At 61.1% G+C, this 115,343-nt stretch carries 98 protein-coding genes and 2 pseudogenes (2 of these 100 cut by a window edge); 55 read left to right on the top strand and 45 right to left on the bottom strand.

From position 1 onward, the window contains the following. The 4 genes in view from ACWHXD_RS03160 to ACWHXD_RS03145 are tightly spaced (at most 10 nt apart) and all read left to right on the top strand, a layout consistent with a single transcriptional unit that may run on beyond the window. On the top strand, window positions 1-715 hold the 3' portion of the coding sequence (locus ACWHXD_RS03160; RefSeq protein WP_138763436.1) for a type II secretion system F family protein. Its footprint begins 167 nt before the window's first position; 715 of the gene's 882 nt are visible here — the last part of the coding sequence; its start codon lies off the left edge, out of view; its stop codon occupies window positions 713-715. Between the two features lies 1 nt (window position 716). After that, window positions 717-1,604, top strand: a complete 888-nt coding sequence (locus tag ACWHXD_RS03155) for a type II secretion system F family protein (RefSeq protein ID WP_138763437.1) — start codon at window positions 717-719, stop codon at window positions 1,602-1,604. A gap of 10 nt (window positions 1,605-1,614) precedes the next feature. Further along, window positions 1,615-2,340 (top strand): tetratricopeptide repeat protein, encoded by a 726-nt coding sequence (locus ACWHXD_RS03150; protein ID WP_032893744.1) that lies wholly within the window; start codon window positions 1,615-1,617, stop codon window positions 2,338-2,340. 10 nt (window positions 2,341-2,350) lie between these two features. Then, window positions 2,351-2,620 carry a DUF3613 domain-containing protein gene (locus ACWHXD_RS03145; protein WP_047712481.1) on the top strand — a complete coding sequence of 90 codons (270 nt, stop codon included), beginning with the start codon at window positions 2,351-2,353 and terminating at the stop codon, window positions 2,618-2,620. Window positions 2,621-2,745: 125 nt separating this feature from the next. On the opposite strand, the gene ACWHXD_RS03140 is transcribed toward ACWHXD_RS03145, so the two are convergent. Next, window positions 2,746-3,531 carry a response regulator transcription factor gene (locus tag ACWHXD_RS03140; protein ID WP_098949678.1) on the bottom strand — a complete coding sequence of 262 codons (786 nt, stop codon included), beginning with the start codon at window positions 3,529-3,531 and terminating at the stop codon, window positions 2,746-2,748. Between the two features lie 68 nt (window positions 3,532-3,599). Further along, window positions 3,600-4,106, bottom strand: coding sequence for a prepilin peptidase (locus tag ACWHXD_RS03135; RefSeq protein ID WP_138763439.1), 507 nt, complete (start codon window positions 4,104-4,106; stop codon window positions 3,600-3,602). Window positions 4,107-4,177: 71 nt separating this feature from the next. Here ACWHXD_RS03135 and ACWHXD_RS03130 point away from each other — a divergent pair, with 71 nt between their 5' ends. Together ACWHXD_RS03130 and ACWHXD_RS03125 are read left to right on the top strand one after the other, a co-directional pair. Continuing rightward, window positions 4,178-4,615, top strand: coding sequence for a TadE/TadG family type IV pilus assembly protein (locus tag ACWHXD_RS03130; RefSeq protein WP_003188217.1), 438 nt, complete (start codon window positions 4,178-4,180; stop codon window positions 4,613-4,615). Continuing rightward, window positions 4,612-7,353, top strand: a complete 2,742-nt coding sequence (locus ACWHXD_RS03125) for a PAS domain-containing sensor histidine kinase (RefSeq protein WP_138763440.1) — start codon at window positions 4,612-4,614, stop codon at window positions 7,351-7,353. Before ACWHXD_RS03130 ends, ACWHXD_RS03125 begins: the two co-directional genes overlap by 4 nt. Window positions 7,354-7,518: 165 nt before the next feature. On the opposite strand, the gene ACWHXD_RS03120 is transcribed toward ACWHXD_RS03125, so the two are convergent. From ACWHXD_RS03120 to pbpC, 13 genes are all read right to left on the bottom strand, one after another. After that, on the bottom strand, window positions 7,519-8,796 hold the full coding sequence (locus ACWHXD_RS03120) for a TolC family outer membrane protein (RefSeq protein WP_238344598.1): 1,278 nt from the start codon (window positions 8,794-8,796) through the stop codon (window positions 7,519-7,521). A 32-nt stretch (window positions 8,797-8,828) separates the two neighbouring features. Further along, window positions 8,829-10,919 carry a peptidase domain-containing ABC transporter gene (locus ACWHXD_RS03115; RefSeq protein ID WP_116666848.1) on the bottom strand — a complete coding sequence of 697 codons (2,091 nt, stop codon included), beginning with the start codon at window positions 10,917-10,919 and terminating at the stop codon, window positions 8,829-8,831. 37 nt (window positions 10,920-10,956) lie between these two features. Continuing rightward, the gene (locus tag ACWHXD_RS03110) at window positions 10,957-12,117 is read right to left on the bottom strand and encodes a JmjC domain-containing protein (protein WP_116666847.1); all 1,161 of its coding nucleotides are present in this window, start codon (window positions 12,115-12,117) and stop codon (window positions 10,957-10,959) included. 97 nt (window positions 12,118-12,214) lie between these two features. Further along, complete coding sequence (locus ACWHXD_RS03105) at window positions 12,215-12,382, bottom strand: hypothetical protein (protein ID WP_156995553.1); 168 nt, start codon at window positions 12,380-12,382, stop codon at window positions 12,215-12,217. Between the two features lie 154 nt (window positions 12,383-12,536). Next, on the bottom strand, window positions 12,537-12,848 hold the full coding sequence (locus tag ACWHXD_RS03100; protein ID WP_133298336.1) for a hypothetical protein: 312 nt from the start codon (window positions 12,846-12,848) through the stop codon (window positions 12,537-12,539). Window positions 12,849-13,167: 319 nt separating this feature from the next. Next, entirely contained in the window at window positions 13,168-13,350 is a 183-nt protein-coding gene (locus ACWHXD_RS03095) for a LuxR C-terminal-related transcriptional regulator (protein ID WP_084570974.1), read from the bottom strand. Window positions 13,351-13,409: 59 nt separating this feature from the next. Next, complete coding sequence (locus tag ACWHXD_RS03090; protein WP_138763442.1) at window positions 13,410-14,690, bottom strand: HlyD family secretion protein; 1,281 nt, start codon at window positions 14,688-14,690, stop codon at window positions 13,410-13,412. Between the two features lie 304 nt (window positions 14,691-14,994). Beyond that, window positions 14,995-16,938, bottom strand: a complete 1,944-nt coding sequence (locus ACWHXD_RS03085; protein ID WP_138763443.1) for a TadG family pilus assembly protein — start codon at window positions 16,936-16,938, stop codon at window positions 14,995-14,997. Window positions 16,939-17,161: 223 nt separating this feature from the next. Then, on the bottom strand, window positions 17,162-17,719 hold the full coding sequence (locus tag ACWHXD_RS03080; protein WP_138763444.1) for a DUF4136 domain-containing protein: 558 nt from the start codon (window positions 17,717-17,719) through the stop codon (window positions 17,162-17,164). Window positions 17,720-17,762: 43 nt separating this feature from the next. Beyond that, a complete protein-coding gene (locus tag ACWHXD_RS03075; protein WP_078467818.1) occupies window positions 17,763-18,365 on the bottom strand; it encodes a DUF4136 domain-containing protein in 603 nt (200 codons plus the stop codon). A gap of 23 nt (window positions 18,366-18,388) precedes the next feature. Continuing rightward, window positions 18,389-19,138 carry a methyltransferase gene (locus ACWHXD_RS03070; RefSeq protein ID WP_003188212.1) on the bottom strand — a complete coding sequence of 250 codons (750 nt, stop codon included), beginning with the start codon at window positions 19,136-19,138 and terminating at the stop codon, window positions 18,389-18,391. Then, window positions 19,131-19,439, bottom strand: a complete 309-nt coding sequence (locus ACWHXD_RS03065; protein ID WP_003188211.1) for a MazG-like family protein — start codon at window positions 19,437-19,439, stop codon at window positions 19,131-19,133. Before ACWHXD_RS03065 ends, ACWHXD_RS03070 begins: the two co-directional genes overlap by 8 nt. Window positions 19,440-19,525: 86 nt before the next feature. Next, window positions 19,526-21,838 (bottom strand): peptidoglycan glycosyltransferase PbpC, encoded by a 2,313-nt coding sequence (gene pbpC, locus ACWHXD_RS03060; RefSeq protein WP_138763455.1) that lies wholly within the window; start codon window positions 21,836-21,838, stop codon window positions 19,526-19,528. Window positions 21,839-22,062: 224 nt separating this feature from the next. On the opposite strand from pbpC, the gene ACWHXD_RS03055 reads away from it, so the two are divergent. Next, window positions 22,063-22,356: a hypothetical protein gene (locus tag ACWHXD_RS03055; protein WP_003188208.1), complete on the top strand. Its 294-nt coding sequence runs from the start codon at window positions 22,063-22,065 to the stop codon at window positions 22,354-22,356. A gap of 132 nt (window positions 22,357-22,488) precedes the next feature. Here ACWHXD_RS03055 and ACWHXD_RS03050 read toward each other — a convergent pair whose 3' ends face one another. Further along, a complete protein-coding gene (locus ACWHXD_RS03050; protein WP_138763445.1) occupies window positions 22,489-27,384 on the bottom strand; it encodes an alpha-2-macroglobulin family protein in 4,896 nt (1,631 codons plus the stop codon). Window positions 27,385-28,090: 706 nt separating this feature from the next. Here ACWHXD_RS03050 and ACWHXD_RS03045 point away from each other — a divergent pair. Beyond that, on the top strand, window positions 28,091-29,434 hold the full coding sequence (locus ACWHXD_RS03045; RefSeq protein ID WP_138763446.1) for an MATE family efflux transporter: 1,344 nt from the start codon (window positions 28,091-28,093) through the stop codon (window positions 29,432-29,434). Between the two features lie 111 nt (window positions 29,435-29,545). Here the strand turns inward: ACWHXD_RS03045 and speA are convergent, their stop codons facing one another. From speA to ACWHXD_RS03025, 4 genes are all read right to left on the bottom strand, one after another. Beyond that, window positions 29,546-31,459 (bottom strand): arginine decarboxylase, encoded by a 1,914-nt coding sequence (speA, locus tag ACWHXD_RS03040; RefSeq protein WP_003188203.1) that lies wholly within the window; start codon window positions 31,457-31,459, stop codon window positions 29,546-29,548. 143 nt (window positions 31,460-31,602) lie between these two features. Further along, entirely contained in the window at window positions 31,603-31,974 is a 372-nt protein-coding gene (locus ACWHXD_RS03035; protein ID WP_138763447.1) for a translation initiation factor Sui1, read from the bottom strand. A gap of 306 nt (window positions 31,975-32,280) precedes the next feature. Further along, a complete protein-coding gene (locus tag ACWHXD_RS03030) occupies window positions 32,281-32,817 on the bottom strand; it encodes an NUDIX hydrolase (protein ID WP_138763448.1) in 537 nt (178 codons plus the stop codon). A gap of 2 nt (window positions 32,818-32,819) precedes the next feature. Next, window positions 32,820-33,887, bottom strand: a complete 1,068-nt coding sequence (locus ACWHXD_RS03025; protein ID WP_032893759.1) for a DUF2333 family protein — start codon at window positions 33,885-33,887, stop codon at window positions 32,820-32,822. A 298-nt stretch (window positions 33,888-34,185) separates the two neighbouring features. Between ACWHXD_RS03025 and ACWHXD_RS03020 the strand changes: the two genes are divergently transcribed. From ACWHXD_RS03020 to ACWHXD_RS02960, 13 genes and pseudogenes are all read left to right on the top strand, one after another. Further along, window positions 34,186-35,856: a response regulator gene (locus tag ACWHXD_RS03020; protein ID WP_138763449.1), complete on the top strand. Its 1,671-nt coding sequence runs from the start codon at window positions 34,186-34,188 to the stop codon at window positions 35,854-35,856. A gap of 1,499 nt (window positions 35,857-37,355) precedes the next feature. After that, window positions 37,356-37,871, top strand: a pseudogene (locus tag ACWHXD_RS03015) (methyl-accepting chemotaxis protein); the annotation flags it as partial. 296 nt (window positions 37,872-38,167) lie between these two features. Beyond that, complete coding sequence (aroQ, locus tag ACWHXD_RS03010) at window positions 38,168-38,623, top strand: type II 3-dehydroquinate dehydratase (protein WP_014716732.1); 456 nt, start codon at window positions 38,168-38,170, stop codon at window positions 38,621-38,623. Window positions 38,624-38,647: 24 nt separating this feature from the next. Then, window positions 38,648-39,112, top strand: a complete 465-nt coding sequence (gene accB / locus ACWHXD_RS03005; RefSeq protein WP_003188191.1) for an acetyl-CoA carboxylase biotin carboxyl carrier protein — start codon at window positions 38,648-38,650, stop codon at window positions 39,110-39,112. A 17-nt stretch (window positions 39,113-39,129) separates the two neighbouring features. Continuing rightward, window positions 39,130-40,491, top strand: coding sequence for an acetyl-CoA carboxylase biotin carboxylase subunit (gene accC, locus ACWHXD_RS03000; protein WP_003188188.1), 1,362 nt, complete (start codon window positions 39,130-39,132; stop codon window positions 40,489-40,491). Between the two features lie 284 nt (window positions 40,492-40,775). Beyond that, complete coding sequence (gene prmA / locus ACWHXD_RS02995; RefSeq protein ID WP_034134793.1) at window positions 40,776-41,654, top strand: 50S ribosomal protein L11 methyltransferase; 879 nt, start codon at window positions 40,776-40,778, stop codon at window positions 41,652-41,654. A gap of 30 nt (window positions 41,655-41,684) precedes the next feature. Next, complete coding sequence (locus tag ACWHXD_RS02990) at window positions 41,685-42,947, top strand: DUF3426 domain-containing protein (RefSeq protein ID WP_138763451.1); 1,263 nt, start codon at window positions 41,685-41,687, stop codon at window positions 42,945-42,947. Between the two features lie 185 nt (window positions 42,948-43,132). Then, a complete protein-coding gene (dusB, locus tag ACWHXD_RS02985) occupies window positions 43,133-44,146 on the top strand; it encodes a tRNA dihydrouridine synthase DusB (RefSeq protein WP_034126416.1) in 1,014 nt (337 codons plus the stop codon). Then, entirely contained in the window at window positions 44,143-44,463 is a 321-nt protein-coding gene (gene fis / locus ACWHXD_RS02980; protein ID WP_002555375.1) for a DNA-binding transcriptional regulator Fis, read from the top strand. Before dusB ends, fis begins: the two co-directional genes overlap by 4 nt. 82 nt (window positions 44,464-44,545) lie before the next feature. Continuing rightward, window positions 44,546-46,153: a bifunctional phosphoribosylaminoimidazolecarboxamide formyltransferase/IMP cyclohydrolase gene (purH, locus tag ACWHXD_RS02975; RefSeq protein WP_138763452.1), complete on the top strand. Its 1,608-nt coding sequence runs from the start codon at window positions 44,546-44,548 to the stop codon at window positions 46,151-46,153. Window positions 46,154-46,304: 151 nt separating this feature from the next. Beyond that, window positions 46,305-47,597, top strand: a complete 1,293-nt coding sequence (gene purD / locus ACWHXD_RS02970; RefSeq protein ID WP_138763453.1) for a phosphoribosylamine--glycine ligase — start codon at window positions 46,305-46,307, stop codon at window positions 47,595-47,597. Window positions 47,598-47,713: 116 nt separating this feature from the next. Next, the gene (locus ACWHXD_RS02965; RefSeq protein WP_138763454.1) at window positions 47,714-50,485 is read left to right on the top strand and encodes a hybrid sensor histidine kinase/response regulator; all 2,772 of its coding nucleotides are present in this window, start codon (window positions 47,714-47,716) and stop codon (window positions 50,483-50,485) included. Between the two features lie 703 nt (window positions 50,486-51,188). Next, entirely contained in the window at window positions 51,189-51,785 is a 597-nt protein-coding gene (locus tag ACWHXD_RS02960; protein WP_003171467.1) for a MarC family protein, read from the top strand. Here the strand turns inward: ACWHXD_RS02960 and ACWHXD_RS02955 are convergent. The 5 genes from ACWHXD_RS02955 to cobG all read right to left on the bottom strand — a co-directional run bounded on the left by ACWHXD_RS02955 (window position 51,782) and on the right by cobG (window position 57,132). Further along, on the bottom strand, window positions 51,782-52,561 hold the full coding sequence (locus tag ACWHXD_RS02955; RefSeq protein WP_138763152.1) for a hypothetical protein: 780 nt from the start codon (window positions 52,559-52,561) through the stop codon (window positions 51,782-51,784). The genes ACWHXD_RS02960 and ACWHXD_RS02955 overlap by 4 nt on opposite strands. A 237-nt stretch (window positions 52,562-52,798) precedes the next feature. Further along, window positions 52,799-54,436 (bottom strand): precorrin-3B C(17)-methyltransferase, encoded by a 1,638-nt coding sequence (gene cobJ / locus ACWHXD_RS02950; RefSeq protein WP_138763151.1) that lies wholly within the window; start codon window positions 54,434-54,436, stop codon window positions 52,799-52,801. Further along, window positions 54,436-55,167 (bottom strand): precorrin-2 C(20)-methyltransferase, encoded by a 732-nt coding sequence (locus tag ACWHXD_RS02945; protein ID WP_138763150.1) that lies wholly within the window; start codon window positions 55,165-55,167, stop codon window positions 54,436-54,438. The genes cobJ and ACWHXD_RS02945 overlap by 1 nt, the downstream gene beginning before the upstream one ends. Beyond that, window positions 55,167-55,793, bottom strand: a complete 627-nt coding sequence (locus tag ACWHXD_RS02940; RefSeq protein WP_138763149.1) for a precorrin-8X methylmutase — start codon at window positions 55,791-55,793, stop codon at window positions 55,167-55,169. Before ACWHXD_RS02940 ends, ACWHXD_RS02945 begins: the two co-directional genes overlap by 1 nt. Next, window positions 55,786-57,132, bottom strand: a complete 1,347-nt coding sequence (cobG, locus tag ACWHXD_RS02935; RefSeq protein WP_138763148.1) for a precorrin-3B synthase — start codon at window positions 57,130-57,132, stop codon at window positions 55,786-55,788. The genes ACWHXD_RS02940 and cobG overlap by 8 nt, the downstream gene beginning before the upstream one ends. Before the next feature lie 38 nt (window positions 57,133-57,170). On the opposite strand from cobG, the gene cbiE reads away from it, so the two are divergent. The 20 genes and pseudogenes from cbiE to ureC all read left to right on the top strand — a co-directional run bounded on the left by cbiE (window position 57,171) and on the right by ureC (window position 75,045). Continuing rightward, the gene (cbiE, locus tag ACWHXD_RS02930; RefSeq protein ID WP_138763147.1) at window positions 57,171-58,376 is read left to right on the top strand and encodes a precorrin-6y C5,15-methyltransferase (decarboxylating) subunit CbiE; all 1,206 of its coding nucleotides are present in this window, start codon (window positions 57,171-57,173) and stop codon (window positions 58,374-58,376) included. Next, window positions 58,373-59,092: a cobalt-precorrin-6A reductase gene (locus ACWHXD_RS02925; RefSeq protein ID WP_138763146.1), complete on the top strand. Its 720-nt coding sequence runs from the start codon at window positions 58,373-58,375 to the stop codon at window positions 59,090-59,092. Before cbiE ends, ACWHXD_RS02925 begins: the two co-directional genes overlap by 4 nt. A gap of 332 nt (window positions 59,093-59,424) precedes the next feature. Further along, window positions 59,425-59,712 (top strand): addiction module antidote protein, encoded by a 288-nt coding sequence (locus ACWHXD_RS02920; protein ID WP_032893775.1) that lies wholly within the window; start codon window positions 59,425-59,427, stop codon window positions 59,710-59,712. Between the two features lie 96 nt (window positions 59,713-59,808). Beyond that, a complete protein-coding gene (locus ACWHXD_RS02915; protein ID WP_003188156.1) occupies window positions 59,809-60,201 on the top strand; it encodes a DUF2946 domain-containing protein in 393 nt (130 codons plus the stop codon). Between the two features lie 47 nt (window positions 60,202-60,248). Then, window positions 60,249-60,731: a copper chaperone PCu(A)C gene (locus tag ACWHXD_RS02910; RefSeq protein WP_069558192.1), complete on the top strand. Its 483-nt coding sequence runs from the start codon at window positions 60,249-60,251 to the stop codon at window positions 60,729-60,731. A 10-nt stretch (window positions 60,732-60,741) separates the two neighbouring features. Beyond that, a complete protein-coding gene (locus ACWHXD_RS02905; protein WP_138763144.1) occupies window positions 60,742-61,143 on the top strand; it encodes a DUF2946 domain-containing protein in 402 nt (133 codons plus the stop codon). A 93-nt stretch (window positions 61,144-61,236) separates the two neighbouring features. Next, a complete protein-coding gene (locus ACWHXD_RS02900) occupies window positions 61,237-63,297 on the top strand; it encodes a TonB-dependent copper receptor (protein ID WP_138763143.1) in 2,061 nt (686 codons plus the stop codon). Between the two features lie 118 nt (window positions 63,298-63,415). Beyond that, window positions 63,416-64,777, top strand: coding sequence for a PepSY-associated TM helix domain-containing protein (locus ACWHXD_RS02895; RefSeq protein ID WP_138763142.1), 1,362 nt, complete (start codon window positions 63,416-63,418; stop codon window positions 64,775-64,777). Between the two features lie 194 nt (window positions 64,778-64,971). Next, window positions 64,972-66,237: an urea ABC transporter substrate-binding protein gene (urtA, locus tag ACWHXD_RS02890; protein WP_003188149.1), complete on the top strand. Its 1,266-nt coding sequence runs from the start codon at window positions 64,972-64,974 to the stop codon at window positions 66,235-66,237. Window positions 66,238-66,375: 138 nt separating this feature from the next. Next, window positions 66,376-67,878 (top strand): urea ABC transporter permease subunit UrtB, encoded by a 1,503-nt coding sequence (gene urtB / locus ACWHXD_RS02885; protein WP_138763141.1) that lies wholly within the window; start codon window positions 66,376-66,378, stop codon window positions 67,876-67,878. Further along, window positions 67,878-68,945: an urea ABC transporter permease subunit UrtC gene (gene urtC / locus ACWHXD_RS02880; RefSeq protein ID WP_014716711.1), complete on the top strand. Its 1,068-nt coding sequence runs from the start codon at window positions 67,878-67,880 to the stop codon at window positions 68,943-68,945. Before urtB ends, urtC begins: the two co-directional genes overlap by 1 nt. Beyond that, window positions 68,942-69,775: an urea ABC transporter ATP-binding protein UrtD gene (gene urtD / locus ACWHXD_RS02875; protein WP_169918267.1), complete on the top strand. Its 834-nt coding sequence runs from the start codon at window positions 68,942-68,944 to the stop codon at window positions 69,773-69,775. The genes urtC and urtD overlap by 4 nt, the downstream gene beginning before the upstream one ends. Before the next feature lie 64 nt (window positions 69,776-69,839). After that, window positions 69,840-70,538, top strand: a complete 699-nt coding sequence (gene urtE / locus ACWHXD_RS02870; RefSeq protein WP_032893783.1) for an urea ABC transporter ATP-binding subunit UrtE — start codon at window positions 69,840-69,842, stop codon at window positions 70,536-70,538. A gap of 31 nt (window positions 70,539-70,569) precedes the next feature. Beyond that, the gene (locus ACWHXD_RS02865) at window positions 70,570-71,409 is read left to right on the top strand and encodes an urease accessory protein UreD (RefSeq protein WP_138763140.1); all 840 of its coding nucleotides are present in this window, start codon (window positions 70,570-70,572) and stop codon (window positions 71,407-71,409) included. 2 nt (window positions 71,410-71,411) lie between these two features. Continuing rightward, window positions 71,412-71,522, top strand: a pseudogene (locus tag ACWHXD_RS02860) (outer membrane lipoprotein carrier protein LolA); the annotation flags it as partial. 45 nt (window positions 71,523-71,567) lie between these two features. Then, complete coding sequence (gene ureA, locus ACWHXD_RS02855) at window positions 71,568-71,870, top strand: urease subunit gamma (RefSeq protein WP_003171437.1); 303 nt, start codon at window positions 71,568-71,570, stop codon at window positions 71,868-71,870. 9 nt (window positions 71,871-71,879) lie between these two features. After that, the gene (locus ACWHXD_RS02850) at window positions 71,880-72,392 is read left to right on the top strand and encodes a GNAT family N-acetyltransferase (protein WP_138763139.1); all 513 of its coding nucleotides are present in this window, start codon (window positions 71,880-71,882) and stop codon (window positions 72,390-72,392) included. A gap of 5 nt (window positions 72,393-72,397) precedes the next feature. Then, complete coding sequence (locus ACWHXD_RS02845) at window positions 72,398-72,931, top strand: GNAT family N-acetyltransferase (RefSeq protein WP_138763138.1); 534 nt, start codon at window positions 72,398-72,400, stop codon at window positions 72,929-72,931. Further along, a complete protein-coding gene (locus tag ACWHXD_RS02840) occupies window positions 72,928-73,233 on the top strand; it encodes an urease subunit beta (RefSeq protein WP_138763137.1) in 306 nt (101 codons plus the stop codon). Before ACWHXD_RS02845 ends, ACWHXD_RS02840 begins: the two co-directional genes overlap by 4 nt. A gap of 111 nt (window positions 73,234-73,344) precedes the next feature. After that, entirely contained in the window at window positions 73,345-75,045 is a 1,701-nt protein-coding gene (ureC, locus tag ACWHXD_RS02835) for an urease subunit alpha (RefSeq protein WP_032893788.1), read from the top strand. Between the two features lie 63 nt (window positions 75,046-75,108). Here the strand turns inward: ureC and ACWHXD_RS02830 are convergent, their stop codons facing one another. Both ACWHXD_RS02830 and ACWHXD_RS02825 read right to left on the bottom strand, forming a co-directional pair. Beyond that, a complete protein-coding gene (locus ACWHXD_RS02830; protein WP_098949709.1) occupies window positions 75,109-76,047 on the bottom strand; it encodes a DnaJ C-terminal domain-containing protein in 939 nt (312 codons plus the stop codon). Window positions 76,048-76,277: 230 nt separating this feature from the next. Further along, complete coding sequence (locus tag ACWHXD_RS02825; RefSeq protein ID WP_138763136.1) at window positions 76,278-83,225, bottom strand: dermonecrotic toxin domain-containing protein; 6,948 nt, start codon at window positions 83,223-83,225, stop codon at window positions 76,278-76,280. 166 nt (window positions 83,226-83,391) lie between these two features. On the opposite strand from ACWHXD_RS02825, the gene ACWHXD_RS02820 reads away from it, so the two are divergent. Continuing rightward, a complete protein-coding gene (locus ACWHXD_RS02820; RefSeq protein WP_032893792.1) occupies window positions 83,392-84,660 on the top strand; it encodes an Hsp70 family protein in 1,269 nt (422 codons plus the stop codon). A gap of 538 nt (window positions 84,661-85,198) precedes the next feature. Here ACWHXD_RS02820 and ACWHXD_RS02815 read toward each other — a convergent pair. From ACWHXD_RS02815 to ACWHXD_RS02805, 3 genes are all read right to left on the bottom strand, one after another. Continuing rightward, window positions 85,199-86,212, bottom strand: a complete 1,014-nt coding sequence (locus tag ACWHXD_RS02815) for an AI-2E family transporter (protein ID WP_003188124.1) — start codon at window positions 86,210-86,212, stop codon at window positions 85,199-85,201. 177 nt (window positions 86,213-86,389) lie between these two features. Next, entirely contained in the window at window positions 86,390-86,689 is a 300-nt protein-coding gene (locus ACWHXD_RS02810; RefSeq protein WP_003188123.1) for a PsiF family protein, read from the bottom strand. 71 nt (window positions 86,690-86,760) lie between these two features. Next, window positions 86,761-87,549, bottom strand: coding sequence for an AraC family transcriptional regulator (locus tag ACWHXD_RS02805; RefSeq protein ID WP_034125676.1), 789 nt, complete (start codon window positions 87,547-87,549; stop codon window positions 86,761-86,763). A 98-nt stretch (window positions 87,550-87,647) separates the two neighbouring features. Between ACWHXD_RS02805 and ACWHXD_RS02800 the strand changes: the two genes are divergently transcribed. Beyond that, complete coding sequence (locus ACWHXD_RS02800; RefSeq protein WP_044271043.1) at window positions 87,648-88,535, top strand: DMT family transporter; 888 nt, start codon at window positions 87,648-87,650, stop codon at window positions 88,533-88,535. 96 nt (window positions 88,536-88,631) lie between these two features. Here the strand turns inward: ACWHXD_RS02800 and ACWHXD_RS02795 are convergent, their stop codons facing one another. Continuing rightward, window positions 88,632-89,522 (bottom strand): esterase/lipase family protein, encoded by an 891-nt coding sequence (locus ACWHXD_RS02795; RefSeq protein ID WP_044271040.1) that lies wholly within the window; start codon window positions 89,520-89,522, stop codon window positions 88,632-88,634. Between the two features lie 176 nt (window positions 89,523-89,698). On the opposite strand from ACWHXD_RS02795, the gene ACWHXD_RS02790 reads away from it, so the two are divergent. Beyond that, window positions 89,699-90,229: a ferritin-like domain-containing protein gene (locus ACWHXD_RS02790; RefSeq protein WP_003188119.1), complete on the top strand. Its 531-nt coding sequence runs from the start codon at window positions 89,699-89,701 to the stop codon at window positions 90,227-90,229. A gap of 113 nt (window positions 90,230-90,342) precedes the next feature. Here ACWHXD_RS02790 and ACWHXD_RS02785 read toward each other — a convergent pair whose 3' ends face one another. Continuing rightward, complete coding sequence (locus tag ACWHXD_RS02785; RefSeq protein ID WP_044271037.1) at window positions 90,343-92,409, bottom strand: AsmA family protein; 2,067 nt, start codon at window positions 92,407-92,409, stop codon at window positions 90,343-90,345. A 357-nt stretch (window positions 92,410-92,766) separates the two neighbouring features. Between ACWHXD_RS02785 and ACWHXD_RS02780 the strand changes: the two genes are divergently transcribed. Both ACWHXD_RS02780 and ACWHXD_RS02775 read left to right on the top strand, forming a co-directional pair. Next, window positions 92,767-93,087 carry a hypothetical protein gene (locus tag ACWHXD_RS02780; RefSeq protein WP_003188116.1) on the top strand — a complete coding sequence of 107 codons (321 nt, stop codon included), beginning with the start codon at window positions 92,767-92,769 and terminating at the stop codon, window positions 93,085-93,087. Window positions 93,088-93,238: 151 nt separating this feature from the next. Further along, the gene (locus tag ACWHXD_RS02775) at window positions 93,239-93,871 is read left to right on the top strand and encodes a TetR family transcriptional regulator (RefSeq protein ID WP_032893801.1); all 633 of its coding nucleotides are present in this window, start codon (window positions 93,239-93,241) and stop codon (window positions 93,869-93,871) included. Window positions 93,872-93,876: 5 nt separating this feature from the next. On the opposite strand, the gene ACWHXD_RS02770 is transcribed toward ACWHXD_RS02775, so the two are convergent. Continuing rightward, window positions 93,877-94,383 carry a C40 family peptidase gene (locus ACWHXD_RS02770; RefSeq protein ID WP_056782773.1) on the bottom strand — a complete coding sequence of 169 codons (507 nt, stop codon included), beginning with the start codon at window positions 94,381-94,383 and terminating at the stop codon, window positions 93,877-93,879. Between the two features lie 340 nt (window positions 94,384-94,723). On the opposite strand from ACWHXD_RS02770, the gene ureE reads away from it, so the two are divergent. The 5 genes from ureE (at window position 94,724) to ACWHXD_RS02745 (ending at window position 98,405) form a co-directional block, all read left to right on the top strand. Next, window positions 94,724-95,224 (top strand): urease accessory protein UreE, encoded by a 501-nt coding sequence (gene ureE / locus ACWHXD_RS02765; protein WP_003188112.1) that lies wholly within the window; start codon window positions 94,724-94,726, stop codon window positions 95,222-95,224. Beyond that, on the top strand, window positions 95,221-95,895 hold the full coding sequence (locus ACWHXD_RS02760; protein WP_098949715.1) for an urease accessory protein UreF: 675 nt from the start codon (window positions 95,221-95,223) through the stop codon (window positions 95,893-95,895). The genes ureE and ACWHXD_RS02760 overlap by 4 nt, the downstream gene beginning before the upstream one ends. A 14-nt stretch (window positions 95,896-95,909) precedes the next feature. After that, window positions 95,910-96,524, top strand: a complete 615-nt coding sequence (ureG, locus tag ACWHXD_RS02755; RefSeq protein ID WP_003188109.1) for an urease accessory protein UreG — start codon at window positions 95,910-95,912, stop codon at window positions 96,522-96,524. A gap of 22 nt (window positions 96,525-96,546) precedes the next feature. After that, window positions 96,547-97,119: a HupE/UreJ family protein gene (locus ACWHXD_RS02750; RefSeq protein ID WP_003188108.1), complete on the top strand. Its 573-nt coding sequence runs from the start codon at window positions 96,547-96,549 to the stop codon at window positions 97,117-97,119. 176 nt (window positions 97,120-97,295) lie between these two features. Then, entirely contained in the window at window positions 97,296-98,405 is a 1,110-nt protein-coding gene (locus ACWHXD_RS02745) for an AGE family epimerase/isomerase (protein ID WP_032893803.1), read from the top strand. 109 nt (window positions 98,406-98,514) lie between these two features. On the opposite strand, the gene ACWHXD_RS02740 is transcribed toward ACWHXD_RS02745, so the two are convergent. The 9 genes from ACWHXD_RS02740 to amaB all read right to left on the bottom strand — a co-directional run bounded on the left by ACWHXD_RS02740 (window position 98,515) and on the right by amaB (window position 109,573). Beyond that, window positions 98,515-99,420: a cation diffusion facilitator family transporter gene (locus ACWHXD_RS02740; protein ID WP_003188105.1), complete on the bottom strand. Its 906-nt coding sequence runs from the start codon at window positions 99,418-99,420 to the stop codon at window positions 98,515-98,517. A gap of 172 nt (window positions 99,421-99,592) precedes the next feature. Further along, on the bottom strand, window positions 99,593-100,360 hold the full coding sequence (locus ACWHXD_RS02735; RefSeq protein WP_005784288.1) for an SDR family oxidoreductase: 768 nt from the start codon (window positions 100,358-100,360) through the stop codon (window positions 99,593-99,595). A 784-nt stretch (window positions 100,361-101,144) separates the two neighbouring features. Continuing rightward, the gene (locus tag ACWHXD_RS02730) at window positions 101,145-101,861 is read right to left on the bottom strand and encodes an ABC transporter ATP-binding protein (protein WP_003188103.1); all 717 of its coding nucleotides are present in this window, start codon (window positions 101,859-101,861) and stop codon (window positions 101,145-101,147) included. Continuing rightward, window positions 101,858-102,733 (bottom strand): ABC transporter ATP-binding protein, encoded by an 876-nt coding sequence (locus ACWHXD_RS02725; RefSeq protein WP_003188102.1) that lies wholly within the window; start codon window positions 102,731-102,733, stop codon window positions 101,858-101,860. The genes ACWHXD_RS02730 and ACWHXD_RS02725 overlap by 4 nt, the downstream gene beginning before the upstream one ends. Further along, complete coding sequence (gene livM / locus ACWHXD_RS02720; RefSeq protein WP_003188100.1) at window positions 102,730-104,007, bottom strand: high-affinity branched-chain amino acid ABC transporter permease LivM; 1,278 nt, start codon at window positions 104,005-104,007, stop codon at window positions 102,730-102,732. Before livM ends, ACWHXD_RS02725 begins: the two co-directional genes overlap by 4 nt. A gap of 2 nt (window positions 104,008-104,009) precedes the next feature. Further along, window positions 104,010-104,924 carry an ABC transporter permease subunit gene (locus ACWHXD_RS02715; RefSeq protein ID WP_003188099.1) on the bottom strand — a complete coding sequence of 305 codons (915 nt, stop codon included), beginning with the start codon at window positions 104,922-104,924 and terminating at the stop codon, window positions 104,010-104,012. Between the two features lie 219 nt (window positions 104,925-105,143). Then, the gene (locus tag ACWHXD_RS02710) at window positions 105,144-106,280 is read right to left on the bottom strand and encodes a branched-chain amino acid ABC transporter substrate-binding protein (protein ID WP_003188098.1); all 1,137 of its coding nucleotides are present in this window, start codon (window positions 106,278-106,280) and stop codon (window positions 105,144-105,146) included. A 374-nt stretch (window positions 106,281-106,654) separates the two neighbouring features. After that, window positions 106,655-107,938, bottom strand: a complete 1,284-nt coding sequence (amaA, locus tag ACWHXD_RS02705; protein ID WP_138763134.1) for an L-pipecolate oxidase — start codon at window positions 107,936-107,938, stop codon at window positions 106,655-106,657. 144 nt (window positions 107,939-108,082) lie between these two features. Continuing rightward, window positions 108,083-109,573 carry an L-piperidine-6-carboxylate dehydrogenase gene (gene amaB / locus ACWHXD_RS02700; RefSeq protein ID WP_003188096.1) on the bottom strand — a complete coding sequence of 497 codons (1,491 nt, stop codon included), beginning with the start codon at window positions 109,571-109,573 and terminating at the stop codon, window positions 108,083-108,085. A 153-nt stretch (window positions 109,574-109,726) separates the two neighbouring features. Between amaB and ACWHXD_RS02695 the strand changes: the two genes are divergently transcribed. The 3 genes from ACWHXD_RS02695 to nadE all read left to right on the top strand — a co-directional run bounded on the left by ACWHXD_RS02695 (window position 109,727) and on the right by nadE (window position 112,869). Further along, window positions 109,727-110,617 (top strand): LysR family transcriptional regulator, encoded by an 891-nt coding sequence (locus tag ACWHXD_RS02695; RefSeq protein WP_098949719.1) that lies wholly within the window; start codon window positions 109,727-109,729, stop codon window positions 110,615-110,617. A gap of 206 nt (window positions 110,618-110,823) precedes the next feature. Beyond that, window positions 110,824-112,038, top strand: a complete 1,215-nt coding sequence (gene pncB, locus ACWHXD_RS02690) for a nicotinate phosphoribosyltransferase (protein ID WP_138763133.1) — start codon at window positions 110,824-110,826, stop codon at window positions 112,036-112,038. Window positions 112,039-112,041: 3 nt separating this feature from the next. Then, the gene (gene nadE / locus ACWHXD_RS02685; RefSeq protein ID WP_032893809.1) at window positions 112,042-112,869 is read left to right on the top strand and encodes an NAD(+) synthase; all 828 of its coding nucleotides are present in this window, start codon (window positions 112,042-112,044) and stop codon (window positions 112,867-112,869) included. Between the two features lie 136 nt (window positions 112,870-113,005). Here the strand turns inward: nadE and azu are convergent, their stop codons facing one another. After that, entirely contained in the window at window positions 113,006-113,452 is a 447-nt protein-coding gene (gene azu / locus ACWHXD_RS02680) for an azurin (RefSeq protein WP_003188091.1), read from the bottom strand. 333 nt (window positions 113,453-113,785) lie between these two features. Here azu and ACWHXD_RS02675 point away from each other — a divergent pair, with 333 nt between their 5' ends. Next, on the top strand, window positions 113,786-113,968 hold the full coding sequence (locus tag ACWHXD_RS02675; protein ID WP_005784271.1) for a hypothetical protein: 183 nt from the start codon (window positions 113,786-113,788) through the stop codon (window positions 113,966-113,968). Between the two features lie 146 nt (window positions 113,969-114,114). On the opposite strand, the gene ACWHXD_RS02670 is transcribed toward ACWHXD_RS02675, so the two are convergent. Together ACWHXD_RS02670 and ACWHXD_RS02665 are read right to left on the bottom strand one after the other, a co-directional pair. After that, entirely contained in the window at window positions 114,115-115,005 is an 891-nt protein-coding gene (locus tag ACWHXD_RS02670; protein ID WP_138763131.1) for a transglutaminase family protein, read from the bottom strand. Continuing rightward, window positions 115,005-115,343, bottom strand: the 3' end of a protein-coding gene (locus tag ACWHXD_RS02665; RefSeq protein ID WP_098949723.1) for a circularly permuted type 2 ATP-grasp protein. 2,148 nt of this gene lie beyond the right edge of the window; the window shows 339 of its 2,487 coding nt (coding positions 2,149-2,487); its start codon lies off the right edge, out of view; the stop codon is at window positions 115,005-115,007. The genes ACWHXD_RS02670 and ACWHXD_RS02665 overlap by 1 nt, the downstream gene beginning before the upstream one ends.

The raw sequence follows: 115,343 nt of genomic DNA, 5'->3' as shown, positions 1-115,343 counted from the left end.
GATGTTCCAGCGCGCCGGCCTGGGCAAGCCCACCGACCGCCTGGGGTTGTGGTTGAGTGGCTGGGCGGTGGGCATGTTACTGGGCTATCTGCTGGCCGGCGGGCTGGGCCTGCTCACCATGCTGATAATGCCGCCGCTGCTGCTGCGGGTGTATATCGCCTGGCGCTACCAACGGCGAGTGCAGCGCATGATCGAACAATTGCCGCAACTGCTGGACCACAGCGTGCGCAGCCTCAAGTCTGGGCGCACCCTGGCGGACGCGGTGCTGGGCGCGATCGACAGCACCGAAGCGCCGCTCAAAGAGGCCATGAGCCGCATCCAGCGTAACGTGCAAATGGGCGTGAGCCTGCCGGAGTCGGTCAGCGACTTTGCCGAGTTTTATGAACGCGATGAGTTCCGCCTGTTTGCCCTGGGCCTGAAGGTCAACCACCGCTACGGCGGCAATGCCAGCGAGCTGCTGGAAAACCTGATCAAAATGATCCGCGAGCGCGAACAGGGTGCGCGCCAACTCAAGGCCATGACCGGCGAAACGCGCATGACCGCCTATGTGCTGGCGGGCTTGCCCATCGCCATGGTCGGCTACTTTTTGATGGTCAACCCGGGCTACCTGATGAGCATGTGGAATGACGGAACCGGGCGCTACCTACTGCTGGCCGCGGCGACGCTCGACATCACGGGCACCTTCGTCATGTGGCGCATGTTGCGGAGTATCTGAGATGGCCATCCTGATCTGCATCCTGTTGTCGCTCGCCGCCGTCGCCTTGATCGTCGGCAACCTGCTGGAGCAACGGCGCCGTCAACGCCTGGTCAGCCAACGCCTGCAAGGCCAACTGACCCGCGAGGACAAACTCGGCAGCCTGATGCGTCAATTGGGCGCCAGCGCCGTGGCCCAGCGCTCGGTCAGCCTGGACAACGAAACCCAGACCCTGCTCAACCGCGTCGGCTGGCGCAAAGCCAACCAGCGCTCCATGTTTGCCGCCTTCCAGATCGGCGTGCCCGTCGTGCTGCTGGGCTTGACCCTGCTCGGCCAGCAACTGCTGTTTCCTCACGCCGGCTCACCCTGGATTGCCCCGGCGATTGCCCTGGGCATCGGTTACTTGCTGCCCAAGCGCATCCTGGCCCTCAGCGCGAAATACCGTCAGGAGCGCATCGCGCGGGAAATTTCCACGTTCATTCCGCTGCTGCGCATCCTGTTCGAATCCGGCATGGCGGTTGAGCAATCGCTGCGGGTGTTGAGCACCGAAGCCCAGCGCTTGCTGCCGGACCTGACCCATGAACTGCGCCTGATCCTGGTAAGGGTCGACTCGGGCCTGGAGCTGTCCGAAGAGTTGGGCAAAACCGCGCGCCTGCTGGCCGTGGATGAGTTCACCGACACCTGCATCATTCTTCAGCAACTGATCCACCAAGGCGGCGGCGCGATGAAATCCTTGCTGGCCCTCAAGCAGTTGCTCGACGACCGCCGCCTGACCCGCCTGCAGGAATACATCTCGAAGATGTCCGCGAAGATGTCCGTGGTGATGATGGTGTTTCTGTTTCCCGCCTTGCTGATCGTGCTCGGGGGGCCGGCGATGATCGCCATTTCCCGAGCCTTGAATAACTTTTGAGGAGCCTGCCATGAAACCACTGATCGTCGCCTTGAGCCTGCTGATGCTGGGTGGCTGTGCCAGCAATGGCCAGGCTCCGTGGGCCGGGTTGCTGGCGCCGGGCAGTTGCCCCAAGCCCAGCGCCGACCAGGAGCTGTCGCTGAACCTGGCCGATGACATGGCCAACGAAGGCAAGCTGCACGCCAGCCTCGCCAACCTGCAAAACCTGCCCAGCGCCCTGCCCCAGGTTCGTCAACGCCAGGCCCGTGCCTATCGCTTGCTGGGCCGCCCTGACGCCGAGCCGTTGTACCGCAGCCTGCTGGGCACCTGCCTGGCCGCCGATGGTGAGCACGGCCTGGGGCAACTGGCGTCGGCCAAGGGCGACAACGGCCAGGCCATGGCCCACCTGCAACGCGCGGCACGGCTGGCGCCCACCGACGAAAAAATCCGCAATGACCTGGGCGTGGTGTACCTCGACCAACGGCGCCTGGAAGACGCACGCTTTGAATTCATGACCGCCATCGAGCTCAAGCAGAGCGATCAACTGGCGGCGGTCAACCTGGTGACCTTGCTGATCTATCAGGACAACTGGGAGCAAGCGGCGAAAGTGGTCGGTCAACTCGGCTTGAGCCCCGAGCAAGTGACCCGAGCCCAGGCACGGGCGCAACACCTCAAGGAGGCTGGCACGGCACCGCAGCGTCCAGTCAAAGATCAGGTAGCGGCGGTCAGCGACACGCTGCCGGCCGCTGTGAAATAAGGAGTCGATGATGAAATTCCATTACCTCGCCGGCCTTGCCTGCCTGGCCCTGCCACTCCTCGCTTCGGCCATCGAAGCAGGGCCGTCTTCACCCCGGCAGGCAGAAACGGAAAACTGGATGGCACTGCAACTGAGCGGTCGCGCAGCCTCGGCCAACCCGCAAAAAACCACGCCGGCAGAACGCGAGCAGGCGCTCAAGCGCTGGCTGGACAGCAACAAGCACCCGATCCCGGAGTTTTTTGATCAGAAAGTAGGCGGCACTGCGCAGGGCAGCAAATAAAACTCAACCCACCCTGTAGGAGCGAGCTTGCTCGCGAAGAACGTCAACGATAACGCGTGCATCCTGGGTAACCGCGTTGTCTTGGCGTTCTTCGCGAGCAAGCTCGCTCCTACAGTGGGGCGGTGCTAGTGCGCCGTTACCCGCTGGCGCATCGCCGAGTTGCTCGGTGACAACGCCAGCGCCAACTGCGTGCGGTTATGCATATGGGTCAAGCGCAGCACTTGGGACACGTACAGCTTGACCGTGTTCTCGGTAATCCCCAGCTCACAGGCAATCTGGTAGTTGGTCTGGCCCTTGCCAACCAGGCGTGCCACGTCCAACTGGCGCGGTGACAGTTGATTGAAGATCGCCGGGATCTCCACCGGCCCGGCGTCATCGGCCGATGAGTCCCCGTCATGGTCCTGGGGCGTCGGGTTGCGGCGCACCTTGTCCAAGTCCATATACAAGTCGTTGATGGATTCGGACAGGTACTGCAACTTCTGGTTGAGCGTGCCCAGTTGCAGGTCTTTTTGTCGTTCCTCCAATGCCGCTTCCTGGCGCTTGAGGCCTTCGAGCAATTCATCGAGGTTGATCGGCTTCTGGTAGTAATCGGCGATACCTGCACGCAGGGCCTTGATCACATCCTGCTTGTCGGCGCGCCCGGTGAGCATGATCGCTTCGAACGCACGATGTTTACCGGCGATCCGTTGCAGCGCCTGCACCAGCTCGATGCCGTCCATGTCCGGCATATGCAGGTCACACAGCACTAAACCGATCTGAAGGTCTTCCTTGAAACGCTGGACAGCTTGCTCACTGGACTCGCACGGGACACAACGGTACCCGCTGCTTTCAAGAAATTCACAGAGCTCCTCCACGATTAAGGGTTGATCGTCGACAACGAGCACTTTTACTGCAGACGTAAGCTTGTTCACGCGCTACTCCATGCCTGGCAAGCCAAATGATGACCTATCCTTTCTGACGAAAAGTCCTACACAACTACTCATTTAACGTAGACGTACTTTCCGACTATGTACATAGCATTAATCAACTCGTGCGACTGATGGATCCAAAACCAGCTGCCGGCAAAACCTGTCAAAACGAAGGGTGCAAAAGGCTGTTTTGTTGACGCTGGCCCTGCCCGTTCAACGCGGTTTGAGCTAAGCCCTTGATGCATAAGTGTCCAGGCCACCATGGCGATGCCCGCACCGATCAGCGCCCCGAGCAGGTACTCGATATTGGAGGCCAGCCCCAGGGCGGCGAGCAACTTCACATCCCCTGCGCCAAAGCGGCCCAACGCATAGCCCGGCAAGGTCAGCACCAGCGCCAAAACCAGGGCCAGGCCGCCCTCGCTACGGGACGCGCCCAGCCACGTCGACCCCGCCCACAGCAGGTAAATCAACGCCAGCAGCCCGACGCCCAGGGTCAACGTATTGGCAATCTGGCGCTGGCGAATATCCTGCACGGCACATACGCCCAACCACAGCACAATCACTAGCGTCTGGATCACGTAAAAAACATCCCTTTTGGCTGAATGATTCTATGCTGATATCAAGTACTCGCCTCAGGGTAGACGCAGTCATGAAATCGAGCCTCCCGAGAAAGCAAAAAGGTGCTGCGGCGATCGAGTTTGCCTTGGTCTTCGTGATTTTCTTTGCGGTGTTCTACGGCATGCTCAGCTACAGCTTGCCGCTGCTGTTGATGCAGTCATTTCATCAAGCCGCGGCCGAAGGGGTACGCCGCAGTGTCTCCCTGGACCCCAGCACCGCCGGCTATTCGGCCCTGGTTGTGCAACGCGCCAAGGATGCAGCCCAGGCCCAGTTGAACTGGATCCCCGGCTCCTTGAAGTTCTTGCCCGGCTATATCACCGCCACCTACACCAATAATTTGCTGACGGTGAAGATCACCTACCCCTCGGCCAATATCAAAGCGGTCTTGCCGGCCCTGGTGTTGCCTGGGGTAGGTACCGTACCCAACCTGCCCACCAACCTCACCGCCACCTCGAGCCTTCAGTTTTGACGACAGGGGATAAATTGTTCGCACGCCTGCGCGGGCTTACCAGCGCCCTGGCTCTGGACGCGCCAACGACGCCCGCGCCGGGCCTGCAAGTGCAACTGGACAACCTGGGCCGGGTGCTGAGCATCACGGGCGCCTTGAGGCCTTTGCTTGCCCAGCATCTTGCCAACGTGCCCAACCCACCCTTGCAGACCTTGCTGTGTGCCGACAGCGCGCTGAGTGTGGAGGGCACGCCGCAGGAGTGGCAACGACACGGCCTGGATCTGGACTTCCAGGGCGCCGCCGGCCAGGTCCTGCATACCCGTGGCTGGATCGAGCCGGAGGGCGAGGGCTGGGCCCTGCACCTGCTGAACATCACTGACCTGCTTGCCGACCGGGCACGGGTGCAGCAACGCGAGCAGAACCACCAACTCGCCGCCCTGATGAGCGAACAGCTGCGCGTGTGCAGTTTCAGCCGCCTGCATCACGTGTTCAGCGAACACCTGCGCAGCGTGGCCCAGCGCTGGAGCATCCCCTGCGTCGCCATGGCACTGCTCGATGAGGATGACCAGGGCTGGCGCATCTACAGCCAATACGCCGCCCACGACGCCCCAGCCTTGTGGCAAACCGGGCAGCATCTGGGCACCAGCCTGGACAGCATCAACGGCAACACGCCATTGAGCCTGGACATTGCCCAGGGCCGCAGCGACAACCCGCGCCTGCGCAGTGTGTTTGGCAATGCCGACGGTTTCCTGGTGCCGTACCGCGACAGCCATGGCGCCGCCGCGTGGCTGCTGTGTGGTTTCTATAACGGCCAGGCACACCACACCGGCGAGCGTGACTGGCTGAACCTGTGCGCAGCACTCGCCGCGCCGCTGCTGGGCCGCCTGCGCGAACAGCGTCACCACCAGCAACTGGAACGCGTGGAAGCCCTGCAAGGCCTGCTCGGCACGGGCTGGTGGGAACTGTTGCCCGTCACCCAGGAAATCCAACTGGCGCCACAACTATTGCGCAACCTGAGCCTGGACGACGGCCCCACCCGCCAGCCCCTCGGCACCTGGCTCGAACTCATCCACCCCGCCGACCGCCAGGCCCTCAACAGCCGCCTGCAAGACCTGCAAGCCCTGGGCAAGCCGTTGCTGACCAGCGTGCGCTTGCAACGCACCGACGCTGAACAGTCGCCCCTGTGGTACCGCATACAAGGCCAAGTACTGGGCGCCGGCAATGAACGGCGCTGGATCGGCTTCATGCTCGACATCAGCGACATCCAGAACCAGCAACTGCAAGCCGCCGCCGCCCATGCGCGCCTGGACAACCTGATCGCCAGCTCACCGGCCGTTATCTACGTGCAGCGCTACGTCAACGGCGCGCTGCACCCGGCGTTCTTCAGCGCCAGCCTGTTGCCGTTGCTGGGCTGGACCTTGGCCGATTGCAACCACGACACCCTGGCAGCGCTGATCCACCCCGACGACCGCGAGTGCTACTTCGAACGCACCCGCCAACTGCTGCGCGAAGGCAACGTGCGCAGCCGCTATCGCCTGCGCGACAAACAGGGCCACTACCACTGGCTGCTCGACGAAGCCAAGCTGTTGCGCGACGACCTTGGCCTGCCGGTGGAAGCCGTGGGCCTGTGGCTGGACGTCACCGAAGCGACCCTGGCCGCCGAGCAGGTGCGCCAAAGTGAAGAACGCTACCGCATCCTGGTGGAAGACTCGCCCGCGATGATCTGCCGCTACCGCCCCGACCTGACCCTCACCTTCGGCAACACGCCGCTGGCCAATTACCTGGAATGCCGGCCCGAGCACCTGCCAGGCATCGACCTGGGCCAATGGCTATCGGATGAACAGCGCACCGCCTTTGTACAGCGCATCCAACAACTGACCCCGGAATTCCCGGTGAGCACCGCGGAAATCAGCCTGCAACTGCCGGGGCGCGAACATGCCTGGTGGGTGTGGTCGGACCGCGGCGTCTTCGATGAACACGGCGCCCTGATCGAAGTGCAAGCCGTGGGCCGCGACAACACCGAAGTGCGCCGCTCCCAGCAACAACTGACCCAAAGCGCAAAAATGGCCACCCTCGGCGAAATGGCCACCGGCCTGGCCCATGAAATCAACCAGCCGCTGAACGTGATGCGCATGGCCATCGCCAATGTGCTCAAACGCCTGGGCAATGGTGACGCGCAAATCGACTACCTCACCGAAAAACTGCAACGCATCGACGCCCAGGTACAACGCGCCGCACGAGTGGTCGACCACATGCGCGTGTTCGGCCGCCGCTCGGAAATCGAGCAACAACCCTTCGACCCGGCGCAGGCACTGGAGGGCACCCTCTCCCTGCTCAGCGAAGGCCTGCGCGGCAAAGGTGTAGACGTGCGCATCAGCCCTACCGACTTCTCGGTGCAGGTCAAAGGCTATGTCGACCAGTTGGAACAGGTGCTGATCAACCTGATGGTCAACGCCCGCGACGCCCTGCTCAGCCAGCGAGAAAAAGACCCTGCCCTGCGCCCCTGGATTGCCCTGCACAGCGAGCACGACAGCCGCCATGTGCGTATCTGGGTCGAAGACAACGCCGGCGGGATAGACCCGCGCTTGCTGGAGCGGATTTTCGAGCCGTTCTTTACCACCAAGCCAATCGGCGTAGGCACCGGACTGGGGCTGTCAGTAAGCTATGGGATTGTGGAAAACATGGGCGGACGCCTGAGTGTCAGCAATGGCGAGGCCGGTGCGAAATTTTGCGTTGAGTTGCCCATCGTGCAGGCCTAAATCACCGCCCCCGGTGTCAGGGTAGTTGTCGTGTCCCCCGCCTTTTGAAAAGCATTCCGGGTGGCGGCAAGAGTATGGTCATGCATTTTTACTCAGTTGAACGCCGAGGGCTGCCACCGCTACCATCGACATTTTTCAGCCTCAAAGTGAGGCAATTCAAAAACCTCAGCGCGAACGTAGAAGTCGATTAATTTCATTCAAGTCGCGCTCCGTGAGCCTGCCCACAGCCGCCTTGAGGCGTAACGTAGCCAACAGAGTATCGTAGCGAGCTCGCGAAAGCTGCTGCACCGTTTCGGTGAAGCGGCTCTGAACCTCCAGCACATCAATGCTGATACGAGCACCCACTCTGTAGCCCAACTTGTTAGCCTCCAGGGCAGATTTTGCCGAGACTCTAGCTGTTTCCAACGCTTTTATTTGCGCCATACCACTGACCACCCCCTGCCAAGCTTCCCGTACTTGCAACTGCGCAACACGCTTGGCTTCCTCGTATTGAGCTTCGCTCTGGCCACTCAACGCTTGGGCCTGGCGCACTGCTGAGCTAGTGCGTCCACCACCGTACAAAGGCAAACTGACACGAAGGCCGATACTGGACGAGTCACTGCGCTCAGTACCCACGTTCGGGCGCTGCTGCATACTTTTACTAGCGACTAGATCAACTGAAGGCAAGTGATCAGCCTTACGGCTCCGCACCTCATTGCGAGCGATATCCAGGAGCAGGGCCTGTGCCTGAACTTCAAATCCGTTCTGCTCTGCCTCCCTAATCCATGAATTGATATCGGCGGGAAATGGCGGTTCAAGGCTTACCCCATCGCGCAGGCCTAGTAGAGATCCAGATTGCCGTCCGATGATCCGCGCCAATCCCTGCCGGGCCAGTTCAACATCACTATTAGCCTTGATAGATGCCGCCAAAGCCCGATCGGCGCTAGCCTGCGCCTCATACACATCAGCAATGCTGACATTACCCAGTTCAAACTGTTTACGAGCACTGGCTAGTAGTTGAACATCAGCCACCTGTTGCTGGCGCAAGGTATCGAGGACCTCTTCGGTACTCAAAACCTCAAAGTAGGCGGTGGCGACACGCAGCATTAGTGTCTGTTGTGCACTGTAAAAGCGGCTGATGGCAAGGGCTGTCTGCTGGCTACCTTGCTGATACAGAATCCAATTCTTCCAGCGAAATACAGGCTGGGCCAATTGTATGCTGTAGGTCTGGTTCTGCCGGCGATGCTCTATTTCGCCCCCCTGAACCTGGTACTGGTTGCGGTTCCACAAATTCTGTGCCTGCAAGGACACCTCCGGCAGCAGGCCAGCACGCGCCTGTACAACCGTTTCCAAGCCTGCATCACGTTCAGCTTGAGCTGCCGACAGCTGTTGATCATTGAGTAGGGCATCCTCGTAAATACTTATAAGATCGTCCGCCTGAGCAGCCATAGCCCACGGCAGCATAAGCACGCCGAACAACCGCCTTAGGAGTGGCATCAGGCGGACACCGGTCCGGCAGTGAGCCTGAGGTCATCAATGATCGTGCCTTTTTCCATCCGGACAATTCGATGCGCTAAGGCAATGGTTTCTGGTCTGTGAGCAATGCTGATCCGAGTCATGGGCATGCGTTGCATGGCATGAACTACACACCGTTCGCTGTGAAGGTCCAGTTGGCTGGTGGCTTCATCCAACGCCAGAATTTTGGGTTGTTTGTACAATGCCCGTGCCAATAACACTCTTTGCCGCTGACCACCGGAAAGACCACTGCCCATCTCCGCAACCAGTGTCTGATATCCCATCGGCATCTGGCAGATGGTGTCGTGGATAAAGGCATCTCGAGCGACCTCTTCGATCTTGCCTTGATCGGCCTGTGGGGCAAAACATGCAATATTTTCTGCCAGAGAACCAGCAAACAACTGGTCCTCCTGCATTACCACACCGATCAAACTGCGTAATCCATCGATTCCAAGTTGCCGAGCCGGAACACCACCGATTAGAACCTCACCCTCGGTGGGTTGAAGCAGGCCAAGCATCAGCTTAAACAGAGTTGATTTGCCGCAACCAGAGGCCCCAACGATCGCTACAGAATCACCAGCAACAATGGTTAGTGAAAGGTTACGAATAATCCAGGGCTCGCCTTCGGCATATCGGAAAGAAACATCTCTGAATTCAAGGTTGGGCTCAATAAGCTGCACATCGATTTCCCATTGAGATGAAGGCTCAATTGGCTCTAACGCGATGTCAGCCAAGCGTTCGGCATGCAAGGACAGCATTCTGATTTCGATACCCAGATCAATCAGCTTGCTAGCTCGCCCGGTGAATTGACTCTTGTAAGCTAGAAAAGCCAGCAGCATGCCCAAAGACAAGCTGCCCTCAAGTACTGCCAGGCCGCCGACATACAGCAACAACATGCCCTCAACGCCAAAAATCAAAGTATTAAAACTGGCGAACGTCAGCAACATTTTCTGTGTAGTAACATCGCGATTTTGTACGTCTGCCATTAGGTTCTGCCAAGTGGCCAGGCGCGCAGAAGTCATGTTGAACAATTTGAGTGGAAGTACTGTGCGGATGCTTTCAAGAAAGTAAGAATTCTCCCTGGCCGCCAGTACTATTCGTTCTTCGGAGGCATTGCGCAACGGATGATAAAACGCCAGACGCAACACTGCGTAAAGCAGTACAGCCACGCCTACAATACCGGTCAACGCACCGCTGTACAGTATCATCATTGCAAGGGTAATAAGCGTGACCAGACTATCGATTACCACGGTGATCGCACCGTTGGTGAGGATATTACGAATGGCTGATAACGATTGAAACCGTGCGGTAATATCGCCTAATTGACGTTTTTCGAAGAATGGCCATGGCAGTCGCAACAAATGGCTGAACAAATTTCCAGACCACTGCAATGCCAACTGTTGATTGAGCCGTAACCCCATCCAGCCTTGTGCCATCCGCAGCACAAAATCGATCAACATCAGTAGGCAGCCGCCCATTACCGCCAGCAGCAAAAGATGCTGATCAGCAGACACTAAAGCACCGTCAACCACCCATTGCGTCACCTGAGGCGAGAGCAAGGCCACCATTTCCAGTGCCACCGCCAGGACAAAGATATTTCCCAGCGCTCGCTTGAGTCCTATTACCCGGCCAATCAGAGTCCTTAAACGCAGTCGGGGCTTGTGTTGAGCAGGAACAAACTCCGCGTTGGGTGACAACTCAAGAGCCACCCCGGTGAAGTTTCGAGAGGCTTCTTCCTGCGACAACACTTGACGTCCGCACGCCGGGTCGAGAATCACAAGACGACCTGACTGAGCCTTTATCAACACAACAAAGTGGTTCAGGTTCCAGTGCAAGATACAGGGCGTGCGAAGCTGAGGAATCTCGTCTAGCTCAAGCCGTAAGGGACGGCAGGTAAACTCCAGACTTTGGGCATAACGAATCAACTGCGCCAGGCTTGTACCCTTGATTGAAACCGCAAATCGCCGCCGCAGAGTCGCCAAATCCAGATGCAGGCCGTGCGCTGCAGCCACCATGACCAGACACGCCAGACCGCACTCTTGGCTCTCGGACTGCAAGGTCACTCGCATCATAACGGTTCCTGCTCAGACAAAACGATCAGGAAGGTTCTCAAGGTCGAATCAGTTCGAGAGTGTCCTGATGACATAGCTCGAACACCAGGGCCCGAACCTTCGCAGGATCCATTTCGGGGAGTAGTGTAAGCAGTTCGTCCAGACGAATTCCGGGTGAGTGCTCGATACTGCGCACAAGTAACAGAGCCTGTTCGTCAAGATTGACCCGCGTGCCGTTTGCGATCAGGTAGTTTTGTGCGATAGACAGGGTGCTGTTAGCTGAAAGCTGCAGACCTGTATCGTCCGGCAACTGCTTAATTCCAGAGTTCCCTAAAAGGTCGATGGCCAGCGGCGCGCCCACACGTTGAGCCGTATCAAATGCCTCCATGAAGCGTCCGTAGTGAGTCGGGTCCAGGACCATCCCTGCGAATTGCGAGGCCAACTGAGTCAAGTTCTCCCGGTCATCCTCGAACGTGCTCATGGATTTTCGGGCCGTCAGCAAGGCTGGCAGTTGCTGTTGCATTGACCACTGCACATAGTCCAGGACAACGGCTGGGAACGTGCCAATGGAGAGGTGGAAGGTTTCCTCCTCGAAAGGTAAAGGATTGTGCCACCAGCCTCTAGGTAGGTAGAGAACATCCCCTGGTTCTAGGACAAAATCCATACACGGCTCTGCAGGACAAGGGTAGTCATGCTCAAGATCTTTACTCTGTTGCATGTACAGCGGATCGCTGAAGCTTGGCTCATAAATGAACCAACGTTTGCGGCCAATCAGTTGGATGGAAAAAATATCCCGTGTATCCCAGTGCGTTTGGAAGGACGCCTGCCGGCCAAATGCTGCGTAGGCACTGCTGACGGTTTGCCTGCCCGTGAACTGAGCTACCTGTCGGGCAAACGCATGGACCTTGGGTTCATTGACGATTTTGTTTGCAATCAGAGTCGCGCCACTTTTCATGCGCTCGTAAACCGCTGATTTAATCAGTCGATGTCTGATCATCCCCACATCGTAGAAAGTTTCGACGTACTCGCTTTTTGGCACCAATCCATTGTGGAGAATTTTAAAATCATCGGATTCGACGCTACTACGCTCAATGATTTGATTGGCGTCAGTCCAGGTAAACGCCTGCGTGACTTCAAAGGCCTTCTTGATCAGTAAAGGTTTCTTGCCTTGATAATACTTAACAAAATCCGTTCTTGAAATATTGAAATCAATGATCATAGTACATCCATGATAATAATATCGAGCAAGTCCGCTCAAGCCGGCGCGCAAGCTTAATGATGTGCAACCAAACTAAATCGTTAGACCTATATCGGAGTCAAGCAAGCCAGCGAGCAGAAACCATCGCGGTAATAATTGCAGGAACTCCTGCAATAAAGAATAGCTCTATCGGCTTCGACACCTTCCAGTGCGATATCACCAGGACGCCTTTTATGGCCAGTGCCAAAAGCAGTTGAACTCCAAGATACAGAAAAAAGTCAGACATGTTTATATTGCTCCTCCTTCTTATCAGTTCAGTCCCACCTATGGCCTTTACTGATGCATTCGTGCCCAAACAACTAGCGCGAATTATCATCCTTGGCGACGCCATTGCTTACACTAGTAGCAGACCTGTTGCCACCAAGGTTGACAACTAAGAACTAGCGATTGTAGTTGGTTCCTGCCGCATTCCATGCGTTGAGTCCGAAGCCCGCCGCCATGCCTCCGTAAAAACTTGCAGACCCTCCAGCGATGATAGTAGAAGCCACGGCTTGCCCCCCCGCCGGTCCGGAAAAAAAGCCTGCTACGGCACCAGCAGCCACGGCTGATACGAAACCGGTCATGCTTCCTCCACCGGTCGTTGCCTCGAAGCCTACATATCCCGCACCAGCAGTAATCCCGCCAGCAAGAGCGCCCGGAACCCCAATGCCGCCAGAGACCACTTCCAACTCTTTAATAGTTATGTCTTTCAAAATATGCCTCTCCATAAGGATCTTCAACGGTTAGGGCATAAACTACTCAGAACATCAATGATGTCCACACTACCTCCCGGCACAATCAATTTTCATTTGATGCACCTAGTTTGGCACTGGTGAAACCAGGATCGATATTGATGGATAGTAATGCCGATACCTATATTAAAGCTTCTTCGCGGAGCAAGCGACCCTACACATGTAGGGGGGAGGGAGGCTGTTGATTACTCAGTCAAGATAGGGGAGGAACATCAACTTTTTAGCGCGCCTGATTACTTCGCTACGGAGGCGATCGTTACATTACAGGGTGCATGCCCTTTCAGAATCGTACTTGCTTTGCCATTAATTCCATGCGGCTTCTGACACCACGCTTGCGCAATAGTGAGGATACATGATCACGCACGGTGTAATCACTTATGCTTAAGTCAAGTGCGATTTGCTTATTGGTTTTTCCGATCAAAAGCAGCTGCAAGACATCCGACTCTCTTTTTGTCAGCTCCATGAGAGCCCCACTGTTTTGTGTGTTTTTTAAGGTGTCAAGGCTAATCGTCCAAGCCTCATTTAATTGCGCAGCTTTCCTGTTACCGAATAGATAGGCTCTAGTGCCCATTCATACAGCCGTCTTCGATCCAAGAGAATGTCAGCCTCCAGCAACATACCCGCTTGCAATAACTGGGATTTTCCATACAACTCAATACTGGAGGAGTCCAGTGCGACAGAAATCTGGTAAAACAGCTCAGTCGTTGATCCCGGCCCCTGCAGTGCAGTTGCGATATGAGGTTGTAACTCTTGCGTAGCGTAGGGACTCTTTGCAACATCAATGACGCGACCGCGAGCCATGCCAAACTTCTGATAGGGATAGGCCGCATAACGCATTAAGACTCTTTGCCCTGGCTCTATAAATCCTGCTTGGCGTGGGGCGGCGAACAGATGGGCTGACAAGGTTGCGCTCTCGGCAATCAAGCTGGCTAGTAATGAACCCGCAGTGACCTGCTGGCCGACCTGGGCTCTCAGGCCGGTCAGTGTCCCGGCATAAGGAGCAATACTGACCAACTCACTACGGACTTCATTCTCAGCCTGCTCTTGCTTGACCAGCGCAGTGGCACTGTCAGCTTCACTTATCTCGCTGCGATGGCGTATTTCGATTTCTTGGCGCTGAGCTAACAGCTCCGTACGCTCTCGTTCCAGGCTTGCCCGGGCACGTTGGTTGCTTTGCTGCTGGCCTTGCAGGATCAACCAATCATTCTCGGCCTGCTGCAATTGAGCAACAGATATAAACCCGGCATCGACCAGCTCTTGCTGACGCCCCATTTGTGTGCGTGCCAACTCGGCACGACGCTGTAGCAATCGTACCTCCTCAGTGAATTGTCGAAGCTCACCGGCGATAGTGACTAGACGACTATCAAGCATGCGCAATTGTCCTGACAAGCGCTCGTCCGCCAGCTCCCTGTTACGGCGTATCAAATTCAAACGTTGATCCAACTGTTCGGAAATCAGCGCCTGCGTCGCACCAACGCCGGACAAGCGCTCGCCGGAGATGACAAACAACACATCGCCTTTTTTGACCTTCTGCCCTTCAGCAACTCTCACCTGAGTAAGAATCCCTACACCTGGAGCAGACAGACGCAACATGCCCTGCTCAGGCATCAGCAACCCCCTCACAGTAGCCTTACGTGTATAGGTACCGAAGTAGGTAAAAGCCAGTATCAATAGCACCAACACTCCGGCAACAAGTGCAGCCAGGCTGTATCCCCACGGCTGGCTGATCAAGACATTACCAAAACGCTGCTCGTGGGCCGCTGCGAGCGCCTCGGAGCGAAAAAGGGGTGAAGGTACGGGCATCTAAAGGCCTTTTGATAACGTCACTAACATCTTGCTCCAAGGCGCAAATGATATGTTATTGCATTTACATAAATACATTTTTTAAATAGCGCAAAATCCATCAATGTATTGCCAATCATTTCTGCGCTCTCAAGCACGACCAAGCCCTGAATAGAATTTTACGGGACTTTACCGAAGACTTTTAAAGGGGTGGCCGTAAGGGCGAAACCATAAGCGGCCGTTTACGCAGGAAGGGCTTTGTACTGGACCGGACATCCTGCTCAGCTATCGAGCCACAACCGGAAGCAAACCTCCTAGCAACAGGCTAGATCACTAGGTAAGCCCGGCCCATATGGCAGGTGAGGTTGGCGCCGACTTCGGCGTTGCCCAGATTGATGCCCAAGGCGCTGAGCAAGGTGTTGACGACAGGGTCGAGAATCGGCGACAGCACGTTCTGGATCAACCCCACCACCGCCGTGGTGATGGTCGCCAACAGCCCGGCGACCCCAGCCAGCGCACCATTGGAGACACTCCCGCTGGGCGGTGCGTAAGTGACCTGCAACCCATTAAGCGTCGCCGCCAGGCTGCCGACGATATTGGCGGTACCCGGCGCAAACTTGTAGGTGGGCGGCGCATTCATCTCGGCCACCGGCGCAAACACCATCGTGCTGGTTTGCGCGGCAATGGTGGAGTTGGCTTTCAACAGCAAACCGCCACCCACATTGGGTGTACGGTTGGGGCTGCACAGCAGCGTCAGGACGACACAATAGCGCTCGCCAAAATCAATCAGCCTGACCGGCTGCACATTGACTGCAGCCGAGGAAGAAAAAGCCGCCACCGGATCCACCGTACCGACCGCCAGAGTTGCCAGGGATGTAGTGGTTTTCACCGTCAAGGATTTAGAGGCCGGCGAGTCGCAATTGAAATCCGTGACATTGGTTTGCGCACTGCCGGCTTCAACGTAAATGGCCAGCGACGTCGTGACATCCACGTCAGCCACATTGCAGGCCACCAGGCACAACACCCCGCCAACCACCGCTGGCAGGTTGAGATTCAACAAGCCCTTGACCACCTGGGACACCGGCGTGCCCAGGCCCGTCAATATGGAAGCCACGCCAGAGACCGCCTTGATGATCGGCGCCTGCACGGTCACCAACGTGCGCACTTGCGCGGTGCGTACAAAAATCTGATCGGTTGGCGGGGTATTCTGCAAGCCCTTCTTGGCCAATACAGGATTGCCAATCGCCGACAGCTGCGGCGGTTCGATGACCTTGGTCTGGATCGACACATTGCCCACCAACGGAATCGCGACCTGCGCCGCCGCACTCACCGCATTCTTGCTACTGGACAACTGCGCCACCGCTTCCAGCAGCTGAAACAACTGCACGTTACTGTTCAGCGCCGCTGTCGGCGTGCCGGTGGCGATGTCGACCAGGTCTCCCACCGTCAACAGCTTGCTGTTCGGCGCAATCGCTTGAATCGAAATCACATCATTGATGACCGCCGTGGCCGCCGCACCGTTTTTCTGCAAGACCTTCACCGCAGCGTCGATCAACTGAGTAGCCGAGACCGCGGTACTGAGCAAGGCGTCATAGTCACCGGCCTTCACGTTCAGGTTGATCGCCAGTTGGTCCAGGTAACTGAGCAGGTTGACGTTGGTCTGCAGCAAGCCGTTCCAACCGGCTGCTGTGAGCGACAGGTTACCGCCGAGCAGGTTGCCGATCACCAGGTTAAGCAGCGGGGATTTGCCTGAATCGACGCTGGCCAAGCTGCTGCGGATCGACAACTGCGCCACGGGCGGCGGTGTCGCGGCGACGGCGGTGGCGCTCAAGTTGATTTGCGGGGTGATCGGCGCGCCGCTGAACAGGTTCCACAGGCCATTGGCAATGCTGGTCGGGACGGTGCGCGAGGCCACCACGCGGATGGCGTCGCTCTTGGTGGCATCGGCGGTAAATACGCGGGTGTTGAGGGCATTGGTCGCCAGGGTGCCGCACGTCACCGCCAGGGTGCTGCCATTACCGACCACAAAACCGTTACGCGCGGCATTTTGCGTGGCATAGGCGTTGGCCGTGGTGTTGGTACCGCACTGGCCACCCAGACCTGCCGCCTCCAACGCCGAGGTGTCGGCGACGGACTGCAACTTGCGCTTTTCCAAATACAAGCGCCCGCTATCGACCGCCAGCAACGTGAACACCAGGGCCAAGGCCAAGGTGCCTGCCGCCATCAAGCCAATTGCACCACGCTGCCTGGAGCCGAATCGGGGAGACATCGAAGCACTCCTGCGCTAACTCTCCGTTGCACTGGAGTGTAGACAAGGCTTGGGCAGGTTGCTGGCAACTCGCCACATTGGCGACTGGCGGAGATGCCCTGATACGCCCTGATACCGTAGGAGCGAGCTTGCTCGCGAAAAACTCACAGGCGCCGCGTTTACTCAGGAAGCACGCGTTATCGTTGACGTTTTTCGCGAGCGAGCTCGCTCCTACAGTGAGTGATCAGCGCGGCGGGTAGTTGGAGAGGATCTTGGTCACGGTGCTGCGGATGGCCTTGTTGCGGTCCTCGGGGTTCGGCGTGCTGGCCATCATTTGCTCGTCGCTGCCGCGCCACACCAGCTTGCCGTCCTTGCCGTCGAGCAGGTCGATCTGGAGGGTCGCCACTTTGTAGGTGATGTTGCGCGTTTCGTTGTACATCGGCGCGCCCCAGTACCCATTCCACGGGCCGCCCCAGGCACCGCCATAGTTGGTGGTGACTTGCTGCTGGCGGTCTTCGACGATCAGGTAGGCCTGTACATTCAGGTCAGCCTTGGTGCCCGCCGCCGCAGGACGCAAACCGCGCTGGTCCAGCTGTTCGCCCACGACCTGGCGGATGCGTTGCTCGGTGAGGTCGCTCTTGATTCGCGGGTCATCGGGGCGATACTGCAACGCCGGGTCTTTCCAGGCCCAATTGCGGTAGGCGCCGAAGTCTCGGCTGGCGTCGAAATCGTGGTTGACCTGGTTGCTCTGGCAACCGCCCAGCAACATGACAACAGCAAGTGCAGCGATGCGACGAAGCATGGTGTTCTCCAAAAACAACGTGGGCCTGTAATGAGAATAGCTGCTAACTGGGCGGATAGGCAGCCATTGCCTTTTGCATCGCCTTACGCAAACTATCGGCGCGCTCGCTCAGGCTGCCCTGGCTGGTGGTTTCGGCGCTGGTGCTCCACACCGGCTGGCGGGTGCGCGCATCGAACAGGCTGATACGCGCCACGGCCACGGTCACCTCATAGGTGCGCACCACCGGCACGCTGTTGTACATGCCGTAACCGTTGCCATAGCGGTTATAGCCGCCGTAGCCGTAACCATAATCGTCCTGGACCTGGCGCAGGCGTTTTTCCAGGCGTACATCGGCACTCACCAGCAAGTCGGGCGCACGCTTGTCATGCAAGGGGCGCAAGCCACGCTGGTCGAGGGCGCCGCTGACCGCCTCGGCAATCTGCGCCGAATCGGCCCAGGCCGTGCCCGCCGGCAACTGGCCGTTGAGCCAGCCCCAGCTGCGGTAGGCGCCATAGTCGCGCACCGGCGCGGGGTAGGCGCTGGCATCAAAGGTAGTGGCCGCCTGGGCGGGCGCCGGCGGCATCGGTGCCGAACTGGCGACGTAAGGATTGGGGCTCGAGCACGCCCCAAGCGCTAAAGACAACAGGATTAAACCGAGACGACGCATGTCGACCTCCCACGCTGGGCCGCTTAAACCGGGCGGCAGATCCAGTGCAAATATCGCCCAAGCCCGGCAAAGCTTGGGTGACGACGGTGAGCGAGCTCCATCTCCAACAAGTCCTGCAGGTTGGCGCGCGCCTGGAATTCCACCGGCATATAGTCGTGGAACACCCGCACGCCACTTTGGCTTTCGACCTGCCACAACCCTTCAAGTTGCGCCGCCAACTCCCGTGGGTCCAGGGGTTGTTGCGGCGTCAGGCTCTGCTTTTCGCCGGCCATGTCGTTCTTGCGCATTTTGCGGAAGTGGCCTTTGAGCAGGTTGCGGTAGATCAACGCATCACGGTTGTAGAACGCCAGGGACAACCAGCCACCCGGCAGCGTCAGTTGGTGCAGCACCGGTAGGATGGCGTGGGGCTCGGCCAACCACTCCAGCACGGCGTGGCACAGCACCAGATCGTAAGGCTCGGTGAGCTGGCCGAGCAAGTCCTGCCACGGTGCATGAATAAAGGTCGCGCTTTGGCCCGCGTCAGCGAAGCGCTGGCGCGCACCCTCAAGCATCGGCGCGGCGGGTTCGGCCAGGGTCACCTCGTGGCCCTGCTCGGCCAGCCACAGCGACATATGCCCCAGGCCGGCGCCGATATCCAGCACGCGCAGAGGCCGCTGCGGCAAGGCTTCCACCAGATCGGCCTGGAGCACCGCCAGGCGAATCGCGCCCTTGGCACCGCCGTAGATCTTTTCGGCAAAGCGCGTGGCCAACTGGTCGAAATGACGATCACTCATGGGCAAACCGCCGTTCGCTGTCGGCCAGCTTGGCGCGTACCACCTCGTTCATATCCAGGCCCAGTTCACTGCACAGCAACAGCAGGTACAAGACGATATCGCCGACCTCCTGGCCCGCATGCGCGAGTTTATCGGCGGGCAGTTGGCGGGATTGGTCTTCGGTGAGCCATTGGAAGATTTCCACCAGTTCGGCCATTTCCACGCTGGCGGCCATGGCCAGGTTTTTCGGGCTGTGGAACTGCTTCCAGTCGTTGGTATCGCGGATGCGGTGCAGGCGTTCGGTGAGGTGTTCGAGGTTCATGCGGGGGCTCCTGAATGGGTATAGCTTACCCCATGATGGGACGCGGAGCGTCCCAGGCGGCGTTCCCACGCAGAGCGTGGGAACGATCAGTCGATAACGCTGAACTCGAGCCTGGCGGTTTGACCGGCTTCATCCAATACGCTGAGCTGATAGCGGCCCAGCCGTTCAAAACTGGCATTGATGCTGTCCTGGTTCGCGCTGTCGCCCAACGGCGCACCATTGAGAAACCACCAACGCCGGCCACTGCCGCCCAACGCCGAGATTTTCAGGCGCAAGGCTTGTTGACTGGCAGCGGGCAGGCGCAGTTGGTCGCCTTCGCGCACTCCCACAATGGACAATGGCGACGCCGCAGCCAGCGCCGGTGGTGGGCAATCCGGGTCAGCCGCCGGGATGCGTGCTTCACGGCGTTCAATTCTTGGCAACCAGGGCTCCAACGGCGCCGGCCACAGGGCGATGTTTTGCGGGGTTGCGCCAGGGCAACGGGCATCGACCCGCAAGCCTTTGGCGTTGACCCAGATGCTTTCCATCAAGCCCACGCTCAAGGGTTGATCCAATGCCTGCAAGGTCGGCGGCGTGGTGTTGTCCAGGGTCCAAGCAAAACGCTGGCGGCGGCAATTGGGATCGCTGCGGCTCATGGGCTGGCCCAGCGGCCAACAGATCGCTGCCACGCCGATATTGGCCGGCACCGGTTTGACCGGCGCACTGATGCCGCGCTGGCTGTCGCGGTTGGTCAGTACGTCATGCACCTGCAACATCAGCGGCGCTGCCGACGCCAGGCCGAATTGCCCCGGTACCGGCGTGCCATCGGGCCGGCCGATCCAGACGCCGATCAGATAACGCGGGCCCACGCCAATCGCCCAGGCATCACGAAAGCCATAGCTGGTACCGGTTTTCCACGCCAGCACCGGGCGTTGGACCAACTCGGCGCGCGGGTCGCGATCGGGGCGCGCCTGGCCGCTGAGGATGCGCCGCACAATCCATGCGGCGCCGGGCGACAGCAACGGCCGCTCCCTGAGCGTATCGTCCGGCTGTAACCGCAGGGTGGCGCTCTTGCCATCGCGGGCCAGGGCGCTGTAGCCGCTCACCAGATCTTCCAGGCGACTGCCCGCGCCGCCGAGGATCAGCGCCAGGTTCGGCTCGGCCAACGCCGGCAACGCCAACGGCATGCCACCGATGCGCATCTGTGCGGCAAAGCGCTTGGGCCCGTAGGCTTCCAGCAGTTGCACCGCCGGCAGATTCAACGAGCTGGACAACGCCGTGCTCGCCGGCACCGCCCCGGTAAAGCCCATGGAAAAGTTGCCTGGGCGGTAATCGCCATAGCGTCGAGGCACGTCCTGCAGCAGGGATTCGGAGTGAATCAGGCCGTCATCCAACGCCATGCCGTAGAGAAAAGGTTTCAGGGTGGAACCGGGCGAACGCAGCGCGCTGATCATGTCCACATGGCCAAAGCGCTTGGTGTCGTTGATATCCACCGACCCCAGGTAGGCGCGCACCGCCATGCTTTCTTCTTCCACCACCAGAATGGCCGCCGACGTGTGTTCCGGCAGGCGTGCGCGCCAGCCCAGCAGCAGGTCTTCGAGACGGCGTTGCAGGGTGGCATCCAGGGTGGTGCGAATCAGTGGCGGACTGTCGGGGCGGTTCAGGCGGCGCGCCAGCAAGGGCGCCAGGCTCGGCTCCAGGCGTGGGGCGAGCAACAGGGGTTCTTCCAGGGCTTCATCGACCGCCGATTGCGGCCACACCTTAAACTCGGCCAGGCGGCGCAGCACTTTGTCGCGGGCCTCTTGGGCGCGTTGCGGATGACGGTCCGGGCGCAAACGGCTCGGCGCCTGGGGCAACACCGCGAGCAACGCGGCTTCGGCGTGGGTCAGCTGTGACGGTGACTTGCCCAGGTAGGCCCAACTCGCCGCCGCCACGCCCTGCAGCGTGCCGCCGAAAGGCGCGCGGTTCAGGTACAGGTTGAGGATTTCGTCCTTGGACAGGTGCCACTCCAACTGCGCGGTACGCCACAGTTGGCGCAACTTGCCGTGCAGGGTGCGTGAGTGCGGGTCGAGCAGGCGCGCCACTTGCATCGACAAGGTGCTGCCGCCGGAGACCACCCGCGCACCGCTCAGGTTTTGCCAGGTCGCCCGCACCAGCGCCAACGGGTTTACGCCGGGGTGCTGGTAGAACCAACGGTCTTCATAGGTGAGCAGCGCGTCGAGGTAATACGGTGAGACATCACTGGTGTGTACCGGGTAGCGCCATACGCCATTGGCATCGGCAAATCGCCACAGGGGTGTGCCATCTTCGGCCAGCACCACTCGGGCCAGATCGTCCTGGGGCAGAGGTAAGGGCCAGATGCGATCGGCCAGCCATAGCAGGGCAACCACCAACACCACACCACCCAAAGCCCAGCGCAATAACTGTGGGAGCTGGCTTGCCTGCGATAGCGCAGGATCAGTCAACTTATCCACAACTGCCCCACCGCTATCGCAGGCAAGCCAGCTCCCACATTGAACTGAGTACATCCGCAGGTGATTAAACTAAAACTCAAACGGGCAAACCTCTATGCTTGCAGGGAACTCGCCTGCGTTATCGACAACCAAAGGCACAGTTACGCCCACCTTCTTATCAGGACACGCACATGCAGGTAGAAAGCTTTTTCGAATGGTTGGGCCAGGCGCTCGGTTCCGTCATCCGCTTTATCGTCGACGGGCTCAGCGGTTTGTTCGGGGCCTTGACCCACGCCGGCGGCAACTTTATCGATGGCCTGTCACGCACCTTGGGCATGGACACCTCGATCATCAGCATCATCACCCTGATCGTCGGCCTGTTGTTCCTCTACTCGGCGGTACGCGCCTTTATGCGGGCCTCGATTATCGTGGGCATCATCTGGCTGATGCTGGGGCTGTGGTTGCTGAGTTGGGTCGTGCACTGACATTACAACCACTCGATTCCCCTCCTGTAGGAGCGAGCTTGCTCGCGAAAAACTCACAGACGCCGCGTTGATTCAGGAAGCACGCGTTATCGTTGACGTTTTTCGCGAGCAAGCTCGCTCCTACAGTGGCTTTCAGCGGCCCTTGATCACCATATCCACTGGCGTCTCACCCACTGCCTGCCAGTTCGGCCGATACATCGACTCCACCTGCGGCGGCGGCACGCGGTAGGTTCCCGGGGTCACCGCGCGCGCCAGGTACAGCAAGTGCGTGGTGCCATAGCCATCCAGATTCATCGCCGCCACATAGCGGTCGTCCCTGAATTCCTGATGCTTGAGCGAGGCATTCTGCATCGACTCACGCCATTCCTTCACTTGGCTGCTGGCGTTCTCAAGGCTCGCCGCGCTTTGGGCCAGGTTCTGGTTTTCCAGCTCCAGGCCGGCAGGCAACAGGTCGACCACCAGAGCATCCGGTACGCGTTGCTTGGCGCTGACCGCCAAGTGCACCAGCACCAGATCACCGCTGTTGAGGTTACGCAGGTTCAACGGCTGGCCGTTCATGCCCAGGTATTCGCGGCGGATACTCAGGTTGTTGCCACCGGCCGCTGGCGGCACCTGTGGATAACCCGAAACCGTCAATTGTTGGTACACCGGCGCTTCACCCTGATTGCTCAAGGCCAGGTCGCTGGAGAGCAGTGCGCCGTCCAATTGCAACGTCGATTGCTGGTTGTTCAACTCACGCACACCGCCGCTGCCGGTGAGCGACACTTGCCAGTTCGTTTCCGGCTTGGCGAACCCGAGGCGCCCGGCCAGGAACAGCGAATTACGCTCCTGGGTCGACAGGTACGGGCTGGCCGCCAACTGATCCGACAGGGTGAACAACCGCTCCTCGCGCTGACCCTTGGCCAAGTCGTTCTCCTCCAGCAACGCCAGGATCATCGCCTGGTCGCGCAACGGGCTACCGTAGTCGGCCAGCCACTCATTAGCATTGCGCTGCGCCGCCAAGCCGGCCAACAACGCCTGATCCGCACGCGGCTGGTCACCCATTTTCTGCAGCGCAATGGCCAACTGCACCAGCGGCAAGCCGGAGCGTGCGTCGCTGCGCCGTTCGAACAGGCTGCGCAACGCACCCAACGGCGCCTGCTGACTGCGCGCCAACACCATGCCGGCATAGGCCTGCACGGCAAACCGGGTGTGTTCGGCGTTTTCGCTGTACTCCACCTCGATCAGGTTACGTTCCTGCACATACCGCAACAGGCGCTCGCTGGCCTTCTTCAAGGCTTCAGGCGGTACGGCAAAACCCTGGTCGCGGGCGCGCAGCAAGAAGTCGGTGACATAGGCGGTCAGCCAATATTCTTCCTCGCCATCGGCGCCCCACAAACCGAAGCTGCCGTTGTAGCGCTGCATGCCCAGCAGGCGCTCGATGCCCAATTCGATCTTGCGCTTACGCTCGGCATCCGGCTCGCCCTTGATGCTCAGGCGCTTGAGCAGCGCGTCGTCGGCGTACAGCGAGGGGTACAAGCCACTGGCGGTTTGCTCCAGGCAACCGTAGGGGTAAGCCTTGAGTGCACTGATCTGCGCGCCAAGGTTCAACGGCGGCCGGCTCGACAGGCTCAACAACGCCTCGCGCCCCGACGCATCGAATTGATCCAGTGCGCCCGATGGCAAGCTCCACGGCTGGTCCTTGAGCACTGCGCGGTAATGCTTGAGCAAGGCCGGGTACGCCGGGCGTACGCCCAGGGTCCATTCGCGGCTGAACGGCGGCAGGTTTTCACCCGGCAGGTCCAGGCCGTTGACGGTGACCGTGACCTTGCCCTGGCCGAGCCCGCCCCAGGCTTGTACCGGAATACGCAAGGTGGTGCGCTGGCCTTGCTTGAGCTCAACCGATTGCGCGCCGCTGTTGACCAACTGCAACTGACCTTGTGCGGTCAACTGCACATCGAGTTTCTGGGCCTTGCCCGACAGGTTGGAGAGGTCCAGGGCCAAGGTGGTCTGGTCGCCTCCTGCCAGGAAGCGCGGTGCTGACAACTCGGCAATCAGCGGGGCGGCGATCACCGTCTTGCCTTCGGCCATGCCGTAGCGATCCTCGCTCCAGGCTTGGGCCATCAGGCGCAGTTCGCCATTGAAGTCGGGGATATTGACGCTGACTTCACCCTCGCCTTTCTCGTTCAAGGTCACCGGGGCGCTTTGCAGGGCGACGATGGTCACGCTGGTGTCCGGGCGCTTGCCGCCTTTGGCCAACGCCGCGTCACCCCCAAATGCCAGGCTGGCCAGGCGCCCCTGGCCGGCTTCAATCAACTGGCCGTAGATGTCGAATTGGTCGACGCCATAGGCTTTGCGGCCAAACAGGCTGGCGTACGGATCAGGCGTTGGGTATTCGGTGATATTGAGGATGCCCACGTCCACCGCCGCCAGCAGTACGTGCACCTGTTGGGGCACGCTGCCATCGGCGTTCTTGGCGGCGATCTTCACCGTCAGCGGTTGTTTGGGACGCATTTTTTCTGGCGCGGTGAGGGTCAGGCCGAGTTTGCGCTGGGTGCGATCCAGCGGCAGATGCAGCAAGCCCACGGCGCGTTTAGGCGTGATATTGGCTTTGCGCTCGCCAGGACGAATGACCAGGGCGCTCACATACAGATCGTGGCGCGACCATTTCGGGTCGAGTTTCACCGCAAAGCTCTTGCCTTCGGCCGGCACGTCGATTTCCTGCCACCACAGCGGCCCTTCGGCAGACTCCACCAACAGGTAGCCTTTACCGGCCGCCGGGGGCGTGACGGTGACGTTGGCGGTGTCGCCATCGCCATAGGCGGGTTTGTCCAACGCCAGCTTGACCTGGTCGGGGCGCACGGCGCCGCCTTCGGTGTTGTCCTGGGCCTGGTAGCCGGCCCAGAAGCGCAGGCTGCTGACCAGCCCGGTCTGCGGGTCTTCAACCTCCACACGGTAAGGGCCCCACTCCACCTGGAAGCTGACCTTGGCGGTGTCGCCCGCCTTGATGTTCAGGCTCTGCTCATCGAGGTTGAGGAATTTCTCGTTGAAGTGGTAGCTCCAGCCGTCATTCTCCGAGTAGTTCCAGTAGTAGTCGCGACGCTCGCGCACCAGGCGCACCTTGAGGTCTTGGGCGGCCAGCTTCTGACCGTCCTGGTTGGCCACCAGCACTTCGAACTCCACCGGGCCATCGCCGTTGGTTTCCTTGCCGTCAAACAGGCCACGCAGGCCCGGCAGTTGCTCGGCCGGCCAGATCGGCTGCACCAGACGCCGGGTGATCGGCCGCCCCCCGGACTCTTGCAGGCTGGCTTGCACGATCAGTTGCAACGGTGACTTGGCCTCGGCCCACTTGCTTTCCAGGGTCAGCGCTTGCTCGCCGTTAGCGTCGAGTACGCTTTCGTCCAGTTCGAAATCCTGGCTCAGCTCTTCTTCGGTGACGGAACCGAACTGGTAGCCCGGCAGGGATTTGACCGCCTCACGCAGTGGGCGCACGTACACCTGGCCACTGACGCGGTTACCGGATGCGGGCGCGCCGTAGAGGTAACGACCATTGACCTGGATGACCGGGTTTTCCTCCGGGCTCAGCGCCGTGTCACTGCCCTTGAGTTCCAGCGCCAGGCGCTCGGGCAGGAAGTCTTCGACGAGGAATTCATAGAGTTGCGGCTTGCCGTCGCCGAGATCGAACACCAACTGCCAACGCCCGGTCGGCGCTTCGCCAGCCAGCTGCAACGGGTATTGATACAGGCCGGACGCGTCGGCCTCCCACACGAACTTGCGACTCACCTGCTCATCCGGGCGCCGCACTTCGACGCTGACCGGTTGCGGCTTCACCGCCTTGCCATCCTTGTCACGCAACAGCGCGTTGAGCAGCACGGTTTCGCCAGGGCGATACAGGTCACGCGGGCCGAACACAAAGAACTGCAACGGGTGGGACGGTTGCCCGCCGATATCGAACTCGGCCAGGTCCAGCGCGGCGCTGTCCAGGCGCAGCAGGCTGGTTTGCTCGCCCTGCTTGGCCAGTAACACCTGGGCTTTTTTCGGCAGCGGCAACTCGGCGTGGCCACCGTCCTCGGTCTTACCCTGGCCGAGCACGCGGCCTTCGGCATCGAGGATTTCCAGTTCGACGCCGTTGAGTGCCTTGCCGCCTTCCAGCGCCTGGGTAAACACATCCAGGCGATTGGCATAGCGGTGCACCGACAGGCCGATATCGCTCAAGGTGAACAGGGTGGCCGGTTGCGAATAGTTGTAGGTGCCTGAAGCGCGCATCACCGCCAGGTACACGCCGGGTTGTTGCAGTTGTTTGAGGCCAGCAATCGGCAGCAACAGGGTTTCGCGGGTATTGCGCGCCGGGTTCAGGTCGAAACGCCCGCCGTAGACCAGCTCGGCCATCGGCAGCAGTTCACGGGACTCATAGCTTTGCAGGCTGGTATTGCGCCCCCACTGCGCCAGGAACGACGGCAGGGATTCGGGTTTGATCCGGAAGAATTCCACGTCGATCTTGTCGACATTCAACGCGATCACCGGCAGGCCCTCGGCCAGGCGCGTCGGCAACAACGTGCCACGGCTGGCGAAGCCAACGGTGGCTTGCAGGTCGCGGGTTTCCAGGCGGGCGCTGTATTCGGCGGCGAGGCTGTTGCCGTTGACCGCCTTCACCCCGGCGTCCACGGTCAGCACCAGCTTGCGCTGCGGCTCAAGGTGGCGCAGGCGCAGTTCCATCAGGTTATCGGACAGTTCCCAGGCGCCATCGACCTTGCCGGACGTGCTGTCTACCAAGTGCAGCTTGTCGGCGAATTTCTGATCGGGGTCCAAGGGGATGGAAAAACTCACCGACAAGGTGCTGGCCCCGTCCAACTGCACCTCGGACACGTCCACCACGCTCAGCTCGCGCCCGGCATAACGCTGCTTGAGCGCCGCCACATCTACCGCGGCTTTCACCGGCTTCGGCGCTGCCGCCACGGTGGGCGCAGGCGGCGCAGCGGGTTTATCGGAAGAATCGCAAGCGCTCAGCAGGGCCAGCGCGCAGGCCAGGAACAGTCCTTTGTTAAGCATGGGGCACTCATAGTCAGAGGGAACCGAGGGGTGAACTATATATCAGCGCCGACCAAGCCGCTGCGGTGCCGGTCACATTGACCGACGGAGGGGCGGTTGGTTCTAGGTAGGCATGAAGCCGAGCCAAATCCCACAACCATTGGCGATCAAGATCAACATGTGGGAGCAACTGGCTTGTCTATCTACACAACTTTGCAGCCTGTAGCACCCGACGGTAACCACGATGCGAAGCGAGCCGCTCTTGATCTGCTCTTGATCTGCTTTTGATCTTGATCTTAAGCGCCCCGTCAAACCACGCTGGCCGGAATTCGACAGGGATTTGGGGGTAAACCGGCAGGGATGCCGGTTTAGCCGCCCCGCGCCATGGATGGCGCGTGGCGGCGGCCCCCCAAATCACTGGCGGATTACGGGCACACCGAGCCTAGGCGAGGTGCCGAGTGGTGGGGCAAGAGCCCTTTGGTTACTTTGGGGCTCTTTTCCAAAGTGACCCGCCGTCAGGCGGAACCCTAAGTAGCCGTTACCGCAGCAATGGATATATACCCAATCCAACTGTGTCGCCTGCCAGGCCGCCTTCGCGAGCAAGCCCGCTCCCACAGTTGGATCGTTGGGGTGTCAGGTAGATAGGTATCGGCTGGGAGGCCGCCATCGCAGGCAAGCCAGCTCCCACATTGGCCGGTTACAATGCCGCTCCCCCGAAGGAGACTGCATGTCCACCTTATTGACCGACTGGCGCCACCGCCCCACCCACCGCCGCGTCTGGGCCCTGGCCGCGCCGATGATCCTGTCGAATATCTCCGTGCCCTTGGTCGCCCTCGTAGACAGCATGGTCATCGGCCACCTGCCCCACGCCCACCAACTGGGCGCCGTGGCTGTCGGTGCCAGCCTGTATACCTTCCTCGCCTGGGCCATGGGCTTCCTGCGCATGGGCTCCACCGGGTTCGCCGCCCAAGCCGCCGGGCGCAACGATGGGGCGGCGTTGCGGCAGATCCTGTTGCAAGGCTTGTTGCTGGCGCTGGGCCTGGCAATGCTGCTGGGCACGGTGGGTATTCCCCTGAGCCACCTGGCCTTGGAATGGATGCAGCCCTCGCCCGAACTGAACCAACTGACCCGCGAGTTTTTCCACACCCGCCTGTTCGGCCTGCCCGCCGCCCTCGCCAGCTATGCACTGGTCGGCTGGTTCCTCGGCACCCAGAACGCGCGGGCGCCGTTGGCGATTTTGCTGACCACCAACCTGGTGAACATCGCGCTTAACCTGTGGTTTGTACTCGGCCTGGACTGGGGCGTGGTCGGCTCCGCCCGCGCCTCGGTAATCGCCGAGTGGACCGGCGCCCTGCTCGGCCTGGCGCTCACGCAAAAAGCCCTGCGTGCCTATCCTGGGCATATCGCTTGGGCCGCCTTGAAACTGTGGCAAAGCTGGCGCCCATTGCTGGCGGTCAACCGCGACATCTTCATCCGCAGCCTGGCGCTGCAGTCGGTGTTCTTCATGATCACGGTACAAGGCGCACGGTTGGGCGATGCCACGGTGGCCGCCAATGCGCTGCTGCTTAACGGCCTGTTACTGACGGCTCATGCACTGGATGGCTTGGCCCATGCGGTCGAAGCCCTCTGCGGCCACGCCATCGGCGCCCGTGACCGGCAAGCGTTACGGCGGTCATTGGTGGTGGCCTGCGGTTGGTCACTGATCGCCAGCGTCGGCTTCGCCCTGCTGTTCACCTTCGCTGGCCATCTGTTTATCGCCATGCAAACCGATATTCCCAGCGTGCGCGAAACCGCCGACATCTACCTGCCTTACCTCGCGGTATTGCCGTTGATTGCAGTGTGGAGTTATCTACTTGATGGCTTGTTTATCGGCGCAACGCGCGCGCGGGAGATGCGCAATGGAATGTTGCTGACGGTGCTGCTGGTACTGCCGGTTGCCTGGGCCTTGCAGGGGCTGGGCAACCACGGGTTGTGGATCACCTTCCTGCTGTTCATGGCGGTGCGCAGCCTGACGCTGTGGGCGATAGCCTGGCGCCTGAATCGGCAAGGACAGTGGCTGGGAACAACCTGAAGGAACGCAGACCCAATGTGGGAGCTGGCTTGCCTGCGATGGCGGTGTGTCAGCCCCTTAACTGTTGCCTGACACTCCGCCATCGCGGGCAAGCCCGCTCCCACATTTTTATTACGAGGACAGGTACGAAGAACGCGTCAGGCCAAGACGTAACGCATCCAGGAACTGGGTACGCTCGGACGCCGAGATCTTCGCGCTCGCACACTTGTCACGGTAATGCGTCATCAACTCCTCCGGCGACAAGTGCACATAGCGCAGCATGTCTTCGATGGTGTCGTGGGTCTCGATCCCGGCGCTATACACCGAGCCGTCTTCACGCTGGTAGATGTTCACCGAGTCGGTATCACCGAACAGGTTGTGCATGTCGCCCAGGATTTCCTGATAGGCGCCGACCAGGAAGATACCCAGCAGGTAGTCTTCGCCTTCGTTCAAGCCGTGAACCGGCAGGCTGGTCTCGATGCTCTGCTCGTCGACGTATTGCTTGATCTTGCCGTCGGAGTCGCAGGTCAGGTCTTGCAGCACGGCGCGGCGCAGCGGCTCTTCGTCGAGGCGGTGCAGCGGCAGGATCGGCAGGACCTGGCCGATAGCCCAGGTGTCCGGCAAGCTCTGGAATACCGAGAAGTTGCAGATGTACTTGTCGGCCAGCTTGTCGTTGAGTTCGTCCAGCACCTGGCGGTGCGAGCGCTGGCGGGCTTTCAGCGAGTTGTGCAGGCGACGGCACACCGCGAAGTAGCACTGTTCGGCCAGGGCTTTTTCCGCCAGGGTCAGCTTGCCATCGGCGTACTGGGCCGCCACGTCGCTCATGTAGTGGGTGGCGCGCCAGTAGGTTTCGGTGACCATCTCGATGTCGGTCGGGCCCAGCAGGTCCACCAGCCATTGCACGGTTTCGGGCAGGCTTTCCTTGTTTTCGATGGTCGGGATTTCGTCGTTGTGCTTCTCGACGTCCGTCACCTGCACCACCAGCATGGCGTGGTGAGCGGTCAGGGAACGGCCGCTTTCGGAGAAGATGTTCGGGTGCGGCAGGCTCTGCGCGTCGCAGAATTCCTTGAGCATGCCCACCACCACGCCGGCGTAGTCGTCCATGTCGTAGTTGATCGAACTGGCGTTGCGCGAGTGGGTACCGTCGTAGTCCACGCCCAGGCCACCGCCGACGTCGATGTGGTCCACCGGCAGGCCGAGGTTGCGCAGTTCGCCGTAGTAACGAATGGCTTCCTTGAACCCGTGCTGGTAGTCAGCCAGGTTGGCGATCTGCGAGCCCATATGGAAGTGCAGCAAGCGGATGCCCTGGTCCAGGCCGGCCGCGCGGAAGCGCTCGACCACCGACAGCAGCTGCGCCGCCGACAGACCGAATTTGGATTTTTCGCCACCGGTGTCGGCCCACTTGCTTGATGCCAGGGACGACAGGCGCACACGCAGGCCCACCTGTGGCTTGACCTTGAGGCTCGCCGCCTCTTCGATCACCAGCCCTACCTCGGACTCTTTCTCGATCACGATGAACACGTTGTGGCCGAGCTTCTGGCCCATCAGCGCCAGGCGGATGAACTCACGGTCTTTGTAACCGTTGCAGACGATGGTGCCGCCCTTCGGCGCCAGGGCCAGCACGGCCAGCAGCTCAGGCTTGGAGCCGGCTTCCAGGCCGATGGAGACGTTCTGGGTAGCAATGATGTTCTCGATCACTGCTTCCTGCTGGTTCACCTTGATCGGGTACAGCGCGGTGTACTTGCTCTGGTATTCCAGGCGCTCGATGTTGGCATCGAAGGCACCGGTCAATTGGCGCACGCGGTCTTGCAGGATATCGGGGAAGCGCACCAGCAGCGGCAACGACAGGCCGCTTTTGCGCAGCTCATCGACTTGCTCGTACAGGTCGACGGGCGTGCTGTTCGGGCCGTTCGGACGGACTTCTACGCGACCGGCTTCATTGATCGCGAAATACCCGGCCCCCCAATGGCGAATCCCGTAAACACTGCGGCTGTCCGCAACTGTCCATTGGCTGCCATCGTCTTTGCGTGTGCGTCGTACGGACATCGAAGTCCCCTATAAATGAAGGCGAAGGCGCCACCTCTCGTTCGAGGCTGGCGCAGTCTAAAGAATGAAAATGACGATTTGCCTGCAAGGGAAGTAGACCCCATTGGCAGGACAGAGTTTAGCCACAGGTTTGGAAGAGGCTTTCAGCCGCCGGACTTCTTGGCCTTGTACCCGAGCTTGATCAGCTCGGCCAACAGCAACTCGACGTGATCGCCCTGGATCTCGATGACACCGTCTTTCAACGCGCCACCGGTGCCACAGCGCTTTTTCAGCGAGGTGGACAATTCCTTCAGGGCGTCTTCAGCCAGGGGCACGCCGGTGATGGTAGTCACCGTCTTGCCGCCACGGCCTTTGCTCTCGCGACGCACGCGGGCAATACCGTCGCCTTCGGGGATCAGGGTCTGTTTGCAGGTGCACGAATCCACGGGCTGACGACAGTCCGGGCAGTGTCGACCTGCGTCGGTGGAAAATACCAGGCCACCAAGGGCGGCGAAGGATGCGGCTTTTTTGGCCACCGGCAATCCTCTTGGGAGGATGAAGACTGATCGGTGCCGCACAAGGCAGTAACCGACCGCGAAGCCCCACTCAGGCAGGGGCAGCGCTACCGAACCGTCAAGGCCACCACCACTGTAGGAGCGAGCTTGCTCGCGAAGGTCGTCAACGATAACGCGGGCATTCAGGCAGCACGCGGTGTCTTGGCGTTTTTCGCGAGCAAGCTCGCTCCTACAGGGTGAAACAATAGCGGTTCGGGTGAAAAGGCGCGCAGTGTAACGGCAAAAAGCCAAGTTGCTAAGAGCCAAATGGCGCCAATTTATACAACTTTAGCGACGCGAGGCCAGATAGCGCCGCAAGCCCTCTTGGGCGTCCGGGCAATAAGACTTTTGCTCGGCCTCTGCAAGCACCGTTTCAATGGGTAGAAAACGCGCCTCCATGACCTCTTCAGGCTGCAAGCACAGCGGGCCGTCCCAGACGGCAGAGTAGGAAGTACACCAAAGACGGCTGTCGCCATCTTCAAAGTAAAAATGATCGTGCTCGACCAGCTCCACGCCACTCACGCCCAGCTCTTCGGCCAATTCCCGCTGTGCCGACAGGGCATAGCTTTCTCCCGCCGCCACCATCCCGCCCGCCGCCGTATCCCAGAACCCCGGATACAGGGCTTTACTCAGCGTGCGCCGGTGCACACACAGCTCGCCTTTGGAATTGAACAGGAAGATAAAAGTGCAACGGCCAATCAAGCCGCGCTGGCGCAGGTCAGACCTGACCAGGTGGCCGAGCAGGTGGTCCTGCTCGTCGACCCAGCAGATCAGTTCAGCATCGGAAGCCGCTCGGTGTGCGGCCTCCTTTTGAGTAGCGTCCATCATCAACCCTGGTTGAGGAGCTGACGCAAGTCGATCACTGCAGCGTTTGCCCGGGAAATGTAGTTGGCCATCACCAGCGAATGGTTCGCCAGTACACCGAAGCCACTGCCGTTAAGAATCATAGGACTCCATACCGGTTCCTGCGAGGCCTCCAGCTCACGAATGATCTGGCGCACGCTGACGGTGGCGTTTTTCTTGGCCAGTACGTCGGCAAAGTCGACCTCGATGGCACGCAACAGATGGGACAGGGCCCACGCCTGGCCGCGCGCTTCGTAGAACACGTTGTCGATCTGCATCCATGGGGTTTCCACCACTTCTTCATCGACCTGGGGCACTTCACCCGGCGCCAGCGCCTCGGTTTTCAGCGCCGTGTTCAACTTGACCCGGCCCACACTGGCCGACAGGCGCTGGGACAACGAGCCCAAACGGGTGGCCACATCGCCCAGCCAGTTGTTGAGGTTGTCGGCACGCGCATAAAACAGCGCGCCGCGCTGGTTCGGGTCAGACAGGCGCGCTTCGTAGCGGCTCAGGGAATTGATGCCTTCCTGATATTCCGACTCACTGGAAGGCAGCACCCAGCTCTTGTTATCGAAGTTGAAGCGCGGCTCAGCCTTGGCCAGGTCCGCGTCTTCAGCCGACTGCGACTGGGAGCGGGCAAAGTCTTTACGCAGGGCACGGGTGAGGTCACGCACCTGCACCAGCACGCCATATTCCCAGCTTGGCATGTTGTCCATCCACAAGCCCGGCGGGAAACGGTCGTTGGAAATATAACCGCCCGGTTTGTTCAGCAAGGTGCCGACCACGGTCTTGAGGGTCTCGACGGTGGTGTAGCCCACCACTATCTGCTTGCCTTCTTTCTCGGCGGCAAGCTGGGCGGTTTGCTGGACCGGAAACAGCGCCGGCTCCTGGCTCCAGTACCAACCCAGGCCACCGGTGACCAGCAGGTACAGGCCGATGATGCTGAGCAAAGCCCGGCTCATCAGCAGGTTGCGAAAATAGCTGCGGTTGGCCGACTTGGGCTCAGGGGCGGGGCCTTTGGCACTGCCTTCGCGGTTTTTCCAGTCCAGCATGGCGATATCCTTTCAATCACTTGAGTTCATGCACGTCAATTGTCCGGGTGCGTTCAGACATTCCGACCACAACCCTACCCCATCGTGCCCATCGGTGCGGGGCTTTTACACGAAAGTGGCGCACCGGGCCGCTTGGACTATAAAGGATGCACACCTTTTACGCTGGGCGACCAGCCGGTCAATAACTGAATCTCAGGCATGCAGACTTAATTGACGTATGACACTCATCTATCAGAAAAGAGGTGCTAGCATAGCGCCATCAGTCGACCTCAGCATGCACCCTCACAGTAGTCAGGATATGACCGAGTCAGAAGACCCCAGCCGCGAGCGTCTCAAGCAGCACTTTGCCCAGCGGGTAATTCATCAGGCACGTCAAATTCTTGAGATCTGGCAGCGCCTGCAACGCAGCGAGTGGTCGAACGCCGATTTTTCCGAACTCAGCGAAGCCAACCTGCGCCTGCAGCGCTTCGCCGAACGCTTCGAACAGCCCGAACACACGCAACTGGCACGGCATATCAGTGAATCCCTGCAAGCCGTGGACGAGAACCGTGGCCGCCTGAGCAGCCAACTGATCACCGAGCTCAACCGCTTGATGCAACGCCTGTCGCGCACCGGCCTGCGCCAGGGCGATCAGCTTGAGCAAACCTTCCTGCCGCCGATGCGCAAGCCGATCTACGTGATGCTCGCCGACCATGACCGCGCCGAGCGCCTGGCCAAGCAGCTCGAATTCTTTGGCATGAGCGCCCACGCCCTGGACAGCGTCGCTGCCTTTCACGCGGCCATGGCCGAGCGCTTGCCGTCGGCGATTGTGATGGACGTGGACTTCTGCGGTACGGGCCTGGGCCTGAAGCTCGCCGCAGAAGCCCAAGAGGGCCTGGAGCACAAGCTGCCGCTGTTGTTTTTCAGCCTGCACGAAACCGACACCCCGACGCGCCTGGCCGCCGTGCGCGCCGGTGGCGAAGAGTTCCTGACCGGCACCCTGGAGGCTTCAAGCCTGCTGGAAAAGATCGAAGTGCTGACCTGCGCGGCCCAGTATGAACCGTACAAAGTGCTGATCATCGACGACTCGCGGGCCCAGGCGCTGCACACCGAACGCCTGCTCAACAGTGCCGGGATTATCACCCGCACCTTGATCGAACCGATCCAGGCCATGGCCGAGCTGGCGGATTTCCAGCCCGACCTGATCATCCTCGACATGTACATGCCTGCCTGTACGGGCACCGAACTGGCCAAGGTGATTCGCCACAACGACCGCTACGTCAGTGTGCCGATCATCTACCTGTCGGCTGAGGACGACCTGGATAAACAGCTGGATGCGATGAGCGAGGGCGGTGACGATTTCCTCACCAAACCGATCAAGCCGCGCCACCTGATCACTACCGTGCGCAACCGTGCTTCGCGTGCGCGCAACTTGAAGGCACGGATGGTGCGCGACAGCCTCACCGGGCTGTACAACCACACGCATATCCTGCAACTGCTCGAAGATTGCAGCTTCCGCGCCCGCCGCGAGAACAAGCCTCTTAGCTTTGCCATGCTCGATATCGACCACTTCAAGCGCGTCAATGACAGCCACGGCCACCCGATGGGCGACCGGGTGATCAAGAGCCTGGCATTGTTTCTGAAGCAGCGTTTGCGCAAGACCGATTACATCGGCCGCTACGGCGGTGAAGAATTCGCCATCGTGATGCCCGACACCGACCTGGATTCGGCCTGCAAGGTGCTGGACGACATTCGCCAGCGCTTTGCAGAAATCCACTACCCCGCCCAACCGCAGGATTTGTGGTGCACCTTCAGCGCCGGCCTGGTGGAGCTGTGCGACGATTCCGACAGCCTGATGATGGCCGCTCAGGCTGACGAAGCGCTGTACCGCGCCAAGGACGCCGGACGCAACCGCGTGCAAGCCGCTCGCACATCAAAGCAAAGTGCCATCTTTTCACCAGAATCCACCGATTCGGTCATAACGCTGTAATACAAACGCAATAAATTCAGGCGCTTATCTCTTGCCGTCGGTTGAAACCCCGCATGCGCCTGAAGCTGCTGACCAATCTCAATACCCTTCTGCTGGTGGCCGTGTGCCTGGCGCTCGGGGCGACGCTGTGGTGGTCGCAACGGGCGCTGGAGCGCCCGTACTTGTTGATGGAGCGCTACCTGGGGTTGTCCCAGGTCTTTCAAAACCAGGCTGCCCGTAACATCGAGGACTACTTGGCCAGCGGCGATGCCCTGCGCCTGAGCAGTGCCACCCAGAGCCTGGAAAGCCTGCAACTGCAGCTAGCGGAACTGCCGCCCGAATTGGCGCAAAACCTGCGCCCCAGCCTTATGGAGCTGGAAACCTTCAGCAAGACTGACTTGTTGGCCGCCGGTAAATTGGCTGGCGACCCGCAAGCCCTGTTGCTGCAAGCCGAACGTGAACTGGGCGCGAACCTGGAACAACTGAGCCAGTACGCCAGCGGCGTCAATTCCGCGGAGGCTGCGCGCTATATGCCGCCATTGCTCGCCGCCTCACAGCACCTGGGCAAACTGTCCCTGGCCCGCGACAAGCTGGTGAGCAGCGGGCGCGCCGAGTTGGCTGTGGATGTCGAGCGCGAAGTGACTAACCTGCGAACCCAGGCCGACCTGCTCGCGCAGCTGCCCCTATTGGGAATAAAGGCCAGCGCAGAATCCAACACCGACGATTTTTCCGCGCTGATGGGCCTGGAAAACACCGAAAAAACCGAAGCCCAGGATACCGGCGTTGACCTCAAGCGCGAGCTCAACAGCCTGCTGAACCGCTACCCCGCCGAGTTGCAGCGCACCCGCGAGCAGATTCAGCAACGCACTGACCTCGCCGCCAGCACCCGCTTGAAAATCGCCAACGTGCAACAAGCCATCGCCGGCCTCGAACCCGTGGTGCGCGCGCAACATGCGAAGATTCAGGGCGAAGTGCGTGTGATACAAGGCGTGATGATTGGCCTGATCCTGCTGATCGCATTGCTGATCGACACCCTGCAACGCCGCCTGGCGCGCGTGTTGACCAACCTGGCGCCGGCCTTGTCGACCTGGGCCGAAGGCGACTTCAGCCAGCCGATCGCCCTGGGCAAGACCAACCGTGAACTGCACGATATCGAGGCCTCCCTCAACCGCCTGCGCGCCTATCTGGTGGACTTGGTCGGCACCATCCGTGGCAATGCCGAAGAAGTGGCGGGCAGCAGCCGCGCCCTGGCCGAACTGAGCAGCGGCCTGCACGACGGCGCCGAACGCCAGGCCGGCGACACGGCGCAAATTCGTGATTCCCTGGGCGAACTGGAAGCCACCATCCAGCAAGTTGCCGGGGATGCCAGTCAGGCGGCCGGAGCCAGCCGCAGTGCGGGCCAGGCCGTGGAGCAAGGCCAGCGCGTGATCGGCCTGAGCCTCACCGGGCTGCATGCCTTGGTGGGTGAAGTGCAGCAAAATGCGCAGATGATCGAAAAACTCGCCGAAGAGTCCGCCACCATCGGCGGCGTGCTCACGGTGATTCGCTCGATTGCCGACCAGACCAACCTGCTGGCCCTCAACGCCGCCATCGAAGCCGCCCGTGCCGGTGAGGCCGGGCGGGGTTTCGCCGTAGTGGCCGACGAAGTACGCTCCCTGGCCCAGCGTACTGCCGGTGCCACCGCCGAAATCCAGGGCCTGATCGCCGGCCTGCAAACCGCCGCGCACCAGTCAGTAGAAGGCATGCGCGCCCAGGTCGAACACGCCGAAGCCACCGCCCAGCAAGCCCAGGCGGCGGATGGCGCGCTGGATGAAATCGTCGGCGCGATCCAGACCATCTCCGATACCGCCGTACGCATTGCCGATGTGACCGCGCAACAAAGTGGAGCCGTGAGCGAGATACGCGACAACAGTGAGCGGATTCATCAATTGGGTGAGGATAATTTGCTGCGCATTGGCCAGGGCCGCAGCCAAGGCGAGCACCTACTGGTGCTGGGCGGGCAACTGACTACCGCCGTGCAAGCCTTTCGCGTCTGACCCGATATCCCGCCCGGTGTAGACCAAATGTGGGAGCGGGCTTGCTCGCGAATGCGGTGTGTCAGTCAAGGCATCTTTAGCTGATCCACCGCATTCGCGAGCAAGCCCGCTCCCACAATAGGTCTCCAGCGATCTCAGTGCCGTACCAGCGATGACTGGATCTAAGACCACAGTCACAAATTTTGCGCAATCCTCGCTAATCGTGCCGGCTACTGCATAGAACTGGACAGTCACAAAGGCTTTGCGGCATAGTCGCCGGGTTCTGACGCACCCACACCAATAACAAGGAACAGCCAATGGCGACCTTACTGGTTCTTCACGGACCCAACCTGAACCTGCTCGGCACCCGTGAACCGGGCGTCTACGGGGCAGTGACCCTCGACCAGATCAACCTCGACCTGGAACGACGGGCACGTGAAGCCGGCCACCATTTGCTCTACCTGCAAAGCAATGCCGAGTATGAATTGATTGATCGCATCCATGCCGCGCGCGGCGAAGGCGTGGACTTTATTCTGATCAATCCCGCCGCTTTTACGCACACAAGCGTTGCATTACGTGACGCGTTGCTAGCGGTGAGCATCCCATTCATCGAAGTGCATTTATCGAACGTGCACAAACGCGAAGCTTTCCGCCATCACTCTTACTTCTCCGACGTAGCGGTAGGAGTGATCTGCGGCCTTGGCGCCAGCGGTTACCGACTGGCCCTGGAGGCCGCCCTGGAACACATTGAAGAACAGGCTAAACGCCCCTGACCGACCCTTGGGAGTTGATGATTCATGGATATCCGTAAAGTTAAGAAACTGATCGAACTGCTGGAAGAATCCGGTATCGACGAGCTGGAAATCAAGGAAGGCGAAGAGTCCGTACGGATCAGCCGTCACAGCAAGACCCCGGCCCAACAGTTCTACGCGCCACAGATGCAAGCGCCGGCTCCAGCCGCTGCTGCACCGGCTGCCGCACCTGCCGCCGCCGCTGCACCTGCCGCCCCAGCCGCGCCTGCGCTGAATGGTTTCGTGGTCAAGTCGCCAATGGTCGGTACGTTCTACCGCACCCCGGCACCGACCTCGCCAGCCTTCGTTGAAGTGGGCAAGACCGTGAAAGTGGGCGACACCATCTGCATCGTTGAAGCGATGAAAATGATGAACCACATCACCGCGGAAAAAGCCGGCGTCATTGAATCCATCCTGGTAGAAAACGGTCAGCCGGTTGAGTACGACCAGCCGCTGTTCACCATCGTTTGAACCGCGGAGCGCCTTCGATGTTGAAACCTGCGAAGAAACTGCAAAAAGTCCTGATCGCCAACCGCGGCGAGATCGCGCTGCGTATCCTGCGCGCCTGTAAGGAAGAGGGCATCAAGACCGTCGCTGTTTACTCGACGGCCGATACCGAATTGATGCACGTGAAACTGGCGGACGAAAGCATCTGCATCGGCCCGCCACTGGCCACGAACTCGTACCTGAAAGTCTCGAACATCATCGCCGCGGCAGAAGTGACCGGCGCTGATGGCATCCACCCAGGCTACGGCTTCCTCGCGGAAAACGCCGATTTTGCCGAACAGGTGGAAAAATCCGGGTTTGCCTTCATCGGCCCCAAAGCCGAAACCATTCGCCTGATGGGCGACAAGGTCTCGGCCAAGGACGCCATGATCGCAGCCGGCGTGCCAACCGTTCCAGGCTCCGACGGCCCACTGCCTGAAGACGAAGAAACCGCTCTGCGCATTGGTCGCGAAGTCGGCTACCCGGTGATCATCAAGGCCGCCGGTGGCGGTGGTGGTCGCGGCATGCGCGTGGTGCACAAGGAAGAAGACCTGATCGAAGCCGCCAAGCAGACCCGCTCCGAAGCGGGCGCCTGGTTCGGCAACCCGATGGTCTACCTGGAGAAGTACCTGACCAACCCACGTCACGTGGAAGTCCAGGTACTGTCCGACGGCCAGGGCCACGCCATCCACCTGGGCGACCGCGATTGCTCGCTGCAACGTCGTCACCAGAAGGTATTGGAAGAAGCCCCGGCTCCGGGCCTGGACGAGAAAGCCCGCCAGGAAGTCCTGGCACGCTGCGTCAAGGCGTGCATCGACATCAACTACCGTGGCGCCGGTACCTTCGAGTTCCTCTACGAGAACGGCCGCTTCTACTTCATCGAGATGAACACTCGCGTGCAGGTAGAGCACCCGGTTTCGGAGATGGTCACCGGTATCGACATCGTCAAGGAGATGCTGAGCATCGCCGCCGGTAACGTGCTGTCCTTTACCCAGGACGACGTGAAGATGCACGGCCACTCCCTGGAGTGCCGCATCAACGCCGAAGACCCGAAAACCTTTATCCCAAGCCCTGGCCTGGTCAAGCATTTCCACGCGCCCGGCGGCAACGGCGTACGTGTGGATTCGCACCTGTACAGCGGCTACAAGGTTCCGTCCAACTACGACTCACTGATCGGCAAGCTGATCACCTGGGGCGCCACCCGCGACGAGGCCATGGCCCGTATGCGCAATGCCCTGGACGAAATCGTGGTCGACGGCATCAAAACCAACATCCCGCTGCATCGGGACCTGGTTCGTGATGAAGGCTTCTGCGAAGGTGGTGTGAACATTCACTACCTGGAACACAAGCTGGCCAACCAGTAAGTGCTCCACCCAACAAAACCGCCTTCGGGCGGTTTTGTTGTTTCTGGGCCACCGAAACCCTGTGGGAGCTGGCTTGTGTGGGAGCTGGCTTGCCTGCGATGGCATCGCCTCGGTCTGGCAGAAAAACCGAGGTGCCTGCATCGCGGGCAAGCCCGGCTCCCACACAAGCACCACATTTTGACCGGGTGCAGTCTGTAGTGTCGTCTTCTGCCCGCTGCTCGCGTAAACTTGCGCGCTTTCGCGGCCTGCCCGCCGCACATTCATTTTTTTCAAAGGTGCCCGCCATGCCTTGGCTGCAAGTCCGTCTCGCCATCAGCCCAGAACAAGCCGAAACCTACGAAGACGCGTTCCTCGAAGTGGGCGCCGTGTCGGTGACCTTCATGGACGCCGAAGACCAGCCGATCTTCGAACCAGAACTCAACACCACGCCGCTGTGGTCCCACACCCACTTGCTGGCCCTGTTCGAAGACGGCACCGACGCCGCTGCCGTGCTGGCCCATATGGAACTGCTCACCGGCGGCCCGCTGCCCGAGCATCACAGCGAAGTCATCGAAGACCAGGACTGGGAACGCAGCTGGATGGATAACTTCCAGCCCATGCGCTTCGGCCAGCGCCTGTGGATCGTGCCAAGCTGGCACGCCGCTCCCGAGCCAGACGCGGTGAACCTGCTGCTGGACCCGGGCCTGGCGTTCGGCACCGGCACCCACCCTACCACCGCCCTGTGCCTGGAATGGCTGGACGGCCAGGACCTGACCGACAGCAACGTACTGGACTTCGGCTGCGGCTCGGGGATCCTGGCCATCGCCGCCCTGCTGCTGGGCGCCAAGGAGGCCGTGGGCACCGATATCGACGTGCAGGCCCTGGAAGCCTCCCGCGATAACGCCGGGCGCAACAACATTGCCGAAGGCAAATTCCCACTCTACCTGCCTGAAGATCTGCCTCAGGTTCAGGCCGACGTACTGGTCGCCAATATCCTCGCCGGGCCACTGGTGTCGCTGGCGCCGCAACTGTCGAGCCTGGTCAAGCCGGGCGGGCGCCTGGCGCTATCGGGCATCTTGGCCGAGCAAGGTGAAGACGTGGCTGCGGCCTACGCCAAGGACTTCGAGCTGGACCCGATCGCCAACCGTGATGGTTGGGTACGCATCAGCGGTCGTCGGCGCTAGAATGAGCGCTTGCCTGAATCGGATGGCCGCATGACCGACAGTTTCGTCACCCAGTGCCCACATTGCCAATCGCGCTTTCGCGTCAACCACGCTCAATTGAGCGTGGCCCGCGGCGTGGTGCGTTGCGGCTCGTGCCTGCAAGTGTTCAACGCCGCACGCCAGTTGCTGGAGCAACGGGCCCAGGCGTCTGCGCCGGAACCTGAGGTGCCGACCACCGCTGAGCCGGCCGTCGAACCGACTGGCGAACCGACTGGCGAAGCACCTCCCGAACCACCGCGGGCCATCAGCCAGAAACAGTGGACGGCTGAAGAGCTGGACCTGGATAACCTGGACAAGGAACTGGCCAGGCTGGAACGTCGCGAGATCCAGCACACCCAGGCCGTGGGCGCCGAGCGTCGCCAGCCAGGCGCCGACCGTCGGCAAAAGGAAGAGTCCTTCAGCGCCAGCCGCGATACGGTCAAGGCCGAGGAAGAAAAATGGGCGGCCAGCCTGTTCAGTGAGCCACCCGAAGAGCGCGCCCAGGCACCAGAGCAAGAGCCCGAGCCGGCCAAGGCGCCTGCGTCCAAACAGCGCACCGAACCGTCCATGTCGGCCCACACCGACGACCTCGATGACGAACCGGCTCTGCACACCACCGCCGAGGATGAAGACCTCGACCCGCCGCTGACGCCCACCCTCGACGAGCCGGAACCCGAAGACCGCGCGCAGCCACGACGCAAGCGCGCACGAACGGAGGCCGGCGTACACGACGAGCTGCTCCAGGACCTGGAAGACGACCCCCTGCACCTGTATGCGCAGAAGCGCCCGTCAGGCTGGGGCCGCCGTCTGGTCTGGATACTGTTGGTAGTACTCGCCGCCGCAGGCCTGGCCGGCCAGTACATCGCCTACCAATTCGACGACCTGGCCCGCCAGGACGCCTACCGTCCCTGGTTCCAGGCGCTATGCCCGAAACTGGGGTGCACCGTGCCATCGCGGGTCGACATTAGCCATATAAAGAGCAGCAATCTGGTGGTGCGCAGCCACCCCGAATTCGCCGGGGCGCTGGTGGTGGATGCCATCCTCTATAACCGCGCGACCTTCTCCCAGCCCTTCCCGCTGCTGGAGCTACGCTTTGCGGATTTGAACGGCAGCCTGATTGCCAGTCGTCGCTTCAAGCCCGCCGAATACCTGAGCGGCGAGTTGGCCGGTGTGAGCGAAATGCCCTCGCAGACGCCGATCCACATCTCTCTGGACATCCTCGACCCCGGCAACAAAGCCGTGAATTACAGCCTGAGCTTCCATTCGCCCGAGTGAAACGGCGTGCCCACCGAGGTTTGACGGCGGATTATTGACTTGGCCGCCGTCGACCAAACCGATGGCGATAAAAAAGTAACTGTTCAGATTTTATCCAATTCAGCCTTTAACCAGTCATCGAGAGCGGGTATCATGCCAACCCTTTTTCGAACTCTAATGATCCGGCCCCACAACAGGGAAGTCCTATGTCGGCGGTACGCATCGGCCCATACACATTGCAAAACGGCTTGATCCTCGCCCCGATGGCGGGTGTCACCGACCAGCCCTTTCGTCAGCTGTGCAAGCGTTTGGGCGCGGGTCTAGTAGTCTCTGAAATGGTTACCAGCGACATGAGTTTGTGGAACACCCGCAAGTCGCGGATGCGCATGATCCACGAAGGTGATCCCGAGCCACGCTCGGTGCAGATCGCCGGTGGCGATGCGCAGATGCTGGCGGATGCAGCCCGGGCCAACGTGGAGCTGGGTGCACAGATCATCGATATCAACATGGGCTGCCCGGCCAAGAAGGTTTGCAACAAGGCCGCCGGTTCCGCACTGTTGAAAGATGAGCAGTTGGTCGCCGAGATCCTGCAGGCCGTTGTCGGCGCAGTGGATGTGCCGGTGACCCTGAAGATTCGTACCGGTTGGGACCGGGACAACAAGAATGGCCTGACGGTGGCGAAGATCGCTGAACAGGCAGGTATTACAGCGCTGGCGGTGCATGGCCGCACCCGCGCCGACCTTTATACCGGTGAAGCCGAGTACGACACCATTGCCGCGATCAAGCAGGCCGTGTCGATGCCCGTCTTTGCCAATGGCGACATCGACAGTGCCGAGAAAGCCCGGCGCGTGCTGCACGCGACCGGTGCCGATGGCTTGTTGATTGGCCGGGCCGCCCAGGGGCGGCCGTGGATTTTTCGTGAAATCGAGCATTTCCTGCGTACCGGTGAAGTCTTGCCGGCACCAGAGTTGGTCGAGGTGGAACGTATTCTGCTAGAGCATCTGGCCGCCCTGCACGCCTTCTATGGGGACGTGATGGGAGTACGCATTGCTCGCAAGCATGTCGGCTGGTATCTCGCCACCTTGCCGGGCGCCAAGGAATTCCGCGCTCAGTTCAATCGTTTGGATGAAACGCAGGCACAGGTCGCCACCGTTCGTGAGTTCTTCGCCGGACGCGACAAGAGCCTGGGAACAGGGGATGGAGAAGGGGTGGCCGCATGACGATGATGACCGAGACTTTAGTGAGTGGAACAACACCCGTGAGCGACAACGTCAATTTGAAACAGCACCTCAACACGCCGAGCGAAGAAGGCCAGACCCTTCGCGGGAGTGTCGAGAAGGCGCTGCACAATTATTTCGCCCACCTTGAGGGCGCTTCCGTCACGGATGTGTACAACCTGGTGCTCTCCGAAGTCGAGGCGCCCTTGCTCGAAAGCGTGATGAACTACGTCAAGGGCAACCAGACCAAAGCCAGTGAGCTGCTGGGCCTCAACCGTGGCACCTTGCGCAAAAAGCTCAAGCAGTACGATTTGCTGTAAGCATTCAATCAAACCAGAAAGGCGCCCGCGTAAAACCGGTCGCCTTTTTTGCTGACTTCCTTTGCTTTTGATGGAAATTGAGATGACCGACCAGACCACCCGCCTGCCGATCCGCCGCGCCTTGATCAGTGTTTCCGACAAGACCGGGATCCTCGAATTTGCCCGGGAGCTGGAAGCCCTGGGTGTGGAAATCCTCTCCACGGGCGGGACCTTCAAACTGCTGCAGGACAACGGCGTGGCCGCAGTAGAAGTCGCGGACTACACCGGTTTCGCAGAAATGATGGACGGTCGCGTCAAGACCCTGCACCCGAAAATCCACGGCGGCATCCTCGGCCGTCGCGGCATCGACGACGCCATCATGACCGAGCACGGCATCAAGCCGATCGACCTGGTGGCCGTTAACCTCTACCCGTTCGAAGCCACCATCAACAAGCCAGGTTGCGACCTGCCGACCGCCATCGAAAACATCGATATCGGCGGCCCGACCATGGTGCGCTCGGCGGCCAAGAACCATAAAGACGTGGCCATCGTGGTCAATGCCAGCGACTACGCCAGCGTCCTGGAAAACCTCAAGGCCGGTGGCCTGACCTACGCCCAGCGCTTCGACCTGATGCTCAAGGCGTTCGAACACACCGCCGCCTACGACGGCATGATCGCCAACTACATGGGCACCGTGAACCAGGCGGCGCCAACCTTGAGCACAGAAGGCCGCAGCCAGTTCCCGCGCACCTTCAACAGCCAGTTCATCAAGGCCCAGGAAATGCGCTACGGCGAGAACCCGCACCAGAGCGCGGCGTTCTACGTGGAAGCCAAGCCGGCCGAAGTGGGCATCGCCACCGCCACTCAGTTGCAAGGCAAAGAACTCTCCTACAACAACGTGGCCGACACTGACGCTGCGCTGGAATGTGTGAAGAGCTTCGTCAAGCCGGCCTGCGTGATCGTCAAGCACGCCAACCCGTGCGGCGTGGCCGTCAGCCCGGACGCTGAAGGCGGTATCCGCCAGGCGTACGAACTGGCCTACGCCACCGACACCGAATCCGCATTCGGCGGCATCATCGCCTTCAACCGCGAACTGGATGCCGAGACCGCCAAGGCCATCGTCGAGCGCCAGTTCGTCGAAGTGATCATCGCCCCAAGCGTCAGCGAAGAAGCCCGCGCCATCGTCGCCGCCAAAGCCAACGTGCGCCTGCTGGCCTGTGGCGAGTGGTCGGCAGACCGCGCCGCCGCCTGGGACTACAAGCGCGTCAATGGCGGCCTGCTGGTACAGAGCCGCGACATTGGCATGATCGGCAGCCAGGACCTGAAAGTCGTGACCAAGCGCGCGCCGACCGAGCAAGAGATCAACGACCTGATCTTCGCCTGGAAAGTGGCCAAGTACGTCAAGTCCAACGCCATCGTCTACGCCAAGAACCGCCAGACCATCGGTGTCGGCGCTGGCCAGATGAGCCGCGTGAACTCGGCACGTATCGCCGCGATCAAGGCAGAACACGCCGGTTTGCAGGTGGTGGGTTCGGTGATGGCATCCGATGCGTTCTTCCCGTTCCGTGACGGCCTGGACAACGCCGCGAAAGCCGGCGTGACCGCCGTGATCCAACCGGGTGGTTCGATGCGTGATGCAGAAGTCATCGCCGCCGCTGATGAAGCGGGCATTGCGATGGTCTTCACCGGCATGCGCCACTTCCGCCACTAAACAGCACCGCTTCTCTACTGTAGGAGCGAGCTTGCTCGCGAAAAACTCAAGAACGCCACGGGGTGTCAATTTACCCTCGTCATCGTTAGCGACCTTCGCGAGCAAGCTCGCTCCTACAGATGAAGCACAGCGTTTCTCAGAGGTTTTTGAAATGAATGTTTTGATCATTGGCAGCGGTGGCCGTGAACACGCCCTGGCCTGGAAAGTAGCCCAGGACCCACGCGTGCAGAAAGTCTTCGTGGCCCCCGGCAACGCCGGCACCGCCATCGAAGCCAAGTGCGAAAACGTCGCCATCGACGTGCTGGCCCTGGAGCAGTTGGCCGATTTTGCCGAGAAGAATGTTTCCCTGACCATCGTCGGCCCGGAAGTGCCACTGGTAGCAGGCGTTGTTGATCTGTTCCGCAGCCGCGGCCTGGATTGCTTCGGCCCTACCGCTGGCGCCGCCCAGCTGGAAGGCTCGAAAGCCTTCACCAAGGACTTCCTGGCTCGCCACAAGATCCCGACGGCCGATTACCAGAACTTCACCGAGATCGAGCCGGCCCTGGCTTACCTGCGTGAGAAAGGCGCACCGATCGTGATCAAGGCCGATGGCCTGGCTGCCGGCAAAGGCGTGATCGTCGCCATGACCTTGCAGGAAGCCGAAGACGCCGTGCGCGACATGCTCGCCGGCAATGCTTTTGGTGACGCCGGTTCGCGCGTGGTCATCGAGGAATTCCTCGACGGCGAAGAAGCCAGCTTTATCGTGATGGTCGACGGCAAGAACGTATTGCCGATGGCCACCAGCCAGGACCACAAGCGCGTCGGCAACGGCGACAGCGGCCCGAACACCGGCGGCATGGGTGCCTACTCCCCGGCGCCGGTGGTGACCGCCGACGTGCACCAGCGCGTCATGGACCTGGTGATCTGGCCAACCGTGCGCGGCATGGCCGATGAAGGCAACGTGTACACCGGTTTCCTCTACGCCGGCCTGATGATCGACAAAGCCGGTAACCCGAAAGTCATCGAGTTCAACTGCCGTTTCGGCGATCCGGAAACCCAACCGGTGATGCTGCGCCTGCAATCGAGCCTGGTGCTGCTGGTGGAAGCCGCCCTCGCCCAGGCCCTGGACAAGGTCGAAGCGCAATGGGACCCACGCCCGAGCGTTGGCATCGTGCTGGCGGCCGGTGGCTACCCTGCCGACTACGCCAAGGGCGATGTGATCGAAGGCCTCGACGCGGCCGCTGCGCTGGAAGGCAAGGTGTTCCATGCGGGCACCGCGCTCAAGGACGGCAAAGTTGTAACCGCCGGTGGCCGCGTATTGTGCGCCACCGCGATGGGTGCCAGTGTCGATGCCGCGCAACAACAGGCGTACACACTGGCGGCGAAAATCGACTGGAAGGGCTGCTTCTACCGCACCGACATTGGCTACCGTGCCATTGCCCGCGAACGCGGTGAGAACAACTGAGCAGCTACACTTGCAGTAGCTATCCGTTCGGTTAGGTAAGGGCCTTTGGCCCTTGCCGTACCCTGTCGCCCCGCGCATAGTTAACCCGTGCATCCAACTACCGAAGGGATTTCGCCGTGCGCTGGCTCAGGATCGCCATAGGTTTCACAATCAGTCTGCTGACTTTGCTCTGCTTGCTACCGGCCCAGGCCGCCGCGCAAGGCAGTGGCTGGGCGGTATTGCTTGATGAACAGGCCGACCTGCAACTGAGCGACATCCGTTCCGCCCGCTATACCAATCAATTCAGCCCCATCGAACTGGACCGCATCACTGCCGCGCAGCCGGACGGTGCGTTGTGGGTGCGTTTCAGGTTGCAGCCCGGCAAGCACGAACAAGTGCTGCGGGTGTTCGCCCCGGACCTGTCCAGCCTGAGCCTGTACGTGCTGGACGGCGACACCCTGGTGGAGCAACAAATCACCGGCACTCGCCAACCCCAGGCTGAGCGTCCGTTGCCCAGCAGCGACTTCATGTTACCGATGCCCCAGAGCCAACAGCCTCTGGAGGTGTACCTGCGGCTGGTTTCGGAACACGAACTGCGCCCTTACATCACCCTGGAACCTGCGGTACTGGCCGCCGCCAACCAGAACCAGACGCTGATCTACGGCCTGCTGTTCGGCGTGCTGTCGATGCTGATCCTGCACAACCTCACGCGCTTCGCCTACCACCGCTCGCGCAGCAGCCTGTGGCTGGCCGCGTGCGAGTTCCTGTTGATGCTCAGCCTGGCGCTATTGCTTAACCTGGTGGGGCCGTGGCTGCCGAACTGGCACGCGATCCAGACCCCTGGCGCCTACCTGGCCCTGCTGCTGACCGCGCCCTGCGGGCTGATGTTTGCCTACCGCTTCTTCATGCCCCTGGGCCCGCATCCGCTGAACAAAGTATTGATGGCTGACATCCTGCTGATCATCCTGTGTGGCCTGCTGCTGTTGTTCGTCAACACCTTGCCGTTGAACATCATCACCTATGCCCTGGTCGCGCTGGCAGGCCTGAGCATGCTGTTTGTCTCGGCCTATCACTGGCAAAAAGGCTACGGCCCGGCGCGCCTGTTCGTGGCGGCCATGGTGGTATTCAACATCGGCACACTGATCATCCTGCCCGCCCTGCTCGGCCTCACACTGGTGGCGCCACAAGGCCTGATCGTCACCCTGCTGAGCTTTATCTGCCTCAGCGGCCTGCTGATGAGCCTGGCCCTCGGCGAGCGCCAGCGCGCCATTGTCGAAACCCGCTTCAGCCTCAGCCGCGACCTGGCGGCCAGCAACGCCGAAATCGCCGCCAAGGCCGAGTTCCTGGCGAAGATCAGCCACGAAATTCGCACCCCCATGAACGGTGTGCTGGGCATGACCGAGTTGCTGCTGGGTACGCCGTTGTCGGTGAAGCAACGCGACTATGTGCAGACCATCCACAGTGCCGGTAACGAGTTGCTCACCCTGATCAACGAGATTCTCGACATTTCCAAGCTCGAATCCGGCCAGATCGAACTCGATGATGTGCAGTTCGACCTCAATGCGTTGATCGACGACTGCATGAGTATCTTCCGCGCCAAGGCCGAGCAACAGAATGTCGAGCTGATCAGCTTCATCCAGCCCCAGGTGCCACGGGTGATCAGCGGTGACCCGACGCGGCTGCGCCAGGCGTTGCTGAGCCTTCTGGAAAACGCCTTGCACAAAACCGATGAAGGCGAAGTGCTGATCGTTGTCGCCCTGGATGAGCGCAGCACCAAGCCGCGCCTGCGTATTGCCGTGCAAGACAGCGGCGTACCCATGGAAGCCGCCGAACGCGACGCCCTGCTGCACAGCGAACTGCACAGCAAGAACTTCCTTTCCGCAACGCGCTTGAGCGGCCACCTGGGCCTGGTCATCGCCCGCCAGCTGATCCTGTTGATGAACGGCGAGTTCGGCGTCAAGAGCGGCAGTCACCAGGGCAGCACCCTGTGGCTGACCCTGCCGCTGGACCCGGAACGCCTGGAGCACCCAACCAGCGACCTCGACGGCCCGCTCAAGGACGCCCGCGTGCTGGTGGTGGACGACAACGACACCTGCCGCAAAGTGCTGGTACAGCAATGCACGGCCTGGGGCCTGAACGTCAGCGCCGCGCCTTCGGGCAAGGAGGCCCTGGCGCTGCTGCGTACCAAGGCGCACCTGCGTGATTACTTCGATGTGGTACTGCTGGACCAGAACATGCCCGGCATGACCGGCATGCAACTGGCGGCGAAGATCAAGGAAGACCCGAGCCTGAACCACGACATCCTGCTGATCATGCTCACTGGCATCAGTAACGCACCGAGCAAGATCATTGCGCGCAACTGCGGGATCAAGCGCATCCTCGCCAAACCGGTGGCGGGCTATACCCTCAAAACCACCCTGGCCGATGAGCTGACCCAGCGCAGCAAAGGTGCCCTCGTGGCCCGCCCGGCCCCCAGCGCACCGGCCGCCATCACCGTGCCCAGCGATTTCCGCATCCTGGTGGCCGAAGACAACAGCATTTCCACCAAAGTGATTCGCGGCATGCTCGGCAAGCTCAACCTCAACCCGGACACCGCCAGCAACGGCGAAGAAGCGCTGCAAGCGATGAAAGCCCAGCGCTATGACCTGGTGTTGATGGACTGCGAGATGCCGATCCTCGATGGTTTCTCTGCCACGCAGCAACTGCGGGCGTGGGAAGTCAGCCACCAACGCGTGCGCACGCCGGTGGTAGCGCTCACGGCGCACATTCTCTCGGAACACAAAGAACGCGCACGCCAGGCAGGCATGGACGGGCATATGGCCAAGCCCGTGGAACTGTCGCAGCTGCGCGAGCTGGTGGACTACTGGGTGGCGCAGCGCCAACAACGCCCGGAACACGCCCCATCCTGACCTGAAATACCATCCCCTGTGGGAGCTGGCTTGCCTGCGATAGAGATGTATCAGTCACTGATGTGTTAACTGACCCACCGCTATGGCAGCATAGGCATCTACACAACTTCGGTACGACGCTAAACCTGTGGCGAGGGAGCTTGCTCCCGTGACGGCCGGACAGCCTACACTTATCTACCTGCCGCCCCGCGATCAAACTGTGGGAGCTGGCTTGCCTGCGAAGGCGGCCTGGCAGTCAACACAGTTGGATTGTGTACATATCCATTGCTGCGGTAACGGCCACTTAGGGTTCCGCCCTGACGGCGGCTCACTTTTGAAAAGCGCAAAAGTAAGCAAAACGCTCTTGCCCCACCACTCGGCACCTCGCCTAGGCTCGGTGTGCCCGTAATCCGCCAGGGATTTGGGGGGCCGCCGCCACGCGCCATCCATGGCGCGGGGCGGCTAAACCGGCATCCCTGCCGGTTTACCCCCCAAATCCCTGTCGAATTCCGGCCAGCGTGGTTTAACGGGGCGCCTGAGATCAAGATCACAAGCAGATCAAGAGCAAGATCAAGAGCGGCTCGCTTCGCATCGTGGTTACCGTCTGTTGCTACTGCCCACAAAGTTGCGTAGATACCTATGGCTATCGCAGGCAAGCCAGCTCCCACATTTGATCTCTGTCAGATAGACTCCTCCCCACTTCCCCCGCCCGCGAGCCGCCCCCATGCTCCATGTGTTATTCAGCGTGTACCTGAAGATGCTGGTGCTCTACAGCCCGTTCTTTGTGCTGTCCTGCTTTATCAGCCTCACCCGTGGCTATTCCAGCAAGGAGCGTCGGCGCCTGGCGTGGAAAGTCGCACTGGCCACCCTGGTATCGAGCGTGCTGCTCTACCTGTTTGGCCGGGTGATTTTCAGTGTGTTCGGCATTACCGTCGACGCGTTCCGCATCGGCGCCGGCAGCGTGTTGTTTATCTCCGCCCTGGGCATGGCCCAGGGCAAGTCGGCGGTGCAGACCGACAACGTGCAGCAGGACGTGACCATCGTGCCGCTGACCATCCCCCTCACCGTCGGCCCCGGCACCATCGGCGCCTTGCTGGTGATGGGCGTCAGCCAACCGCACTGGGATGACAAACTCACCGCCATCCTCAGTATTGCCCTGGCCAGCCTGACGGTGGGCGTGGTGCTGTACCTGTCCAACCGTATCGAACGCATTCTCGGCGACCAGGGCTTGCAGATTGTCAGCCGCTTGATGGGCCTGTTCGTCTGCGCCCTGGCCGCGCAAATCATTTTTACCGGGGTACGCGGCTACCTGGTGCCCTAGATCCGGTATTTGGCGATCGCCATTTCGACTTTGTCACCGGCGCTTTCGCGCATCAGCTGGATGGTTTTCTCGTTGACCATCGAGGTATTGAGCACCAGGCAAGTCTGCCCGCTGAAGGCCTCGAACGAGGAGCTGTCCCACTCCAGGAACGGCAGGCCCACCTGTTTATCCACACCATGGGTGCTGTAGGTCACCAGCACCATGATCAATTCGCCGTCTGTTTCAGCGCAGGAGGCCAGGCCGAAGTCGCCGCCCTCGCGCACCGCGCAATTGCGCTTGAACAGCTCGAAAGACGCTGGCTGGCGCTTCAATGCGTCCAGCGCATCGGCGGCCAGTTTTGGCAATGCGCTGAGCAACGGCCCGGACAGCGCCGTCGACGTCAGCATCGAGGCGATGATATTCAGCGCCGCCAGTTGTACCGTCAGGCCCTTGCCCGCACGCGAGACCCGCTCAAAGCGACTGCGCAGCGGCAGCCAGCCCAGGCTGACCATGACCTTGATAAATTCCTCGTACCACGTCTCGCTGCCCCGCTGGACGTTCAGCACATCGCTCACATAACTGCTGGCCAGCAAATAGCTTTTGCGCACGTATTCGCGGTTCAACGCCGATAACCCTTCGGCAAACGAAATCACCCCGTTGTTGACCACGGCCGCGTTGCAATCATCCTCGCGATCCAACGCGCAAATGGCCTGCCGTGCAGGTGCGCCCGGCAATTTGTAGGCGGCAATCAACTTGCGCCTTTTTTTGCTGTTGATCCTTCTGTGACGTCGCTCCATTTTCTGTTCTCCACAAGCACCCCACATGGGGCTTGTCTCCACCCTAGTCCAGGGTGCTGCTCGCTTTCCATGCGACAAACATCCCTTGGCCTGCCCCGCCCAAAACCAGCGCCCAGCAATAACAAGGCGCGGCGGGCAGGTGTGCGGTTTTCATCGCAAAAAAAAGAAAAAGCCCCGAACAACGCCAGGGGAATCCCTGGGTTATTCGGAGCTTTCCGGCAGCCAACGGGGCTGTTTTCAGGAGTTGGGTTTGTCGCCATACCAACGTGGTGTGTACACCCACTCGCCCCCACCGGCGCGCGGGAACACACAGGTGGTGGATGAACCGATCAGCACCATGGTGCGCATGTCCACCTGCTCGGGGGTCAGTTGCCCCAAGGTGGTGACGCGCAGCGTCTGGCCTGGACGACCGATGTCACGGCCCAGCACCACCGGCGTCTGTGGCGTGCGATGCAACGCGACGATCTCCAGGGCGCGCCCCAGTTGCCAAGGCCGGGAGCGCGAGATCGGGTTGTAGAACGCCAAGGCCAGGTCGGCCTGGGAAGCCAGGTCCAGGCGTTTTTCGATGATCGACCAGGGCTTGAGGTTATCCGACAGTGACATCACACAGAAGTCATGCCCCAGCGGCGCGCCCGCCTGGGCAGCGGTGGCCAGCGAAGCGGAAACCCCCGGCAGGATTTCCAGGTCGACCTGATGCCAGGCCGGCTCGCTGGACTCGTGCAGCGCTTCAATCACTGCCGCAGCCATGGCGAATACGCCAGGGTCGCCGGACGACACCACCACCACCGAACGCCCCTGCGCAGCCAACTCGAAGGCGTGGCGGGCGCGCTGCATTTCTTCGCGGTTGTCAGTGCAGTGTTGCACTTGGTCGTCCCGGAACGGCCCGGCCATGCGCACGTAGGTTTCATACCCCAAAACATCGGTGCAACGCGCCAGTTCCGCCTTCACCGCCGGCACCATCAGTTCAGCGGCGCCGGGGCCCAGGCCGATCACCGCCAGACGCCCGCGCGGGCGCCCCACCTGTGTCAGGTCCAAGGGCTGCTCGGCCACGGTAATGCTGATATCCGCAACGGGTGTCAGCGCGGCAAAACGCAGCGGTACGCCCAGAGCCGACGCGGCTTCATGCAAGGACGCGTCAGCCATCTGCAGGTCGCTGGCCAGCAGGCAGGCCAGGGACTGCACGGCCACACCCGCCTCCTGCAACGCTGTGCGCACACGCTCGGCCAACTGCGCACCCGGCCGGCAAGTGACGTAGATATTCTGCGGGTAAATCAGCAACTCGTTGGCTGCCGGTGTGCGCTCGGCACTGCCTACATGAATCGCCAGGCGCGCTTGTTGATCCTGAGGCAGGTTAGCCTCCTCCAGCCATGGCGCCGCACCTTCGATACGCACGCTTTCGCCGGCCAGAAGGTCAGAGACAAAGCGTTTGCCCAATTCGATATCGGCCAGTTGATAGCCCGCCGGCGGGTTGAGCAGGCAGGTGCCAAAACGCAACTCACCACTGGTGGTGATGGCGGCGGACACGCCGAGTGCCGCAGCGATGTCCCGCGCCATCAGGTTCACGCCACCCAGGCCACCGAGCAATGGCACCACGGCGCTGCCGTCTTCGGCCACGGCCAGCACGGCGGGCTCTTCGCCCTTTTCCAGCAGCAACGGCGCCAGGGTGCGGATCACAATGCCCGCGGCGCACAGGGCAATCAGTGGCGTGCCCTGCTGATAAAGCTGACGCAAGGTCGCGCCGAATTCGCTGTAGCTGCGGTCTGCACCTTCAACCCGTGTGGCCAGGCCGTGGATCAACGCGCCGGGGTAAACCTGCTGGAGCGTGCGCGCAGTCGCCAGGCTGCCCTGGCCCAGAATCACAATCGCCGGGGTCATCAACCTTGCCACCGTTCACCGGGCACGATGATCAGCGAGAAGTACGGCGAAGACATCGGTTCCACCTGATCCAGCGGCACGATCTTCTGGTTGGCCATGGTGGCGCGCTCCACATACAGCGCCCGCTCGGCCAGGCCCAACTCCTCCAACACCTGGCGCACCTTCGGAAAGTTGCGCCCCAGCTTCATGATCACGGCGGCATCGGCATCCGCCAGGCGGCGCTTGAGCTCCTCATGGGGCAATACGCCGGAGAGCACCGACAAACTCTGGTTGCGATACACCAACGGCGCGCCAAGTACCGAGGCGCCCCCGAGCATCGAGCACACGCCTGGAATCACCTCGGCGTCGTAGCGCTCGGCCAGGCGGTCATGCAGGTACATGTAGGAGCCGTAGAAGAACGGGTCACCTTCGCAGATCACCGCCACGTCGCGGCCTGCGTCCAGGTGCGCGGCCACGTCGAGGCTGGCGTTGTCGTAGAAGTCGCTGATCACCTGCTCGTAGGACAGCGGCGCCGGCAGCACTTCGGTGGTCACCGGGTACACCAGCGGCATCAGGGTCTGTTGCGGTACCAGATGGTCTTCGATGATGCCGAAGGCATTGCCCTTCTTGCCCTTGGCCACGAAGTACGCCACCACCGGCGATTCACGCAGCAGGCGCAAAGCTTTGAGGGTAATCAGTTCGGGGTCACCGGGGCCGACGCCCAGGCCGATCAAACGTCCGCGCACCTGCATTATTCGACCTCCGTGGCCAGGGCATTGACGGCGGCTGCCGCCATGGCACTGCCACCCAGGCGGCCTTGCATGATCACGAACGGCACCCCACGGCTATCAGCGGCGAGCATCGCCTTGGATTCGGCGGCGCCAACAAAGCCCACCGGAAAACCGAGGATCAACGCCGGTTTCGGCGCGCCGGCATCGAGCATTTCCAACAGGTAGAACAACGCGGTCGGCGCGTTGCCGATCACCACCACGCTGCCTTCCAGATGCGGGCGCCACAGCTCAAGGGCGGCGGCGGAACGGGTGTTGCCCAGCTCCCGCGCCAGCTCCGCCACGCTGTCGTCGCGCAGGGTGCAGATCACCTGGTTATTGGCCGGCAGGCGTGCGCGGGTCACGCCTTCGGACACCATCCGCGCATCGCACAGAATCGGCGCGCCAGCGGCCAACGCGTCACGCCCAGCCTTGCCGGCCCCTTCGGAGAATTGCAGGCCGTCGATGGCCTCGACCATGCCGCACGCATGAATCACCCGCACCGCGAGCTTTTCCAAGTCAGCCGGGATGCGGTCCAACTTGGCTTCCGCGCGAATAATGGCGAAGGAGTTGCGATAGATCTCCTGACCGTCGCGGATGTAATCAATCATCGGTGTTGCTCCGTGGACGAGCGCGCAACAGGGCGCCCGCCGCTTCAATGGAAAGAGTGCGCGCGTGCAGCCGGCCAAAACCTGGCTGGGCTGCATCGCGAAAATAGAGGTCGTAGTGGCCGGGGCTCACCGCCAGCAAGGTGACGGGCGCGGTGTGCGCGGCAGCGCAGGAGCGCGGACAGCCGGACAGATGCACCTCAACGCCCGGTTGCAGAGCAGCCAGTTGCACGGCGTCGGCCTTGGTGTCGGCCAGGCCTTTTGCGCAGCCACTGGAGCCGGTGCAGGCAATCATGCGCGCCAACGGGTGGTCGAGGGAGCAGATAAAGCCCAATTGCGCCAGGCGCTCGGTCACGGCGTGAGGCTTTTCGACGTTGGGCACCAGCACGCCTTGCCAGGGGGTGAAGCGCAAGGTGCCGTCGCCAAAGTCGCTGGCCAGTTGTGCGGCGCCCTTGAGCATCGTTGGGTCCAGACGGCCCAGGGGCGCGAGGGCGGCGACGTAGAACTGATTCTTTTGCGCTTGTGGATAAGTGCCCACCTGCAGCGACGCGTCGCTGGGCGGGCGAGTGAAGCGGTCGACTGGCAGCAACGGCACACGCAAATGGCTCAGCACGTTATCCACAGGCAAATGGCGCATGCGCGTTTGCTCAGGGGTGGCGAGGTCCAGAAAGGCTTCCAGCACAGCCACTACCAACTCAAGCCCTTGGCTCAATGGCACGGCGGCCAGGGGCGCATCCAGACCCGGACAGCCGGCCAGGCCGAACGCGAGCAGGGTTTCGCCATGGCGTACGAAGGCCGACAACCACAGATCGTGGTGATGTTCGAGCATCGCCAGGTCTTCGCCGCCATCGAGTTGCACCGCGAACTTGGCAGACAGTTGATGGAAACGCGGATGGTTTTCCAGGGTGGCGAGGATCTGCGCGGCCAGCGGGCGGGTGTCGAACAGCATCTGCGGGTCGATGCCGGCGCTGGGGCTGAGCATCAGATTGCGCACGTCGTCACCGCCCGCGTTGCTGGGCCCCAGGCCCGCCGCCAGCAGCCGGGCGATCAACACTTGCTGCTCGGCGCCGATGCCGCGAATCTGCAAGTTGGCGCGGTTGGTCGCCTCGATCACCCCGCCCGCATACGCCTGGGCCGCGTCCGCCACGGCGTGGGCCTGGGCGGCGGTGATCGCGCCGCCCGCCAATTTGACCCGGCAAATGCCGCCGTCCAGCGCCTGGACAATACGCAGCAACCCCGGACAAGCCGAGGGGCGCAAGGTATTCACAGCGGGCGTTGGGTTCACGGGGCTACCGGTTGACGGGTAAAGGCGCGGTATTATGCCTGCTTTGTCCGGCGGCATGAAAAGCCTGCCCGTCGGATGTCGTTCAAGGAATTGATATGTCGCCCTGGCTGACGGTTGTAGGCATCGGTGAAGACGGCTTCAAAGGCCTGGGCAGGAATGCCCGGCATGCCCTGTTGCGCGCCACGCGGATTATAGGTGCTCAGCGCCAGTTGGACCTGCTGCCGCAGTGTATTGGTGGCGAGCGCCAGCTATGGCCGAGCCCGTTTTCCCTGGAGCCGATGTTGTCGCGGCGCGGGGAGCCTGTGTGCGTCTTGGCCAGTGGCGACCCGATGTTCTATGGCGTCGGCGCCAGCCTGGCCCGGCACGTGGCGGCTGAGGAGTTGACGATTTTGCCCGCGCCCTCGTCGGTATCCCTGGCGGCTGCACGCGTGGGCTGGCCGTTGCAGGAGGTGGTGACATTGTCGGTGGTGGCGCGGCCCTTGGCGGCGATCAACGCACACCTGGCCAGTGGCGTGCGCTTGTTGGTATTGAGCAATGACGGCAGCAGCCCCGCCCTGATTGCCGCGTTGTTGGCCGAGCGTGGTTTTGGCCCCAGTCGCATCCGTGTGTTTGAACACTTGGGCAGCCCGGCTGAACGGCGTATCGACGGGCACGCGCAAACGTGGGAGCAGGCTGCGGTTGCCGATTTGAACCTGGTCGCCATCGACTGCCTGGCAGATTCCCACGCACCGCGCCTGTCGCGTCTTGCCGGCTTGCCGGACTCGGCCTTCCAACACGACGGCCAACTGACCAAGCGCGATGTACGCGCCATGACCCTCGCCCGCCTCGCGCCCATGCCGGGCGAACTGTTATGGGACGTGGGCGCGGGCAGCGGCTCCATCGGTATTGAATGGATGCGCACCCATCCCAGCTGTCGCGCCTTGGCGATTGAAGCCGACACCGGCCGCCAGGGCCTGATCGAACACAACCGCGACGCCCTCGGCGTGCCCGGCCTGCAACTGGTGCGTGGCAAGGCGCCGGAGGCGTTAACCGGCCTGGAAACACCGGACGCCATCTTTATCGGCGGCGGCGTCACCCGCGACGGCGTGCTCGACACCTGCTGGCACCACCTGCGCCCTGGTGGTCGGCTGGTTGCCAATGCCGTGACCCTGCAAAGCGAAATGACCTTGATGAACTGGCGCGCCCAACATGGCGGCGAACTGACCCGCATCCACGTCGCCCAGGCCCAGCCATTAGGCGAGTTCGATACCTGGCGCCAGGCGCTGCCGATCACGTTGCTGGAAGTGATCAAACCGTTATGAAAAGGATTCTTTTACTGGGCGGCGTCACCGAAGCGCTGGCCATCGCCCGCACCTTGGGGCCGCAGCATATCTACAGCCTGGCCGGCGTGGGCCGCGTACCAACCGACCTGAACTGCCAGGTTCGCGTCGGGGGTTACGGAGGCGCTGAAGGCTTAGCGCAGTTTATTCGTGAAGAACGTATCAGCCTGATCCTTGATGCCACCCATCCGTATGCAGCGCAGATCAGCCAAAACGCGGCCCACGCGGCGCGATTGAGCGATGTACCTTGCTGGGCATTGCGACGCCCGGCGTGGCAGCCACAGCCGGAGGATGATTGGCGCGAGGTCGCTGACTGGGCCGAGTTGGTCGAAGCGCTCAAACCCTTCAAGCGCCCGCTGTTCACCTTGGGTCGCGAACCCTTGCAGCACCTCGACGAAATCCCCGCCGAGCAGTTCTGGACCTTGCGCGCGCTGGATGTGTATCCGGGCAACGAGCGCTGTGAAGTGATCGGCGCACGCGGGCCGTTCCTCATCGCGGACGAGCGGGCCTTATTCCAAGAACGGCGGATTGATGTGCTGATCAGCAAGAACAGCGGCAGCACCGCCACCGAGCCGAAGCTGGAAGTGGCGCGTGAGCGTGGGGTGCCGGTGCTGGTGTTGAAGCGGCCGGTGTTGGCAGCAGTGGATCGAGAGTTTACGGCAGTGCCAGCGTTGCTAGAGGCAATCACCCTTTTCTAAACACCACCTGTCCAATGTGGGAGCGGGCTTGCTCGCGAAGGCAGTGTGTCGGCCAAAACAGCCAGCGACTGACACACCGCTTTCGCGAGCAAGCCCGCTCCCACACTTTGGAACTGCGTTATCAGACGGCGGTAGTGGATCAGCCAGCAAAGGCGTTAGCTCAATCAACTGCGCAACGGTTCAACGAGAAGTTACCTACAGACGCACCGGAACCCGCTGACTACTGAGACACGCAGCCCATGGCGATGATCCTCAACATTTCGTCAACGCAAAAACGTGACATCGAGCGTGCTAAAGAAATTGCAGATGAATTTGAGAAAAAGGAGTGACCCATGACTCAATTTAAAGATTTCGATATAGCCGAGCATCTGACGACCCCAGAGGACATGGCGGAGTATCTCGAAGCCTCTTTCGAGGAGGACGCCGGTGACGGATTGCTGATTCGCTCAGCGCTCAACAATATCGCCCGCGCCCAAGGCATGACCCAAATAGCCCGCGACGCCGGCCTCGGACGAGAAAGTCTGTACAAAGCCCTCTCCAGCACGGGCAATCCCGAATTCGCGACTATCATGAAAGTCATGAAGGCTCTGGGCCTCAAGCTCCACGCCACGGCCGTCTGAACCACTGCGACACCAAACCACACCCGCCCTTTTTACTTATCCCCCTCGATCAGGCTAAATACCCGCCTGATCGTTTAACCCTACGGATTATCCGCCATGGCCCGTCAACGCTTTGCAATTGCCTGGATCGCCTGCCTTGCAGTGCTGTTCAATGCGTTTGCCATGCCGTTGGCCAGTGCGATGCAGCAGACGGATGACCCGATCAAGCGTCTGATGTGGGGCGGGTTCTGTTCGTCCAATGGTGCCAGCCTCAAGGCGATTGCCCTGGGCAAGCTGGAAATCCCGGCGCCGCCGGATGATCACTCGGCTATGCAGCATTGCTGGTGTTGCTCGGGTTCGGCGCCCTTGGTGGCGTTGCCGGGGCATGTGCCGCAGTTGTATGTGACACGCTTCGAGGCGGTGCAGAGCCTGCCGCCGCGCTTATTGCGCAATCCCACCCCGCGCCAGCAATGGCCAAGTCTTAACCCTCGCGCCTCTCCAACGGTCTGATTTTCTTCGCAAGTGAACTGCGTTTAGAACCGTTCTGGAGAACTGCCATGCTCAAATCTTCCCTGCTTCTGGCTGCGTTGCTGCTGCCGGTGTTCAGTGCTGCCAATGCCGAGGACTACAAGGCCGGCGACTTGGAGGTCAGCAATCCCTGGTCCCAGGAATTGCCGCCGAATGCGCCCACCGTCGCGGCCTATTTTGTGATTCATAACACCGGGGCTACCCCGGATCGCCTGCTCAGCGTTGAAACCAGCGTCGCCGAAAAAGCCGAGCTGCATGAACATGTAATGCAGGGCGACTTGATGAAGATGCAACAAGTGCCCAGCGTCGCCGTACCGGCCAAGGGTGAGCTGACCTTCGCACCGATGGCCTATCACGTGATGTTGCTGGGCCTCAAGGACCGCAGCCTGCTGGCCGATGGTAAGCAATTCCCGCTTACCCTGACCTTCGAGAAAGCCGGCAAGGTCGAGGTGCAAGTGTCGGTGCACAAAGCACCACCGATGGCTGGCCACGAGCATATGCACGCTCAGTAAGCCAACCTCGATGGGCGCCCCTCGCGCCAGGTTGTCTTTCCACTACCGCGTAAAGCGCGGCAGTTGGATCAGCCTGTTCGCCATGCTGATGATCTTTATCGGTCCGCTGATTTCCCAGGCGATGCCGATGGATCATCACGCCGGTATGTCCATGGAAATGCCCATGGAGATGCCGAGCGACCACGGCGAATCCCATCACACCAAAGCCCCCGCCGAACACCACGCACTCTGGGCCAAGTGCGGCTATTGCGACCTGCTATTCAGCTGCCCGGCCCTGCCCGGCAGTGTGTCATTCGTGGCCCTCGGCACCCCGCCGCCCGCCAACGCCCTCACCCCCGCCACGCGCCTGGGCCATGCCCGGCAGAGCATCTTCCCCGGCGCCCGTAGCCGTGCGCCGCCCATCGATTCGTAAGCCCTTCACAGCGTTACTTCACCCCGGCCGACTTTAGACAGACAGCCGCAGGCTGCTGGCCGTGTTGTTTACGATTGATTGATGGAATTTGTCATGTCCAGGTTTTCTGCTGACACCCGTTTGGGAAGTACTGCCCTGCTCACCGCCTTATGCGGCGCACTATTGGCTGCCCACGCCCACGCCGACGAGCATGAGCTGAGCCCCACCGTCATCACCGCGATCGCCCCCAGCTCGCCGCTGACCGTGGTCACCAACCCCAAAGACCCACGCCAACCGGTGCCCGCCAGCGATGGCGGCGACTACCTCAAGACCATCCCCGGCTTCGCCCTGGTGCGCAACGGCGGCACCAATGGCGACCCGGTGCTGCGCGGCATGTTCGGCTCGCGCCTGAATATCCTCACCAACGGCGGCATGATGCTCGGCGCCTGCCCGGGCCGCATGGATGCGCCAACTTCGTATATTTCGCCGGAAACCTACGACAAGCTCACCGTGATCAAAGGCCCGCAAACCGTGCTCTGGGGCCCTGGCGCGTCAGCGGGCACCATCCTGTTCGAGCGTGAGCCGGAGCAGTTCGGCGAGCTGGGCACGCGGGTCAACGCCAGCGTATTGGCCGGCTCCAACGGGCGCTTCGACAAGGTCATCGATGCCGCTGCCGGCGGCCCATTGGGCTACGTGCGGGTGATCGGCAACCAGTCCCATGCCGACGATTACAAGGACGGCAACAACGACACCGTCGCCTCGCGCTATGACAAGTGGAACGGTGACGTGGCCGTGGGTTTCACGCCCGACGCCGACACCCTGCTGGAACTCACCGCCGGGCGTGGCGACGGCGAGGCGCGCTACGCCGGGCGCGGCATGGATGGCTCGCAGTTCCTGCGCGAAAGCCTGGGGCTGCGTTTCGAGAAGTCCAATATCGGCGAGGTGCTGGATAAGGTCGAGGCCCAGGTCTACTACAACTACGCCGACCATGTGATGGACAACTACAGCCTGCGCGTCCCTTCGGGCACCGGCAGGATGGCGGGGCCCATGGCGTCCAACGTCGACCGCCGCACCCTCGGCGCACGTATCAAGGCGACCTGGCGCTGGGCCGATGTGCAATTGATCAGCGGCCTGGATGCACAGACCAATGAACACCGTGCGCGCAGCGGCATGGGCATCGACACCTATAAGGATGCGCCGCGTAACAAGGACGCCAATTTCCACAACTACGGTGTGTTCGGCGAACTGACCTGGTACGCCGCTGACAATGATCGCCTGATCACCGGCGCACGCCTGGACCGCGCCTCGGCCAAGGACTTCCGTCAACGCACCGGCTCGGGAATGATGTCGCGCCCGAACCCGACTGCCGGCGACACCCGCGCCGATACGTTGCCCTCGGGCTTTGTGCGCTATGAACACGACCTGGCGGACAGCCCCACCACGCTGTATGCCGGCCTGGGCCACGCGCAACGTTTCCCGGATTATTGGGAACTGTTTTCCCCCAACACCGGCGCGGCGGGTTCGGTGAATGCCTTCGACGGCGTGAAACCGGAGAAAACCACCCAGCTCGACTTCGGTGCCCAATACAAGAGCGCCGACCTGGAAGCCTGGGCCTCGGGCTACGTCGGCCAGGTACGCGACTTCATTCTGTTCGACTACAGGCCCGGCATGATGGGCACCACCTCCCAGGCGCGCAATGTGGACGCACGCATCATGGGCGGCGAACTGGGCGCGGCGTACAAGCTGAGCCAACACTGGAAAGCCGACGCCAGCCTGGCCTATGCCTGGGGCAAGAACAGCAGCGACGGCAAGGCCCTGCCACAAATGCCACCGCTGGACACGCGCCTGGGCCTGACCTACAGCCAAGACGATTGGAGCGCTGGTGCATTGTGGCGGGTAGTTGCTGCGCAACACCGCATCGACCCGAACAAGGGCAACGTGGTCGGCAAGGACTACGACAAAAGTGGCGGCTTTGGCGTGTTCTCGCTGAACGCGGCATACCGCGTCAACAAGCACTTCAAGGTCAGTACCGGGGTCGACAATTTGTTTGGCAAGGCTTATGCCGAGCACTTGAACCTTGCCGGTAACGCAGGCTTCGGCTACCCGGCGAACGACCCGCAGGCCATCAAGGAGCCGGGGCGTACGCTCTGGACCAAGGTGGACATGAGCTTCTAAAAGCGTCGTAGGCAAGCCTGCGCCCACAGGTGGATTACAGTCCCCTGTGGGAGCTGGCTTGCCTGCGATGGCGGTGTAACAGACCAAGAAAAATCAAAAGCCTTATGCGGAGCACCCGATGACCACACAAAAAATTTCCTTCTACAACCTGGCCTGGCGCTGGCACTTTTACGCCGGCCTCTTCGTCGCCCCCTTCATGGTGCTGCTGGCCCTCACCGGCATCATCTACCTGTTCAAACCCCAACTCGACCCGCTGATGTACGGCCACCTGCTTACCGTGCCCGCCGCCGAACACGCGCTGAGCGCCGATGAGCAACTGCAGCGCGCCCAGGCCGCCTACCCTCACGCCGCGATCAGCAAATACCTGCCGCCTGCCGACGCCACTCGCAGTGCGCAGTTCGTGATACGCAACGACGCCCACGAAGTGACAGTGTTCATCGACCCCTATCGCGGCACCGTCCTCGGTGAGCAAGACGCAAACAACAACCTGCAAGCCATCGTCCGCGCCCTGCACGGCGAGCTGATGATCGGCACCGTCGGTGATCGCCTGATCGAACTCGCCGCTGGCTGGGGCGTGATGCTGGTGGTCTCCGGCCTGTACCTGTGGTGGCCGCGGGGCAAGTCTTCGGCCGGGGTGTTGTGGCCGCGCTTCGGCAACCGTGGCCGCTTGTTCTGGCGCGACCTGCACGCTGTCGCCGGGTTCTGGGGCGCGGCGTTCCTGCTGGTGATGCTGCTCAGCGGCATGACCTGGACCGGCTTCTGGGGCAAGCAATACGCCGACCTATGGAACACCTTCCCGGCAGCGATGTGGAACAACGTGCCGCAGTCCGACCAGCAAGCCCGTGTGCTCAACACCGCCACCCAGCAAACCGTGCCCTGGGCCCTGGAAAACACCCCTATGCCGATGTCCGGCGACCACGCCGAGCATATGAATCACGGCGCGATGCACGCAGGGCCGGCCGCACCCACCGTACGCCTGCAACAGGTGGTCGACCTGGCCAATGCGCGCAAGGTCGAGCCCGGCTACAGCATCACCTTCCCCACCACCGCCACCGGTATATTCACCGTCGCGGTGTTCGCCGACGACCCGCGCAACGACGCCACCCTGCACGTGGACCAGTACACCGGCAAAGTCCTGGCCGATGTGCGTTGGGATCATTACAACCTGGTCGCACGCGCCACCGAGACCGGCGTGATGCTGCATGAGGGCAAAATGTTCGGCTGGGTCAACCAACTGATCGTGCTGGTGATCTGCCTGATGATCCTGCTCAGCGCGGTCAGCGGCATGGTGATCTGGTGGAAGCGCCGGCCACAAGGCGGACTGGGCGTGCCGCCGCTGCGTCATGACTTGCCGAAATGGAAAACCGCGATGGCGATCATGCTTGGGCTTGCGATCATTTTCCCGTTGGTAGGGGCTTCGTTGGTCCTGGTATGGGCGCTGGATCGCTTGCTGCTGTCACGCATTAGCGCAACCGCCTGAAGCATTGTCGCGCAACGCCCTATTTTGAAGCCTGCCGTGCACTCAACGGCCTGCGTGGCGCCAACCTGGTGCGCCACGCAGCGGCTTTACCTCCTGAACCCGCCGGTAAACCCGTGTCTGGCGTAGCAGGCACAGCCCTTGCAAAGCCGTGTGTATCTGCCCCACAACAATTATCGGTACACGGAGATCGCACCATGAAGCGTCGCAGCTTGATCAAGGCTTTCACTTTGTCGGCATCCATTGCCGCCATGGGTTTGACCTGGACCGTCCAGGCCGCCGAGACCATCAAGGTCGGCATCCTGCACTCGTTGTCCGGGACCATGGCGATCTCCGAAACCTCGCTCAAAGACATGGCGCTGATGACCATCGACGAGATCAACGCCAAAGGCGGGGTGAACGGCAAGATGCTCGAACCGGTGGTGGTAGACCCGGCGTCCAACTGGCCGCTGTTCGCCGAGAAAGGCCGGCAACTGCTGACCCAGGACAAGGTCGCCGTGGTGTTCGGCTGCTGGACCTCGGTGTCGCGTAAATCGGTGTTGCCGGTGTTCGAAGAACTCAACGGCTTGCTGTTCTACCCGGTGCAGTACGAAGGCGAAGAAATGTCGCCCAACGTGTTCTATACCGGTGCGGCGCCGAACCAGCAGGCGATCCCGGCGGTGGAATACCTGATGAGCGAAGAAGGCGGCAGCGCCAAGCGTTTCTTCCTGCTCGGCACCGACTACGTGTACCCGCGCACCACCAACAAGATCCTGCGCTCGTTCCTGCATTCCAAAGGCGTGGCGGATAAAGACATCGAAGAGGTCTACACCCCGTTCGGCCACGCCGATTACCAGACCATCGTTGCCAACATCAAGAAGTTCTCCGCCGGTGGCAAGACGGCTGTGGTCTCCACCGTCAACGGCGACTCCAACGTGCCGTTCTACAAAGAGCTGGCCAACCAAGGCTTGAAAGCCACCGAGGTCCCGGTGGTGGCGTTCTCGGTGGGTGAAGAAGAACTGCGTGGCATCGACACCAAGCCGTTGGTGGGCAACCTCGCGGCCTGGAACTACTTCCAGTCGGTGGAGAACCCGGTGAACCAGAAGTTCGTGGCCGACTGGAAAGCCTACGCCAAGAAACACAACCTGCCGGGCGCCGACAAAGCCGTGACCAACGACCCGATGGAAGCCACCTATGTGGGCATTCATATGTGGGCGCAGGCGGCGGAAAAAGCCAAGTCCACCGACGTCGACAAAGTGCGTGAAGCCCTGGGCGGCCAGACCTTCGCCGCGCCGTCGGGCTTCACCCTGACCATGGACAAGACCAACCACCACCTGCACAAGCCGGTGATGATCGGTGAGATCCAGGCCGACGGGCAGTTCTCGGTGGTGTGGCAGACCGAAGCGCCGATTCGTGCACAGCCGTGGAGCCCCTACATCCCGGGCAATGACAAGAAGCCGGACTACGCGGTGAAGAGCAACTAAAGCCCAACACAGATCAAATGTGGGAGCGGGCTTGCTCGCGAATGCGGTAAATCAGTGACAAATGTGCTGACTGACACACCGCATTCGCGAGCAAGCCCGCTCCCACAGTTTGACCGCGCATAATCAGGACATTTTGCTATGCCCACTGCCCTCCACCGCCTCATCCTCGCCCTGCTGTTGTTGCTGCCCTTTGGCGCACACGCCAGCGACGCCGAAGACTTCCTCGCCGCCAACCCGGTGCAGCAAGCCAAACTCCTGCAGGACTGGGCCGCCCAACCCGACCCAACGCGTATCGAGTTGGTGGACGCCCTTGAGCAAGGCCAACTCACGCTCAACGGCGAAACCAAGACCGTGCGCCTGAACAACCGCCTGCGCGGCTTGATCAATAACGTGCAAGCCAGCCAGCAACTGCTCGCCGCCGACCCCAAGGTGCGCCTGGAGGCTGCGCGCACCCTGCAAAAAAGCGCAGTGCCTGCACAGCTGAAATTCCTCGACCAGCAGGCCGCCGCCGAGACGGATGAGCAGGTGCACAGCGCCCTCAGCCTGGCCCTGGCCAACCTGCAATTGGTCGACCCTGACCCGGTGGTGCGCCTGGCGGCCGTGCGCTTGCTCGGCAGCACCGGCGACCCGCTCGCGCGCACGCGCCTTGAAGCGCTGCTGGCACCCGGCGTGGAAGCCGATGCCGCCGTGCACACCGCTGCTGAAACCAGCCTGGCCCAGGTCAAACGCAAACTGATGATGGGTGAAATCCTCGGCCAGGCGTTCAGCGGCATGTCTCTAGGCTCGATCCTGCTGCTGGCGGCCCTGGGCCTGGCGATCACCTTCGGCCTGCTCGGCGTGATCAACATGGCCCACGGCGAGATGCTGATGCTCGGCGCCTACTCCACCTATGTGGTGCAGTTGATGATGCAGCGCTATGTGCCCCAGGCCATCGAGTTCTACCCATTGATCGCGTTGCCGGTGGCGTTCTTTGTCACTGCGGCCATCGGCATGGCGCTGGAACGCACAGTCATCCGTCACTTGTATGGCCGTCCGCTGGAAACCCTGCTCGCCACCTGGGGCATCAGCCTGATGCTGATCCAGCTGGTGCGCCTGGTGTTCGGCGCGCAGAACGTCGAAGTGTCGAACCCGGCCTGGCTGTCCGGCGGCATCCAGGTGCTGCCCAACCTGGTGCTGCCGTACAACCGCATCGTCATCATTGCCTTTGCGCTGTTCGTGGTGGTGCTCACCTGGCTGCTACTGAACAAGACGCGCCTGGGTCTGAACGTGCGCGCCGTCACCCAGAACCGCAACATGGCGGCCTGCTGCGGCGTGCCCACCGGGCGTGTGGACATGCTCGCCTTCGGCCTCGGCTCCGGCATCGCGGGCCTTGGCGGCGTGGCGCTGAGCCAGATCGGCAACGTCGGCCCGGACCTGGGCCAGAGCTACATCATCGACTCGTTCCTGGTGGTGGTGCTCGGCGGCGTCGGCCAGTTGGCCGGCAGTGTCATGGCCGCCTTTGGCCTGGGGATCGCCAACAAAATCCTCGAACCCCAGATCGGTGCCGTGCTCGGCAAGATCCTGATCCTCGCGCTGATCATTCTGTTTATCCAGAAACGCCCGCAAGGACTCTTCGCACTGAAAGGACGGGTGATCGACTGATGAACCAGCCATTGATGCTTACGGCCACGCAAAAGGCCGGCCCCAAAGTCACGATTGCAGTCGGTGCGGTCATCCTGCTCCTGCTGCTGGCGTTGCCCCTGTGTTCGCTATTGTCTGCCGACAACCCGCTGCATGTGTCGGCCTACACCTTGACCCTGGTGGGCAAGATTCTCTGCTACGCCATCGTCGCCCTGGCGCTCGACCTGGTGTGGGGTTACGCCGGAATGTTATCCCTGGGCCACGGTTTGTTCTTCGCCCTGGGCGGCTACGCCATGGGCATGTACTTGATGCGCCAGGCGTCGGGCGATGAGTTGCCGGCGTTCATGACCTTTTTGTCCTGGACCGAATTGCCCTGGTACTGGGCCGGCACCGACCATTTCCTCTGGGCGTTGTGCCTGGTGGTACTGGCCCCCGGTGTGCTGGCGTTGGTGTTCGGTTTCTTCGCCTTCCGCTCGCGGATCAAGGGCGTGTATTTCTCGATCATGACCCAGGCCCTGACGTTCGCCGGGATGCTGTTGTTCTTTCGCAACGAGACAGGGTTCGGCGGCAACAACGGCTTTACCAATTTTCGCAGCATCCTCGGTTTTGGCATCACTGAACCGGGCACGCGGGCGGTGTTGTTTATCGCCACGGTGCTGTTGCTGGTGGCCAGCCTCTACATCGGCTGGCGCCTGGCGAAGAGCAAGTTCGGCCGTGTGCTCACCGCCCTGCGCGATGCCGAGAACCGCCTGATGTTCTGCGGTTACGACCCACGCGGTTTCAAGCTGTTCGTGTGGGTGTTGAGCGCGGTGTTGTGCGGCCTTGCCGGCGCGCTGTATGTGCCGCAGGTGGGCATCATCAATCCCAGCGAAATGTCACCGACCAACTCCATCGAAGCCGCCGTGTGGGTGGCGCTGGGCGGGCGTGGCACGCTGATCGGGCCGCTGCTCGGCGCCGGTGTGGTCAATGGCATGAAAAGCTGGTTCACCGTGGCCTTCCCCGAGTACTGGCTGTTCTTCCTGGGGGCGCTGTTCATCATCGTCACCCTGTACCTGCCCAAGGGCGTTATCGGCCTGCTGAAGAAATGAGGAACGTCATGCTTGAACCTATTTTCGACGCAGGCAGCGGCCGCGATGCGATTGGCATCGGCCAGGTCGCGGGCAAAGGGCTCAACACCCGTCACGGCACCATTCTGACCCTGGAAGATATCAGCGTCAGCTTCGACGGTTTCAAGGCCCTCAACGACCTGAACCTGTACATCGGCGTCGGCGAATTGCGCTGCATCATCGGCCCCAACGGCGCCGGCAAGACCACACTGATGGACGTGATCACCGGCAAGACCCGGCCCAGCCACGGCAAGGCCTGGTTTGGCGAAACCCTGGACCTGACCCGCATGAGCGAAGTGCAGATCGCCCAGGCTGGCATCGGGCGCAAGTTCCAGAAACCCACGGTATTCGAAGCCCTCAGCGTGTTCGAAAACCTGGAGCTGGCGCAGAAGACCGACAAGTCGGTGTGGGCCAGCCTGCGTGCGCGCCTGAGTGGCGAGCAAAAAGACCGCATCGCAGAAGTGCTCGACACCATCCGCCTCACCGCCTCGGTGCATCGCCCCGCCGGTTTGCTGTCCCACGGCCAGAAGCAGTTCCTGGAAATCGGCATGCTGCTGATGCAAGACCCGCAACTGTTGCTGCTCGATGAACCGGTGGCAGGCATGACCGACGCCGAAACCGAGTTCACCGCCGAGCTGTTCAAGCGCCTGGCCGGGAAGCACTCGTTGATGGTGGTAGAACACGACATGGGGTTTGTCGGCTCGATTGCCGACCATGTCACCGTGTTGCACCAGGGCAGCGTGCTGGCCGAAGGGTCGCTGGAGCAGGTGCAGGAAAACGAGCGGGTGATCGAGGTTTACCTCGGTCGCTAACGCTGACACGAACGGCTGATCGTTCCCACGCTCCGCGTGGGAATGCCAAGTTGGAGAATCAAACATGCTGCAAGTCGACAAGCTGCACCAATACTACGGCGGTAGCCACATCCTGCGCGGGCTGTCTTTTGATGTGAAGATCGGCGAAGTCACCTGCCTGCTCGGGCGTAACGGCGTGGGCAAGACCACCCTGCTCAAGTGCCTGATGGGCCTGTTGCCCGCCAAGGAAGGCGCGGTGAACTGGGAAGGCAAGGCCATCACCGGCTTCAAGCCGCACCAGCGTGTGCATGCCGGCATCGCCTACGTGCCCCAGGGCCGGGAGATATTCGGGCGGCTGACGGTGGAAGAAAACCTGCTGATGGGCCTGTCGCGCTTTCCCGGCTCCGAAGCCAAGGAAGTGCCGGCCTTCATCTACGAACTGTTCCCGGTGTTGCTGCAAATGAAGCATCGCCGCGGCGGTGACTTGTCCGGTGGTCAGCAACAACAGTTGGCGATTGGTCGCGCCCTGGCCAGCCGCCCGCGCCTGTTGATTCTCGATGAGCCCACCGAGGGCATCCAGCCGTCGGTGATCAAGGAAATCGGCGCGGTGATCAAGAAGCTCGCGGCGCGCGGCGACATGGCGATCCTGTTGGTGGAGCAATTCTATGACTTTGCCGCTGAACTGGCAGACCAGTACCTGGTGATGTCCCGCGGCGAAATCGTGCAGCAGGGCCGTGGTGAAAATATGGAAAGCGACGGTGTGCGCGGGCTGGTAACCATCTAATCTGTAGCCTCCTAACGATAAGCACACGCTCATGAACCTGCCCGTTTCCCCTGCCCTGTTCACCCCCAGCTGGCACGCCGAGCTGGAACTCGGCTACGCGCGTGTCGACACCACCACGCGCCCGGTACTGCGCCGCCACCTTGGCCCGCTGCGGGTGCAAAAACACCTGTACGCCGAAGGCCCCGAGGTGTGCCAGCACATCATCGTACACCCGCCCGGCGGGATTGCTGGTGGCGATCGCCTGGACATCAGCGCCCATGTGGGCACAGGGGCCTGGGCCCAACTGACCAGCCCTGGCGCCGCCAAGTGGTACCGCGCCAGCGGCCCGGCGTTTCAACAACTGGAACTGACCGTGGAAGCCGGCGCGACCCTGGAATGGCTACCTCAGGAAACCATCGTGTTCAGCGCCGCCCAAGCCGAACTCACCACGCGAGTCGAGCTGTCGGGCGATGCGCGGTTGTTCTACTGGGATGTGGTCGCCCTGGGCCGCCCGGCCAGTGGCGAACGGTTCGACCTGGGCCACTTTCAATCGCACCTGGACATTCGCCGCGACGGCCAGTTGCTCTGGCACGAGCGCCAGCGCATTGTGGGCGCCGATGGGTTGCTGGATTCGCCTATCGGGCTGGATGGGCAGCCGGTGTTTGCCACATTGCTGGTGACCGGTGAAGTCGATGCGCAATTGCTGGAACAATGCCGCTCACTGCCCCACGCGGTGCGCGGTGATCTGACCCAATTGCCTGGCTTGCTGGTGGCGCGTTGTTTGGCCAGTGAAGCGTTGCTGGCGAGGGGTTGGTTGATTGATTTATGGCGGCTATTGCGCCCCGCCATGCTTGGACGCGAAGCCGTATCACCCAGAATCTGGAGCACATGAACATGCGCCCTTCTGTAGGAGCGAGCTTGCTCGCGAAGATCGTTAACGATAACGCGGGCATCCTGAATGCACGCGGGGCCCTCAGGTTTTTCGCGAGCAAGCTCGCTCCTACAGGGGTGAGTGCTCGCCCTTTTAATTGCCTTACGACGGACTGAACCATGGACCTGACCCCACGGGAAAAAGACAAACTGCTGATCTTCACCGCAGGCCTGGTCGCCGAGCGGCGCCTGGCGCGCGGGGTGAAGCTTAACTACCCGGAGACCATCGCCTATATCTCCGCCGCCTTGATGGAAGGCGCCCGCGATGGCCGCACCGTGGCCGACCTGATGCACTACGGCACCACCCTGCTCAGCCGCGAACAAGTGATGGAAGGCATTCCGGAAATGATCCCGGATATCCAGGTGGAAGCCACGTTCCCCGACGGCACCAAGCTGGTCACCGTCCACCAGCCCATTGCGTGAGGCGCGGCCATGATTCGTGATGCAACCGAACACGACCTGCCGGCAATTCGCGCCATCTACAACGACGCGGTGTTGAACACCACCGCGATCTGGAACGAGCAACCGGTGGACCTGGCCAACCGCCAAGCCTGGTTCAGTGCGCGCCAGGCCCAGGGCTATCCGATCCTGGTCGCTGTAGAAAACAACGAAGTCACCGGTTACGCCTCGTTCGGCGACTGGCGCCCCTTCGAAGGCTTTCGCTACAGCGTCGAGCACTCGGTATATGTGCGCAACGACCAGCGCGGCAAAGGCCTCGGTCCAGGGCTGATGGCAGCGTTGATTGAGCGCGCTCGCACCTGTGGCAAACATGTGATGGTCGCGGCCATCGAAAGCGGCAACCTGGCCTCGATCCGACTGCATGAACGCCTGGGCTTTATCACCACCGGGCAAATGCCCCAGGTGGGTATCAAATTTGGCCGCTGGCTCGACCTGACCTTTATGCAACTGACTTTGAACCCGGGCGCACAACCGCCCAAGGAGTGACATCGATGAGCGTTGCACAACTTCGTCGAGTCAATGCGGAAAGTTTTGCTCACTACCGGCGGGGCTTGATCGAGCTGTTGCTGGACGCGGTGCAGCATGGCGCTTCGGTGGGCTTCATGGCCGACTTCGATGAGGCCCAGGCCCGGGACTACCTGGCCGGCGTGCAAGCCGGCGTCGAGGACAGCAGCCTGCTGCTGTGGGTGGTGGTGCGCGACGAGCAGGTGATTGCCAGCGTGCAACTGGCGCTGTGCCAGAAAGCAAACGGCCTGAACCGCGCCGAGGTGCAAAAGTTGCTGGTGCACAGCAGCGCCCGTCGCCATGGCCTGGGCCAACAATTGATGAATGCCCTGGAACTCGCCGCGCGCCAGCACAAGCGTGGCCTGCTGTACCTGGACACCGAGGCCGGCTCCGGCGCCGAAGCCTTTTACCAGTCGCTGCGCTACACCAAGATCGGTGAGCTGCCCGACTATTGCCAAAGCCCGGACGGGCGCTACAGCCCGACCGCCATCTACTTCAAGACCCTGGGGCAACCTGCATGATTCCTGGTGAATATCAGATCCAGCCTGGCGAGATCGAACTGAATGTCGGCCGCCGCACCCTCACCCTCGGCGTGGCCAACAGCGGCGACCGCCCGATCCAGGTGGGTTCGCATTACCACTTTTTCGAGACCAACGACGCGCTGGAATTCGACCGAGCGGCCAGCCGTGGCATGCGCCTGAATATTGCGGCGGGCACGGCGGTGCGGTTTGAGCCGGGGCAGCGTCGGGAGGTGGAGTTGGTGGAGTTGAGTGGTGCAAGGCGGGTATTTGGGTTTGCAGGGCGGGTCATGGGCGACCTTTAGGGCCTCATCGCAGGCAAGCCAGCTCCCACAGTTGGAATGCATTCCCCTGTGGGAGCTGGCTTGCCTGCGATAGCGATTTCACATTCAACACCTATTGTTCAGGGCACACACATGAAAATCACCCGCCAAGCCTACGCCGACATGTACGGCCCCACCGTCGGTGACAAGGTGCGCCTGGCCGACACCGAATTGTTCGTCGAAGTGGAACAGGACTTCACCGTCTACGGCGAAGAGGTCAAATTCGGCGGCGGCAAGGTAATCCGCGACGGCCAGGGCCAGAGCCAATTGCTCGCCCATGAAGTGGTCGACACGCTGATCACCAATGCATTGATCATCGACCACTGGGGCATCGTCAAGGCTGACGTGGGCCTCAAGAATGGCCGCATCCACGCGATTGGCAAAGCCGGCAACCCGGACATCCAGCCCGGCGTGACCATGGCCATCGGCGCCAGCACCGAAGTGATTGCCGGGGAAGGCATGATCCTCACCGCCGGCGGCATCGACTCCCATGTGCATTTCATTTGCCCACAGCAGATCGAAGAGGCCCTCACCAGCGGCGTCACCACCATGATCGGCGGCGGCACCGGGCCGGCCACCGGCACCAACGCCACCACCTGCACCTCCGGCCCGTGGCACCTTGCGCGGATGCTGCAGGCCAGCGATTCGTTCCCGATGAACATTGGCTTTACCGGCAAGGGCAACGCCAGTTTGCCCGAACCGCTGATCGAGCAGGTCAAGGCCGGTGCTATCGGCTTGAAGCTGCACGAAGACTGGGGCACAACGCCGGCGAGCATCGATAACTGCCTGAGCGTCGCCGATGCCTACGACGTGCAGGTGGCGATCCACAGCGACACCCTCAATGAGTCGGGCTTCGTCGAAACCACCCTCGCCGCGCTCAAGGGCCGCACCATCCACACGTACCACACCGAAGGCGCCGGTGGCGGCCACGCGCCGGATATCATCAAGGCCTGCGGCTTCCCCAATGTGCTGCCCAGCTCCACCAACCCGACGCGGCCGTTCACGCGCAACACCATCGACGAGCATCTGGACATGCTGATGGTGTGTCACCACCTGGACCCGAGCATTGCCGAAGACGTGGCCTTCGCCGAAAGCCGCATCCGCCGCGAAACCATCGCCGCCGAAGACATCCTGCACGACCTCGGCGCGTTCTCGATGATCAGCTCCGACAGCCAGGCCATGGGCCGTGTCGGCGAAGTCATCACGCGCACCTGGCAGACCGCCGACAAGATGAAAAAACAGCGTGGCCCCCTGCCGGGCGACGGCGCGGGCAACGATAACTTCCGCGCCAAACGCTACATCGCCAAGTACACCATCAACCCGGCGATCACCCACGGCATCAGCCATATCGTCGGCTCCATCGAAGTCGGCAAATGGGCCGACCTGGTGCTGTGGCGCCCGGCGTTTTTCGGCATCAAGCCGACGCTGATCCTCAAGGGCGGCGCCATTGCTTCGAGCCTGATGGGCGACGCCAACGCCTCGATCCCCACACCGCAACCGGTGCATTACCGCCCCATGTTCGCCAGCTTCGGCAGCTCCCTGCACGCCACCAGCCTGACGTTTATCAGCCAGGCAGCACAGGCCGCCGGCCTGCCCGAGGCCCTGGGTTTGAAAAAGCAGATTGCAGTGGTCAAGGGTTGCCGCGATGTGCAGAAAACGGACCTGATCCACAACGACTATTTGCCGGATATCGAGGTGGACCCGCAGACGTATCAGGTCAAGGCCGATGGGGTGTTGCTGTGGTGTGAACCGGCTGAAGTGTTGCCGATGGCGCAGCGGTATTTCCTGTTCTAGCTTCGCCCCATGTGGTGAGGGAGCTTGCGCCCTCACCACAGGTACAGCGTGTTCGCGTAGGCCTCAGAACTGCTCGCGTGGGTTAAAAGCGGCTTTTTGCGCCAGCTCCTGCCACAACGCTTTCACATCGTCGTTACCCGCCGCAGGCATGACCGCCTTCAGTTGGATGAACAGGTAGCCGCGTTGCCCGGCCTTGTTCAACAAGCCGTGGCCCTTGGCACGCATGCGCTGGCCGTTCTGGCTGCCGGCTGGCACCTTGAGGTTGATCTTGCCGGTGAGGGTCGGCACGGCCACTTCCGTGCCCAGCGCCAACTCCCAGGGTGCCAGCGGCAGGTTGATGATCAGGTTTTCGCCGTCCACCTCGAACTTGGGGTGGGGTGCAAACTTGATGATCAAGTACAAATCACCGTTGGCCCCGCCACCGATGCCCGGTGCGCCCTGAGCCTTGAGGCGAATGCGCTCGCCATCGGCCACACCGGCCGGGATCTTCACGTTCAGGCTTTTGGTGGTATTGCTCACATGCCGACCGGAGGCATCGTATTGCGGCACCTGGAAGCTGATCTGCTTGGACTCGGTGGACAGGGTTTCCTCCAGGGAAACCGTGAGGTGCATCTCCACGTCCTGGCCCTTGCGCCCGGTAGGACGGCGCTGGCCGCCACCGAAAGCATCGCCGCGCGAGCCGAAGATCGAACTGAAAAAGTCCGAAAAGTCGCCCGCGTCCTGGCCGCCACCAAAGCCGCCACGGCTCTGCCAGCCCGGCGGGCCCTGGAACGGCTGGCCATGCTGGCCGTATTTGCGCAATTCGTCGTATTCGGCGCGCTTGTCGGCGCTTTTCAGCGCTTCGTAGGCCTCGGACGCATCCTTGAACTTGGATTCGGCATCCTTTTCCTTGCTGACGTCCGGGTGATATTTACGCGCCAGCTTGCGATAAGCCGACTTGATCTCCTTGTCGTCAGCCGTCGGCTCGACACCGAGAATCTTGTAATAGTCTTTGAAATCCATGGGGGCATCACCATCCGTTATCGATATCGCGCAGCCCGCCACACGGCACGCCATGGCTGGCAGCCTGGGAATTGATGTCAGGGCGCGTCATAAGTTAAGCGGCGGCACACAGGTTTAATGCAATGGCTGTGTACCGCCTGGATATGCCCACAAGATTGGGGCAAAACGCGGTCTTTCAAGATGCGATACCGCTATTTACGACGACGGACGGGTTACCGACCTGCGTAGGATCAAGCGAACAGCTTTTTTATCATCCCCTCGGTGTATTGGTAGTCCAATCGCAGCTCGGTGCCCGCGGCGATGTCTTCAGTGGCGAAAAGGGTGTTGAGGATGAACGGCTTGCGCTTTATCTGCGCCCCTGGCCCCACGCCCAGCCACATGTCGGCCTCAACATCAAACCCCACTGTCTCGACGTTATAGCCACTTGGCGCCTGGCGCAGCGGCTTGCCGTTTTCGTCATATTCAAAGTGGGTGTTTATTCGCGACAGAATATTGTCCCCCGACAAATGAATCGGCACCTCCATCAGAACGTTACCCTCGGCGACCTTCTGGCTGCCCACCTTCATGGTGTAGGTCTGGCCGCCCTCGCCGAAGATCCCCGACGGCAGTACGGTACCGCCGTAGACACCGACGATTTCTCCTTTGGCGATACGCCGGTTGGCCACCACCATGGACTGGCCGATCAACGCCTTTTCGCCAGGCACTTTCACATCCTGCGCGGTGAACGTGCGCAGTTGCAGTTGCGCTTCATAGCGTGCACCGACATGCTCATAGCCTTCGAACTGGATGTAGGGTTTGACCTGCGCGGAGGTGTATTGCGCGCCGGAATCCAAGGTCACTTGCCTCTCCAGGGTTCGGATACGGATCGGCCTGCCCTGGTAATCCCTGAGTGGGTACTTGCCGTTGTTGGCGCGGATGTAACTGCCGACCGGATTAGGGTTGGCCGTAAAGTGCACCTCCCGGCGCATGTAACTGAGTTCGGCCGTTGTATAGGGCTTGACCGGCATGGATTCCGACGCGTCGACAAACTCATCGTCGGACCCCGGCGGCGCCATCCCGCCCGCCAGGCCTCGGCGGCGCCACACGCCATTGACGTCAGGCTTGGCCACGATTGCGCTGCTGGTCAACCGCAAGGGGTTATCCGCCGCTTGTACCCATAACACGTAATGCTCGCCATCACCCGCATCGGGCATGCTCGCCACGAAGTAGCGCTTGCCATTGAAGTCGATGGCTTGCGCCTGGGACAGTTGCAAGCCGTTGCCATCGCTATCCGCCAACACTTCAAGGCTCGCTGTCGGCACCAGCGCCTGCGCCACTTCATCGCGGCTCAAGCGTTCGATCAATTGTGCTTCTTCAATCTCGAACTGCGCCTGCAATGCCTTGACCTTGGTGTCGTAGGTTGCACGGGGCAGCGTCCCGGCCTCGAAGTCGCGCTGCAAGGCTTCCATTTGTTCGTGATGGGGTTCGTTCTGTGCTTCAAACTGCGCCCGGTATTTATTCGCCACATAGTCTTTCCAGAAGTCTCTGGCGAGCATGGCTTGCAACTCCTGGGCGGAGTTATCCAGGCTGAGCACCCGTTGGTAGGCCGCATCAAGCATAGCCTGGGTCACATTGCCGAAATGGGCAAACCGGGCCTGCTGCGGTTGGCCGGGCAATTCAAGGCGATCCTTGAGCCCATGGCGATACGCCATGCGCACCTCCACCTCTTCCACGGCCCTCAAGGCGCTCTCCCGTTGGGCAGGGCTCAAGCCCTCACGCGCGTTGATCGCAGCCCTGCGCTGGTCGATATCCTCCAGGGCGATCTTTTCCAGCTCATCGAGACGGAACAGCCCCTTGGACAGCTTCAGCAGGGCCTCACCCTGGGTCGAGTCCAAAGCGAGTGCCTTGGCGTTGTAGGTCATCAGCAGAATCTCCAGGTTGCTGAAGGTCAACGCCGCCCGGTCACAGCAGGCCGCCCGCCCCGCCCACTCGAACATCTCCTTGCGCAACTGCTCGGACTCATTGCTGTTTTGCGTGATGCCATCGATCACCTCCCAGATGCGGCGCTGCAAGTCTTCACGCCCGGCAGGCGCTATTTCCAGGTCCCGGAGCACTTCAAAGAAGCCGTCCGAACCCGGTAACGCACGCAGGGTGGACCACTGGAGCCGGCGCTGCGCCAACTGCTCAGTGGAAAAGCCTGTGGACCAGCGCCGAAACGGAGCATCCGCGTCATGCGACACCACCGGGCCATCCACCGCACTCGTCACACTGGCGACCAATCGATTGGCTGCTCGCTCGGTGGCGGTGAGCCGGTCGCCGTAGGCGTTGATGCGTTGTCGCGTATCGGCGGACAGCGGGTTAAGGCCCAGGTCGGTTACCCGGGTGACCCGCAGTGTCTGTTCCAGTTGCTCGTCCGACGGGGCGATCAGCGCATCGGGCAAGGTGGAAATATTGTTGCCACGCAGGTACACCATGTCCAACAGGGGGAGCTCGTCCAAGCCGGTAGGCCAGGTATCGAGGCCGGTGGCCCCCATGCCCAACGAGTGCAGGTTGGTCATTTGGCTGAAGTCCGGCGCCCTACTCAGGGGGTTTGAATTGAGTACCAGAGCCTTGAGCGTGGTGCGTGACGAGAGTATCGCCGCCGAATCGGCAGTCAGGCGGATCCGGTTGTTTTGCAGGGACAAGCGGGTCAAGCCATGCATCTGCCCCACCGCCGGCGGTAACTCACGCAACTGGTTCTTGGACAAATCGAGCCAGCGCACCCCACGAAAACGCGCGAGGAACCCTTCCGGCGAGGTTCGAAGGTTCATATTGCTCAGTTTGAGCGAACCCACATGGCTGAAATCCGCGTCCAGGTCAGGCAGGCTCGGCAGGTTCAGATCACTGAGGTTCAACTCCAGGCCGAAAGGTTCGCCATCATTGGTGAGCTGTTGCGGTGTTTCTTGCCTCCAGCAGCGCAAGATGCGGTCCCAGGCCTGGTGGCGGTCACGCAAAGACCCTGCGTCATTGGCACGCTCGCCAACACGCACATAGCGCTGGCGCTCACCACCGCCTGAGAACAGCCACCCGTTCAACTGCCGGAGCAGCACAGAATGCTCTTGCCAGAGGCGGTTGAGCTGCGCATCGGCCCCTTCACCCCAGGACCAGATAAGCGCCCTGGCCTTCTGCACGGAGTACTCGGGGTACATGTACTGCACCTTCTCGATGCGCGGGTTTTTACTGTCGAAAGCGCCCTCCAGTGCCCCTTGCAACAGGTCGGGTCGAGACTGGGCCAGGTCCTGCCAGTACTTATCGAAGGTTTTCCAATAATCGGGGGGGAAGCGATTATTCTCGAGCAAGGTGACATTGTTGATACGTGCCACGGTTTCCAATTGATCCGCGGGCGGCACCAGGTTGTCCTGTGGTACCTGTTGCAGACGGTTTTGACGCAGGTCGAGGCGCTCCAGCCCGGCTTGCTCTCTCAACCCCGAGGGCCAACGCTCGATGCGCGTCCTATACAGACTCAGCTCTCTTAAATGGGGCATGCCACTGAAGTCTGGCGTTACGCCCAGCGGATTACTCGACAGGTCGAGCACTTGCAGCGCATTGAGATTACTCACCAAGCCCGCGCTATGTTCAGTCAACTGCAAGCCGTTGTCGTGCAGCGTCAACGCAGTGAGCTGCTTCATGTCGCCAATCACCGCAGGCAGCTCGGTCATTTCGGCCCCGGTGATGCTCAAACTGTTCAGCTCGTTAAAGTTTTCGAGGAACAACGCACTGGAATGCCCACCCCATTTGACATTCGACAACACCAATTCCTGGACATGGTCGAAGCCTCCTTTTATGGCGGGCAAATCCACCCCATAGAGGTTGTCCCTGGGCAGGCGAATGTGCAGTTGGCTCCCGGTCTCACGGCGCCAGCAGCGTTTGATCTCTTCGCTCACACGCCACTCCTCGCTGTAAGGGGCCAAGGCCCGCGCTCCCTTAGCTTGCGCCCAGACTTTCAAGGTTTTTTTCAGGGTGCGGTACTCCAACTCACGGCGGCTCAACTCGCCCCGCACGTCTTCACCCAGCGACTCAATGAACGCCGTGACCTGCTCGTCGCTGAAGGTTGGAAACAACCGCCGTACCCGCTCCGCCGGGGAGCGAAGCACATTCCCCGCCGTCCTTAACAACTGACGCACCCCAGGCGCGCCGCCCAATAGCCTGGCCATCGGGTCGTAGTCAGGTTTGCGCAGTGGGTTCTCCTCCAGCACCGTGCGCAACGGCCCTCGCGGTAACGGGCTGCGTTGAATCGCCTGCTTGAGTTCAACGGCACTGCTCAAGCCCAGGCGCTGGCGTTCATCGAGTGCCAATTGTTCCCAGATAGCGCTGTAGAAATCACCGGGCATGGAGGCTTGGAAGTCGCCGCTTTCCAGCAGCACCAATGTGCGTTTATGCGGAAAGTCAGGCGAGCCGATGGCATCCAGCACCGTGCCTTCAGCCGAATACTGACGCAGCTCGATGCGCGAACCCCGGTGCCAGCCCGGCAGGGTTTCCAGGGTGCGCAAGGCCAGGCGCTGGCTGTCCAGGTGCGTCTGGGTGTCCAGGTGCAACCCTTCGTAGGCACGGGCCACCCGGGTTTCCTGAGCACACCATCGGGCTTGCGTGGCCAGGGGCTCGGGCAAACGACGGGTGCTGCGAAAGGCCTGCAACTGATCGGTCGTCGCCCCTTGCAGCACACCCTCGGCGACCGGTGTGGGCAAGGCCGGGTAGGTATCCAGCAGACGTTGCACATCGGCATCGGGCGCAGGGTTCAGCGCTTGGTAGCGTTGTTCCAGTAACGGCCCCTTGAGGCTGTCAACGGCATCGCCGAGATAGTGGCGCAGCTTGCCGGCGCGCACCTCCAGCGACTCCTCGGGGCTGCCGGGAAACTCCTTGAGCAGCGGGTCGACACCCTGCAACGTATACAACAACTCGCGCAGCAAACCGCCCCGGACCATGGCGCTTTCGGTCACCACCATCACGCGCTTGCTGGCTGAAGCCGGTGCATCGGGCGTCTCCCAGAGCACCTCGCCCTGGGGGCCGATGACTTTCAGCGCCACGTTGTCAGGCAAGAGGCCACGGCGTTGAAGCAGATCAAATTGCAGCTTGGGTTCGGCTTTCGAGTACACCAAGGGGTCACTGCTTCTGATGCGCTCGGCAAAGGTGGTGAGCTGCTGGTGCAGTTCAAAGCGTTTGAGCGTGTCTTCCAGTAACCACGGCAACGGCTCGTGATGGACCGCGGCCTGGCGCAACACGTCGGTGTCGACACCGCTGATGCGCAGCGGGTCCGCCTGGTCGACAAGCCCCAGGCGCTTGAGCAAGGTCGGTTCATCCCAGGTCAGCGGTTCTTCCAGCTCATGGCTCCATACCCCGTTGTGGTTGTGTTCCAGCTCCGGGGTATAAGCGCCGGAGCGGGTCGGGTGCTGGATGCGGTAATCACCGGTGAGGGTGTCTTGCTTGACCTGGTAATGGGCGTCCTCGAATGCCACCAGTTGCTGCCCGTCATGCTCGTACAGGCCCAGCGCGTTGGCCTTGGCCTCGGGCGCCGGTTTGACGGGCGCTTCGTAGGGCGCGAGGTCAGGGTTCCACAGCACCTGCTTGCCGGACGGCATCGTCACAGGCTTGAGATGCTCCACCGCGCTCTGCCATTTGACGGCAGGCAGTACCTTGGCGCCGGTGGCAATAAACGCCACGTTCAACGCCACCGAGGCAAAATGCGCCCACATTTGCCGCGGCTCGCCTTGTCCATAAGCCTCTATCCCTTCAAAGACCTCGTAGCACATCTGCGACGCGCCCACGGCCAGCATGATGGGCCCCAACCCTGGCACCACGAAGGCCGCCAGGTTGAACACGCTGACAGCGGCGTCGAAAAAACCTTCCAGACGCTCCAGCCGCGCCTTGCGATCCTCGTCCTCGGTGGGTACGGCCACGGCCCGCGCATCACTCAAAATCTTGCGGATATGTGCCTGCCGACTGCGCTGCCAAAGGTCACCACTGAGCAGGAAGCCGTCCATGGGCAAACGCACCAACGAGGTACGCAGCGGATAATCGGCCCCACCGTTGCCATTATCGGCTGGCTGGTACAACCGGCTGAAACGGGCGAAAAAACTGCCTTGCTCGTGCACCGGTATAAAGCGACTAAAAAAGCGTCGATAGGATGCGCTGTGCAAGCGCATGCGCAGATCGACCATGAACTCGCCGCTGGAGGCGTACTCCTTGACCGGCTGTTGCGGGTCGCCGGGTATGTACACCACCAGTGGCTCGGTACGGTCCGAACGTTCACGGTCTGGCCCGATCAGCAGCGGCCCTACCAGCACGCGGTCCAACACCTTGAGGGCGGCGTAGGTGACCGGCTTGCCCGCCAGCTTCGGTGTGCCGGAACCGGCCACCACCTGTTTGAGCATCTGGTAGGCATCGGCACTCAACGCGCCGTTTAACTGCAACCGGGCAATCTCGATGCTCAGCGCCAGTTGCTGGCGTTGATGCTCCTCAAGCAACTGCTCCAGCGCCTCGCGCTCTTGGGCGGCGTCGGGTTCGACAACCGCCTTGATGTGCTTCTGGTATTGCGCGCCGAGGTCCAGGGTGCGGCACAGCTTGGCAAACTCATGGGGCTTGATCGCCACCGCGTGGGCGTTGACGGCGGCGAATGTCGCAATGATGTGGGGGTTCTCGGGATTCCAGCGGGTAATGAGTTGGCAATCGGTGCACGGCGAAGGCTGTTCTTCATCGGCCTCGAAATTGGCCAGAGCCGCTTCCAACAGGGATGTACCACGGTAGGTGTAGGTCAGGCTGGGGTCGTTTTGCTGTTCAAAAACAAAGGCCCCGTAGAAATCGTCGCGAGCACCTTTGTAGGCGTATTTGCGCACGAGGAACACATTGCGTACATCCAACTCCAGGTTGAACTGCTTTTTGATCGCGTCCTTGAGCGGCTGCTCGGCGAACGCCAGGATGTCGTCGATCTGGCCAAGATGTTCTTCGATTGAATTGAGGGTTTCGCGAAAACGTGTGTGCTGCTCGGCCAGGGTGGTTTTGTCTTGGTGAGTCGCGGCCAGGTACCAGGAAGGAATGTCCATCTCGTGCTGGCCCAGCTCTTCCTGGCGCTGGGTCGTGCCCTCCAGGAACCAGCTTGGCACGCGTTGTTTGAGGAAGTCGTAGTGCACGCCGCGCAGGTCGGCGGTAAAGGTTGCATCAGGCATAGCGGTTCATCCGTGAGCGGTAAAACCGCAGCCTAGCCAAACCCCGGCAGCCTCAAGACGTAGCTATGTAGCGCGAATGCCGATGGATTTACGGATCACCGGTCTACGCATCCGCGCGCCAGTGGCATACACTGCGCGGCCGTTTTTTGCCCGGAACCTGTGAGACATGAAAAACGCATCCCCAGCCCGTGCCTGCGGCATCGACTTCGGCACGTCCAACTCCACCGTCGGCTGGATCCGCCCCGGCGAGGAGACGCTGATCGCGCTGGAGGACGACAAGATCACCCTGCCGTCAGTGGTGTTCTTCAACTTCGAGGAGCGCCGCCCGGTCTACGGTCGCCTGGCGCTGCACGAATACCTGGAGAACTACGAAGGCCGCCTGATGCGCTCGCTCAAGAGCCTGCTGGGTTCCAAGCTGATCAAGCACGACACCAGCGTGCTCGGCACTGCCATGCCCTTCACCGACCTGCTGGCACTGTTTATCGGCCAACTCAAGAGCCGCGCCGAAGCCAACGCCGGCCGTGAGTTCGAAGAAGTGGTGCTGGGCCGCCCGGTGTTCTTCGTCGATGACGACCCGATGGCCGACCAGGAAGCAGAAAACACCCTGGTGGACGTGGCGCGCAAGATCGGCTTCAAGGACATCTCCTTCCAGTACGAACCGATTGCTGCTGCCTTCGATTACGAGTCCACCATCACCAAAGAAGAGCTGGTGCTGATCGTCGACATCGGCGGTGGTACCTCCGACTTCTCCCTGGTGCGCCTGTCGCCGGAGCGTCGTCACAACGACAACCGCCAGAGCGACATCCTCGCCACCGGCGGCGTACACATCGGTGGTACCGACTTCGACAAACAGCTCAGCCTACAAGGCATGATGCCGCTGTTCGGCTACGGCAGCCGCATGAAAAGCGGCGCCTACATGCCCACCAGCCACCACATGAACCTGGCCACCTGGCACACCATCAACTCGGTGTACTCACAAAAATCCCAGCTGGCCCTGGGCAGCATGCGCTACGACATCGAAGACACCGGCGGCATCGACCGCCTGTTCAAACTGATCGAACAGCGCGCCGGGCACTGGCTGGCCATGGAAGTGGAAGAAACCAAGATCCAGCTCACCCACCAAGACAGCCGCCACGTGCCGCTGGACCGCATCGAAGCCGGCCTGAGCGTAGACCTGAGCCGCGCACTGTTCGAGTCGTCCATCGACAGCTTGCTGGAACGTGTACGCGGCAGCGTCACGCAGTTGCTCAACGACGCCTCGGTGAGCGTGGCGCAGGTGGACACCGTGTTCTTCACCGGCGGCTCCAGCGGCATCCCGGCACTGCGCCACAGCATCTCGGCAATGCTGCCGAATGCGCGGCATGTGGAAGGCAATATCTTCGGCAGTATTGGCAGTGGTTTGGCGATTGAGGCGAGCAAGCGTTACGGTTGCTGAGTTGTAGCTAAAACCGTGGCACGCCCCTCCGACGGTAACCACGATGCGAAGCGAGCCGCTCTTGATCTTGATCTGCTTTTGATCTTAGGCGCCCCGTCAAACCACGCTGGCCGAACGCAGGCTTGAATTCGTGGGTAACCCGGCAGGACGCCGGGTTAGCCGCCCCGCGCCATGGATGGCGCGTGGCGGCGGCCCACGGATTCAAGCCTGTGTTCGGGCACACCGAGCGTGAGCGAGGTGCCGAGTGGTGGGGCAAGAGCCCTTTGGTTACTTTGGGGCTTTTCCAAAGTGACCCGCCGTCAGGGCGGAACCCTAAGCGGCCCTTACCGCAGCAATGGATATACACACAATCCAACTGCGTTGACTGCCAGGCCGCCTTCGCGAGCAAGCCCGCTCCCACAGTTTGATCGCGGGGCGTCAGATAGACAGGGGCCGGCTGTGAGGCCGTCATCGCAGGCAAGCCAGCTCCCACAGGTGATCGCATTTCAATGTGGGAGCGGGCTTGCCCGCGATGGCGTCAGCCCAGGCGACACAAGGCCTAAACCATCCCCCCAAGCTTCAGCTCGCTCTTGAGATAGGCATAGTAAATCGGCCCCGCCACCACCCCCGGCAAGCCGAACGCCGCCTCAAACACCAGCATCGCCAACAACAACTCCCACGACTTGGCACTGATCTGCCCGCCAACAATACGTGCGTTGAGGAAGTACTCAACCTTGTGGATCACGATCAAATACCCCAGCGCCGCCACCGCCACCCAGATCGACAACGACAACGCCACAATGGTGATCAGCGTGTTGGAGATCAAGTTACCGATCACCGGCAGCAGGCCGAGCAGGAAGGTCAGCACGATCAGGGTCTTGGTCAACGGCAGGTGGATGCCACACAACGGCAGCACCACCGCCAGGAACACCGCAGTGAAGGCGGTGTTCAGCGCGGCGATCTTGATCTGAGCAAAAACGATGTTGCGAAACGCCTGGACCAGCAGGTGCAAACGGTCGAACAGCGCGGCGGCCAAGGGTTTGCGCTTGGTCAGGTCGGGCACGCGCTGCAAGGCGATGATCGCGCCCAGCACCATGCCGATCAGCAAGGTGACGAACATGTGGGCAGCGTCTTTGCCGACCAGTTGCAGTTCGCTCAGGTGCTTGCTCAGCCAATCGCCAATGGCCACGCGAAACTCCGCGGCGCTGGCAGGCAGGTAAGCGTCGATGGACGGCGGCAATTGGCCGCGCGCGCGGTCGACCACGCCCATGAATTTATCCAGGGACGCCCCGGGGTTTTCCGCTTCGTGGAGCAGGAAGCTGATGGCGCCGGCGAAGATCAAGGCCAGCACGCTGACAATCAAGGTGCCCAGCAAAGCCACCGCCAGCCAGCGTGCGCGCCGGCCTTCGATCAGGCGTTGCAGTTGAGGGGTGAGCATGTTGACCAGCTCATAGACCAACAGGCCGGCCAGCAGGCTGGGCAGCAATTTCAGCGGCAGTACCAGCAGCAACCCGCCGAAAATGATGATGTAGCTAGACAGCAACAACACATGACGCTGAGAAAACGTTGGCATACAGCCTCAAAACAAACGGCGTTGAAGGATGTTGTAGGAGCGAGCTTGCTCGCGAAAAACGCAAGAGCGCCTCGTTTAGTCAGGGCGCCCGTGTGATCGTTCACGTTTTTCGCGAGCAAGCTCGCTCCTACAAAGGGGCTGTGTGCGAGTGTCGCAGCCTTCTATGGCCCGGGGCTATTATTTCTTCAGGCAGGTGCTCATGAAGGTTTTGCGCGCGTCACCGGCCAAGGCTTGGGTTTTCGCCGACGCATTGCAGTCTTTCATCTTCTGCTGCTGCGGGGTCAGGGTCTTGGCGTCGTTGGCGGCAGGTGCCGACAGGCAGGTCTTCATGAAGGCCTTGCGGTCATCGCCCTTGAGCGTCTTGGTGGTGGCCTCGGCATTGCAGGTGGTCATTTTGTTCTGCTGGGCAGTGGCGGCAAAACCCTGGGCACACATCAGCAGGCCCATCATCAACAACGGAATACGCAGCATCTTCATGGAGTTTTCTCCCTGTTACCGTGCCGACGGGCACGGCCTACCGCGCAGTGTAGTCAAAACCTGTTACAACTTCACCGGCCACGAATATTCGCCCGTCGGTATTGCTCTGGCGTGCAGCCAGCGTGGCGCTGGAACATGGCGATAAACGCCGAGGCGGTGCTGTAGCCCAGATCAAACGCAACGTGTTGCACGCTACGGTCGCTGTCCAGCGCTTCGATGGCCGCCAGGTAGCGCAGGCGCTGGCGCCATTCGCCAAAGCTCATGCCCAGCTCGCGCACAAACTGGCGCGCCAGGGTCCGCTCGCTCACATGCACCTGCTCGGCCCATTGCGCCAGCGGGCGGTTGTCTCCCGGCTCTGCCTGCATGCCCTCCAAGACCCCAAGCAACCCAGGGTGGCGGGCGTAGGGCAGGAAGCAATCGTGGACCGGCGCCTGCCGGAGTTGGTCCACCAGCACTTGGGCCAGCCGGATGTCGGCGTCGGTGCGCGGCGCATTGACGTCGCGCAGGGCGAAATCCTTGAGGATCGCCTTGAGAATGTCGCTGATCGCCAGCGTGCAAGGCTGCTGCGGCAACTGCTCGCATAGCTGCGGCGCCAGACCTACGGAGTGGTAGACAATCGCCTCGGCATTGTAGGAGCTGTGCTCGGTATGCGGCGGCACCCACACCGCGTATTGCGGTGGCGACATGAAGCGATTGCCCGCCACTTCCATGCGCATCACGCCGCTGGCCGAGTAATCCAGCGAGCCCCAGGTGTGCTGGTGCGGGGTGCATTCGGTGTCCGGGGCAAAATCGGAATACCGAAAGTACACCGGGCTTGGCAGGCGGGCGAAATCGGGCAGGCGTACGGTGTGTCGGGACATATTGTCTGGATTCAACGCTCGGTTGTCTGGATCGCAGTATAGGCTTCGATCCAGACAGAGGATAATCCTGCCTCGTCAACACACTGGGTTTCTTTTCAATGCAATACGCGTATCCACTGCTGGCTATCTTTATCTGGGCCGGCAACACCGTGGTCAACAAATTGGCCGTGGGCTCGATCTTCCCGGCTGAAATCGGCTTTTACCGCTGGCTGTTCGCAGCGTTGCTGTTCACGCCGTTCATGCTCAAACCGGTGGTCGCCCACTGGCCGCAGATCCGCCCCAACCTGGGCAAGATCTTTATCCTCGGCGTGCTCGGCATGGCGGTGTATCAAAGCCTGGCTTACTACGCCGCGACGCTGACCAGCGCCACCAACATGGGCATCATCCTGTCGCTGATGCCGCTGATGGCGCTGACCGCCGCGATCATCAGCCTTGGCCAACGCCTGACCTTTGGCGCCTTGACCGGCGCGGTGCTGTCGTTCGCAGGCGTGGTAGTGGTGGTGTCAGCCGGCAGCCTGGGCGCGCTGCTGCAACATGGGGTCAACCTGGGCGACGGCATGATGCTGATTGCCACGCTGGCCTACGCGGTCTACAGCACCCTGCTGAAAAAATGGCAGCTGCGACTGCCGCCGTTGGTGCTCCTGTATTTGCAAGTGCTGGTGGCGGTGGTGGTGCTGTTTCCGCTGTACCTGTTCTCGGCCAAGGCAGGTCTGGGCTGGGCGAATATCCCGCTGGTGCTGTATGCGTGCCTGCTGGCGTCGATGCTGGCGCCGTTGGCGTGGATGCACTCGGTGAAGACCCTGGGGCCAAGCCGTACCACGCTGTTTTTCAACCTGCTGCCCTTGATTACCGCGCTGATTGCGGCGCTGGTGCTCAAGGAAGAGCTGGCGCTGTATCACTTGGTGGGCGGTTTGCTGACCTTGGGTGGGGTGATTTTGTCGGAGCGTTGGACCACGCCGGTTGGCCGGAGGGTCAGCGTGGCCTGAGCCATCGCTATCGCAGGCAAGGCAGCTCCCACAGGGGAATGCATTTCAAAGGTAGGAGCTGGCTTGCCTGCGAAGAACGATAACGCGGTTGCCCGGTTAAACCCCGGCCGCCTTCAGCCGCCGGGCATGCTCGACAAACAAACGGATCGGCTCGGCCCCATTGCCCACCAGCCCCAGGGATTGGTTGACGATATCGAAGTGGTCCAGGGCGTAGTCATCGCCGATCACCGTGCCCAGGTGCGAGCTGTAACGCCCGACCAGGCCGTCACACTGGCCCTTCTCCCGCACAAAGCTGCGGGCGAACCAGCGGCAACTGCGATTCGTCCCATCCAGCAAGTTGCGCCCGCGGTCGGTCTTGCCCGGCTGCAAGGTGCCGGACCACGAGTAATAGCGCACACCGTTGACCTCCTCCACTCCCTGCCCACCCCATTCCTGGGGCAACCCCTGGGGATATTGGCGATTGAACAGCGCCACACCCGCGCTGGTCAGGGACTGGTGCGAGGCCGGCAGATCGGCCTTGAAGCGCGGCCCGCGATAGCCGGTTTCCAGCAGGCCCATCACCCAGGCTGCCAAGTGAAAAGCAGCGCTCATCAGCCGGCCTTTGACGCTGTCGACCGGGTAATGGGCGTGGATATGATCGGCCAGTTCCGAGCCATGATTGGGCCCGGCCACCGAGGTCACCGAGGCCACCCATTGCGGGCGCGTGGCCGCCGCATAGCGAGCGGTGAGCGAGCCCTGGCTATGCCCGATCAGGTTGACCTTGTCGGCGCCGGTTTCGCGCAGAATCCGCTCGATCTGCACCAGTAACTGCTCACCGCGCACCTCGCTGGAATCCAGCGGCGCAACCTGCACAGCAAATACCTGCGCCCCACCAGCCCGCAGCGCCGGGACGATGCCGTACCAGTAGGGGAACCACCCCAGGCGTACAAAACCCAGCATGCCGGGCACCAGCACCAAGGGGTAACGTGTAGCTAACGACTGCGGCATGGGCCGAACGTCCTTGATCCAGACGGAATAAAGTCAGGCTAGCCCACGCCCGCGACCAGAAGATGACACCCGCCGGCAAATCCAATAAAACTTTTTGCTCCGCCCAGGACTCACACCTGATAACGACCCCGCCGGCAGAGCGTGGCGTACAACCGGATTAGCCCCAGGAGATTGAAATGACTCAAGCACAATTGACTGACGTTGCAACCCTGCGCAGCCGCGCCCGCCAGAACGTCGAAAACGGCGCCGTGACCGAAGGCTACGACGCCGACCGCGAAGAAATCATCCGTCTGCTCAACGAGTCGCTGGCCACCGAACTGGTCTGCGTGCTGCGCTACAAGCGTCACTACTTCATGGCCAACGGCCTCAAGGCCAGCGTGGCTGCCGATGAGTTCCTGGAACATGCCACCCAGGAAGCCGAGCACGCCGACAAACTGGCCGAGCGCATTGTGCAGCTGGGCGGCGAGCCGGAGTTCAACCCCGACCTGCTGTCGAAGAACTCCCATGCGCAATACGTGGCAGGCAACACCTTGAAAGAAATGGTCTACGAAGACCTGGTGGCCGAACGGATCGCCGTAGACAGCTACCGCGAGATCATCCAGTACATCGGTGACAAAGACCCGACGACCCGTCGCATCTTCGAAGACATCCTGGCCCAGGAAGAAGAACACGCCGACGACATGGCGGATATTCTGCAGGACCTGTAACCACTAACACTGCAACACCCCACTGTGGGAGCGGGCTTGCCCGCGATAGCGTTGGATCAGTTGATAAATCATTGACTGATACTCCGCTATCGCGGGCAAGCCCGCTCCCACAGTTACTTAACAGTTTTTGGCGCCTTGCCTTCCTTCATCTGTTGCAGCAACGGTGCGCACTCATTGGGCTCGCCACCACTTGGGGCCACCAAGGCGAGCAAGCCCGCAGCAGGCCCGGCAATCACACCCAGAGCGACCATGCCCGCACCGCGCAGGGCCAGCGGGATGGCCTTGACCCCGGCATTGGGCTTGATGAACGGCCCGTTGACGTACAGCGGTGAACGCAGGGAGAACAGGCGAAAGCCCTTGGATTCCGGCGTGATGGTCAGGTCCAACTGCTCGGTGGCCATATTCGCGGTGCCGTCGATGTAGATGATCGCGTTCTCGGTATCGAACACAAACAGCCGCGTGGTCGCCAGGCCCGTCTTGATGCCGAAGTCCGCCGCCGCGCAATTGATCTTCACTTCCTCGTCGCCGAACAGGCGGCCTACCACGTAGTTACCCACGTTGAGCCCGGCGATTTCCATCAGGCTACGGCTGATGGCGCCATCGTTGATGAGCATCTTCAGGTCGCCGTTGGAGGTGCCCAACAGTGCCGCCACGGAGTTACCGCGCCCGGCAATATCGGCGTCGCCGTTGAGTTCACCAAAGCTGGTTTTCATCGGTTCGAAGGTGGGGAACAACTGCTTGAGCTTGAAGTTACGCGCCGTGAGTTTGGCGCGGCCTTCCATCGGCGTAGTGCGACCGTTCAAGCGAATCTGCGCATCGAGCTTGCCACCGGCCACGCCGAAACGCAGGGGTTCGAGGCTCAGTTGGCCGTCGTTGAGCACTAGGTGGGTGTAGAGGTCGGTGAAAGGCAAGTCGGCACTGTGGACGATGCGTTTGCCAGTGAACTCGACGTCAGCATCCATATCGTGCCAACGCTCGGTGCGGAACTCCTCAACCGGCAGCACTTTGGTCGCCGGCTGTTTGCTTTCACCGCCACGGGCTTTTTGCTTGGCATTGGAGTCCGCGCCGATCAAAGGCGCCAGGTCATCCATCAGCAGTTGGTTGGACACCAGCGCGCCACTGAGCTTGGGCCGTGGCTGGCTGGCGACATAGGCCAGGTCGCCATGGATGTCGCTGTTGCCGATCTTGCCGTTGAAGTTCTCATAGCGGAAGGAGGCGCCGCTGGCTTCATGCAGTTTGGCGATCAGATGGCCGTCGGTGGAATAGGCCGGCGAGTCCGGCAGGGTCACGCCGGTCAGCGGGTACAGGTTGCCCAGGCTGCTGCCCGACAGTTTCAGGCGCAGGTCCAGGGCGCCGAGGTTCAGCGGGTCGGTCAGGGTACCGGCCAGCGCGATGCTGGTGTCGGCGATCTTGACCTGGGCTTGCAGCGGGAACGGCTTGGCCGCGTCCTGCAAGGCCAGCAAGCCACCGATCTTGCCCGTGCCCGCAAGCTTCTGGCCATGATACTGGCCTTTGACCTTGAGGCCGAACGCGTAGTCCTGGGGCGCCGAGCCTTTTTCCAGGGCCTTTTTGGCATCGGCGTCGCCGACGATTTCACCGAAGGGAATCGGCTTGCCCAGCGGGTCGATGATCACATCCAGCTGGGTCTTGAGGCTTTGATCGTCGAGGGTCACATGGCCTTTGTCGAAGCCGATGGCGCCAATGTCCACCACCCAGTTGGACGGTTCGGCGTTGGGGTCCTTGGGGTCGAACTTGAAGGTCCAGTTGGCGCGGCCATCCGCCAGGCGCTGCAACTGGGCACTGGGTTCAGTGAGGTCGATGCGCGGGATCACCACACGCTGCACCAGCAAAGCCAGGGGCGAAATACGCAGCTCAACCTTCTTGAGCGTGACCATCTGCGGTTGTTTCGACCAATCGGGGTTACCCAGGGTCAGGTCTTCGGCAATCACATGGGGCCACGGCACCCAGGCGCGCCAGCCGCCTTCATCGGGCTCACGCTGCCACACCACGGCGAGGTTGCCGTTAATGGCGAACGGGCGATGCAGCTCTTCGGAGACCTTGGCATTGAGGGGCGGCTTGATGCGGTTCCAGTCGAAGAACACCAACACCAGTACCACGATGGCCATTAACAGAACGAAGCTGGCGCAGCTCCAAGCGACGATTTTACGAGTGCGCGTCATTGCACAGGACTCCTGAATACGACTGGCTGGGCAACAGCCTTTTAAACAGCTTATAGGACTACGACTGGCAAAGTGCCTGGGGGTTTAACGCAACGGCGGATTTAGCCGAAAAAAGCGATTTTCCTGATCAACCAGACAATTTCCCCCATCGATGACGCACCATTGTTACCCAGGTTCGTGTCGAAAATACCCACATCGGTGCAAAGCCGCGGGCTTGAGAGGCTCGGTCTAGAGCCTCCGGCGAGAACAATCAATTCTGTTGATTATTACCATTGTGTTTATGAACTTTTATATCGACTTATCAAGGGTAACATTAGCCCTGTACCCACTTTATCGCCCTCCCAAGGAGCAACCATCATGAAACGCCAATTACTCGCTACTGTTCTGTTATCTGTCCTGGCTTCCAGCGCTTTTGCCCTGCCAGCCGCCGAACAGGCCACCCCACAGAACAAAGCCCAAGCCGTGCAAACCAGCCAAACCGTAGCTCGCAGCGGTTCGCAAGAAGACGAAAACCGTGACTACGCCAAAGGCGCCGTGGCTGAAAATGGCTACAACCGCCTGCAAGAGAAAGGTCTGGTTGAAGGCGGTGCTGAACAAGCCAACAAACGCGCCTACACCGAAGGCGTTGCTGAAGGCGGTGCCGACCGTCTGCAAGAACTGCATCAAGCACAGAGCTAAGCCTGTGGTGGCCCAGAAAAAAGCCCGATCTGCCGATCGGGCTTTTGCTTTTATATAGACCGCGTCACGCCCCGCCCCTGCCAAGTTCGACGCCGGCAAAGCGCTTTTGCTAGAGTGCGTCGCTGTACTTGCCGACAAAGCTCATCCGCTCATGCTGCCCCGCGCCGAACAAAAGCAACAGACCCGCCTCGCCCTGATGGACGCAGCCCGCCATCTGATGGAGTGTGGCCGTGGGTTTGGCAGCCTGAGCCTGCGCGAAGTGGCCAAGGCCGCGGGTATCGTGCCCACCGGTTTCTATCGCCATTTCGCCGATATGGACCAACTTGGGCTGGTATTGGTCAGCGAAGTCGGCCAGACCTTCCGCGCCACGATCCGCCTGGTGCGCCACAACGAATTCGTGATGGGCGGCATCATCGATGCCTCGGTGCGCATCTTTCTCGATGTGGTCTCGGCCAACCGTTCGCAATTTCTGTTTCTGGCCCGCGAACAGTACGGCGGCTGCCTGGCCGTGCGCCAAGCCATCGCCGCCCTGCGCGAAGACATCACACGCGACCTGGCCGCCGACCTGACGTTGATGCCCAAGTTGCAGCACCTGGATGCGGAAGGTTTGCATGTGATGGCCGACCTGATCGTCAAGAGCGTGTTCGCCACCCTGCCCGATATCATCGACCCACCGGCCCACGCCTTGCCGGCCCACCTCACGCCCCAGGCGAAAATCACCCAACAACTGCGCTTTATCTTTATCGGCCTCAAGCATTGGCAAGGGCTGGGCAGCACCGAATAAAGCAATCAACCCGCCGTGTGGAAACGCTTGGCCGTGGTGTAGTGCTTGTTCCAATAGCTATTGCTCAATGAATCGATACGAATGGTTTTGCCGGTGCGCGGCGAATGGATGAATTTGCCTTGGCCGATATAAAGGCCGACATGGCTGACCTGGCCGCGCCCGTTGCCTTTGAAAAACACCGCATCCCCTGGCTTCAACGCATTGCGCTTGATGGTCGCCGCCGATGAGCGGTGCATGGCCGTGGTGGTGCGCGGTATCTGGATATTGGCCTGGGTCTTGAACAGGTACACCAGGAAGCTGCTGCAATCAAAGCCCTGCTCTGCAGAAGTGCCGCCCCACTTGTAGGGCGTGCCCAGCAACTCATGGGCGCGATCGATCACGTCGTCGATAGAAGCTGGCTTGATACTTTGCAGCGACGAACCGAAGGTGGCGCGGGGCTGAAAGTTGGCCGATGCCGATGAAATAAAGAAGGTCAGGCTGACCAGGCATATACAGAAAATTGATCGAAGCATGATAAACGTCGCGGTGGCATTAAACAGGGCGCATAGCCTAAAGAACCCGCAGGTAATCTCATGAACTCCAAATCCTCATGATTCGTAGGACAAATCCTAAAAACCGCCTACCGAGAAAAAGATGAAAGAAATTTCATCAAGCTGAGCGCCACCATCAACGCAAAACGCCCTTCGCCGGTGCTATAAACATCCGATACGCACCAAATTGATACACGCACCGAATTATCCGACGCCCTATTGAGCAGCATGCCTGCCTGACTACAGGGAATTCCTACTCAATTCCATGATTGGCAAGCCCCTTGCTCTAGGTCTTTCATCGCTCACAGCTGGAAGCTCTCTGATGCTGGTGATACACCGCCGAATCGCCCCCCAAGCCCTCTGGGCCGCCGAGTTGCTGCTCAACTTCGAAGCCCGCAGCAAAAGCCGCCTGCGCTGTTTCAGTGCCGACGGTGAAGACGTCGGCCTGTTTTTGGAGCGGGGCCAGCCGCCCTTGCACGATGGTGAATTCCTACAGGCAGAAGACGGACGCGTCGTACGGGTGTGCGCCCGTCCTGAACAACTGCTGCACGTCACCTGCCGCAATGCCTTTGAGCTGACCCGCGCCGCGTATCACCTGGGCAACCGCCATGTGGCCCTGCAAGTCGGTGACGGCTGGCTGCGCCTGCTCGATGACTACGTGCTCAAGGCCATGCTTGAACAGCTAGGCGCCGATGCGCAGACCATAGAAGCGCCATTTCAACCCGAGCACGGCGCCTATGGCGGTGGCCATCATCATTCACGCCATGGCGATGAAGACTTCAACTACGCGCCCAAGCTGCATCAGTTCGGCGTGCGTCTATGAACCCAGCCTGGGCGCTGCTACGCCTGGCCAGTCCGCAATTGCCGATTGGCGGCTACAGCTATTCCCAAGGCCTGGAAATGGCGGTGGACAACGGCCGTGTGCAGGATGCCGCGAGCGCCCGACGCTGGATCAGTGACCAGTTGCTGCTCAACCTGGCGCGTTTCGAAGCGCCGCTGTTGCTCGCCCATTGCCGCGCCGCCGCTGAGCAGGACTGGGCCCAACTGGCGCAGTTGTGCGACGAGCACCGTGCCAGTCGTGAGACCCGCGAGCTGTATCAGGAGAGCCGCCAGATGGGCTACTCATTGCAACAACTGCTCAACGGCTTGCCGGAACTGGACGACAGCGCCCGTGACTTTCTCGCCCAACGCGACGAACCGCACCTGGCCCTTGGCTGGGCCTTGGCCGCGCGCGCCTGGCACATCAGCGCCGACGACGCCCTTGCCGCCTGGCTGTGGAGCTGGCTGGAAAACCAATTGGCGGTGCTGATGAAAACCCTGCCATTGGGCCAGCAAGCCGCCCAACGCCTGACCAGCGAACTGCTGCCGCTGCTGCAACAAGCCCAGCAGGATGCCGAGCGCATCAACCCCAACCATTTGGGCAGCGCCGCTTTTGGCCTGTCCCTGGCGTGCATGGCCCACGAGCGCCAGTACAGCCGCCTGTTCCGTTCCTGATTGTGGAGAAGCACATGAACACACAACCCCTGCGCGTCGGTATCGGCGGCCCGGTAGGCTCGGGCAAGACCGCCCTGACCCTGGCCCTGTGCCTGGCGCTGCGCGATCGCTACAACCTGGCGGTGGTCACCAACGATATCTACACCCGCGAAGACGCCGACTTCCTGGTGCGCAACCAGGCCCTGGCGCCGGAGCGCATCATTGGCGTGGAAACCGGCGGCTGCCCGCACACGGCGATTCGCGAAGATGCCTCGATCAACCTGGAGGCCGTGGACCAGCTCAACCGCCGTTTTCCCGGCCTGGACCTGATTCTGGTGGAGTCCGGCGGCGACAACTTGTCGGCCACCTTCAGCCCGGAACTGTCGGACCTGACCATCTATGTGATCGATGTGTCTGCGGGCGACAAGCTGCCGCGCAAGGGCGGGCCCGGTATTTGCAAATCCGACCTGCTGGTGATCAACAAGATCGACCTGGCCCCGCTGGTCGGCGCCTCGCTGGAACTGATGAACAGCGACACCCAGCGCATGCGCAACGGCAAACCCTTTGTGTTCAGCAACCAGAAAACCGGGGTCGGCCTGGATGACATTGTCGCCTTCATCGAACGCCAGGGCCTGCTGACCGCCGCCTGATCAACCCATAAGGAACCTGTCCATGAGACTCAACAGACTTTTCGCCGCCGCCGCGCTGCTGCTCGCCCCGGCCCTGGCCTTCGCCCATCCGGGCCATGGCGACAATGGCCTGGTGGCCGGTATCAGCCACCCCTTGGGCGGCCTCGATCACTTGCTGGCCATGGTTGCGGTGGGCCTCTGGGCTGCCCAGCAAAAAGGCGCCGCGCGCTGGGCGCTGCCGTGTACCTTTGTCGGCACCATGCTGATCGGCGGCGTGCTGGGTTTTGAAGGGCTGCAACTACCGGCACTGGAAAGCGGGATTGCAGCATCGGTGCTGGCCTTGGGCCTGGCGGTAGCGTTGGCAGTGCGGCCGCCGCTGTTCGTGGCCGTGGGCGCCACGGCCTTGTTTGCACTGTTTCACGGCGTGGCCCATGGCCTGGAACTGCCGGATATGACCAGCCCTTGGGCGTATGCGGCTGGGTTTGTGGGGGCGACTGCCGTGTTGCACGCTGCGGGTTATGCGGTGGTGCGCTTTTTGCCTGCGGCTGCAGCGCCACTGGTGCGAGTGGCCGGGGCGGCTTCGGCGGCGACTGGGGTTTGGTTGCTGGCGGGCTGATTTGCGGCACTGCTGAGGGCCTCTCGTTCCCACGCTCCGCGTGGGAACGCAGCCGAGGACGCTCTGCGTCCCAAAGCATGACGCAGAGCGTCATAAAATGCATTCCCACGCAGAGCGTGGGAACGATCAGCCTGCTACCATGCGCGCCTACACCCCTGCCGTGACGACGCCAGCCAATGCCCATCGCTTCCCCCTCTTCCCTGACGCCTGTGCTCACGCACTTCCATGACCTGATCGTGCCCCTCTGGCAAGGCCCGGGCTGGAATGCCGACTTGGCACTGCCCTTTGAGGCCCTGAACGCCGACCACCAGCCTCTGCCCCCACAGCGCTATCGCGCCATGGCCTGCGCCCGGCAGCTGTACCTGTTCGCCAGCTTGATCGGCGAGCCCGGCGCGGCGTTTGCCGAAGAACGTGCGGCGGCGCTGTTTCGCTCCCTGCAACGGCACTTTCATGATGCCGAACACGGTGGCTGGTTCTACAGCATCGACCCCGCCGGCCAACCGCTGGACAAGCGCAAAGACCTCTACACCCACGCCTTCATTATTTTTGCCTGCGCCCATTACTGGGCCAAGGTGCGTGAACCGCTGGTAGAGTCGGTGCTCAACGCCGCCCTGGAAGTCGTCGCCCAACGCTTTGCCACCGGCGACGGCTTGTACGAGGCGGTACTGGAGCGCAACTGGGCCTCACTCAACACAGGCCCCTTGCAAAACCCGCTGATGCACCTGGCCGAAGGTTTCCTGGCCACCCTCGCGGTGCGTGAGGACGCCCAGGTACAAGCGGCCCTGCTGGCACTGGCGACGGCCATGCAGCAACGCTTCATCGACCGCGAACACGGCGTGATGATGGAGAAACCGTTGGGCGCTGTGGATAACTGGTTTGAGCCGGGGCACCAGTTCGAATGGTTCTTTTTGCTGGAATCTTCAGCTGTGCTGCGCGGCACTGCGCTGCATGGGTCGCTGACACGGGCATTTGCCTATGCCGAGCAAAAGGGTGTGGATAAGTTAAGCGGCGCGGTCAGCGGCATGCTCGCGCTGGATGGCACGGTGCGCGACGGTACCCAACGGATCTGGGCGCAGGCGGAGTACCTGCGGGCACTGACCTTGCGGCCAGGTAGCGAAGCAGTGCTGCAGCGTCAGTTGCAGGCGCTGCAACAGCGCTTTTTGCATGCCAAGGGTTGGCATGAATGCCTGGATGCCGAGGGTAAGGTGAGCCGACGGGATATGCCTTCGACTACGCCTTATCATTTGGCGACTTGCTATCAGGGTTTGGTCCGGCATCTGGGCTGACCTGTAGGGCCCCATCGCAGGCAAGCCAGCTCCCACACTTGAATGTGCGAACACTATCAACTGTGGGAGCTGGCTTGCCTGCGATAGCCTCACCTCGGTCTAACAGACTTTATGCAATCCACTTGCGATCCCCGGTAAAACTGATCGTCAACCACCGCGCCGCATCCGCCGCCCCCAGCCCTGTGGATATCTCCTCACGCAGCCCATCAAGGGTGGCGACGTTATCCACCGGGTAATCCGCTGGCAGCACCACATGAATCTCGATAAACCGTGCACGCCCGTGCTTCTGCACATAGGACACGTAGTCGTCGAAACCATGCTTGGCCTGCGCCGCGTCCATCACTTCGCGGACCTTGTCGTCCAAGTGATCCGGCGCGATGCCCAACACTTCGCGCAACGCCGGGCGCAAAATCTTGAATGCCGGCGCCAGCATGCTCAGGGCCAGCAGGATCAGGATCAACGGGTCCACGTAGACCGCCCACTCGCCATAGCCCTGGGACTTGAGCAACAGCGCCGCCAGGAAGCTGATCAGCAAGCCCACCGACAGCATCGCGTCCACCAGCCAGCTGATGTTGTCGAACTGGATCAATGACGATTTGAGTGTGCGATTGCGATAGCGCACGTAGAAGAAGTAGGCGAACTCCACGACGGTAAACACCGCCGCATAAATGATCACCAGCCCCAACTCGATTTCGCGCCCGCCATTGATAATGCCGAACACGCCATTGAGGAACGCGTAGATGGCGATCAACAGCAGGAAACTGCCTTCTATCAACAGCACCATCGGTTCCAGGTGCCAATAGCCGAACTGGAAACGCTCGTTGCTTTTCTTGGCGATCAGCTTGGCCGTGATCAGCATCAACACCTTGATGGCGGTGGCGATCAGCGAGAAAAAGCCGTCGAACAGAATGGATTGGGCGCCGGATATCACACCCGTGACAATCCCGGCGATCGCGACTGCGAACATCAGGATGGTCGATTGTTTGAGCAGTGCCTGCTCACCTCGGTTACTCACATTGCCTCCTGTCAAAACCTTTAAACCGCTGGGTGCGGTGGGTTTTCAGGCCGGCAGTGTACCTTATGCCGCATTTTGGCCGATTTGCCGCCACTGAAAGCGGGGCGCAGAGCGCCCCCGGCGGCATTACCACGCGGAGCGTGGGAACGATCAGCGTGTGTCGCGCAGGTGCTTAGCCCTTGGCCCCACGCTCAATCGCAAACCCAGCCCAGGTCTGGCTCACCGGCATCAGCTCCAGGCGGTTGATGTTCACGTGGGCCGGGGTGTTCATTACCCAGAAAATCGTATCGGCAATATCCTGCGGCTGGATCGGCTCGGCCCCGGCATAGGTGGCGTCGTAACGCGCCTGGTCACCGCCGAAGCGCACCAGGGAGAACTCGCTCTCACACAGGCCCGGCTCGATATTGGTCACGCGCACGCCGGTGCCTTGCAAGTCGCAGCGCAGGTTCAACGAGAACTGCTTCACGAACGCCTTGGAACCGCCATACACATGGCTGCCCGGGTACGGGTAGTTACCGGCGATGGAGCCCAGGTTGATGATCCCGGCGCCACGGCCATGGGCGATCAGGCGCGGCAGCAGCAGGTTGGTGGTGGTCAGCAGGCCCTTGATGTTGGTATCGACCATGGTTTCCCAGTCGTCGAGGTCGCACTTGGGTGCCGGGTCGGTGCCCACGGCGAGACCTGCGTTGTTGATCAGGCCACGCAGCTTGGCGAACGACGGCGGCAAGTTGGCGATGGCCTCCTCCATGCCTTTGCGGTCGCGCACATCCACCACCAGGCCATGCACTTCGGTCTGCTTGGAAAGCTCTTCGACCAAGGCGTTCAAGCGCTCGGCACGACGACCAGTAAGTACCAGTTTCCAGCCGGCCTCGGCAAAACGACGGGCACAGGCTTCGCCGAAACCTGAAGTGGCGCCAGTGATAAACAGCGTGTCGGACATGGTGTTCTCCTTGCGGGCATCGGGAAAAAAACAGCCAGCAGAATGCCCTTACGCCGCCGTTGCGGCAACCGCTATGCACGCACATGCCTGCGCGACTGGTCATTTTTTAATCAATACTAGCAAAGCCTTATAAACCGTGGCTTGCAGCCATATGCGCGCAGGTTATCCACAACTGCGCCCACAGTCTTTGGGGGCAAGTGCAAATGGCTCAAAGCCGCTGTGCACAAGGGTTGCAGGCGGTTTTAGAAAGTTTTTTTCTTGACCTGGGGGAGCGCCTATGTAGGCGCTGACAAATGCAGAAAAACACAACGATGGCTCCAGGCCAGTCATTCCGGCCCCTGCGCGCGTCTTTCCAGAGTTTAGTCACAGACTTATCCACAGGCAGGAATGACTTATTTCGTTCATATACCTGTGTCTTTAAACAGGTTGACAAACCCCTGGGGCGCTCGTGAAAAACACGCTGATCAAAAAACAACCACAGAGCTGTAAGCCACGTATTTAAAGGCTTTCAGCCAGCTACTCCCACGTTACCCACAGCCGGTTCCACAGTGGATGGGGACAAGTCAAAACTGTGACAAAACAGGGATTTGCGGCGGCTATATGTCGCGCTTTTGAGGTGGGCTGGATTTGTTTTCCACAATTTGGCGCTAGCCTTGTGAACACCTCAAAACAACTGTGGGAGCGGGCTTGCTCGCGAATGCGGCGTGTCAGTCAAAACATCTGATACTGGTACACCGCATTCGCGAGCAAGCCCGCTCCCACAGGGGAACCGCGCCGCTTTAGGTCAGTGACCGCCCAGGTAGGCGTTACGCACGTCCTCGTTCACCAGCAACTCCTTGCCCGTGCCTGTCAGGCGAATCTCACCATTGACCATCACATAGGCCCGGTCCGACAGGCGCAGCGCATGGTTGGCGTTCTGCTCCACCAGGAAGATGGTCATCCCGGTGGACGCCAGCTCGCGCAGGGTGGAAAAGATCTGCTTCACCACAATCGGCGCCAACCCCAGGCTTGGCTCATCGAGCAGCAACAGCTTGGGCCGGCTCATCAGCGCACGGGCGATGGCGAGCATTTGCTGCTCACCACCGGACATGGTCATCGCCCGCTGGTTGCGCCGCTCCTTGAGCCTGGGGAACAGCTCGAACATGCGCTGCATGTCTTCACTGGCGAACTTGTCGCCTATGGGGATGGTGCCCATCAGCAGGTTTTCCTCGACGGTCATGTCAGGGAACACCCGCCGCCCTTCCGGCGACTGCGCAATGCCGTTGGAGGCAATGTAGTGGGACGACTTGTGGGTAATGTCGACGCCGTTGTACAGAATCTGCCCCGACTCGGCCCGAGGCTGACCGAAGATCGACATCAGCAACGTGGATTTACCCGCGCCATTGGAGCCGATCAGGCTGACGGTTTCGCCTTCGTTGATGTGCAGCGAGACTTTTTTCAGGGCCTGGATCGGGCCGTAGAACACGTCCAGGTCCTTCATTTCGAGGATAGGTGCACTCATACCAACTCCTCTTCATCCGCGCCCAGGTAGGCGGCGATCACTTTCGGGTCGTTGCGGATCGCGTCCGGGCCGCCTTCGGCGATCACGTTGCCGTGGTCCAGCACCACAATGTGGTCGGAAATACTCATCACCATGCCCATGTCGTGTTCGATCAGCACCACCGTAAGGTCGTGTTCGTCGCGCAGCAGGCGAATCATCGCGCTGAGGGCTTCGGTTTCCTGAGGGTTGAGGCCCGCTGCCGGTTCATCCAGGCAGATGATCTGCGGCCGCGTGCACATGGCGCGGGCGATCTCCAGGCGGCGCTGCTGGCCGTAGGAGAGCTCGCCGGCCAGGCGGTTGGCGCAGTCCACCAGGTCGACCACTTCCAGCCAGTAGAACGCGCAATCCAGCGCATCACTTTCGGCCTTGCGGTAGCCCTTGGTATTGAGGATGCCGGCGAGCATGTTGCGGTTGACCCACATGTGTTGGGCCACCAGCAGGTTTTCCAGTACCGACATTTCCTTGAACAGGCGAATGTTCTGGAACGTGCGCGCAAGGCCCGCGCGATTCACCAGGTGGGTGCCGCCGAACATCTTGTAGTACACACGGCTGAGGAAGCTTTTGGGCGACACGAAGTCGGTGGCCTCAAAGCGCTCGCCGAGCAGTTGGATGACGTTGGTTTGCTTGCCCCGTACGTTGAGTTCGATCTTGCCGCCACTGGCTTTGTAGAAGCCGGTAAGGCAGTTGAACACCGTGGTCTTGCCGGCGCCGTTGGGGCCGATCAGGGCGAAGATCGAGTTGCGTTTGACCTGCAGGCTCACATCACTGAGGGCCTTGATGCCTCCGAAGTGCATCATCAGGTGTTCGACGGACAGCACGACTTCCTTGCTCATGGCGCTACCCCCTTGCGTGGCGTCACGCCGGTACGGCTGATGCGAATCAAGCCACGCGGCCTCCAGATCATCATCACCACCATCAACACGCCAAACAGCAACACGCGGTATTCGGAGAAGCTGCGCAGCAATTCAGGCGCCACGGTCAGCACAAACGCGGCAATCACCACGCCGACCGTCGAGCCCATGCCGCCCAACACCACGATGGCGAGGATCAACGCTGACTCAAAGAAGGTGAACGACGACGGGTTGACGAAGCCCTGGTAGCTGGCAAAGAACACCCCGGCCAAACCGGCCGTGGACGCGCCAATGGTGAAGGCCGAGAGTTTGACCAGCACATGGTTCAGGCCCATGGAGCGGCAGGCGATTTCATCTTCGCGCAGGGCTTCCCAGGCGCGACCGACCGGCATGCGCGTCAGGCGATGCTTGATGTACAGCACGGCCAGCACCACCAAGAACAGCACGATGTAGATGAACATGAACTTGATGTTGGGGTTGTAATCGATGCCGAAAAACTCGTGAAACGGAATGCCGCCATCCTTTGCACGCTTGCCGAACTCCAGGCCCAGGAAGGTCGGTGACGGCACCGGCATACCGTTCGGGCCGCCGGTAAACGACAGCCAGTTGTTGAGCACCAGGCGAATGATTTCACCAAAACCCAGGGTCACGATGGCGAGGTAGTCACCGTGCATTCGCAGCACGGGGAAACCGAGTATGCATCCCGCCAACGCCGCCGCGATGGCCGCCAGTGGCAGCACCGTCCAGAAGCCCAGGCCCAGGTATTGATAACCCAGCGCCAAGCCGTAGGCACCGATGGCGTAGAAGGCCACGTAACCCAGGTCGAGCAGGCCCGCCAGGCCCACCACGATGTTCAGGCCCAGGCCGAGCAACACGTAGATCAGCCCCAGGATCACCACGGTGAGCAGGTACTTGTTGGCAAAGATCGGGAACACGATGGCGATCACGATCAGCGCCGGGATGATCCAGCGCAGCCGCGACTTGTAGTCCGGTGGCAGCACGTGCACGCCGGAGCCGCTGCTCTCAAACCCTTGCAGGATCTTCACGCCCTTGGGGGTTTGCAGGAACAGGCTCAGGGCAAAGCGCCCGGCCATGACGATGGCGACCAGCACGGCAACCCGCGCAGGTTCCAGGTTGAAGCTGTAGCCGTCGAGCACCACGCCGACAATCGGGCCGAACACGATCAGCGAAATCAGCCCCGCGAGCACCGTATCGACCACACTTTTCTTGATATCAATGGATTTGGCAGCAGACATGTTTACACCTTAGCCACGAGTGGGCGACCAAGCAGGCCCTGGGGACGGAAAATCAGAATCACCACCAGCAGGGAGAAACTGAACACGTCTTTGTAGTCAGAGTTGATCAACCCCGAGAACAGCGACTCGGAAATACCGAGGATGATCCCGCCGAGCATCGCCCCAGGCAGGGAGCCGATGCCGCCGAGTACCGCTGCGGTAAACGCCTTGATGCCGATGATGAAGCCGGCATAGAAGTCGAAGGTGCCGTAGTTGAGGGTGATGAGCACGCCGGCCAGGGCGGCCATGGCGGCACCGATGACAAACACGTAGGAGATCACGCGGTCGGTGTTGATGCCCAGGATCGAGGCCATCTTGCGGTCTTGCTGGGTAGCGCGGCACATGCGGCCCAGCTTGGTGTATTTGATGATGTAGGTGAGCAAGGCCATGCCAGCAAAAGCGGCGACCAGAATGAACACTTTGGTGTAGGTCAGTTGTACAAACCCGGTGCCGATATCGACGCGCCAGGCGCCGGCCAGCAGGGTGGGAATCCCTTGTTGCTTGGCGCCCTGGGCGATCTGTGCGTAGTTCTGCAGGATCAGTGAGATGCCGATGGCGCTGATCAGCGGTGCCAGGCGGGTGGAGTTACGCAACGGTTTGTAGGCGACACGCTCAATCACCCAACCGTACACGCCGGTGACGACCACGGTGAAGATCAAGGTACCGAGAATGAGCAGCGGGAAGGATTCGATGCCGAAGTAAGCCAGCAGTGCCAGACTGATCGCCGCGAGGTAAGCGGAAATCATATAAACCTCGCCGTGGGCGAAGTTGATCATGCCAATGATGCCATAGACCATTGTGTAGCCGATGGCGATCAGGCCATAGACCGACCCGAGGGTCAGGCCGTTGACCAGTTGCTGCAGGAAAATACCATCCATAACGCAATCTCACGCGGTGAGCACCTGCACACCGGTGGGTGTGCGGCGCTTCTGGAGGAAAAGACAGGTTTGTTGCAATAGAGCAGGCAACCAGGCCCTCTGTGGGAGCTGGCTTGCCTGCGATAGCGGTTTCACATTCAACACAGGGTTGGCATTAAGTCCGTCATCGCGGGCAAGCCCGGCTCCCACAGGGATCAAGGTGTTCAGGCCGTCGCGTTATTACTTCTGCTTTTCCAACTGATGGTATTTGCCGTCTTTGTCCCACTGGTAAACCACGTAGTCAGAGACTTTCAGGTCGCCCTTGGCATCCCAGGCTTTTTCGCCCATGACGGTTTTAACCGGGTTGGCCTTGAGCCACTTGGCAGCGTCTTCGCCCTTGTTGGACTTGGCACCGTTGAAACCGGCGGCCAGGGCCTGGATCGAGGCATAGGCGTACAGGGTGTAGCCTTCTGGCTCGGTGCCGTTCTTGCGGAACTCTTCCACCACGGTCTTGCTGTCGGGCAGCAGGCGCGGGTCGGCGCCGAAGGTCATGTACACGCCATCGACGTACTGCGCACCACCTGCGGTGGACACCAGTTCGTCGGTGACCACGCCGTCATCGGACATGAACTTGACGTCTTTCAAGCCCGCTTCACGGATCTGGCGCACCAAGGGGCCGGCTTCCGGATGCAGGCCGCCGAAGTACACGACGTCGGCGCCCAGGGAACGGATCTTGGTGACCAGGGCGCTGAAGTCTTTCTCGCCACGGGTCAGGCCCTCTTCCAGCACCGGCTTGACGCCGCGCTTGGTCAACTGGGCTGCGGTGGCGTCGGCCAAGCCTTTGCCGTAGGTGTCCTTGTCGTTGATCACCGCGACTTTCTTGCCCTTGAGCACATCGACGATGTAGTCGCCGGCGACGATGCCTTGTTGGTCGTCACGCCCGCACATACGGAACATGGCGCCCAAGCCGCGTTCGGTCACTTGTGGGTTGGTGGAGCCTGGGGTGATGGCGATGATGCCTGCTTCGTCGTAAACCTCCGACGCCGGGATGGTGTTGGATGAGCAGAAGTGCCCGACCACACCGATCACTTTGTCCTGGTCGGCCAGGCGGTTGGCCACGGCCACGGCCTGCTTGGGTTCACAGGCGTCATCGCCGGCCACCAGCTTGATCTGCTCGCCGTTGATGCCGCCGGCCTTGTTGATAACGTCGGCTGCCGCCTGGGCACCCTTCATGTACTGCTCACCGAAAGCGGCGTTGGCACCCGTCATCGGGCCCGCCACACCAATTTTCACATCAGCTTGAACAAACGTAGAAACACCCAGCGCCGCAGCAACGGCGAGGGCCAGAAAACCTTTCTTGTAAAACGTCTGGGACATGAGTGGTGCTCCGATATTTTTGATTTTTGGCACGACAACTTGCATTCAAACCTTTCACTGAAAGCTCAGAGCAAGCCGCGTGCCATTACGTTTTTATTCTTCAAAAAGACACGGTGTCATTGTTATTACAGGCGTTTCGACGCCTTTTGCCAGGACGTGCAACCGTCTAGCGTCTACAGGTGCAACCAACACTGCAAAAAAGTACAACCCTGGCAGGTCGCACCTGCAACCACAGGCATAAACGACAGTTCCTACAGCTGTAACAACGTGCGTAACGGAACTGCACATTTACAGTGCGTGATTGCTACGACTTGCACCAATACAGATGGGTAGCCTGCTAAGAAAATGCAGGTTTCTGACGGGTATTTCGCTGATCAGATCACGATCCTCAGGCATTGCCCGGCGTGATAGAGCGAGAAACCGGCTTCATACAGGCAACTGCGCAAGCCCACGGCGGCCAGGGGTTGCATGGGCGCAAAAGGAATAGGGAGGGCTTGGGGATCCTGGTGACACAGGTAGTCGGCAAACGCCTTGCCCACCACGCTGCCGGTGGTCACGCCGCGCCCGTTATAACCGGTGACCGCCACCAGGCCGGGGGCCGGTTCGAACAGGCGCATCAAGTGGTCGGGAGTGAACGCGATGCAGCCGGTCCAGGTGTATTCCCACTGCACCGGTTTGAGGTACGGGAAGTAATGTTGCTGCACCCGATCGGCCCACGCTTTGAGAAACCATGCCGGTTTCTGGTTGCCATTGCCCAGGCTGCCGAGTAACAGGCGGCCATCGGCATCGCGACGAATGCTGCTCAGGACCTGGCGCGTGTCCCAGGAGCCCTGGCCACCGGGGAGGATCTGCTTGGCCGCGTCATCGGTCAGCGGCGCCGATGCCACCTGGTAGTAATAGCCGGGGAAGAAGTTACGCCGCAGCTCGGTCCATTCGCCTTCGGTGTAGGCGTTGGAGGCGATCACCACCTGGGCAGCCTGCACCGCGCCTTCAGCGGTCTGCACCGACCAATAGGCACCTTGGCGCTCAAGCTGGGTGACCGGGGAATGATCGAACAATTGCCCGCCCAGCCCCACGGCGGCATTCGCCAACCCCGTGGTATAGGCCATGGGGTTCAAGGTGCCGGCGCGCCGATCGAGCAGCGCGGCGGCGATTTTGCGGGTACCGGTGGCGTGCTCGCAGGCCGGGCCGGTGAGTAACTCAACCGGCGCACCACGGCGCTTCCACTGCTCCTCACGGCTGCGCAAATCCGCCTCGCCCCGAGCGTTGTGCGCCATGTGCAAGGTGCCTTCACGGCGCAATTGGCAGTCGATGTTGTACTTGTCGATCAGGCTGAACACCAGGGAAGGCGCCGCGCCCAACATGCGGTTGAGCTGGCTGCCCACCGCCGTGCCGAAACCGGCCTCGATCTCGTCCGGTGGAATCCACAGGCCCGCATTGACCAGCCCGACATTGCGCCCCGAACCGCCATGGCCGGTGCGATGAGCCTCCAGTACGGCGACGCTTTTACCCTGTTCCAGCAAATGAATGGCCGCCGACAAACCGGTGATGCCGGCGCCGATCACGCACACATCCACCTTGACCGCGCCCTTGAGCGCGGCCCGGTCGGGGCGGCCAGGGGTGAGGTGTTCCCATAAACATGTTTCGCGCAGTGCCATTGCCAGACTCCGGGATGAATTCACCACCGCTCGTTCCCGCGCTCTGCGTGGGAATGTAGCCTTGGACGCTCCGCGTCCGCATTGTCGTGACGCGGAGCGTCACAGGATGAGTTCCCACGCAGAGCGTGGGAACGATCAGTCTGGTCAGTCGAAGGTGATGCCTTGTGCCAACGGCAGCTCCAGCGAGTAGTTCACGGTATTGGTCTGCCGGCGCATATACCCGCGCCACGCATCCGAGCCCGACTCACGCCCGCCGCCGGTCTCTTTTTCACCCCCGAACGCGCCACCGATTTCCGCGCCACTCGGGCCGATGTTGACGTTGGCAATGCCACAGTCGCTGCCCACCGCCGACATGAACTGCTCGGCTTCACGCACGTCGGTGGTGAAGATGCAGGACGACAAGCCTTGCGGCACGGCGTTGTTCAGGCGCAGGGCCTCAGCGAAGTCGGTGTAGCCCACCACGTAAAGAATCGGCGCGAAGGTTTCGCTGCACACCACGTCGCTTTGCTCGGGCATTTCCACGATGGCCGGCGATACGTAGTAGGCGTTGGGGAATGTGTCTTGCAGTTGGCGCTTGCCGCCGAACACCTTGCCGCCTTCGCTCAAGGCTTGCTCAAGGGCGTCCTGCATGTTGTCGAAGCTGTGCTTGTCGATCAGCGGGCCGATCAGGTTGCCTTCCAGCGGGTGGCCGATGCGCACCTTGGAATAAGCAGCCTTGAGGCGGGTGACGATTTCTTCCTTGACCGACTCATGGGCGATCAGCCGGCGCAGGGTGGTGCAGCGCTGGCCGGCAGTGCCCACCGCGCTGAACAGGATGGCGCGTACGGCCATGTCCAGGTCGGCGCTTGGGCCGAGGATCATCGCGTTGTTGCCGCCCAGTTCGAGGATACTGCGGGCAAAACGCGCGGCGACTTTGGGTGCCACTTCACGGCCCATACGCGTGCTGCCGGTGGCGCTGATCAGGGCGACGCGCGGGTCATCCACCAGCGCAGCGCCGGCGTCGCGGCCGCCGATGATCACTTGGCTGAGGTACTCGGGAGCACCGTCGAACTTCTTCAGCACGCGCTCGAACAGGGCCTGGCAGGCCAGTGCGGTGAGCGGGGTCTTTTCCGACGGTTTCCAGATCACCGCGTTGCCGCACACCAAGGCCAGCGCAGTGTTCCACGCCCACACGGCCACGGGGAAGTTGAAGGCGCTGATCACGCCGACCACGCCCAGCGGGTGCCAGGTTTCACGCATATGGTGGCCTGGGCGCTCGGAGGCGATGGTCAAGCCGTACAGCTGGCGCGACAGGCCGACGGCGAAGTCGCAGATGTCGATCATTTCCTGCACTTCCCCCAAGCCTTCCTGGGTGATCTTGCCGGCTTCCCAGGAAACGAGTTCACCCAGGTCGGCCTTGTATTCGCGCAATACGTCGCCGAACTGGCGCACCAGCTCGCCACGTCGCGGTGCCGGCACCTTGCGCCAGGCTTCGAATGCATGCTCGGCGCGACTGACCTGTTGCTCCACCTCGGCGGCCCCTTCCCAATGGACACTGCCGATACGGCTGCCATCAATCGGTGAATGCACGGGTTGTTTCCCGGCCTGGTACAGCGCCGGGTTTACCCCGAGACGATCAAGCAATGCGGCAACCATGGGTCACTCCTTCAATCTGCATACAAAAATTCGCGCCGCAATACGCACGGCGATCCTGGCCCTATTTGTAGCTGGCCCAAGACTTGCCAACAAACGACGATTAGGCGAGATATCATTCCCTTTATTCATGCAAAGAATAAGAAGAGGCATGCCGTGCTGAACAAAAGACATTTGCCCTCGATCACCGCCCTGCAGTGTTTCGAAGCGGCCACCCGCCACCTGAGCTTCACCCGCGCCGCCGAGGAACTGAACCTCACCCAAAGCGCGGTGAGCAAACAGGTGGCGCAGCTGGAAGAACTGTTGCAACACCTGCTGTTTCGCCGCGTGCGCCGCCGCTTGCAGATGACCCCGGCGGGCGACCTGTACCTGGTGGAAGTGCGCAAGATCCTCACCCAGGTAGAGATGTCTACCCACTACCTGCGCTCCTACGGCGGCGAAACCGAAGTGCTGCGTGTGTCCACGCCCTACACCTTCGGCGCACGCTGGCTGGTGCCGCGCCTCAAGGGATGGCGTTTGCGTCACCCGCAGATCCACCTGGACCTGTGCAATGAACAGGACCCGGACGAGTTACTGCAAGGCAAGGCCGACATGGCGTTCTACTTCGGCCAGGGCGCACGTCCCGGCACCGAGAGCCTGAAATTGTTCAGTGAAGAGCTGGTACCGGTGTGTGCGCCCGAGAGCCTCCCCGCCGAACCCTTCACCGACCCCACGCAACTGAGCGAGTTGGTGCTGCTGCAAAACGCCTCGCGGCCTCAGGGCTGGCATGACTGGTTCGCCAGCCAGGGCTTTCATACCGAGCACAGCTACCATGGGCCGCGGTTCGACACGTTCTATATGTGCATTCGTGCGGCGCAGGTCGGGTGTGGCGTGGCGTTGTTGCCGCGTTTTCTGGTGGAGGAAGAATTGGCCGAGGGCAAGTTGGTGATTCCCTGGCAGTATGGGATGCCAAGCCAGGATGCTTATTACCTGGCGTATCCTGAGCATTCTGCGGAGGTGCCCAAGGTGCGCGAGTTTGTGAAGTGGATGATGGAGCAGGTTATTTAGGCGCCTGGAAAACCGCCATCGCAGGCAAGCCAGCTCCCACATTGGAATGCATTTCAACGGTGGGAGCTGGCTTGCCTGCGATGGCGCCAATAGCCTCACTGAAAAAATCACTGGCAATCCCCCACAGGTCTATGCGCCACTAACCCCCTTCCTCAATTGTGCGTAAAGGCCGGCCTCCATCGCCGACCCGTCTGGAGATTCCCGTTATGAGCGAGAGTGTGTTTGCCGATCGCATCGTGCAGAACCTGCTCGACACCGACTTCTACAAGCTGACCATGATGCAGGCGGTGCTGCACAACTACCCGAACGTGGAAGTTGAATGGGAGTTTCGTTGCCGTAACAGTGAAGACCTGCGCCCTTACCTGGCGGAGATCCGTTACCAGATCGAGCGCCTCGCCGAGCTGAGCCTGAGCCCCGATCAACTGGGCTTCCTGGAACGCATCAGCTTTATGAAGCCGGACTTTTTACGCTTCCTCGGGCTGTTTCGCTTCAACCTGCGGTATGTGCAAACCGGCATCGAGAACGGCGAGTTGTTTATCCGCCTGCGCGGGCCGTGGCTGCATGTGATCCTGTTTGAAGTGCCGATGCTGGCCATCGTCAGCGAGGTGCGTAACCGCTACCGCTACCAGACCGTGATCCTTGAACAGGCCCGCGAGCAGCTGTACCGCAAGTTCGACTGGCTGACCGCCAATGCCAGCAGCGACGAGCTGTCGGAGCTGCAAGTGGCGGACTTCGGCACACGCCGGCGCTTCTCCTACCGGGTGCAAGAGGAAGTGGTCAGCGTGCTCAAGCACGATTTCCCGGGGCGTTTTGTCGGCACCAGCAACGTGCACCTGGCCCGTGAGTTCGATATGAAGCCGCTGGGCACCATGGCCCATGAATGGATCATGGCCCACCAGCAACTCGGCCCGCGCCTGATCGACAGCCAGATCGCCGCCCTTGATTGCTGGGTGCGCGAATACCGTGGCCTGCTGGGTATCGCCCTCACCGATTGCATCACCACCGACGCGTTCCTGGGCGACTTCGACTTGTACTTCGCCAAGCTGTTCGACGGCCTGCGCCATGACTCCGGTGATCCAATCCAGTGGGCAGAAAAAGCCATCGCTCACTACCACAAGCTGGGCATCGAACCGATGAGCAAGACCCTGGTGTTCTCCGACAGTCTGACTTTGCCCAAGTCATTGGAGATATTCCGGGCACTGCGTGGTCGCATTAATGTGAGCTTTGGCATCGGCACCAACCTGACCTGTGATATTCCAGGGGTGGAACCGATGAGCATCGTGCTTAAAATGACCGCCTGCAATGGCCAGCCCGTCGCGAAGATCTCCGATGAAGCGGGCAAGACCCATTGCACCGATCCGAATTTTGTCGCCTATTTGCGTCACGTTTTCAAAGTACCTGCCCTATCCAGCAAGGAGTGAATCATGCAAGCCGTACAGCGTGAGATTGCGCAACAGCTCAAGGTGCAAGCCCCGTTCAAAGACCAGGCCGCCCTTGAAGCCGAAGTTGCCCGGCGCGTGGCCTTTATCCAGGACTGCCTGCGCAATTCCGGGCTCAAGACCCTGGTGCTCGGCATCAGTGGCGGCGTCGATTCCCTGACCGCAGGCCTGTTGGCCCAACGTGCGATGCAGGAGCTGCGCGCCAGCACCGGCGATGAGGCTTATCGTTTTATCGCCGTGCGCCTGCCCTACGAAACCCAGTTCGACGAACACGACGCCCAGGCTTGCGTGGACTTTATCGAGCCGGACGAACGCCACACCGTGAATATCGGCCCGGCAGTAAAAGCCCTGGCCAATGAAGTGGCCGCCTTTGAAGGCAAGGCCGCAGCGTCCCGTGACTTCGTGCTGGGCAACACCAAGGCGCGCATGCGCATGGTGGCCCAGTACACCATCGCCGGCGCGGCGGGCGGCCTGGTGATCGGCACCGACCATGCGGCAGAAGCAGTGATGGGCTTTTTCACCAAGTTCGGTGACGGGGCCTGTGACCTGGCGCCGTTGAGCGGACTGGTGAAGCACCAGGTGCGTGCCATTGCCCGCCACTTTGGCGCGCCGGAATCGCTGGTGGAGAAGGTGCCGACCGCCGACCTCGAAGACCTGTCGCCGGGCAAGCCGGACGAGGCGTCACATGGCGTGACCTATGCCGAGATCGATGCGTTCCTGCAGGGTGAGCCGGTGCGTGAAGAGGCGTTCAGGATTATCTGCGAGACCTATCGCAAGACTGAGCACAAGCGGGTGATGCCGTTTGCGCCTTGAGGTGAACCTGATCGTTTTGCATTGATTGTCAGATCGCCTTCGCGAGCAAGCCCGCTCCCACATTCGACCGCATTCTCATGCTGGAACTCGGTCAAGTGTGGGAGCGGGCTTGCTCGCGAAGAACGATAACGCGGTCTTACTTCAGAACCACAGCACCTTTCATCATCGAGATGTGGCCTGGGAACGAGCAGAAGAAGCTGTACTTCTCATCAGCCTTCAGCTTGGAGACGTCGAAGGTCACCGAGTCTTTCTCGCCAGCGCCGATGATCTTGGTGTGGGCGATGATGCGCTCATCACCGGCTTTCAGGTAGTCCTTGTCGATCCCAGCAGCCATGCCGTCGGTAGCCACAGGCTGCATATTGGCTTCGGTGGTCAGCACCCAGTTATGCCCCATCACGTTCTTTGGCAAGTTGCCCGAGTGAGTCAGCTCAACGGTGAACTGCTTGCAGCTCTTGTCGATAGTGATTTCTTTGGTGTTGAAAGACATTTGATCGGTGGAGTCGACAGTGACCTTGCACTCTGCAGCAAGCAACTGGCCGCTCGCCAGAGTCAGCAGGGAAACAGCAACGAGTTTGGCAAACATGTGAATCTCCAAGGCAGGGTTTTAAAAACGCGGATTGCGGTAAGGGTGCCTCAATCAGGCTTGAGTTCTTATGATCTGAATCAACAGATTGTATACAACTTTAGGCTATCAGCTTCATCAACACAATCAACCAGCCAAACTGCCGCACCCTGCCTATGATCGGCCCACCACTCACGGGAGTTCATACCATGCACCTTAATCACCTGTTCAACGGCCTTCTGGCTGCCTACGCCTGCGGTAAGTGAAAGCAAAGGGCACCCTGAAGCTGCTACCATGACGACCCAAGGCAGCTGCGCGCCGCCCACCCTCACCTTCGACCCTAGAGGATCGCCCATGGCCAAACCTAATTACTCCTTCGCCAAACGTCAGAGAGACTTGGCCAAGGAACAGAAGAAAGAGGAAAAGCTGCAACGCAAGAAAGCCGCTGCAGACGAAGAAGCCGGCGCACTGAACCCGGATGCCGAAGGTGAAGCGGCAACTGACGAGACCGAAACCCCGAAAGACCCCGCAGAATGATCGTTCCCACGCTGATCGTTCCCACGCTCCGCGTGGGAATGCATCCCCGGACGCTCCGCGTCCCGCACCAGGCTTGAAGCCGGCGCAAGGGTGACGCAGAGCGTCACAGCAGGCATTCCCACGCGGAGCGTGGGAATCATCGTTTTTTACTCCAGCGGCATCACCGTCACCCGCACCTCCGGGTCGTGGCTGCCTCCCCCCAGAATCACCCCCCGCAACGGCGACACATCAGAGAAATCCCGGCCCCAGGCCAGGGTGATGTGCTCCAGCGCCGGCTGCACATTGTTGGTCGGGTCAAAATCCACCCAGCCTGATACCGGGCAAAACACCGAAACCCACGCATGGGAAGCATCGGCGCCGATCAGCCGTGGCTGGCCGGGCGGTGGCTGGGTGAGCAGGTAGCCGCTGATATAGCGCGCCGCCAGGCCACGGGAACGCAGGCAGGCAAGCATCAGGTGAGCGAAGTCCTGGCACACGCCGCGACGGCGCTCCAGCACTTCCACCAGCGGTGTGGCGACCTGGGTGGCTTCGGCATCGAAGGTAAATTCGCTGAAGATCTTCTCCATCAATGCCTGCGTGCCCAGCAGTAAAGGCTCGCCGGGCGGGAAGCAGCTTTCTGAGAACTCGACGAAGGTTTTCTTCAGATGGACATAAGGAGATTCGAAGCGATAACGGCAGGCTTCGATCAGCTCGGCGCTCAAGGCCTGGCTGCTGTAGGTCAGGCTGTCGCGGGTGTGGTCCCAGGGCGGCGAGCGATGGAAATCCAGAGCGGGCCGCGCCAGCACTTCCACGGTGAGCCCGGCGTTCACCAGCAATTCATCATGGGGCCGTTCGAACGCCAGACGGGTGATCGGGTTGCCGAACACGTCCAGTTCGTCGCGGCGCGAGGTGGGTTCCGGGCTGATATCCAACTGCTGCCAGGTGCACTTCTGCCAGGCGCACGGCCGTGGCCACAGGTGCGCCAGTTGCTGGGCCAGGGACACCGGGCTGTCGTAGTGGTAATGGGTATCGTGGAAAATCTGATAGCGCGCGCTCATTACACCGACACCGTTTGTTGGCTGACATCATCGACGTGGGCAAAATGGCGCAACGCCAAGCGATCCGATACCTGCCCGCTTTCATCGGCCACCGCTTGCAGCAAGTCGGCCAGGCCGTCCAGCGCGGCACGCACGCTGGTTTCGCCAAACAGGCCGTTCTCCAGGCAACCCAGGTCAAAATGCGCCAGGCGCTCGACCAACGGCGCCAGCCCGTTTTCACGAGGCACGCCAAAATCATCATTGAGACGGCGCAAAGTGCGGCTCACCAACTTGAGCTGGAACAGCACCGCATGGGGGTTCTGCTCGTCGAGCAGCAGCAGGTCGAGCACCGGGATCAA

This window comes from Pseudomonas fjordensis (assembly GCF_976987115.1).
Note: the sequence above shows the minus strand (reverse complement) of the source record. Positions and strands in the feature narration are given on the sequence as shown.

Excerpts from the sequence above, each read along its gene's own strand:
- ACWHXD_RS03155 (WP_138763437.1), top strand. The coding sequence starts at position 717 with ATGGCCATCCTGATCTGCATCCTGTTGTCGCTCGCCGCCGTCGCCTTG.
- ACWHXD_RS03150 (WP_032893744.1), top strand. The coding sequence starts at position 1,615 with ATGAAACCACTGATCGTCGCCTTGAGCCTGCTGATGCTGGGTGGCTGT.
- ACWHXD_RS03145 (WP_047712481.1), top strand. The coding sequence starts at position 2,351 with ATGAAATTCCATTACCTCGCCGGCCTTGCCTGCCTGGCCCTGCCACTC.
- ACWHXD_RS03130 (WP_003188217.1), top strand. The coding sequence starts at position 4,178 with ATGAAATCGAGCCTCCCGAGAAAGCAAAAAGGTGCTGCGGCGATCGAG.
- ACWHXD_RS03120 (WP_238344598.1), bottom strand. The coding sequence starts at position 8,796 with ATGCTGCCGTGGGCTATGGCTGCTCAGGCGGACGATCTTATAAGTATT.
- ACWHXD_RS03115 (WP_116666848.1), bottom strand. The coding sequence starts at position 10,919 with ATGATGCGAGTGACCTTGCAGTCCGAGAGCCAAGAGTGCGGTCTGGCG.
- ACWHXD_RS03110 (WP_116666847.1), bottom strand. The coding sequence starts at position 12,117 with ATGATCATTGATTTCAATATTTCAAGAACGGATTTTGTTAAGTATTAT.
- ACWHXD_RS03105 (WP_156995553.1), bottom strand. The coding sequence starts at position 12,382 with ATGTCTGACTTTTTTCTGTATCTTGGAGTTCAACTGCTTTTGGCACTG.
- ACWHXD_RS03095 (WP_084570974.1), bottom strand. The coding sequence starts at position 13,350 with ATGGAGCTGACAAAAAGAGAGTCGGATGTCTTGCAGCTGCTTTTGATC.
- ACWHXD_RS03090 (WP_138763442.1), bottom strand. The coding sequence starts at position 14,690 with ATGCCCGTACCTTCACCCCTTTTTCGCTCCGAGGCGCTCGCAGCGGCC.
- ACWHXD_RS03085 (WP_138763443.1), bottom strand. The coding sequence starts at position 16,938 with ATGTCTCCCCGATTCGGCTCCAGGCAGCGTGGTGCAATTGGCTTGATG.
- ACWHXD_RS03080 (WP_138763444.1), bottom strand. The coding sequence starts at position 17,719 with ATGCTTCGTCGCATCGCTGCACTTGCTGTTGTCATGTTGCTGGGCGGT.
- ACWHXD_RS03075 (WP_078467818.1), bottom strand. The coding sequence starts at position 18,365 with ATGCGTCGTCTCGGTTTAATCCTGTTGTCTTTAGCGCTTGGGGCGTGC.
- ACWHXD_RS03070 (WP_003188212.1), bottom strand. The coding sequence starts at position 19,138 with ATGAGTGATCGTCATTTCGACCAGTTGGCCACGCGCTTTGCCGAAAAG.
- ACWHXD_RS03065 (WP_003188211.1), bottom strand. The coding sequence starts at position 19,439 with ATGAACCTCGAACACCTCACCGAACGCCTGCACCGCATCCGCGATACC.
- ACWHXD_RS03055 (WP_003188208.1), top strand. The coding sequence starts at position 22,063 with ATGCAGGTAGAAAGCTTTTTCGAATGGTTGGGCCAGGCGCTCGGTTCC.
- ACWHXD_RS03050 (WP_138763445.1), bottom strand. The coding sequence starts at position 27,384 with ATGCTTAACAAAGGACTGTTCCTGGCCTGCGCGCTGGCCCTGCTGAGC.
- ACWHXD_RS03045 (WP_138763446.1), top strand. The coding sequence starts at position 28,091 with ATGTCCACCTTATTGACCGACTGGCGCCACCGCCCCACCCACCGCCGC.
- speA (WP_003188203.1), bottom strand. The coding sequence starts at position 31,459 with ATGTCCGTACGACGCACACGCAAAGACGATGGCAGCCAATGGACAGTT.
- ACWHXD_RS03030 (WP_138763448.1), bottom strand. The coding sequence starts at position 32,817 with ATGGACGCTACTCAAAAGGAGGCCGCACACCGAGCGGCTTCCGATGCT.
- ACWHXD_RS03025 (WP_032893759.1), bottom strand. The coding sequence starts at position 33,887 with ATGCTGGACTGGAAAAACCGCGAAGGCAGTGCCAAAGGCCCCGCCCCT.
- ACWHXD_RS03020 (WP_138763449.1), top strand. The coding sequence starts at position 34,186 with ATGACCGAGTCAGAAGACCCCAGCCGCGAGCGTCTCAAGCAGCACTTT.
- aroQ (WP_014716732.1), top strand. The coding sequence starts at position 38,168 with ATGGCGACCTTACTGGTTCTTCACGGACCCAACCTGAACCTGCTCGGC.
- accB (WP_003188191.1), top strand. The coding sequence starts at position 38,648 with ATGGATATCCGTAAAGTTAAGAAACTGATCGAACTGCTGGAAGAATCC.
- accC (WP_003188188.1), top strand. The coding sequence starts at position 39,130 with ATGTTGAAACCTGCGAAGAAACTGCAAAAAGTCCTGATCGCCAACCGC.
- prmA (WP_034134793.1), top strand. The coding sequence starts at position 40,776 with ATGCCTTGGCTGCAAGTCCGTCTCGCCATCAGCCCAGAACAAGCCGAA.
- ACWHXD_RS02990 (WP_138763451.1), top strand. The coding sequence starts at position 41,685 with ATGACCGACAGTTTCGTCACCCAGTGCCCACATTGCCAATCGCGCTTT.
- dusB (WP_034126416.1), top strand. The coding sequence starts at position 43,133 with ATGTCGGCGGTACGCATCGGCCCATACACATTGCAAAACGGCTTGATC.
- fis (WP_002555375.1), top strand. The coding sequence starts at position 44,143 with ATGACGATGATGACCGAGACTTTAGTGAGTGGAACAACACCCGTGAGC.
- purH (WP_138763452.1), top strand. The coding sequence starts at position 44,546 with ATGACCGACCAGACCACCCGCCTGCCGATCCGCCGCGCCTTGATCAGT.
- purD (WP_138763453.1), top strand. The coding sequence starts at position 46,305 with ATGAATGTTTTGATCATTGGCAGCGGTGGCCGTGAACACGCCCTGGCC.
- ACWHXD_RS02960 (WP_003171467.1), top strand. The coding sequence starts at position 51,189 with ATGCTCCATGTGTTATTCAGCGTGTACCTGAAGATGCTGGTGCTCTAC.
- ACWHXD_RS02955 (WP_138763152.1), bottom strand. The coding sequence starts at position 52,561 with ATGGAGCGACGTCACAGAAGGATCAACAGCAAAAAAAGGCGCAAGTTG.
- cobJ (WP_138763151.1), bottom strand. The coding sequence starts at position 54,436 with ATGACCCCGGCGATTGTGATTCTGGGCCAGGGCAGCCTGGCGACTGCG.
- ACWHXD_RS02945 (WP_138763150.1), bottom strand. The coding sequence starts at position 55,167 with ATGCAGGTGCGCGGACGTTTGATCGGCCTGGGCGTCGGCCCCGGTGAC.
- ACWHXD_RS02940 (WP_138763149.1), bottom strand. The coding sequence starts at position 55,793 with ATGATTGATTACATCCGCGACGGTCAGGAGATCTATCGCAACTCCTTC.
- cobG (WP_138763148.1), bottom strand. The coding sequence starts at position 57,132 with ATGCCGCCGGACAAAGCAGGCATAATACCGCGCCTTTACCCGTCAACC.
- cbiE (WP_138763147.1), top strand. The coding sequence starts at position 57,171 with ATGTCGCCCTGGCTGACGGTTGTAGGCATCGGTGAAGACGGCTTCAAA.
- ACWHXD_RS02925 (WP_138763146.1), top strand. The coding sequence starts at position 58,373 with ATGAAAAGGATTCTTTTACTGGGCGGCGTCACCGAAGCGCTGGCCATC.
- ACWHXD_RS02920 (WP_032893775.1), top strand. The coding sequence starts at position 59,425 with ATGACTCAATTTAAAGATTTCGATATAGCCGAGCATCTGACGACCCCA.
- ACWHXD_RS02915 (WP_003188156.1), top strand. The coding sequence starts at position 59,809 with ATGGCCCGTCAACGCTTTGCAATTGCCTGGATCGCCTGCCTTGCAGTG.
- ACWHXD_RS02910 (WP_069558192.1), top strand. The coding sequence starts at position 60,249 with ATGCTCAAATCTTCCCTGCTTCTGGCTGCGTTGCTGCTGCCGGTGTTC.
- ACWHXD_RS02905 (WP_138763144.1), top strand. The coding sequence starts at position 60,742 with ATGGGCGCCCCTCGCGCCAGGTTGTCTTTCCACTACCGCGTAAAGCGC.
- ACWHXD_RS02900 (WP_138763143.1), top strand. The coding sequence starts at position 61,237 with ATGTCCAGGTTTTCTGCTGACACCCGTTTGGGAAGTACTGCCCTGCTC.
- ACWHXD_RS02895 (WP_138763142.1), top strand. The coding sequence starts at position 63,416 with ATGACCACACAAAAAATTTCCTTCTACAACCTGGCCTGGCGCTGGCAC.
- urtA (WP_003188149.1), top strand. The coding sequence starts at position 64,972 with ATGAAGCGTCGCAGCTTGATCAAGGCTTTCACTTTGTCGGCATCCATT.
- urtB (WP_138763141.1), top strand. The coding sequence starts at position 66,376 with ATGCCCACTGCCCTCCACCGCCTCATCCTCGCCCTGCTGTTGTTGCTG.
- urtC (WP_014716711.1), top strand. The coding sequence starts at position 67,878 with ATGAACCAGCCATTGATGCTTACGGCCACGCAAAAGGCCGGCCCCAAA.
- urtD (WP_169918267.1), top strand. The coding sequence starts at position 68,942 with ATGAGGAACGTCATGCTTGAACCTATTTTCGACGCAGGCAGCGGCCGC.
- urtE (WP_032893783.1), top strand. The coding sequence starts at position 69,840 with ATGCTGCAAGTCGACAAGCTGCACCAATACTACGGCGGTAGCCACATC.
- ACWHXD_RS02865 (WP_138763140.1), top strand. The coding sequence starts at position 70,570 with ATGAACCTGCCCGTTTCCCCTGCCCTGTTCACCCCCAGCTGGCACGCC.
- ureA (WP_003171437.1), top strand. The coding sequence starts at position 71,568 with ATGGACCTGACCCCACGGGAAAAAGACAAACTGCTGATCTTCACCGCA.
- ACWHXD_RS02850 (WP_138763139.1), top strand. The coding sequence starts at position 71,880 with ATGATTCGTGATGCAACCGAACACGACCTGCCGGCAATTCGCGCCATC.
- ACWHXD_RS02845 (WP_138763138.1), top strand. The coding sequence starts at position 72,398 with ATGAGCGTTGCACAACTTCGTCGAGTCAATGCGGAAAGTTTTGCTCAC.
- ACWHXD_RS02840 (WP_138763137.1), top strand. The coding sequence starts at position 72,928 with ATGATTCCTGGTGAATATCAGATCCAGCCTGGCGAGATCGAACTGAAT.
- ureC (WP_032893788.1), top strand. The coding sequence starts at position 73,345 with ATGAAAATCACCCGCCAAGCCTACGCCGACATGTACGGCCCCACCGTC.
- ACWHXD_RS02830 (WP_098949709.1), bottom strand. The coding sequence starts at position 76,047 with ATGGATTTCAAAGACTATTACAAGATTCTCGGTGTCGAGCCGACGGCT.
- ACWHXD_RS02825 (WP_138763136.1), bottom strand. The coding sequence starts at position 83,225 with ATGCCTGATGCAACCTTTACCGCCGACCTGCGCGGCGTGCACTACGAC.
- ACWHXD_RS02820 (WP_032893792.1), top strand. The coding sequence starts at position 83,392 with ATGAAAAACGCATCCCCAGCCCGTGCCTGCGGCATCGACTTCGGCACG.
- ACWHXD_RS02815 (WP_003188124.1), bottom strand. The coding sequence starts at position 86,212 with ATGCCAACGTTTTCTCAGCGTCATGTGTTGTTGCTGTCTAGCTACATC.
- ACWHXD_RS02810 (WP_003188123.1), bottom strand. The coding sequence starts at position 86,689 with ATGAAGATGCTGCGTATTCCGTTGTTGATGATGGGCCTGCTGATGTGT.
- ACWHXD_RS02805 (WP_034125676.1), bottom strand. The coding sequence starts at position 87,549 with ATGTCCCGACACACCGTACGCCTGCCCGATTTCGCCCGCCTGCCAAGC.
- ACWHXD_RS02800 (WP_044271043.1), top strand. The coding sequence starts at position 87,648 with ATGCAATACGCGTATCCACTGCTGGCTATCTTTATCTGGGCCGGCAAC.
- ACWHXD_RS02795 (WP_044271040.1), bottom strand. The coding sequence starts at position 89,522 with ATGCCGCAGTCGTTAGCTACACGTTACCCCTTGGTGCTGGTGCCCGGC.
- ACWHXD_RS02790 (WP_003188119.1), top strand. The coding sequence starts at position 89,699 with ATGACTCAAGCACAATTGACTGACGTTGCAACCCTGCGCAGCCGCGCC.
- ACWHXD_RS02785 (WP_044271037.1), bottom strand. The coding sequence starts at position 92,409 with ATGACGCGCACTCGTAAAATCGTCGCTTGGAGCTGCGCCAGCTTCGTT.
- ACWHXD_RS02780 (WP_003188116.1), top strand. The coding sequence starts at position 92,767 with ATGAAACGCCAATTACTCGCTACTGTTCTGTTATCTGTCCTGGCTTCC.
- ACWHXD_RS02775 (WP_032893801.1), top strand. The coding sequence starts at position 93,239 with ATGCTGCCCCGCGCCGAACAAAAGCAACAGACCCGCCTCGCCCTGATG.
- ACWHXD_RS02770 (WP_056782773.1), bottom strand. The coding sequence starts at position 94,383 with ATGCTTCGATCAATTTTCTGTATATGCCTGGTCAGCCTGACCTTCTTT.
- ureE (WP_003188112.1), top strand. The coding sequence starts at position 94,724 with ATGCTGGTGATACACCGCCGAATCGCCCCCCAAGCCCTCTGGGCCGCC.
- ACWHXD_RS02760 (WP_098949715.1), top strand. The coding sequence starts at position 95,221 with ATGAACCCAGCCTGGGCGCTGCTACGCCTGGCCAGTCCGCAATTGCCG.
- ureG (WP_003188109.1), top strand. The coding sequence starts at position 95,910 with ATGAACACACAACCCCTGCGCGTCGGTATCGGCGGCCCGGTAGGCTCG.
- ACWHXD_RS02750 (WP_003188108.1), top strand. The coding sequence starts at position 96,547 with ATGAGACTCAACAGACTTTTCGCCGCCGCCGCGCTGCTGCTCGCCCCG.
- ACWHXD_RS02745 (WP_032893803.1), top strand. The coding sequence starts at position 97,296 with ATGCCCATCGCTTCCCCCTCTTCCCTGACGCCTGTGCTCACGCACTTC.
- ACWHXD_RS02735 (WP_005784288.1), bottom strand. The coding sequence starts at position 100,360 with ATGTCCGACACGCTGTTTATCACTGGCGCCACTTCAGGTTTCGGCGAA.
- ACWHXD_RS02730 (WP_003188103.1), bottom strand. The coding sequence starts at position 101,861 with ATGAGTGCACCTATCCTCGAAATGAAGGACCTGGACGTGTTCTACGGC.
- ACWHXD_RS02725 (WP_003188102.1), bottom strand. The coding sequence starts at position 102,733 with ATGAGCAAGGAAGTCGTGCTGTCCGTCGAACACCTGATGATGCACTTC.
- livM (WP_003188100.1), bottom strand. The coding sequence starts at position 104,007 with ATGTCTGCTGCCAAATCCATTGATATCAAGAAAAGTGTGGTCGATACG.
- ACWHXD_RS02715 (WP_003188099.1), bottom strand. The coding sequence starts at position 104,924 with ATGGATGGTATTTTCCTGCAGCAACTGGTCAACGGCCTGACCCTCGGG.
- ACWHXD_RS02710 (WP_003188098.1), bottom strand. The coding sequence starts at position 106,280 with ATGTCCCAGACGTTTTACAAGAAAGGTTTTCTGGCCCTCGCCGTTGCT.
- amaA (WP_138763134.1), bottom strand. The coding sequence starts at position 107,938 with ATGGCACTGCGCGAAACATGTTTATGGGAACACCTCACCCCTGGCCGC.
- amaB (WP_003188096.1), bottom strand. The coding sequence starts at position 109,573 with ATGGTTGCCGCATTGCTTGATCGTCTCGGGGTAAACCCGGCGCTGTAC.
- pncB (WP_138763133.1), top strand. The coding sequence starts at position 110,824 with ATGAGCGAGAGTGTGTTTGCCGATCGCATCGTGCAGAACCTGCTCGAC.
- nadE (WP_032893809.1), top strand. The coding sequence starts at position 112,042 with ATGCAAGCCGTACAGCGTGAGATTGCGCAACAGCTCAAGGTGCAAGCC.
- azu (WP_003188091.1), bottom strand. The coding sequence starts at position 113,452 with ATGTTTGCCAAACTCGTTGCTGTTTCCCTGCTGACTCTGGCGAGCGGC.
- ACWHXD_RS02675 (WP_005784271.1), top strand. The coding sequence starts at position 113,786 with ATGGCCAAACCTAATTACTCCTTCGCCAAACGTCAGAGAGACTTGGCC.
- ACWHXD_RS02670 (WP_138763131.1), bottom strand. The coding sequence starts at position 115,005 with ATGAGCGCGCGCTATCAGATTTTCCACGATACCCATTACCACTACGAC.